At 68.0% G+C, this 113,979-nt stretch carries 100 protein-coding genes, 2 tRNA genes, 1 other RNA gene and 2 pseudogenes (1 of these 105 only partly in view); 57 read left to right on the forward strand and 48 right to left on the reverse strand.

The annotated features are described in order from the left end of the window. Window positions 1–28: 28 nt before the first annotated feature. Both NOCYR_RS01030 and NOCYR_RS01035 read left to right on the forward strand, forming a co-directional pair. Window positions 29–1,093 (forward strand): serine/threonine-protein kinase, encoded by a 1,065-nt coding sequence (locus tag NOCYR_RS01030; RefSeq protein ID WP_014348499.1) that lies wholly within the window; start codon window positions 29–31, stop codon window positions 1,091–1,093. A 743-nt stretch (window positions 1,094–1,836) separates the two neighbouring features. Beyond that, window positions 1,837–2,367: a DUF6879 family protein gene (locus NOCYR_RS01035; RefSeq protein WP_014348500.1), complete on the forward strand. Its 531-nt coding sequence runs from the start codon at window positions 1,837–1,839 to the stop codon at window positions 2,365–2,367. A gap of 22 nt (window positions 2,368–2,389) precedes the next feature. On the opposite strand, the pseudogene NOCYR_RS30870 reads toward NOCYR_RS01035, so the two are convergent. From NOCYR_RS30870 to hutU, 3 genes and pseudogenes are all read right to left on the reverse strand, one after another. Then, a pseudogene (locus NOCYR_RS30870) lies at window positions 2,390–2,729 on the reverse strand (YciI family protein). Then, window positions 2,726–2,899: a hypothetical protein gene (locus NOCYR_RS29565; protein WP_158430097.1), complete on the reverse strand. Its 174-nt coding sequence runs from the start codon at window positions 2,897–2,899 to the stop codon at window positions 2,726–2,728. Before NOCYR_RS29565 ends, NOCYR_RS30870 begins: the two are co-directional and overlap by 4 nt. A gap of 156 nt (window positions 2,900–3,055) precedes the next feature. Next, complete coding sequence (gene hutU / locus NOCYR_RS01045) at window positions 3,056–4,735, reverse strand: urocanate hydratase (RefSeq protein ID WP_014348501.1); 1,680 nt, start codon at window positions 4,733–4,735, stop codon at window positions 3,056–3,058. A gap of 107 nt (window positions 4,736–4,842) precedes the next feature. On the opposite strand from hutU, the gene NOCYR_RS01050 reads away from it, so the two are divergent. Both NOCYR_RS01050 and hutC read left to right on the forward strand, forming a co-directional pair. Further along, entirely contained in the window at window positions 4,843–8,277 is a 3,435-nt protein-coding gene (locus tag NOCYR_RS01050; RefSeq protein ID WP_370012866.1) for an NAD-glutamate dehydrogenase domain-containing protein, read from the forward strand. A 38-nt stretch (window positions 8,278–8,315) separates the two neighbouring features. Continuing rightward, window positions 8,316–9,086, forward strand: a complete 771-nt coding sequence (gene hutC, locus NOCYR_RS01055) for a histidine utilization repressor (RefSeq protein ID WP_014348503.1) — start codon at window positions 8,316–8,318, stop codon at window positions 9,084–9,086. 198 nt (window positions 9,087–9,284) lie between these two features. Here hutC and NOCYR_RS01060 read toward each other — a convergent pair whose 3' ends face one another. From NOCYR_RS01060 to NOCYR_RS01070, 3 genes are all read right to left on the reverse strand, one after another. Then, window positions 9,285–9,656, reverse strand: a complete 372-nt coding sequence (locus NOCYR_RS01060; protein WP_048832545.1) for a very short patch repair endonuclease — start codon at window positions 9,654–9,656, stop codon at window positions 9,285–9,287. 73 nt (window positions 9,657–9,729) lie between these two features. Continuing rightward, a complete protein-coding gene (locus NOCYR_RS01065; protein WP_175587223.1) occupies window positions 9,730–10,863 on the reverse strand; it encodes a DNA cytosine methyltransferase in 1,134 nt (377 codons plus the stop codon). Window positions 10,864–10,989: 126 nt separating this feature from the next. Beyond that, a complete protein-coding gene (locus NOCYR_RS01070) occupies window positions 10,990–11,268 on the reverse strand; it encodes a putative quinol monooxygenase (protein WP_014348506.1) in 279 nt (92 codons plus the stop codon). Between the two features lie 287 nt (window positions 11,269–11,555). Here NOCYR_RS01070 and NOCYR_RS01075 point away from each other — a divergent pair, with 287 nt between their 5' ends. The 3 genes from NOCYR_RS01075 to NOCYR_RS01085 are packed head-to-tail and all read left to right on the forward strand — an operon-like array spanning window position 11,556 to window position 15,850. Continuing rightward, on the forward strand, window positions 11,556–13,265 hold the full coding sequence (locus NOCYR_RS01075; protein WP_330981617.1) for an ABC transporter ATP-binding protein: 1,710 nt from the start codon (window positions 11,556–11,558) through the stop codon (window positions 13,263–13,265). Continuing rightward, window positions 13,262–15,202, forward strand: a complete 1,941-nt coding sequence (locus NOCYR_RS01080; protein ID WP_014348508.1) for an ABC transporter ATP-binding protein — start codon at window positions 13,262–13,264, stop codon at window positions 15,200–15,202. Before NOCYR_RS01075 ends, NOCYR_RS01080 begins: the two co-directional genes overlap by 4 nt. A 36-nt stretch (window positions 15,203–15,238) precedes the next feature. After that, window positions 15,239–15,850 carry a putative glycolipid-binding domain-containing protein gene (locus tag NOCYR_RS01085; RefSeq protein WP_081505264.1) on the forward strand — a complete coding sequence of 204 codons (612 nt, stop codon included), beginning with the start codon at window positions 15,239–15,241 and terminating at the stop codon, window positions 15,848–15,850. Between the two features lie 36 nt (window positions 15,851–15,886). Here NOCYR_RS01085 and NOCYR_RS01090 read toward each other — a convergent pair whose 3' ends face one another. Continuing rightward, window positions 15,887–16,837, reverse strand: coding sequence for a prephenate dehydrogenase (locus NOCYR_RS01090; RefSeq protein WP_048832549.1), 951 nt, complete (start codon window positions 16,835–16,837; stop codon window positions 15,887–15,889). A 58-nt stretch (window positions 16,838–16,895) separates the two neighbouring features. Here NOCYR_RS01090 and NOCYR_RS01095 point away from each other — a divergent pair, with 58 nt between their 5' ends. The 3 genes from NOCYR_RS01095 (at window position 16,896) to NOCYR_RS01105 (ending at window position 18,182) form a co-directional block, all read left to right on the forward strand. Further along, on the forward strand, window positions 16,896–17,435 hold the full coding sequence (locus NOCYR_RS01095) for a tRNA adenosine deaminase-associated protein (protein ID WP_014348511.1): 540 nt from the start codon (window positions 16,896–16,898) through the stop codon (window positions 17,433–17,435). A gap of 154 nt (window positions 17,436–17,589) precedes the next feature. Then, window positions 17,590–18,024: a nucleoside deaminase gene (locus NOCYR_RS01100; RefSeq protein WP_048833833.1), complete on the forward strand. Its 435-nt coding sequence runs from the start codon at window positions 17,590–17,592 to the stop codon at window positions 18,022–18,024. 67 nt (window positions 18,025–18,091) lie between these two features. Further along, window positions 18,092–18,182 (forward strand) — tRNA-Ser (locus NOCYR_RS01105). Between the two features lie 72 nt (window positions 18,183–18,254). On the opposite strand, the gene NOCYR_RS01110 is transcribed toward NOCYR_RS01105, so the two are convergent. The 5 genes from NOCYR_RS01110 to NOCYR_RS01130 all read right to left on the reverse strand — a co-directional run bounded on the left by NOCYR_RS01110 (window position 18,255) and on the right by NOCYR_RS01130 (window position 23,733). Then, on the reverse strand, window positions 18,255–19,196 hold the full coding sequence (locus NOCYR_RS01110) for an AraC family transcriptional regulator (RefSeq protein ID WP_014348513.1): 942 nt from the start codon (window positions 19,194–19,196) through the stop codon (window positions 18,255–18,257). Between the two features lie 90 nt (window positions 19,197–19,286). Then, window positions 19,287–20,492 carry a cytochrome P450 family protein gene (locus NOCYR_RS01115; protein ID WP_014348514.1) on the reverse strand — a complete coding sequence of 402 codons (1,206 nt, stop codon included), beginning with the start codon at window positions 20,490–20,492 and terminating at the stop codon, window positions 19,287–19,289. A 163-nt stretch (window positions 20,493–20,655) separates the two neighbouring features. Beyond that, window positions 20,656–21,597: a MerR family transcriptional regulator gene (locus NOCYR_RS01120; RefSeq protein ID WP_014348515.1), complete on the reverse strand. Its 942-nt coding sequence runs from the start codon at window positions 21,595–21,597 to the stop codon at window positions 20,656–20,658. Window positions 21,598–21,813: 216 nt separating this feature from the next. Beyond that, complete coding sequence (locus NOCYR_RS01125) at window positions 21,814–22,554, reverse strand: hypothetical protein (protein WP_014348516.1); 741 nt, start codon at window positions 22,552–22,554, stop codon at window positions 21,814–21,816. A gap of 33 nt (window positions 22,555–22,587) precedes the next feature. Then, complete coding sequence (locus NOCYR_RS01130) at window positions 22,588–23,733, reverse strand: FAD-dependent oxidoreductase (RefSeq protein ID WP_014348517.1); 1,146 nt, start codon at window positions 23,731–23,733, stop codon at window positions 22,588–22,590. A gap of 92 nt (window positions 23,734–23,825) precedes the next feature. On the opposite strand from NOCYR_RS01130, the gene NOCYR_RS01135 reads away from it, so the two are divergent. Next, the gene (locus NOCYR_RS01135; protein ID WP_014348518.1) at window positions 23,826–24,377 is read left to right on the forward strand and encodes a TetR family transcriptional regulator; all 552 of its coding nucleotides are present in this window, start codon (window positions 23,826–23,828) and stop codon (window positions 24,375–24,377) included. Here NOCYR_RS01135 and NOCYR_RS01140 read toward each other — a convergent pair. Both NOCYR_RS01140 and NOCYR_RS01145 read right to left on the reverse strand, forming a co-directional pair. After that, window positions 24,374–24,577: a hypothetical protein gene (locus NOCYR_RS01140; protein WP_014348519.1), complete on the reverse strand. Its 204-nt coding sequence runs from the start codon at window positions 24,575–24,577 to the stop codon at window positions 24,374–24,376. The genes NOCYR_RS01135 and NOCYR_RS01140 overlap by 4 nt on opposite strands. A gap of 89 nt (window positions 24,578–24,666) precedes the next feature. Continuing rightward, complete coding sequence (locus NOCYR_RS01145) at window positions 24,667–25,584, reverse strand: LysR family transcriptional regulator (RefSeq protein WP_014348520.1); 918 nt, start codon at window positions 25,582–25,584, stop codon at window positions 24,667–24,669. Between the two features lie 61 nt (window positions 25,585–25,645). On the opposite strand from NOCYR_RS01145, the gene NOCYR_RS01150 reads away from it, so the two are divergent. Both NOCYR_RS01150 and NOCYR_RS01155 read left to right on the forward strand, forming a co-directional pair. Next, on the forward strand, window positions 25,646–26,485 hold the full coding sequence (locus NOCYR_RS01150; RefSeq protein WP_014348521.1) for an oxidoreductase: 840 nt from the start codon (window positions 25,646–25,648) through the stop codon (window positions 26,483–26,485). Window positions 26,486–26,801: 316 nt separating this feature from the next. Beyond that, a complete protein-coding gene (locus NOCYR_RS01155; RefSeq protein WP_014348522.1) occupies window positions 26,802–27,047 on the forward strand; it encodes a hypothetical protein in 246 nt (81 codons plus the stop codon). A gap of 125 nt (window positions 27,048–27,172) precedes the next feature. Here NOCYR_RS01155 and NOCYR_RS01160 read toward each other — a convergent pair whose 3' ends face one another. Then, the gene (locus tag NOCYR_RS01160; RefSeq protein ID WP_048832552.1) at window positions 27,173–29,575 is read right to left on the reverse strand and encodes an MMPL family transporter; all 2,403 of its coding nucleotides are present in this window, start codon (window positions 29,573–29,575) and stop codon (window positions 27,173–27,175) included. A gap of 219 nt (window positions 29,576–29,794) precedes the next feature. Here NOCYR_RS01160 and NOCYR_RS01165 point away from each other — a divergent pair, with 219 nt between their 5' ends. The 5 genes from NOCYR_RS01165 (at window position 29,795) to tgt (ending at window position 35,976) form a co-directional block, all read left to right on the forward strand. After that, a complete protein-coding gene (locus NOCYR_RS01165; RefSeq protein ID WP_014348524.1) occupies window positions 29,795–30,388 on the forward strand; it encodes a TetR/AcrR family transcriptional regulator in 594 nt (197 codons plus the stop codon). Window positions 30,389–30,421: 33 nt separating this feature from the next. Beyond that, complete coding sequence (locus NOCYR_RS01170; RefSeq protein WP_014348525.1) at window positions 30,422–30,919, forward strand: RrF2 family transcriptional regulator; 498 nt, start codon at window positions 30,422–30,424, stop codon at window positions 30,917–30,919. Window positions 30,920–31,012: 93 nt separating this feature from the next. After that, a complete protein-coding gene (locus tag NOCYR_RS01175) occupies window positions 31,013–32,746 on the forward strand; it encodes an ABC transporter ATP-binding protein (RefSeq protein ID WP_014348526.1) in 1,734 nt (577 codons plus the stop codon). Further along, a complete protein-coding gene (locus NOCYR_RS01180; RefSeq protein WP_014348527.1) occupies window positions 32,743–34,653 on the forward strand; it encodes an ABC transporter ATP-binding protein in 1,911 nt (636 codons plus the stop codon). Before NOCYR_RS01175 ends, NOCYR_RS01180 begins: the two co-directional genes overlap by 4 nt. 69 nt (window positions 34,654–34,722) lie before the next feature. After that, a complete protein-coding gene (gene tgt / locus NOCYR_RS01185) occupies window positions 34,723–35,976 on the forward strand; it encodes a tRNA guanosine(34) transglycosylase Tgt (RefSeq protein ID WP_014348528.1) in 1,254 nt (417 codons plus the stop codon). A gap of 81 nt (window positions 35,977–36,057) precedes the next feature. On the opposite strand, the gene NOCYR_RS01190 is transcribed toward tgt, so the two are convergent. Beyond that, the gene (locus NOCYR_RS01190) at window positions 36,058–36,840 is read right to left on the reverse strand and encodes a queuosine precursor transporter (RefSeq protein WP_048832554.1); all 783 of its coding nucleotides are present in this window, start codon (window positions 36,838–36,840) and stop codon (window positions 36,058–36,060) included. A gap of 28 nt (window positions 36,841–36,868) precedes the next feature. Between NOCYR_RS01190 and NOCYR_RS01195 the strand changes: the two genes are divergently transcribed. Continuing rightward, window positions 36,869–37,462, forward strand: a complete 594-nt coding sequence (locus NOCYR_RS01195) for a DUF4190 domain-containing protein (RefSeq protein WP_014348530.1) — start codon at window positions 36,869–36,871, stop codon at window positions 37,460–37,462. Between the two features lie 155 nt (window positions 37,463–37,617). Here NOCYR_RS01195 and NOCYR_RS01200 read toward each other — a convergent pair whose 3' ends face one another. The 3 genes from NOCYR_RS01200 to NOCYR_RS01210 are packed head-to-tail and all read right to left on the reverse strand — an operon-like array spanning window position 37,618 to window position 39,892. Further along, the gene (locus NOCYR_RS01200; RefSeq protein WP_014348531.1) at window positions 37,618–38,361 is read right to left on the reverse strand and encodes an RDD family protein; all 744 of its coding nucleotides are present in this window, start codon (window positions 38,359–38,361) and stop codon (window positions 37,618–37,620) included. Between the two features lie 40 nt (window positions 38,362–38,401). Continuing rightward, on the reverse strand, window positions 38,402–39,325 hold the full coding sequence (gene gluQRS, locus NOCYR_RS01205) for a tRNA glutamyl-Q(34) synthetase GluQRS (protein WP_048832556.1): 924 nt from the start codon (window positions 39,323–39,325) through the stop codon (window positions 38,402–38,404). Window positions 39,326–39,349: 24 nt separating this feature from the next. Next, window positions 39,350–39,892, reverse strand: a complete 543-nt coding sequence (locus NOCYR_RS01210; protein WP_048833834.1) for a DUF309 domain-containing protein — start codon at window positions 39,890–39,892, stop codon at window positions 39,350–39,352. A gap of 439 nt (window positions 39,893–40,331) precedes the next feature. Between NOCYR_RS01210 and NOCYR_RS01215 the strand changes: the two genes are divergently transcribed. Next, the gene (locus NOCYR_RS01215; RefSeq protein WP_048832558.1) at window positions 40,332–40,544 is read left to right on the forward strand and encodes a DUF397 domain-containing protein; all 213 of its coding nucleotides are present in this window, start codon (window positions 40,332–40,334) and stop codon (window positions 40,542–40,544) included. A 67-nt stretch (window positions 40,545–40,611) separates the two neighbouring features. Here the strand turns inward: NOCYR_RS01215 and NOCYR_RS01220 are convergent, their stop codons facing one another. Then, window positions 40,612–42,231 (reverse strand): cytochrome b, encoded by a 1,620-nt coding sequence (locus tag NOCYR_RS01220; RefSeq protein WP_228781416.1) that lies wholly within the window; start codon window positions 42,229–42,231, stop codon window positions 40,612–40,614. 127 nt (window positions 42,232–42,358) lie between these two features. On the opposite strand from NOCYR_RS01220, the gene NOCYR_RS27835 reads away from it, so the two are divergent. Beyond that, complete coding sequence (locus tag NOCYR_RS27835; RefSeq protein WP_014348536.1) at window positions 42,359–43,999, forward strand: WS/DGAT domain-containing protein; 1,641 nt, start codon at window positions 42,359–42,361, stop codon at window positions 43,997–43,999. On the opposite strand, the gene NOCYR_RS01230 is transcribed toward NOCYR_RS27835, so the two are convergent. Further along, window positions 44,000–44,452 carry a hypothetical protein gene (locus NOCYR_RS01230; protein ID WP_014348537.1) on the reverse strand — a complete coding sequence of 151 codons (453 nt, stop codon included), beginning with the start codon at window positions 44,450–44,452 and terminating at the stop codon, window positions 44,000–44,002. Window positions 44,453–44,638: 186 nt separating this feature from the next. Here NOCYR_RS01230 and NOCYR_RS01235 point away from each other — a divergent pair, with 186 nt between their 5' ends. After that, window positions 44,639–45,415 (forward strand): SDR family oxidoreductase, encoded by a 777-nt coding sequence (locus NOCYR_RS01235; RefSeq protein ID WP_014348538.1) that lies wholly within the window; start codon window positions 44,639–44,641, stop codon window positions 45,413–45,415. Between the two features lie 10 nt (window positions 45,416–45,425). On the opposite strand, the gene NOCYR_RS01240 is transcribed toward NOCYR_RS01235, so the two are convergent. Beyond that, the gene (locus NOCYR_RS01240; RefSeq protein ID WP_228781417.1) at window positions 45,426–45,782 is read right to left on the reverse strand and encodes a hypothetical protein; all 357 of its coding nucleotides are present in this window, start codon (window positions 45,780–45,782) and stop codon (window positions 45,426–45,428) included. A gap of 178 nt (window positions 45,783–45,960) precedes the next feature. On the opposite strand from NOCYR_RS01240, the gene NOCYR_RS01245 reads away from it, so the two are divergent. Continuing rightward, window positions 45,961–46,950, forward strand: coding sequence for a phosphatase PAP2 family protein (locus tag NOCYR_RS01245; RefSeq protein WP_014348540.1), 990 nt, complete (start codon window positions 45,961–45,963; stop codon window positions 46,948–46,950). A 5-nt stretch (window positions 46,951–46,955) separates the two neighbouring features. Here the strand turns inward: NOCYR_RS01245 and NOCYR_RS01250 are convergent, their stop codons facing one another. Next, window positions 46,956–47,660 (reverse strand): hypothetical protein, encoded by a 705-nt coding sequence (locus NOCYR_RS01250; RefSeq protein ID WP_014348541.1) that lies wholly within the window; start codon window positions 47,658–47,660, stop codon window positions 46,956–46,958. 213 nt (window positions 47,661–47,873) lie between these two features. Here NOCYR_RS01250 and NOCYR_RS01255 point away from each other — a divergent pair, with 213 nt between their 5' ends. Beyond that, the gene (locus tag NOCYR_RS01255; protein WP_014348542.1) at window positions 47,874–48,590 is read left to right on the forward strand and encodes a hypothetical protein; all 717 of its coding nucleotides are present in this window, start codon (window positions 47,874–47,876) and stop codon (window positions 48,588–48,590) included. Window positions 48,591–48,600: 10 nt separating this feature from the next. After that, window positions 48,601–49,383 carry a Mut7-C RNAse domain-containing protein gene (locus NOCYR_RS01260; RefSeq protein WP_014348543.1) on the forward strand — a complete coding sequence of 261 codons (783 nt, stop codon included), beginning with the start codon at window positions 48,601–48,603 and terminating at the stop codon, window positions 49,381–49,383. On the opposite strand, the gene secD is transcribed toward NOCYR_RS01260, so the two are convergent. From secD to NOCYR_RS01275, 3 genes are all read right to left on the reverse strand, one after another. Beyond that, a complete protein-coding gene (secD, locus tag NOCYR_RS01265; protein WP_048832562.1) occupies window positions 49,380–50,270 on the reverse strand; it encodes a preprotein translocase subunit SecD in 891 nt (296 codons plus the stop codon). The two genes, NOCYR_RS01260 and secD, sit on opposite strands and share 4 nt — an antisense overlap. 116 nt (window positions 50,271–50,386) lie before the next feature. Then, a tRNA-Ser gene (locus NOCYR_RS01270) sits at window positions 50,387–50,471 on the reverse strand. A gap of 87 nt (window positions 50,472–50,558) precedes the next feature. Further along, complete coding sequence (locus NOCYR_RS01275) at window positions 50,559–51,521, reverse strand: hypothetical protein (protein ID WP_014348545.1); 963 nt, start codon at window positions 51,519–51,521, stop codon at window positions 50,559–50,561. Window positions 51,522–51,641: 120 nt separating this feature from the next. Here NOCYR_RS01275 and ffs point away from each other — a divergent pair. Further along, an RNA gene (gene ffs, locus NOCYR_RS28055) (signal recognition particle sRNA small type) lies at window positions 51,642–51,736 on the forward strand. Window positions 51,737–51,843: 107 nt separating this feature from the next. Next, a complete protein-coding gene (locus NOCYR_RS01280; RefSeq protein ID WP_014348546.1) occupies window positions 51,844–53,133 on the forward strand; it encodes an aminotransferase class I/II-fold pyridoxal phosphate-dependent enzyme in 1,290 nt (429 codons plus the stop codon). 263 nt (window positions 53,134–53,396) lie between these two features. Here NOCYR_RS01280 and NOCYR_RS01285 read toward each other — a convergent pair whose 3' ends face one another. Continuing rightward, the gene (locus NOCYR_RS01285; RefSeq protein WP_014348547.1) at window positions 53,397–54,203 is read right to left on the reverse strand and encodes a methyltransferase domain-containing protein; all 807 of its coding nucleotides are present in this window, start codon (window positions 54,201–54,203) and stop codon (window positions 53,397–53,399) included. A 197-nt stretch (window positions 54,204–54,400) separates the two neighbouring features. Between NOCYR_RS01285 and NOCYR_RS01290 the strand changes: the two genes are divergently transcribed. From NOCYR_RS01290 to NOCYR_RS01305, 4 genes are all read left to right on the forward strand, one after another. Then, window positions 54,401–54,973: an HhH-GPD-type base excision DNA repair protein gene (locus NOCYR_RS01290; protein WP_014348548.1), complete on the forward strand. Its 573-nt coding sequence runs from the start codon at window positions 54,401–54,403 to the stop codon at window positions 54,971–54,973. An 80-nt stretch (window positions 54,974–55,053) separates the two neighbouring features. After that, on the forward strand, window positions 55,054–55,614 hold the full coding sequence (locus tag NOCYR_RS01295; RefSeq protein WP_014348549.1) for a dihydrofolate reductase family protein: 561 nt from the start codon (window positions 55,054–55,056) through the stop codon (window positions 55,612–55,614). A 142-nt stretch (window positions 55,615–55,756) separates the two neighbouring features. Next, the gene (locus tag NOCYR_RS01300; RefSeq protein ID WP_014348550.1) at window positions 55,757–56,464 is read left to right on the forward strand and encodes a hypothetical protein; all 708 of its coding nucleotides are present in this window, start codon (window positions 55,757–55,759) and stop codon (window positions 56,462–56,464) included. A gap of 520 nt (window positions 56,465–56,984) precedes the next feature. Further along, window positions 56,985–58,253, forward strand: coding sequence for an ROK family transcriptional regulator (locus NOCYR_RS01305; RefSeq protein ID WP_081505266.1), 1,269 nt, complete (start codon window positions 56,985–56,987; stop codon window positions 58,251–58,253). A gap of 42 nt (window positions 58,254–58,295) precedes the next feature. On the opposite strand, the pseudogene NOCYR_RS01310 reads toward NOCYR_RS01305, so the two are convergent. Then, a pseudogene (locus tag NOCYR_RS01310) lies at window positions 58,296–58,787 on the reverse strand (transposase); the annotation flags it as partial. Window positions 58,788–58,828: 41 nt separating this feature from the next. Between NOCYR_RS01310 and NOCYR_RS01320 the strand changes: the two are divergent. Next, a protein-coding gene (locus NOCYR_RS01320; RefSeq protein WP_148280499.1) for an IS3 family transposase occupies window positions 58,829–60,099 on the forward strand; the annotation gives its coding sequence in 2 pieces (ribosomal slippage) (window positions 58,829–59,117 and window positions 59,117–60,099; 1,272 coding nt in all). Here the strand turns inward: NOCYR_RS01320 and NOCYR_RS30970 are convergent. After that, window positions 59,987–60,292: a helix-turn-helix domain-containing protein gene (locus tag NOCYR_RS30970; protein WP_081505267.1), complete on the reverse strand. Its 306-nt coding sequence runs from the start codon at window positions 60,290–60,292 to the stop codon at window positions 59,987–59,989. The genes NOCYR_RS01320 and NOCYR_RS30970 overlap by 113 nt on opposite strands. A gap of 342 nt (window positions 60,293–60,634) precedes the next feature. Then, complete coding sequence (locus tag NOCYR_RS01325) at window positions 60,635–62,263, reverse strand: DUF2207 family protein (protein ID WP_014348555.1); 1,629 nt, start codon at window positions 62,261–62,263, stop codon at window positions 60,635–60,637. 310 nt (window positions 62,264–62,573) lie between these two features. On the opposite strand from NOCYR_RS01325, the gene NOCYR_RS01330 reads away from it, so the two are divergent. The 3 genes from NOCYR_RS01330 (at window position 62,574) to NOCYR_RS01345 (ending at window position 66,415) form a co-directional block, all read left to right on the forward strand. Beyond that, a complete protein-coding gene (locus tag NOCYR_RS01330) occupies window positions 62,574–63,488 on the forward strand; it encodes a neutral zinc metallopeptidase (protein WP_014348556.1) in 915 nt (304 codons plus the stop codon). A 527-nt stretch (window positions 63,489–64,015) separates the two neighbouring features. Beyond that, window positions 64,016–64,963: a neutral zinc metallopeptidase gene (locus tag NOCYR_RS29570; RefSeq protein WP_158430101.1), complete on the forward strand. Its 948-nt coding sequence runs from the start codon at window positions 64,016–64,018 to the stop codon at window positions 64,961–64,963. 444 nt (window positions 64,964–65,407) lie between these two features. Next, the gene (locus NOCYR_RS01345) at window positions 65,408–66,415 is read left to right on the forward strand and encodes a neutral zinc metallopeptidase (RefSeq protein WP_158430103.1); all 1,008 of its coding nucleotides are present in this window, start codon (window positions 65,408–65,410) and stop codon (window positions 66,413–66,415) included. Window position 66,416: 1 nt separating this feature from the next. Here NOCYR_RS01345 and NOCYR_RS01350 read toward each other — a convergent pair whose 3' ends face one another. The 3 genes from NOCYR_RS01350 to NOCYR_RS01360 form a co-directional block, all read right to left on the reverse strand. After that, complete coding sequence (locus NOCYR_RS01350) at window positions 66,417–67,106, reverse strand: TetR/AcrR family transcriptional regulator (RefSeq protein WP_014348559.1); 690 nt, start codon at window positions 67,104–67,106, stop codon at window positions 66,417–66,419. After that, window positions 67,103–69,376 (reverse strand): MMPL family transporter, encoded by a 2,274-nt coding sequence (locus NOCYR_RS01355; RefSeq protein WP_014348560.1) that lies wholly within the window; start codon window positions 69,374–69,376, stop codon window positions 67,103–67,105. The genes NOCYR_RS01350 and NOCYR_RS01355 overlap by 4 nt, the downstream gene beginning before the upstream one ends. Window positions 69,377–69,445: 69 nt before the next feature. Next, window positions 69,446–70,252, reverse strand: a complete 807-nt coding sequence (locus NOCYR_RS01360; protein WP_014348561.1) for a hypothetical protein — start codon at window positions 70,250–70,252, stop codon at window positions 69,446–69,448. Between the two features lie 251 nt (window positions 70,253–70,503). Here NOCYR_RS01360 and NOCYR_RS01365 point away from each other — a divergent pair, with 251 nt between their 5' ends. The 5 genes from NOCYR_RS01365 (at window position 70,504) to NOCYR_RS01385 (ending at window position 81,960) form a co-directional block, all read left to right on the forward strand. Then, the gene (locus NOCYR_RS01365; protein WP_048832574.1) at window positions 70,504–73,305 is read left to right on the forward strand and encodes a DNA polymerase III subunit gamma and tau; all 2,802 of its coding nucleotides are present in this window, start codon (window positions 70,504–70,506) and stop codon (window positions 73,303–73,305) included. A gap of 415 nt (window positions 73,306–73,720) precedes the next feature. Next, window positions 73,721–74,932, forward strand: coding sequence for an acetyl-CoA C-acetyltransferase (locus tag NOCYR_RS01370; RefSeq protein ID WP_014348563.1), 1,212 nt, complete (start codon window positions 73,721–73,723; stop codon window positions 74,930–74,932). A 37-nt stretch (window positions 74,933–74,969) separates the two neighbouring features. Then, complete coding sequence (locus NOCYR_RS01375) at window positions 74,970–77,120, forward strand: 3-hydroxyacyl-CoA dehydrogenase NAD-binding domain-containing protein (RefSeq protein ID WP_014348564.1); 2,151 nt, start codon at window positions 74,970–74,972, stop codon at window positions 77,118–77,120. Window positions 77,121–77,285: 165 nt separating this feature from the next. Further along, window positions 77,286–78,038, forward strand: a complete 753-nt coding sequence (locus NOCYR_RS01380; protein WP_014348565.1) for a maleylpyruvate isomerase family mycothiol-dependent enzyme — start codon at window positions 77,286–77,288, stop codon at window positions 78,036–78,038. 205 nt (window positions 78,039–78,243) lie between these two features. Beyond that, window positions 78,244–81,960 (forward strand): serine/threonine-protein kinase, encoded by a 3,717-nt coding sequence (locus NOCYR_RS01385; RefSeq protein WP_014348566.1) that lies wholly within the window; start codon window positions 78,244–78,246, stop codon window positions 81,958–81,960. A gap of 12 nt (window positions 81,961–81,972) precedes the next feature. Here NOCYR_RS01385 and NOCYR_RS01390 read toward each other — a convergent pair whose 3' ends face one another. Further along, window positions 81,973–83,289, reverse strand: coding sequence for a class I SAM-dependent methyltransferase (locus NOCYR_RS01390; protein ID WP_014348567.1), 1,317 nt, complete (start codon window positions 83,287–83,289; stop codon window positions 81,973–81,975). After that, entirely contained in the window at window positions 83,286–84,725 is a 1,440-nt protein-coding gene (locus NOCYR_RS01395; protein ID WP_081505269.1) for an FAD-binding oxidoreductase, read from the reverse strand. The genes NOCYR_RS01390 and NOCYR_RS01395 overlap by 4 nt, the downstream gene beginning before the upstream one ends. A 207-nt stretch (window positions 84,726–84,932) precedes the next feature. Between NOCYR_RS01395 and NOCYR_RS01400 the strand changes: the two genes are divergently transcribed. Continuing rightward, entirely contained in the window at window positions 84,933–85,367 is a 435-nt protein-coding gene (locus NOCYR_RS01400) for an SRPBCC family protein (protein WP_014348569.1), read from the forward strand. Between the two features lie 41 nt (window positions 85,368–85,408). On the opposite strand, the gene NOCYR_RS01405 is transcribed toward NOCYR_RS01400, so the two are convergent. The 3 genes from NOCYR_RS01405 to NOCYR_RS01415 all read right to left on the reverse strand — a co-directional run bounded on the left by NOCYR_RS01405 (window position 85,409) and on the right by NOCYR_RS01415 (window position 87,287). Then, the gene (locus NOCYR_RS01405; protein WP_014348570.1) at window positions 85,409–85,762 is read right to left on the reverse strand and encodes a VOC family protein; all 354 of its coding nucleotides are present in this window, start codon (window positions 85,760–85,762) and stop codon (window positions 85,409–85,411) included. A gap of 85 nt (window positions 85,763–85,847) precedes the next feature. After that, complete coding sequence (locus NOCYR_RS01410) at window positions 85,848–86,660, reverse strand: MerR family transcriptional regulator (protein WP_014348571.1); 813 nt, start codon at window positions 86,658–86,660, stop codon at window positions 85,848–85,850. 33 nt (window positions 86,661–86,693) lie between these two features. Next, window positions 86,694–87,287, reverse strand: coding sequence for a hypothetical protein (locus tag NOCYR_RS01415; RefSeq protein ID WP_014348572.1), 594 nt, complete (start codon window positions 87,285–87,287; stop codon window positions 86,694–86,696). Window positions 87,288–87,623: 336 nt separating this feature from the next. On the opposite strand from NOCYR_RS01415, the gene NOCYR_RS01420 reads away from it, so the two are divergent. Beyond that, complete coding sequence (locus tag NOCYR_RS01420) at window positions 87,624–87,959, forward strand: YbaB/EbfC family nucleoid-associated protein (protein WP_014348573.1); 336 nt, start codon at window positions 87,624–87,626, stop codon at window positions 87,957–87,959. Window positions 87,960–87,978: 19 nt separating this feature from the next. Next, window positions 87,979–88,587, forward strand: coding sequence for a recombination mediator RecR (gene recR, locus NOCYR_RS01425; protein ID WP_014348574.1), 609 nt, complete (start codon window positions 87,979–87,981; stop codon window positions 88,585–88,587). Window positions 88,588–88,601: 14 nt separating this feature from the next. On the opposite strand, the gene NOCYR_RS01430 is transcribed toward recR, so the two are convergent. Then, window positions 88,602–89,243: a hypothetical protein gene (locus NOCYR_RS01430; protein WP_014348575.1), complete on the reverse strand. Its 642-nt coding sequence runs from the start codon at window positions 89,241–89,243 to the stop codon at window positions 88,602–88,604. A gap of 48 nt (window positions 89,244–89,291) precedes the next feature. Continuing rightward, entirely contained in the window at window positions 89,292–89,504 is a 213-nt protein-coding gene (locus NOCYR_RS01435) for a hypothetical protein (protein ID WP_014348576.1), read from the reverse strand. Between the two features lie 206 nt (window positions 89,505–89,710). On the opposite strand from NOCYR_RS01435, the gene NOCYR_RS01440 reads away from it, so the two are divergent. The 4 genes from NOCYR_RS01440 (at window position 89,711) to NOCYR_RS01455 (ending at window position 94,186) form a co-directional block, all read left to right on the forward strand. Next, on the forward strand, window positions 89,711–91,474 hold the full coding sequence (locus NOCYR_RS01440; protein ID WP_081505270.1) for a hydroxysqualene dehydroxylase: 1,764 nt from the start codon (window positions 89,711–89,713) through the stop codon (window positions 91,472–91,474). Window positions 91,475–91,549: 75 nt separating this feature from the next. Next, window positions 91,550–92,194: a pyridoxamine 5'-phosphate oxidase family protein gene (locus NOCYR_RS01445; RefSeq protein WP_014348578.1), complete on the forward strand. Its 645-nt coding sequence runs from the start codon at window positions 91,550–91,552 to the stop codon at window positions 92,192–92,194. A 37-nt stretch (window positions 92,195–92,231) separates the two neighbouring features. Then, on the forward strand, window positions 92,232–93,464 hold the full coding sequence (locus NOCYR_RS01450) for a MurT ligase domain-containing protein (RefSeq protein ID WP_048832578.1): 1,233 nt from the start codon (window positions 92,232–92,234) through the stop codon (window positions 93,462–93,464). An 11-nt stretch (window positions 93,465–93,475) separates the two neighbouring features. Next, window positions 93,476–94,186: a type 1 glutamine amidotransferase gene (locus NOCYR_RS01455; protein ID WP_014348580.1), complete on the forward strand. Its 711-nt coding sequence runs from the start codon at window positions 93,476–93,478 to the stop codon at window positions 94,184–94,186. Window positions 94,187–94,451: 265 nt separating this feature from the next. Here the strand turns inward: NOCYR_RS01455 and NOCYR_RS01460 are convergent, their stop codons facing one another. Then, window positions 94,452–95,399, reverse strand: coding sequence for an EamA family transporter (locus NOCYR_RS01460; protein WP_014348581.1), 948 nt, complete (start codon window positions 95,397–95,399; stop codon window positions 94,452–94,454). A gap of 93 nt (window positions 95,400–95,492) precedes the next feature. Here NOCYR_RS01460 and NOCYR_RS01465 point away from each other — a divergent pair, with 93 nt between their 5' ends. Next, a complete protein-coding gene (locus NOCYR_RS01465; protein WP_048833840.1) occupies window positions 95,493–96,386 on the forward strand; it encodes a LysR family transcriptional regulator in 894 nt (297 codons plus the stop codon). Window positions 96,387–96,618: 232 nt separating this feature from the next. Here the strand turns inward: NOCYR_RS01465 and NOCYR_RS01470 are convergent, their stop codons facing one another. Both NOCYR_RS01470 and leuA read right to left on the reverse strand, forming a co-directional pair. Next, window positions 96,619–98,754 carry an AAA family ATPase gene (locus tag NOCYR_RS01470; RefSeq protein WP_014348583.1) on the reverse strand — a complete coding sequence of 712 codons (2,136 nt, stop codon included), beginning with the start codon at window positions 98,752–98,754 and terminating at the stop codon, window positions 96,619–96,621. Window positions 98,755–98,921: 167 nt separating this feature from the next. After that, window positions 98,922–100,715 (reverse strand): 2-isopropylmalate synthase, encoded by a 1,794-nt coding sequence (leuA, locus tag NOCYR_RS01475; RefSeq protein ID WP_014348584.1) that lies wholly within the window; start codon window positions 100,713–100,715, stop codon window positions 98,922–98,924. A gap of 241 nt (window positions 100,716–100,956) precedes the next feature. On the opposite strand from leuA, the gene NOCYR_RS01480 reads away from it, so the two are divergent. The 3 genes from NOCYR_RS01480 (at window position 100,957) to NOCYR_RS01490 (ending at window position 104,413) form a co-directional block, all read left to right on the forward strand. Further along, a complete protein-coding gene (locus NOCYR_RS01480) occupies window positions 100,957–101,718 on the forward strand; it encodes a sulfite exporter TauE/SafE family protein (RefSeq protein WP_014348585.1) in 762 nt (253 codons plus the stop codon). A 150-nt stretch (window positions 101,719–101,868) separates the two neighbouring features. Next, window positions 101,869–103,488: a GMC oxidoreductase gene (locus NOCYR_RS01485; RefSeq protein ID WP_014348586.1), complete on the forward strand. Its 1,620-nt coding sequence runs from the start codon at window positions 101,869–101,871 to the stop codon at window positions 103,486–103,488. Window positions 103,489–103,576: 88 nt separating this feature from the next. Further along, window positions 103,577–104,413, forward strand: coding sequence for an ion transporter (locus NOCYR_RS01490; RefSeq protein ID WP_014348587.1), 837 nt, complete (start codon window positions 103,577–103,579; stop codon window positions 104,411–104,413). A 12-nt stretch (window positions 104,414–104,425) separates the two neighbouring features. Here the strand turns inward: NOCYR_RS01490 and NOCYR_RS01495 are convergent, their stop codons facing one another. The 4 genes from NOCYR_RS01495 to NOCYR_RS01510 all read right to left on the reverse strand — a co-directional run bounded on the left by NOCYR_RS01495 (window position 104,426) and on the right by NOCYR_RS01510 (window position 107,103). After that, window positions 104,426–105,637, reverse strand: coding sequence for a low temperature requirement protein A (locus tag NOCYR_RS01495; protein WP_014348588.1), 1,212 nt, complete (start codon window positions 105,635–105,637; stop codon window positions 104,426–104,428). 57 nt (window positions 105,638–105,694) lie between these two features. Continuing rightward, window positions 105,695–106,153 carry an SRPBCC family protein gene (locus NOCYR_RS01500; protein WP_014348589.1) on the reverse strand — a complete coding sequence of 153 codons (459 nt, stop codon included), beginning with the start codon at window positions 106,151–106,153 and terminating at the stop codon, window positions 105,695–105,697. 146 nt (window positions 106,154–106,299) lie between these two features. After that, window positions 106,300–106,491 carry a DUF1918 domain-containing protein gene (locus tag NOCYR_RS01505; RefSeq protein ID WP_048832581.1) on the reverse strand — a complete coding sequence of 64 codons (192 nt, stop codon included), beginning with the start codon at window positions 106,489–106,491 and terminating at the stop codon, window positions 106,300–106,302. Between the two features lie 30 nt (window positions 106,492–106,521). After that, complete coding sequence (locus NOCYR_RS01510) at window positions 106,522–107,103, reverse strand: TetR/AcrR family transcriptional regulator (protein WP_048832583.1); 582 nt, start codon at window positions 107,101–107,103, stop codon at window positions 106,522–106,524. Between the two features lie 72 nt (window positions 107,104–107,175). Here NOCYR_RS01510 and NOCYR_RS01515 point away from each other — a divergent pair, with 72 nt between their 5' ends. From NOCYR_RS01515 to NOCYR_RS01530, 4 genes are all read left to right on the forward strand, one after another. Further along, window positions 107,176–107,739, forward strand: a complete 564-nt coding sequence (locus tag NOCYR_RS01515; protein ID WP_014348592.1) for a dihydrofolate reductase family protein — start codon at window positions 107,176–107,178, stop codon at window positions 107,737–107,739. Window positions 107,740–107,770: 31 nt separating this feature from the next. Next, window positions 107,771–108,346 carry a dihydrofolate reductase family protein gene (locus NOCYR_RS01520; RefSeq protein WP_014348593.1) on the forward strand — a complete coding sequence of 192 codons (576 nt, stop codon included), beginning with the start codon at window positions 107,771–107,773 and terminating at the stop codon, window positions 108,344–108,346. 181 nt (window positions 108,347–108,527) lie between these two features. Continuing rightward, entirely contained in the window at window positions 108,528–109,793 is a 1,266-nt protein-coding gene (locus NOCYR_RS01525) for an aspartate kinase (protein WP_014348594.1), read from the forward strand. Window positions 109,794–109,795: 2 nt separating this feature from the next. Then, a complete protein-coding gene (locus tag NOCYR_RS01530; protein ID WP_048832585.1) occupies window positions 109,796–110,830 on the forward strand; it encodes an aspartate-semialdehyde dehydrogenase in 1,035 nt (344 codons plus the stop codon). Between the two features lie 72 nt (window positions 110,831–110,902). Here the strand turns inward: NOCYR_RS01530 and NOCYR_RS01535 are convergent, their stop codons facing one another. Further along, window positions 110,903–112,258 (reverse strand): serine hydrolase domain-containing protein, encoded by a 1,356-nt coding sequence (locus tag NOCYR_RS01535; protein ID WP_048832587.1) that lies wholly within the window; start codon window positions 112,256–112,258, stop codon window positions 110,903–110,905. Between the two features lie 342 nt (window positions 112,259–112,600). Between NOCYR_RS01535 and NOCYR_RS01540 the strand changes: the two genes are divergently transcribed. Both NOCYR_RS01540 and NOCYR_RS01545 read left to right on the forward strand, forming a co-directional pair. Further along, window positions 112,601–113,041 (forward strand): Fur family transcriptional regulator, encoded by a 441-nt coding sequence (locus NOCYR_RS01540; protein WP_014348597.1) that lies wholly within the window; start codon window positions 112,601–112,603, stop codon window positions 113,039–113,041. A 51-nt stretch (window positions 113,042–113,092) separates the two neighbouring features. Then, window positions 113,093–113,979, forward strand: partial view of a catalase gene (locus NOCYR_RS01545; protein WP_014348598.1) — the 5' portion only. Its footprint extends 583 nt past the window's final position; 887 of the gene's 1,470 nt are visible here — the first part of the coding sequence; it begins with the start codon at window positions 113,093–113,095; the stop codon falls past the right edge of the window.

The following is a 113,979-nucleotide window of genomic DNA, read 5'->3' on the forward strand; positions in this document are numbered from 1 at the left end:
GTGTCGCGATGATGAAGGAGACGGGCTAGTGAATCAGAGCGAAAGACAGCTCACGCTCAATTACGAGTGCCTTCACAGCATGCCCAGTGGATTGCGGGAGGTTCGCGTCTGGTGGGATCCCGTCTTGGAGAACTGGCTCGTCGGTAAACGTATCGACCTGTCGGAAGTGCATGACGGTGCAGATCTTGTCGAGCCACGCGTGATGGAGATGATCGATCACCCCAACGTGGTTAAGGTGCGATCTGTCGCGACGGTGGCAGGCTTTCCGGCGCCCATGCGGGTGGTCGAAGTGTTGATGCCCTACTATGAAAAGGGCAGCATTACAGATGCTCTCGATGCGGACGAACACTTCACCGTTGGACAGGCCATGCGCATCATTCGAGCGGCGCTACAGGGGCTCGCAGAAATGCATGAGCGCTATGGCATCCTGCACCGTGACGTGAAGAGTCCCAATCTTTTCCTCACCGGCGATGCGCAGACCGTAAAGATCGGAGACTTGGGCCTGGCCGGGGCGATGGACGAATCTGGCAGAGCGCCTTGTGTAAATGCTCCGCAGCTGTATGCTCCACCCGAACTGCTCACAGGTGGAGGCCTCACTCGGGCGGCCGACTTGTACTCATTGGGCGTTGTCCTGCTCGAACTGCTCCGCGGCAAGTTCGATTACGACTCCTACTCGAAGACGCACACTGTAGATTCTCTGCTCAAGGGGCAATCACCGCTGCGTGCCGAGGATTTGTCCTTGCCCGTTTGGGTGTGTCGGTCTCTACGCAAGATCGTTCAGAAAGCCATGGATCCGGAGCCGTCGCGCCGCTTTCAATCGGCCCGTGAGATGAGCGACCAGATCGCCCGTGTCAAGAGCGCTGACTGGCAGCAAACGGCGTCTGAAACCTGGGAAGCACCATTCCTCGGCAACGGCCGGGTACGCATCAGAATCACTGCGGAGAGCGCACGCGGCGGCGGCCTGACGCTCATCACGCAGAAACGTAAAACGACGTCATGGCGACGCGTCGGCGAGGATGTGCAAGTGACCGACTTGCACCACCATCAGGCGCGGGCGGTATTCGAAAGGGCGAATAGTCTGGCCGTCAGCTGACTTACAGCCAAATCTATGGCGCGATCTCGCTCAGCTGTGGCGAAGTTAAAGGTCGTATCGCTGCAGAATTCCTCCGACGCCTCGAACCGTGCCGAAGTACCCACTCCCGCAGGGATAAGTGCTCCCGCCTGCGCTAAACCCCACACCTCTGCGCGGATGCGGCGCGGATTAACCCCATACTCATTGACAAGCGGCAAAACGACGTTTCCCCAGGCGTCTCGCTGCGCTTGATCCATGCATTCCCATAGCAGTTCGACCAGTACTTCGGCAGCCCAGGATTGCCGAGGTATAGTCCGGTCGGGGAGCCGAGAGATGCACAGCATCAGCAGGGCACCCTGTGGTGAAAGCGTGTTCACAGTCAGCTCCTTGCCTTGTTTGAACCTGCTCGGGAGCCTCGTGCCTTAGCTTGCCTCACCTTGCAAGGCGCCGCAAGGCCAGAATGAGCGAGCTTCGAATATATGTTCGAATCGTTATGACGTGGTTGGCGAGGCGGCTGCTTACTTCGAAGGTGCCGACGTGCAGCTCCTGATCGGCGCGGTCTTCTGCTCGCAGCCTGGGGCCGGGAGGATCGGTGCGCGGCTCACACTTGACGCAGCGGGTGCGTAGGCGAGATTCTCCCGGCTCACGCACCGTCGTGTCCGAAGGGTCCGTAGGCCATCGAACAAATCGGCCTACCGACCTTCTCGCGCTAGTTACCGACGAGACCGTGCCATCGGGCCCGCGACTAGAGAGGACGTTCTACGGTGCAACTGCTGAACGGCAACCCATGGCCTGAGCTGTTCGGGCAATGTCGGCGTGACGCATTCCACCTGGAGGTGCGCGACTCGAATGCGGTTGCGAACGAGTCCGAACCATTCCGCCGGTTTCTCGACGGCGAACCCGACGATAGCGAGTGGTTCGAGCCGTGGGCACGCCTCGTGCGGGAGACGACGGGTCGCGGCGTGAAGATGACCCGCGTGCGAGTTGTCACTGTTCCGCATGCCGACTACCAGCGATGGTTGCTGGCCTTGTCCGAGCTGAACGTTGCAGCCGGCGAGGACATCCGTTACCTGCCTCGCCACTCAGGGGGCGCGAGTTCCATTCCACTAGATGATTTCTGGCTGCTGGATGATGTCCGGGCCGTCTTCAATCTTGTGAACGAGGAGGGCAGCGCGGCAGGCGCGGCCGCACTGACGGTTGACCCGGCAGTTGTCAGGCTCTGTCGGGGCGCAAAAGAGCGGCTCTGGCAGCTGGCCACGCCGTACGCCGAATATGTGTCCGGGATCGGTACTTGACGGTGATCGGCTCGATCCGCGTCTAACTGGCGGGGTCGTACGCGAACGCCCGCACCTCTTGCGCGCATCGGCAGGCAGTCGCGAGTTTCGCCGCCCATTCCAGCCGCCTCGGGGGAAGGTAGCTCGAAGACCGCGTAGCCGCCCTCGAGCTGCTTTGTCTGCGGGTAGGTGCCCTCGGTCACGATGCCGTCCTCGCCGACCAGCACGGGCGGAACGTTGTCGTCGATGCCACCGCCGAACACCCAGACGCCGGCGGCTTTCGCTTCCTCCACCACCGCGTGCGCCGCGTCCGACACTGCGGGTAGCTCCTCGTCGGGAACGATCATGGCGGCACTCGGGAACGAGATCAGATACTTCGTCATGTAGCGACTCCCTCCTGTTTCAGGATCGGACTCAGCCGCGTGCGCTGGCTCTGGCGCGGTGGGAACTTCTTGCCGAGGAGCTTCTCAGCCTGGCGTCGCCGCGCCTCAACCTGTTCCGGGGACAACGTCACCTCGACAGCGTGCAACGGTTGCTGTGTCAACGCGCTCATCGCTGTCCTCCACGACTATTGCCTGAGTACGCCACATGCTACGCGCATCGTCCTAAGCGTTGGCCTAGGCGATTGTGGTGTTGTGTTCAAACGCGCGATGACCTCGGAGCTGCCCCTCACGCAGCTCCGAGGTCGTCGAGCCCAAGGCGGGGGGAATCAGCTCTCCTGCATAGGAATCCGAACCCCACGCTCCCGCGCGACATCAGCCGCATGCTCATACCCGGCATCCACATGCCGGATCACACCCATGCCGGGATCATTGGTCAGCACCCGCTCCAGCTTCTGCGCCGCGAGTTCGGTGCCGTCGGCGATACACACTTGACCGGCGTGGATGGAACGTCCCATGCCGACGCCGCCGCCGTGGTGGATGGACACCCACGAAGCCCCGGAGGCGGTGTTGAGGAGCGCGTTGAGCAGCGGCCAGTCGGCGATGGCGTCGGAACCATCTGCCATGGCTTCGGTTTCGCGGTACGGCGAGGCGACCGAACCGGAGTCCAGATGGTCGCGGCCGATGGCGACGGGCGCGGAAAGCTCCCCGGACGCCACCATTTCGTTGAACTTCAGCCCCGCGCGATGACGTTCGCCGTAGCCGAGCCAGCAGATGCGCGCGGGCAGGCCCTCGAACTTCACCTTTTCGCCTGCCATGGTGATCCACCGCTTGAGGTGCTCGTTCTCCGGGAACAGCTCGAGAATCGCCTTATCGGTGGCGGCGATGTCCTTCGGATCACCCGACAGCGCAGCCCAGCGGAACGGGCCGAGGCCCTCCTCGAACAGCGGGCGGATGTAGGCGGGAACGAATCCGGGGAACTCGAAGGCGCGGGCGTAGCCACCCTTGCGGGCTTCGTCGCGGATGGAGTTGCCGTAGTCGAAGACCTCCGCGCCCTTGTCCATGAAGCCGACCATGGCTTCGACGTGCTTGGCCATCGAGGCCTGCGCCTCGGTGGTGAACCAGCCCGGATCCTTGTCGGCGAGCTTGTGCCAATCCTCGAGCGCGACGCCGATGGGCAGGTAGGACAGCGGGTCGTGGGCCGAGGTCTGGTCGGTGACGATGTCGATCGGCGCGTCCATTTCCAGCAGCTGCGGGAAGATCTCGGCGGCATTGCCGACCAGGCCGATGGACAGCGGCTTGCGCTCGTCGCGCATCTTGATGGCCAGGTCGAGCGCATCCTGCACGGTGTCGACCTTGGTGTCGAGGTAGCCGTGGTCGATGCGACGGTCGATGCGGGCCGGATCGCAGTCCACGCAGATCGCGACGCCGTCGTTCATGGTGACGGCCAGCGGCTGCGCGCCACCCATACCGCCCATGCCCGCGGTCAGGGTGATGGTGCCGGCCAGGGTGCCGCCGAAGCGCTTGCGGGCCACGGCGCCGAAGGTTTCGTAGGTGCCCTGGAGGATGCCCTGGCTGCCGATGTAGATCCAGGAACCCGCGGTCATCTGGCCGTACATGATCAGGCCGAGCTGCTCGAGCTTGCGGAACTCTTCCCAGTTGGCCCAGTCGCCGACCAGGTTCGAGTTCGCCAGCAGCACCCGCGGCGCCCACTCGTTGGTGCGGAACACGCCGACCGGCTTACCGGACTGGACGAGCAGGGTTTCGTCGGATTTCAGCGTCTTCAGGGTGCGCACGATGGCGTCGAACGCCTCCCAGCTGCGCACGGCCCGGCCGGTGCCGCCGTAGACGACGAGGTCGTCGGGGCGTTCGGCCACCTCGGGGTCGAGGTTGTTCATCAGCATCCGCAGCGCGCCCTCCTGCTGCCAGCCCAGCGCGCTCAGTTCGCTGCCGTGTGCGGCGGCGACGGGACGGGGGCCGGATCCTGGCGGGGTGGAAGCCTCGGTCATGGGTTTTCTCCTCGAAATGACGAATGTGTGCCGGGTCACTGAAAATCAGGATTTAGGTGTATAGTCCTGTATATACAACCACCTGTCAAGCGTCCTCAGCGGAAGCGATGACTTTCCGCTCGGAAGGTAGTGACATGAAGGCAACGTCGATGGCTCCGGTGCGAGATTCGAATGCGGGGGTGCGGCACGAACGATCCGGTAGCGATTGGGACGACCGCTTCCTGGCCCTCCCGATCACACGCGACCTGGCCCGCCACTACATATCGGCCATACCAGAAGGCTATAAGCAGGACGTCGATCCGGGTAGCGCCCCGGACGACATCGCCCGCCTGGAACGCCTCGGCCCCGACGTCATCGACCTGGCGCTCGAGCGGACCCCCGGATCGAGTGCCGAATGGCGGCTGACGCTCTACCTCGGCGGCCGCCCGGCCTCGCTGAGCGAGGTGCTGCCGATTCTGCAGAGCCTCGGCGTGGAGGTGCTCGACGAGCGGCCGTACGTCATCGCCAATACCGCCGCGATCGACTGCCGGATCTACCGGTTCTCCCTGCGCTACCCCGAGCGGATGCTGCCGCCGCAGCTCGACGAGGCCGGCTTCGCCCGCCGCTTCACCGCCACCTGCGCCGCCATCTGGCACGGGCGCGCGGAAGCGGACCGCTTCAACGAACTGGTGCCCCGCGCCGGGCTGGACCACCGACAGGTCACCGTGCTGCGCGCATACGCGAACTACCTGCGGCAGGGCGAATTCCCGTACAGCAGAGCCCATATCGCGAGCGTGCTCGGTGAACACCCGGGGCTCACCGCAGGCTTGATCACACTGTTCGAAGCCCGGTTCGATCCCGGAGCGCCGGCGAATGCGGCCGATCCGCTGCTCGAAGTGCTGGAGGAAGGCATTGCGGCGGTGCCCGGTCTGGACGCCGACCGCATTCTGCGCGGGTACCTCAGCGTCATCCTGGCGACCTTGCGCACCAACTACTACGTCCACGCCGAACCGGACGCCTGGACCTGCCTGTCCTTCAAGTTCGATCCCCAGCGAATCCCGGAACTGCCGTCGCCGCGGCCGCGCTTCGAGATCTACGCCTACTCACCGCGCGTCGAGGGCGTGCACATGCGGTTCGGGACCGTCGCCCGCGGCGGGCTGCGCTGGTCGGATCGCAAGGAGGACTTCCGCACCGAGGTGCTCGGCCTGGCGAAGGCGCAGGCGGTGAAGAACGCCGTCATCGTTCCCGCGGGCGCCAAGGGTGGTTTCGTGGTGAAACGTCCGCCCGCGCCCACCGGCGACCCGGCGGCCGCTCGGGAAGCGGTACGCGCCGAAGGGATTCGGTGCTACCGCTCGTTCATCGCCGGAATGCTCGACCTCACCGACAACCTGGACCTGAAATCCGGCGCGGTGATCGCGCCACCGCGCGTGCGCCGCCACGACGGCGACGACACCTACCTGGTGGTCGCCGCCGACAAGGGCACCGCGACCTTCTCCGACATCGCCAACGACGTCGCGGCGCGATACGGGTTCTGGCTCGGCGACGCCTTCGCCTCCGGCGGTTCGGTCGGCTACGACCACAAGGCGCTCGGCATCACCGCGCGCGGCGCGTGGGAGAGCGTGAAACGGCACTTCCGCGAACTCGGCGTCGACACCCGAGCCGAGGATTTCACCGTGGCCGGTATCGGCGATATGAGCGGTGACGTCTTCGGTAACGGGATGCTCGCGTCCCGGCATATCCGCCTGGTCGCGGCCTTCGACCACCGGCACATCTTCCTCGATCCGAACCCCGACGCCGCGCTCTCCTTCGCCGAACGGTCCCGGCTGTTCGCGAAGCCGCGATCGTCGTGGGCCGATTACGCGCCCGAGCTGATCAGCGCCGGTGGCGGCGTCTGGGAACGCACGAGCAAGGCCGTGCCGATCAGCGGCGAAGTGCGGGCAGCGCTCGGGCTTTCCCATGACGTCACCCGCATGACTCCGCCCGAGTTGGTGCGCGCGATCCTGCGGGCACCCGTGGACCTGCTCTGGAACGGCGGCATCGGCACCTACGTCAAGGCGAGCACTGAAACCCATCTGGATGTCGGCGACAAGAACAACGACGCCGTCCGGGTCGACGGCGCCGAAGTGCGCGCCAGGATCGTCGGTGAGGGCGGCAATCTCGGGTTCACCCAGCGTGGCCGGATCGAATACGCGCAGGCCGGCGGCCGGATCAACACCGATGCACTGGACAATTCGGCGGGCGTCGACTGCTCCGATCACGAGGTCAATATCAAGATCCTGCTCGACGCCCTGGTCGGCGCGGGCAGGCTCGACACCGCCGAACGCAATGAGCTGCTGGCCGCGATGGCTGCGGAGGTGTCCCGGCTCGTCCTGTCCGACAACACATCCCAGAACCAGCTCATGGGCACCAGCCGGGCCAGGGCGGCGGCCTCGATCGCGGTGCACGGCAGGCTCATCGAACACCTCGAGGCCACCATCGGTCTGGACCGCGAACTGGAAGTGCTGCCGAGCAAGAAGGAGATCACCGCCAGGCGACGCGACGGCCGAGCACTCACCTCACCCGAGCTCGCCACCCTGCTCGCGCACGTCAAACTGGGATTACAGGTCGATCTGCTCGCCGGCGACCTGCCCGACAGCCCGGCGTTCGCCGACGACCTCGCCGACTATTTCCCGCGACAACTGCGCGAGCAATACGGTGATGCCATCGCCGAGCATCCGCTACGCCGCGAAATCGTGGCAACAGTGTTGACCAACAATGTCGTCGACAACGGCGGCATCACCTACGCCTACCGGCTGTCCGAGGAATCCGGCGCCAGCAATGCCGACGCGGTGCGCGCCTTCGCGGTGGTCGCAGCGATATTCGACCTGCCGGCGTTGTGGCGCGATATCCGCGGCAGCGGGCTCAGCGCCGAACTCACCGACGAACTGATCGTGCTCAGCCGCCGACTGCTCGACCGGGCGTCGCGGTGGATGCTGACCCAGCGTCCGCAGCCGCTGGCGGTCGGCGCCGAGATCCGGCGCTTCCGCGACCAGATCGCCGAGCTGACGCCGCACGTCGCGGGCTGGTTGTCCGGCAGCGACGCAGCGAATCTGCGCGCCCGCACCACCGCATTGACCGACCGGGGTGTGCCCGAGGAACTCGCCGGCCGAGTGTCGTTGCTGCTGGACCGGTTCGCGCTGCTCGACATCATCGAGGTCGCCGAGATCTCCGGCCGCCCGCCCGCTGCGGTGGCCGAGGTCTATTACCTGCTCGGCGAGCGGCTGCACGTGGTGCCGCAACTGGTGGCGGTCTCGCAGCTCGAACGCGGCACCAAATGGAACGCCCTGGCCCGAGTCGCATTGCGCGACGAGCTGTACGCGACGATCCGGGCGCTGTGCCAGGACGTGCTGGTCGACGGCGAGCCCGGCGAGCCGGCGGAGGACGTCATCGGCGGTTGGGAGCACCGCAGCGCGGCCCGGCTCGACCGCACGCAACGTATCCTCGGGGCAATCTCGGAATCGGGCGACCGGGATCTGGCGGCCCTGTCGGTCGCGACCAGGCAGCTACGGGCGCTGGCGCGATGACGAGGGCCGGTGCGAAGCCCCAGGAAGCAAGGGAACGGATGTCGGTGGTGGCGATCGAAGTAGTCGACACGGAGCTGGCCGCGGTCTACAGCGGACTGGGGACCGAGTTCGCCGCATACGAGCGCGTCAAGCAGCTGATCGTGTCGCAGATCAAGGGCGGCCGGTGGCAGGAGGGCGATCAGATCCCCTCGGAGAACCAGCTCGTCAACGCGCTGGGCCTGTCCCGGATGACGATCAACCGCGCCCTGCGCGACCTCACCGCCGAGGGCGTGCTGAACCGGGTGATGGGTGTGGGCACCTTCGTCGCCCCGACCAAGGCGGCGTCACCGCTGTTCGAGGTCAAGAACATCGCCGACGAGATCTCCCAGCGCGGTCACCGCCACCGCACCGAGGTCGTCTTCGTCCGCGCCGAAGAAGCCGAGCCCGGGCATCCGGCGCTCGGTAACGACCTGGGCGGGAAGGTCTTTCATTCGCTGATCGTGCACTTCGAAGACGATGTGCCGATCCAGGTGGAAGACCGCTACGTCAACCCGGCCGAGGCGCCGCAATACCTCGAACAGGATTTCACCAAGCAAACCCCGAACACCTATCTCAGCGAGGTGGCGCCGCTCGAACGCGGCGAACACGTCGTCGAGGCGGTGCTGGCCAGCGCCGAGGAATGCCGGCTGCTGGGCGTCGCGCGGTCCGAGCCCTGCCTGCTGATCCGCCGCCGCACCTGGTCACACAGCGGGCTGGTGAGCTCGGCGCGGTTGATTCATCCGGGGTCGCGGAGCCGGTTGGAGGGGAGTTTCGGAAGCGGGCAGGGCTGAGCCTCGTACGGATTCACACCCGGCGAACCACGTAATGCGCGCGACCCAGGCCGGCCCGCGGACCTGCTCGGCATACGGCTTGCCGACGGGGCAACCCGGCCGGTGGCGTCGGGCTCGGCGCTGACACAGTCGCGCCCGTTCGAGGAGCAGGCCGGCCGACCGCGGACGCGGCCCTGTGGCTGCGCTTCGCCGCGCGTGTCAATCGCGACCGAGCGCGGCGGCTATCCGGCCGGCTGCGGCAACGGGATCCTCGTGTTCCCAGATCCGGATGACCCGCCAGCCTGCCGCGGCGAGCGCGTCGTCGGTGGCGCGATCGCGGGCGACATTGCCGGCCAGCTTCTCCGCCCACCATTCGGCATTGTTCTTCGGATAGGTGGCGTGCTGCGGGCAGCTGTGCCAGAAACACCCATCGACATAGACGGCGACGCGCAGACGGGGGAAAACCACATCGGCGCGGCGGCGTTGGCCGCGGATCGGCGCGCGGTCCACGAAATAGCGCAGCCCGCGGCGGTGCAGTTCCCGGCGTAGGGCGAGTTCGGGTGCGGTGCCCGCGCGGCGTTGCCGAGACATCCGGGCGCTGGTCGCGGGGTCGGTGGGCGGGCGCTGACTGGTCACGGTGTGTCCAGCGCGCGCGGCAGCGCATTCATGCCGCCCAGCCGCCCATGCGATCGAGGTGTGATTCCACATCGTCCAGAAAACCCGGCGGAAAGCGGAGACTGCCCATCGCGGTGCGGCGCAGGAAACCGGCGGTGGCGCGGGCCGAGAGCAGTCGGGAATCGGTGAGGAAGTTCTTCAGGTCCTCATACGGCTCGTGCACGGGCCAGGTGGAGACCGGGACCTCGAAGGCAGTGCCGTTGTGGCCCCACGCCGCGACCGGCCACGGCTTGCCGGGCGGCAGCGGACGATCACCGGGTAGTGGTTCCAGCGGTGCTGCGAGCCGGGCGCCCACCCACGACGCCATGCGGACACTCACCGCATTGCCGACCAGTTTCCAGCGGTGGCCCTGCCGGATACCGGGCACCTCCGTGGCGGGCGCGGTCCAATCAGGATCGAAACCCTGCAGCATCTCTCCGTCGACGATGCCCGGCGTGACGATCTCCCCAGACGGCAACCGCACTGCCGGCGGGCTGGCGATACCCAGCCCGGAACCGCCCTTGAGCGTCGGTACCGCGTTCACCGCCCAGCCCAGTCCACGCACGCCTTCGGTCCAGTAGAAGCCGCACGGATCGCTGCTCGCGTCGCCGACCGTGCGTGCGCCCGCGTCTTCACCGAACAGCACGCCGCGCGGGTCCTCGGTGCGGGAGGCGAGCATGAGCACACGGTTGCGCCGCTGCGGCAGCCCGAACGCGCGGGCGTCGACCACTCGATAGGCCCAGGTGTAGCCGAGTTCCTCCAGCGCCGCGGTGATATGCCGCATGGCGGCGCCGCGCCCGAGTTGCAGCATGAACGGAACATTCTCGATCAACAGCCAGCGCGGCCCGCGTTTGCGGCGCACCAGCCGGAAAACCTCGTCCACCAGGCCGGACCTGTCGCCGGTGATGCCTGCGGTGCGTCCGGCCTGCGAGAGGTCCTGGCAGGGAAATCCGGCGGCGACCAATTCTGTGCCGGCCGGAATCGAGCGCAAACGAGTGATGTCGGCCTGCAACGGGATCTCCGGGAACCGCGCCGACAGCACGCCCTGCGCGCCCGGATCGATCTCGCACAGCAGCTCGGTCTGCCAGCCGTGTTCGGCCAGCCCGAGCTCGAGCCCGCCGATCCCGGCGAACAGCCCGACCATCCGCGCGCCCGTCAACGAACGTCCTCTCCTCAGCGGAATCCTGCCCGCGCACCTTGCCCGATCCTTGACGGAACGTTACTCGAGTTTCCCGCGGGGCTGATCACCTGAGTGTCGTGCCGACGTGGTCTAGAGCCGCATTTCGTTCGTGCACTCGAACTCGCGCACGTCGGCCGCGGTGATCTGCACATCGAGTTCGCCGGAGGTGCCCTCGCCGCGGAACACCTCGACCGCGGCGCGGTTGGTCCAGCGCTCGTAGACATTGACCCGGTCCGGTTCCAGGAGGTCCGCGCCGAGCGTGAAGTCCAGGCAGCCGGGCGCCTCCCGCGCCTGTTCGACGACCTCGCGGCACGCCTCGAGATAGCGGTCGCGTTCGGTGACTCGAAGATATCCGGCGACGATCAGCACACTCGGAGTCTATGACCGGTCGCAGCCGTGCGGGCGGGAAGAAAATCGGTTGGCTGTTCGTTGTCGCGGTGCCAGTCTTGTTGGACCCAATTGTTGTCATACCCCGCTGCGATCATCGAAGGCGTCGCCGGTATCGGGGTGCGGATCACCGGAGACGTCGCTGAACAGAAGGGGGAGATTTGTCCGTCGCGTTGGACGTGCCTTCCGCTGAAGCGGAGGCCGACAGACCACAGCCGCCCGCGCCAAGGGGTGGGCGGCGCGCTTCGCTGCTCAGGTTCTGGCCGTACTTGCGGCCGTACCGAGTACAGCTGAGCGCCGCCACGGCGCTGTCGGTAGCCGCGATGCTGACCGCGGTGCTGACGCCGCTGGTGATCGCGCGGATCGTCGACGGCCCGATCGCGCGCGGCGATTTCGGGGGCATCGTCGGTCCGGTTCTACTGGTGCTGCTGCTCGGAGTGATCGAGGCGATCGGTGTGTGGGGCCGTCGATGGCTGCTGGCCAAGCCCGCCACGCAGTTCGAGATCACCATGCGGGCCAAGATCTTTCGGGAACTACAAACCCTGGCCATCGGGCGGCACGACTCGTGGGAGTCGGGGCAGCTGCTCTCACGAGCAGTCGACGATCTGGCCACCTTGCGCCGGTTCATCGGATTCGCCGGGCCGGTCCTGGTGATCCATGCCGTCGTGATCCCGGTCGGCCTGGCCGTGCTGGTGGCGATGAGCTGGCAGATCGGGGTGATCTTCGCTGTCGCCGCAGTGCCGATGACGATCATCTGCGTCCGGTTCGAACGCCGTTATGCCGTCGCCTCGCGGCGTTCACAGGACCAGTCGGGCGATCTGGCCACCACCGCCGAGGAATCCGCGCAAGGTATCCGAGTGCTCAAGGCCTTCGGCCGCGGCAGCTACTTCGGCAGCCATTTCACCGCGCAGGCCCGTGAACTCCAGCGCACCGAGATGTACAAGGTGCGCCTGGACGCCACGCTGTGGTCGGCGATGGTGGTGCTGTCGGAGTCGATCCTGGTGTTCGCGCTCGGATTCGGTGCGTACGCGGTGGTCAGCGGCACGATGACGCTCGGCGCCGTCGTCGGCGCGGTCACCCTCGCCACCTTCCTGCAATGGCCGATCATCTGGACCGGTTTCCTGCTCGCCGAGCTGAACGACGCGGGCACCGCCGCCGACCGGTACTGGGAGATCATCGACACCCCCATCGACATCATCGATCCGGCCGATCCGGTGCCGCTGCCGGAGCGGATCATCGGTGAACTACGCCTCGATGGTGTGCGTTTCGGCTTCCCCGAGGCCGAAGACGATGTGCTGCGCGATATTTCACTGACCGTCCGCCCCGGAGAGACCGTCGCGCTCGTCGGCGCAACGGGCAGCGGTAAAACCGCACTGCTCAACCTGATTCCCCGCCTCTACGACGTCACCGGCGGCGTCGTCACCATCGACGGTATCGATATCGCCGCCCTGCGGGTGCGGGATCTGCGGTCGCTGGTGGCGGTGGCGTTCGAGGATCCGGTGCTCTTCTCGGCGAGTGTGCGCGAGAACGTCGCGCTCGGCGATCCCGACGCCTCCGACGAGGACGTGCGCCGGGCATTGGAGATCGCCCAGGCCACGGAATTCGTGGCGAACCTGCCATGGGGACTGGATACCAGGATCGGTGAGCAGGGCCTGAGCCTGTCCGGTGGGCAAAGGCAGCGGCTGGCTCTCGCCCGCGCGGTGCTCACCCGGGCCGGGCAGGAAGGCCGTGCCCGCATCGTCGTCCTGGACGACCCACTGTCGGCGCTCGACGTGCAAACCGAGGAGAAGGTGCAGGAACGCTTGCGCACCGCCCTCGCAGGCGCCACCACGCTGCTGGTCGCGCACCGCCCCTCGACCGCCGCCCTCGCCGATCGCGTGGCCCTGCTGGCCGACGGCCGGATCGTCGCCGAGGGCACCCACGATCAACTGCTGCGTTCGAGCAGCCGCTACCGCGAACTGATGGGAGGTGAGTCATGAGCAGCGCCGAGGACGGCCAGGCAAGTGTCGCCGTCGCCGAGCGCACCGAGGAAGCCGCCGATTGGCGCGGAATCGCCAGTGAGGACAAGGAAGTCACCGAGACCGGCAACCTGGTGCTCGCGGCGCGGTCGCGGCGGCTACTGGCCGAATTGGTGCGTTCCTATCGCAAGCTGGCGGCGCTGGCTCTCGCCATCATCGTGGTCGACAACGCCGCGACCGTGGCGGGCCCGTTGTTCGTCGCCTACGGGCTGGACCGGGGCATTGCCGAAGGGCGCGTGGGCAACTGGGTTCCGCTGATGTGGGCGGTCGGCGGCTACTTCGGCGCCACGGTGCTCGGCGGGCTCACCACCTTCTGCTTCGTTCGCGTCGCGGGCAGGTTGAGCCAGAACGTGCTGTTCGATCTGCGGGTGCGGGCCTTCGCCCATGTGCAGAGCCTCGATGTCGGATTCCACGAGAAGTACACCTCCGGCAAGGTCGTCGCCCGGCTCACCGGCGATATCGAGACGCTGCAAGAGCTGCTGGAAGGCGCGCTCAACGAGGCATTGAGCGCGATCCTGTCGGTGCTCACCATCGCGGTGCTGCTGGTCTACCTGGATCTGACACTCGCCGCGGTCGTGTTCGCGGGCTTCGTGCCGCTGTTCCTGGTCACCCGCTGGGCGCAGCGCCGCCAGCGCGCCGGTTACCGCCGCACCCGCGGCGCCATCGCCAAAGTGGTGGTGCAGTTCGTGGAGTCGATGGGCGGCATGCGCGCGGTGCAGGCCTTCCGCCGCGAGGAACGCAACGAATCCGTGCTCGCCATGGAGGACGCGGCCTACCGCGAGGCCAACGTCACCGCGGTCCGCGGGATGGGCGAATACGCCGGCCTCACCCGCCTGCTCGGCAACCTCACCACCGTCGTGGTGATCATCGTCGGCGCCTGGCAGGTCATCGAGGGAAACCTCGCCGTCGGCGTACTGGCCGCCTACCTGCTGTACCTGAAGAACTTCTACGGGCCGCTCGATGAGCTGGCCCAGGTCTTCAACTCCTACCAGTCCGCTGCGGCCGCGCTGGAGAAGATCTCGGGCGTGCTGGAGGAGCAGCCTGCGGTCGCCGAACCGACGGAACCGGTCCCCCTCGGCACCATGGCCGGCGGGATGCGGCTGGAGCGGGTCTGGTTCGACTACGCGGCACCTCCCGGCGAATCGGACTCGGAGCCCGCTGAGCGGATGGCGGGCCATGTCGAGAACACGACCTGCGTAGGTGCGTCGCGCGGTCCGGTACTTCCCGAGATGACCCTCGATATCCCCGCAGGTCAGGTCGTCGCACTCGTCGGCCCTACCGGCGCGGGCAAGTCCACGCTGGCCAAGCTGCTGACGCGCTTCTACGACCCGTCCGGCGGCATCGTCACCCTCGACGGCATCGACCTGCGCCGGATCACCGACGCCGAGCTGCGCCGTCACGTCGTCATGGTCACCCAGGAGGCGTACCTGTTCTCCGGCTCGGTCGCCGACAACATCCGGCTGGGGAGGCCGGACGCCACCGACGCCGAGGTGCACGACGCGGCGCGCGCGGTCGGCCTGTACGAGTTCGTGATGGCGCTGCCGGAGGGATTCGACACCGACGTGCGCAGGCGCGGCGGCAGGCTCTCGGCCGGGCAGCGGCAGCTGGTGGCGTTCGCGCGGGTGTTTCTGGCCGATCCGGCGGTGATCGTGCTCGACGAGGCCACCTCGAGCCTGGACATCCCCAGCGAACGGCTGGTGCAGGACGCCCTGGAGACGGTGCTGCGCGACCGCACCGCGGTGATCATCGCGCACCGGCTGTCGACGGTGGCCATCGCGGACCGGGTGCTGGTGCTGGAGGCGGGCCGGGTCGTGGAGGACGGCGCGCCGCAGGAGCTGATCGCGGGTAATGGCCGCTTCGCCGGGTTGCACGCGGCGTGGCGCGAGTCGCTGGTGTGATGCGGTCATGACGGTGTTGTCGCTTACGGTAGATACGTGACGCACGCGACCGACGCAGCATCAGGCCAAGAGAGCCCGTCGCCCTCCCGGTGGCCCGCGGTCCTCACCTGGCGCGCGCATGACGCGACGCGGATGGAATCGGTCCGCGTGACGGTCAACGGCGACCGCATCCGTGCCACCGGCCGCATCATCGGCGGCGCGGGCGCCGAGCATCCGGCGTTCAGCGCCTCCTACGACCTGGTCACCGACGAGAACGGCGCGACACGACGTCTATCGCTGCGCAGCACCACCGCGGCGGGGGAGCGGCACGCCTCGATCTCCCGGGACGAGGAGAACTACTGGCTGATCGACGCCACCGGCACCCACATCCGCTCCACCTTCGGCGGCGCCCTCGACGTGGACGTGGTGCTCAGCCCGTTCTTCAACACCTTGCCCATCCGCCGCTTCGGCCTCCAGCACGCGGTGGAAGACGTGCAGGTCCCGGTCGTCTACGTCCGCCTCCCCGACCTGACCGTCCAGGAAGCCAGCCTCATCTACAGCAGCGCCAGCGACGGCATCAGCGTGCTGTCCCCGGTGTCGAGCGCGACCGTCACCGTCGACCCGGACGGTTTCCTGCTCGACTACCCAGGCCTGGCCGAACGCATCTGACACGTGGGGCGCCGGAGCGGAGCCGGCCGAGGCGAGTCAGTCCAGCCGCGTGATCACCCCACCGCGCTGCCCGGCCTCCCGCAACTGCTCCAACCAGTCCTGATCACCCGGCCGGATACCGCTGATCTCCCAGCGCTCGGCCGTGTAATACCGCTGACGCGCATCGTGCCCGGCCTCGGTGAGATCAGCCAGCGATCCGTCCTCGGCCAGCACCTCGCGAGCCGCGCTCAACACCGTCAGCGTTTCGTCGAGCACCTCCAGCAGCGCCGACGCGTTGGGTTCACAGATCGCACGCACCAGGTCGGGCGCTGTCCCCGCGACCCGGGTGCCGTCCCGGAACGAGCCCGCGGCCAGCCCGAGGGCCAGCTCACCACCGCCCGCGCCGGCCAGCGCCAACGCCTCGGCCAGCACATGCGGCAGGTGCGAGATGCGGGCTACCGCGCGGTCGTGCTCCTCGGAAACCACCGGAACGACCACCGAGCCGCAGGCCAGTGCCAGTCGGACCACCCGGGTCCACGGCTGCTGGTGCGTACCGGCGTCGACGCCGACGGCCCAGGCCGCGCCCTGGAACAGGGTGGGATCAGTTGCCGCCCAGCCGGACTGCGAGGTACCCGCCATCGGATGCCCGCCGACGAAGCGCGCTGCCAGCCCGTGCCGCTGGACCGCCGCCGCGACCGGCGCTTTCACGCTCACCACATCGGTCAACGCGCATTCCGGTGCGAATGTGGCGACCGCCGACAGCATCTGATCCACCGCGGGCATCGGCACCGCGACCACGATCAGCGCATCGGTCTGCGCGGCCCGGGTCAGCACCGCAGGCAGGTCGCCGGTGACGTCGAACCCGTCCGCGCGAGCGGCCTCGGCACCCGCTTCCGACCGGTTGTATCCCCAGGCTTCGAATCCGGCGCCGACCGCCGCGCGCAGCAGCGATCCGCCGATCAACCCGGTCCCGAGAACGCATACGGGTGCTTGCTGGTCACCAGTCACCGGAACAGATTCGCATACGACTTCAACATTTGACCTCGAGCCGACTACCGTTGCGGCCATGGCAGCACAGCGCTCGGGCGGGAACAGGGCGGCGTCGGACGATTTCGACGACGTGGAAGGTTTCGCGGTAGCCGTTGTCCGTGAAGACGGCACCTGGCGGTGTAGTCCGCTGAGTTCGGCCGCGCTCACCAGCCTGGCCGCGGCCGAGGACGAGCTCAAGGCCCTGCGCAGCTCGGGCGCGGTATTCGGCCTGCTCGACGTCGACGACGAGTTCTTCATCGTGGTGCGTCCGGCCCCCGCCGGCACCCGGCTGCTGGTGTCGGATGCGACCGCCGCGATCGATTACGACATCGCCGCCGACGTGCTCGAGGCGCTGAACGTGGAGATCCCCGATATCGATCCGGACGAATTGGACGAAGTGGATCCGTGGGAGGAAGGCGATCTCGGTGTGCTCGCCGACCTCGGCCTGCCCGAGCCGGTCTTCAGCGTCATCCTCGCCGAGACCGACCTGTACCCCGACGAGCAACTCGGCATGATCGCCCAGCGCCTCGGCTTCGCCAACGAGCTGTCGGCCGTGCTGGACAAACTGCCGCGCTGAGGTGAGGCGAGTGCCGTTCGGGGCGTCGGCGGGTCCCGCTGAAGGGCCGGACCGTGATTCCGGTAGCGGCCCGCTCGCCGATCCCGGTCGAGTGTCTGCCGGAGAAGGTCGGGTGCAAGCACGCCCGATCCAAGCGCGTCCGTCCGACGCCGACATGGTCCGTGCCGCGATCGAAGCCGCCCGCGGCGCCGATCCGCGCGACGTCCCTGTGGGCGCAGTCGTCTTCGACGCCGACGGCCGCGAACTGGCCCGCGCCGCCAATGCCAGAGAGGCGCTCGGCGACCCGACTGCACACGCCGAGGTCCTCGCCCTGCGTCAGGCCGCGCAGATCCACGGCGACGGCTGGCGGCTGGAAGGCGCCACCCTCGCCGTCACCCTCGAGCCCTGCACCATGTGCGCGGGCGCCCTGGTGCTGGCCCGCGTCGGCCGCCTGATCTTCGGCGCCTGGGAACCCAAAACCGGCGCCGTCGGCTCCCTCTGGGACGTGGTCCGCGACCGCCGCCTCAACCACCGCCCCGAAGTCCGCGGCGGCATCCTCGAACCCGAATGCGCCGCCCTCCTCGACGCCTTCTTCCACTCCCAACGTTGAACCCCACCCGACCCCACCCTGACCTGTCGATTTAGCGATCAGCGCCGATTCCGGTAGCCTAGTCGGCGGTGGCGTGTCCGAGCGGCCTAAGGAGCACGCCTCGAAAGCGTGTGAGGGGTAACCCCCCTCCGAGGGTTCAAATCCCTCCGCCACCGCCAAAAAGCCCCTCGCCTGTTCACTCAGGCGAGGGGCTTTTTTCTGCGCGGCTCGTCGTTGGCCGGGGTGCGGGCTCACACACCGGGCGGGCTCACAGCAAACTCCTCGGACAGTCGCCGCCGCCGGAAGTTCCGTGGCGTTTCGCCGTACTCGGATTTGAACGCCGTCGAGAACCCGGCGCTGGTGAACCCGCAGCGTGCCGCGACCTCGGCAATGGATAGCGGCCCCGGACGCGCAAGCAGCTCCCGGGCGGCGCGCAGAGCCTCGGTCCGCCGTAGATCTCGATAGGTGATCCCCGTCTGATGCAGCACCAGCCGAAGTTGCCTCGGCGACCAGCCGAGCGCGCGAGCGACCGCGGGCAGCCGGACATCACCGGAGCCGAGGTTCGCTCGCACGAATGCTCGGATGGCGTCGACGGTTTCGGCCACATGCGACGGCTGTGGGCCGACGTCGCCGATGAGCATCAAGCACAGCAGCTCGGTGACCCGGTCACAGATGGCGTCGAATTCCAGCGTCGTCAGGGTCGATTGCGCGGCGAGCGTGGTGGCGAGCATGTTCAACACCACCCGGCCCAGCCCCGATGACATGTCCAGCACCGCCTCTGAGCTGCTGCCGGCGGGCAGTCGCTGCTCGAGCTGTGCGCGGGGCAGCAGCAGCGCATGCGCCGTCGAGCCGGGCAGCAGCACCCGGCACGTCCGGTCCAGTTCGAGGACGAACCCGTGGTGCGGCGGTACCCGGGTGAGCCGATCGGGCTGCTGGATGACGTATTCGCCGTGCTCGGGGAACACGATCCAGCAGTGATCGGTCGGTCCGCGCTGGATATGGGAGCGGATGCGGTTCATCAGGTGATCGCCGCGCTGCTGTGCGCGCAGCAGGGTGTAGCCCGAGGATTCCTGCACCGTGATCCGCGACCACCAGTTGGCCGGATCACGGTACCGGTGCTCGGCGGTCAGGAAATGGTCGGTGACCTCGGTCCACACCGCTGTGCTCGCTACGGTCAGCTCGGAGTACCGCATGACTCGGTCGTTCTGATGTCGATCTCCACGTGTGCGATCAGCGGTGGTCGCACCGAATTCTTCCAGCTTCCCGCCGGTGGGCGTACCTGCTCAATCAGCGGGCTGAAGCTGGACCGGCACGCAGAGCGGCCCATTGGTCATGAACTGCGGCGCGTACGGGATCTCCGTCGGGTCGCAGGCCAGCCGCAGGTCCGGGAACCGGCCGAACAAGGTGGCCAGCGCGATGCGAGATTCCAGCCGGGCCAGGTGTGCGCCGAGGCAGAAGTGCGGGCCGCGCCCGAATCCGAGCTGATCCGAATGATCGCGATCGAGGTCGAAGACATCGGCGTCCGGGTACTTCTGCGGATCGCGACCGACGCCGGCGTACCAGCCGACGATCGCACCGGCGGGGATATCGACACCGGCGATCCGGACATCGCGCAGGGCGTAGCGGTTGAACATGGCGCAGGCTGCGTTCCGGTAGCGCAGTGTCTCCTCGACGACCTCGGCCCACCGGTCGCCGGCGCGGGCCGCCGCGAGCTGTTCGGGATAGGTGTAGAGCGCCACCACCGCATTGCCGAGCAGATGCATGGTGGTCTCGTGCCCGGCCACGATGATGATCCACAGCATTTCGACCAGCTCGGCGTCGGCGAGTCCGTGTTCGGGCTGGGCCCGCACCAGATCCGAGGTCAGGTCGTCACCGGGATCGCTGTGCTTGTCGGCGACCAAGCCGCTCAGATAGCCGACCATTTCCTGCATGGCGGCCTGGGTCTGCTCCCCGGTGCTGTTGTGCGAGATGAGCGCGGCCGTCCAGCCCCGGAACTTCGGCCGGTCGCTGGTGGGCACCCCGAAGAGTTCGCAGATGACCGCGACCGGCAGCGGCATGGTGAAGCTGTCGACGAGATCGACCTCCGGCTGGTCGGCGAACTTGTCGATCAGGTCGTTGGTGAGCTGCTGGATGCGCGGTTCGAGCTGGGCGACGCGTGCGGGGGTGAAGGCGCGGGCGATGGCCCGGCGCATCCGCATGTGGTCGTTGCCGTCCATGTTGAGCAGGTGGTCGGCGTCGGTCAGTACGCGCAGCGGCCAGTCGGCCGGGATGGTCCCGTCGTGCATCGCGGGACAGTTCCTGGTGTTCTTGCTGAACAGTGTTCCGTCACCGGCCAGGACCTCGCTCACCGCTTGATGGCTCACCGCCATCCAAGCCCGAACCCCGCCCGGCAGTTCGTAGGGGACGATGGGCCCGGTGCGGATCATCCGGTCGAAGGTGTCGATAACGGGTTCGCCAGCGGTGGGCAGCTGGATGAGGGACTCGGTCATGCGGTTCTCCGTGCTGTGATCGGCCTCTGACTGCGCGCGTCGATGAGCGCTTGACGAGTGTCGGCCGCAGCCGGGCACCGCATCGACTCGATCGGCAATTTCTGCCCCGCAGCGAAATCCGTCGGTGCGAAATCCAAAAATCAGGTGCGTGGGGGCCGGGCGTTCAGTGCCGGCCGAGCCGGGCTCGCAACGCGTCGCCGAACCACGTGAACACCGGCCCCAGATCGGGCATCGGCGGCCATTCGTTGATGGTCGCAACCAGCTGCCAGTAGCGCTCCACCCGGCGATCGTTGGCGATCTCCAGGCGCTCGAGAATCCATCGGCGTTGGTCGGCGTCATCGGCGCGGCCGAAGGTTTGCGCGTACCGAGCGGTGAGAGCGTCGACGATCTCGGCAGCCGTTGCGGAACCCGGCGCCACACCGTCCGCGACAGCCCGGCCGACCTCTTCTCGGACGGCTTCGGTCAGCTCATGGTGCAGGCCGGTCGTATCGCCGGCGGCGCGTTCGGCGGCCTGGTACTCGGCCATCCGCCGCACCGCATCTCGGAAATCGGGGTCCTGGACCAGTTCCACCAGCTCCATCCACGCCTCGACCTGCCGCGGCGTCGGATCCTCCGGCAGCTCAGGCATGCTGGAGCGCAGCAGCTCGACCACCTCCGGATTTCCATCGACACCGCCGAAGGTGTCGTCGATGAAATCGTGGATGAACCGCTGCCGCTCTGCCTCCGACAACCGGACCAACTTGTGCATGAAATCCATCTCCTGTGCATTCGATTCCCGTTCGGCCACCGCCCGCAACACCGCCCGCCGCAACCGCAACACCCGTATCTGAGCGTCGACAGCCGCCGCGTGCGCCGCCGCAACCTCGGCCACGGACGTCTCTTTGGCAAGCACCCGCCGCACCGTCGCGAGATCCACCTCGAGTTCCCGCAACGTGCGCACCAGCTCCAGCCGCGCCAACGCAGCCATGTCGTAAAGCCGGTACCCGCCCGGGCTGTGCGTGGTCGCCGGAACAATCCCCTGATCGGAATAGAACCGAATCGCCTTGACCGTCAGCCCGGTCCGCTCGGCCATTTCCCCGATCGTGAAAAGTGCTCCGTCGTCCATGCGTCCAGCTTGCTGTCTCCCCTCGGTGGAGACGCAAACCTGCCCGCACACTCCACAACGAAACCGAGTCGCCACGCCAACCGCTGTACCTGCGCAGCGTCCCAGTCGGGCGCGGCACGTCAGCCGAATCGAGCAGCATCTCGATCGCTCGGCGTGGTGCCAGTACTCAGCGGCGTTGCGGGCCCGGCGGGTGTGCACGCAGCGGGTCGAGGCCGTTCAGCGCACCCGGCGATACATGATCGGCTGGGCGGCAACCTCGTTGGCAGCGAAGTTGGCCAGGACGAATGAGCGGAAGTGGGGGTGGAACAGGAGAGCGGGCAGGAAAGTGCGCAGGCTGGGCCAGCTGGCATGGTTGATGATGCTGTAGTCGGCCGGCTCGCCGGGGAGCGGTTGCATCAGAGCGGAATCGGGCAGGTCGGTGTTGCGCTGGAACCAGCCTGCGGTGTACTCCCAGACGTCGTAGTTGACGTCCACATCGGCGCAGTGGAAGTAGTTGAACAGGAACCAGCTGTCGGCATGGTGGTCGACGTCGGCGATACGCGCCGGGTTGCTCGCCGCGAGCTGATGCAGGTGCTGAGCGCGGGCAGCCAGGATCTCGGTCAGTTCGCGCCAGACCGGGTCGGTGCGCACTGATTCGATCGCCGCCACGGTGGTGGTGCGAATCAACACCACGAGGTCATAACGCGCGGGCCGTACCCCGTTGCGCCGCAGCAGGTCGGCTCCTTCCCCCGGTGGGCGCAGGGCCGCGCGGAAGGCGGTGGCTTCGGCAACCTCGGGGTGATCGGCCAATCGTTCGACTACCGGAGCGATCCGGGAGAGCAGCCGCTTACGTGCGGGCGAGGGGAGAGCGATCGGGCCGGCCCAGCTGCCGATTTCGGCGGCGAGCAACAGGAAACCGTTATCCGTCGGCTCCATGAGGTCGGCCTTGATGGCGAGGTGTTCGTTGACGATCTGCATATCGAGTCCTCGGTTGGAAGATTAGGGCCGGAGTCAGCGACGGTCGAGCCCGGACAGCCGCCAGGCCAGTCGGCGCCGCACCGCAGGCACCTTGCCTGCGGCTCGCATGGCTGCGTTGCGGATCGGCCGCTTACGGGCCGATGCTGTCGCCATATCGGTCAACCGGCCCGCCATCGACACCACGTTCTGTGCGGTGCGGCGGCGCGCTGCGGCGAGGTCGTCGAGGAGGGCGTCCGGTTCGCCGCCGAGCACGCGCGACAGGGCCTCCGCGGAGGTGATCGCATCTTCGATGCCGAGGTTCATGCCCTGACCGCCGGCCGGTGAATGCACGTGGCCCGCGTCGCCTGCCAGCAGGATCCGGCCGAGGCGGAAGCTGTCGGCGATGCGGTGGTGCACGCGGAACCGTGAACCCCAGACCACTTCTTCGACCACTGCCGGGTGGGCAAGCGGGCCGCGTTCGTCCAGGAGCCGCTGCACGAAGGAGACATCGGGGTCGTGTGGTGCCTCGTCGACGGTGGCGACGATGCGGTACATGTCGTCCGGCAGCGGTGCGACTACAACCAGGCCTGCGGGGGAGAAGTACAGGATCACCTCGTTCTGCGGCACGCCGCCGGACAGCCGGACGTCGGCGAGGGTGAACGATTCGGCGTAGGTGCCGCCGGTGAATCCGATGCCTGCCTGATCGCGCACCAGGCTGTGCATGCCGTCGGCGCCGATGAGGTAGCGGGCGCGGATCTGCTTGCCGTCCTCGAAGGTCGCGGTGACGCCGTCGGCGTCCTGGACGACCTCGGTCACGGTGGCGGGTCGGACCACCTTTCCGCCGAGCTCGGAAAGCCTTGCCAGCAGAAACTTTTCGGTGTCGGCCTGGGAGATCATCAGGGTGTAGGGGAAGGCGGTGGGCAGGTCGCTGAACGGGACGCCGATCAGCAGCTCGTCGCGATCGCGGATGGTGAACGTGGGGGTGTGCAGGCCCCGGTCGACGAGCGCGGGTGTCACGCCGTAGGGCTCGAGCAGTTCGAGTGTGTGTGGATGCACGACGGCGGCCCGTGAGGTGTTCGCGCCTTCGCTCTGACTGTCGACGATGACGACATCGTGGCCGAGTTGTTCGAGCACGACCGCTGCGGTCAGGCCGACCGGCCCGGCTCCGACGATCAGGACGTCTGCGATGGAGTTGGTCATTTCGGTACCCCTCAGAAAGTCAACAACTGTTGGCATTCAAGGTAGGGGTGCGAATGAGCGTTGTCAACAGTTGTTGGCCTACACTTGTTGACATGAGAAGGTCCTCGGAAGAAACGAAGGCGGTCATCCTGGCCGCCGCCCGCGAGCGCTTCGCCGCCGACGGATACGACCGGGCCACCATCCGGGCCATCGCGGGAGACGCCGGGATCGACCCCGCAATGGTGATGCGCTACTTCGGCAACAAGGAGCGGCTGTTCGCCGCGGCCGCCGAGTTCGATCTGGAACTACCCGATCTGACCGCAGTGCCACGGGAGCAGATCGGTGAAACACTGGTCGCGCATTTCCTCGAGCGCTGGGAGCGTGATGAAGGGTTGCTGATCCTGCTGCGCGCCGGGGTCACGAATGAGGCCGTGGCCGAGCGGATGCGCTCGATCTTCGCGGCCCAGTTGGGTCCGGTGGTAGCGCTGACGGCCGACGATATCCAGCAGGCGCCGATGCGGGCAGGCCTGGCTGCCTCGCAAATCCTGGGGATGGCGCTGTGCCGGTTCGTGCTGGCCTTTCCGCCGCTGGCGGGTATGACTCGGCAGGAAGTCGTCGCGTGGATCGGCCCGACGATCCAGCGCTACCTGACCGGACCGTCCTAGTTGCTGGAACCGCCCGCCGACAGCGACAGCAGAAGGCAGTCGATATGCGGTCCGCCGGGGTGGCAGCCCGGGTTGTAGATCGGCGCGGTCTGCTCGGCGGGCGCGGGCTCGAGCGGAATGGCCGAAGCCGGCACCGCAGCAGCCAGTGGTGCCAGCAGGAGTGCGCCTGCGACAGTCGCGATACGAAGATGGTTGCGCATGGTTGTCCTTGTCGGGTGGGGATTGCGTACCGAAAAGGTATTGGCGCGAACGGTATTGGTGACAGACCGTAGAACGGGTGGCACCAGGCTCAGGGTTCGGTTCGATGCGGCCCGGAGCGCTCGGCGGTGGCTCGCCGGGTGGCCTCGAGGTAGCCGAGCACCAGCGGGCGAATATCGTCACGGCGGCGCGCTACCGCCAGTTCGGCCGGGGCCACACCGTGGATCGGCCGCACCACCACCTCGTCGCGGGCGATCAGCGGCGCATTGCCCGCCGCGAGCAACACTAGGCCCAACCCGGCGGCGACGGCTTCGTGGGTCTCTTCCGCACTGGTGATCTCCGCGCCGATCAGCGGCGGCCGCCCACTCCGAGCGTCCAGGGCCAGCCAGTAGTCGCGGAGCGCACCCGCTTCCGCGGGCAAGGCGAGGAACGGCTCGTCGATGACGTCGGCGAAGTCGATGACCTCCCGCTCGGCCAGCCGATGTGAGGCGGGCAGCGCGATATTGCGCGGTTCGTGCGCCACGACCACGGTCTCGAACCGCTCCTGCTCGGGCAGCGGCAACCAGACGAAGGCCACATCGGTGCTGCCGTCGGCCAGCCCGGCCGTGGGATCGCTCCATCCGATCTGCCGCAACGTAATGCTGACCTGCGGGAATTGCTCGGTCATCCGGGAGCGGATGGCCGGGAGCAGGCCGCGGCTCGGGCTGGTGCTCATACCGATGACGAGGGTCGCCGCCTGGGCGATCTTCGCGGCGTCGACGGCTGCGCGGGCGCTCGTCCATTCGGCCAGAATGGTGCGGGCGTGCGGGAGCAGAGCGGCGCCGACCGGGGGCAACGCGACGCTGCGCCGGTCACGTTCGAACAGCGGGGCGCCGAGCTGACGTTCCAGCGCGCGGATCTGCTTGCTCAAGGCGGGCTGGGAGATGAACAGCCGTTCCGCCGCCCGGCCGAAGTGCAGTTCCTCGGCGACCGCGACGAAATAGCCGAGATCCCGGCCGTGCACATCCATAACCAATGGTTATCACAAAGGGTCTTGGACGGGCGACCCCACGCCGGGCCAGGATAGAACCATGAACGAACCCAAGGTATGGCTGATCACCGGCGCGACAAGCGGTTTCGGTCGCGCACTCACCGAAGCCGCCATCGCGGCAGGCGATACGGTCGTCGCGGCCGTGCGCCGTCCGGAAGCACTCGACGCCCTTGTCGCCGCCCATCCGGACCAGGTCGATCCGGTGCAGCTCGACGTCACCGATGTCGCTCGCGCCGAGGCGGTGGTGGCCGACGTCCTCGCTCGCCACGGCCGCATCGACGTGCTGGTCAACAATGCGGGCCGCACCCAGGTCGGCGCCGTGGAAGCCACCACCGACACCGAACTGCGCGACCTGTTCGACGTGCACTTCTTCGGCCCCTCGGCCCTGATCCGCGCCGCGCTCCCGTCGATGCGCGAACGTCGCAGCGGTGCCATCGTCAACCTGAGCAGCATGGGCGGCCAACTGTCGTTCGCCGGCTTCGGCGCCTACAGCGCAACGAAATTCGCGCTCGAAGGGCTGTCGGAAGCCCTCGCCGACGAGGTCAAGGATTTCGGCATCAAGGTGCTCGTCGTGGAGCCGGGCTCGTTCCGCACCAACCTGTTCGGCAAGAACGCCGCCTACTTCAGCGCCGACCACCCCGCCTACGCCGAGACCGTCGGCGCCACCAAGCAATTCGTACAGAGCGGCGACGGCGGCCAGGCCGGTGATCCGGCCAAGGCAGCCGCGGCCATCATCACCGCACTGAACGCCGACCAGACCCCGCTGCGCCTGCCGCTCGGCAGCGACGCCGTCGACGCCATCGTCGGCCACCTCGACGGAGTCCGCGCAGAACTGGACGAGTGGGAGAAGACCGCCCGAGACACCGCCTTCGACGAGTAGCGGCCAAACAGCGATGCTGGGCCTCGACCGTCGATACGCAGGTCCGATCGCTTTCCGATGCGAGAATCCTTACCCGAGTGGTCACAGAGGGCTTGGTCCTCACGGCCCCGGGCTGAATACTGGTTCATAGCGCCCGACACAGCTCGAGGGGCGCGGGCACACAGCCGAACTTCGCTCGGTCGGGCCGATACCCACCGACCGGGCATCAGCGGTCGGTTCGGCCGTGATGGTGACAACCCACCAGCCCGGCTGGGTGATAGCCGGACGCCGGGCCGGGTACCCCATCGGTACTCGGAGACGGAAGGAAGCGATTGCCATGCGCGAGCCTTCGATTCGCGCCAGATCGTCGCGCGGCTTCGGCGCGAGCCTGTTGAGTTTGTTGGTGATGGTGTGGTTGGTGATCGGTTTCGTCGCCGCCTTCCAGCGCGACTATTTCACCGCAGCCCCGGCCGAATGCCGCGATTTCGCCACCATCGCATTGACCGTGGTCGCGGGCCCGCTCAACTACGCGGGCCTCAATCCGAAGGTCGAGCACTGCACACTGCCGGAACCGAGCCAGTAGCTCGGTGACCGGGTCCCACCCGTCGGTGAACGGCCGGCGAGGGGGCACCTGTGCGGCGGGGGAGAAACGAGCGAACCCCGCCCGGAGCACCGGACGGGGTTCGCGTGGTATTCGAGGCGGGTCGATCAGACCCCGGCTTCCACCGGCTTCTTCGCCGCTTCGGCATCACGCTGCTGCAGTTCGCGCAGCTTGGTGCCTTCCACGTCGATGTCCGGCAGGATCTTGTCCAGCCAGGCCGGCAGCCACCAGGCCCACTTGCCCATCAGCACCAGCAGCGACGGGATCAGCACCATCCGGACCAGGAAGGCGTCGAAGAACACGCCCGCCGCCATCGCGAAGCCCATGGACTTCGAGGTGATGTCCGGCGAGAGCATGAACCCGGCGAACACCGAGATCATGATGACCGCGGCCGAGGTGACCACGCGCGCACCGTGGTGGTAGCCGTCGATCATCGCGTCCTTCGGCGACTTGCCGTGCACGAATTCCTCGCGCATGCGGGTCACCAGGAACACCTGGTAGTCCATCGCGAGACCGAACACGATGCCGATCAACATGATGGGCAGGAAGCTGATGATCGGGTGGGTGTCCTCGATCAGGCCGAGCGCGCCCTCCTGGAAGAACAGCACCGTCACACCGAAGGTGGCCGCCATCGACAACAGGAAGCCGAGTGCGGCGGTCAGCGGCACCAGGATCGACCGGAACACCAGCACCAGCAGCAGGAACGCCGCGCCGGCCACGATCGCCAGATAGGGCACGATGCTGGCGAGCAGCACGTGGTTGACGTCGGCGTAGATCGCGGTCTCACCGGTGATGCCGTATTCCATGCCGTACTTCGCGGTGAACTCACCCTCGGCATCGCGGACGTCGGCGACCAGATCCTGGGTGGCCTCACTGTTCGGGCCGGACTTCGGCACCGCCATGAACAGCGCCGCCTGCCCGTCCTCGCTCGGCTGCGCGGTGGTCAGGTAGTCCATGTCCTCGTAACCGGAGAGCCGGTCACGCAGTTCGGACAGCGCGGGCTCGCGCTGGTCCTGCGGCACTTCGGACAGGTCGACGGCCACCACGAGCATGCCGTTCTTGCCTTCGCCGAAGCCCTCGGTCTGCAACTCGTAGGCCTTGCGCATCGACGAGTCCTTGGGCGCGCTGTCGCCGCCGGGCAGACCCAGGTTCAGGTTCACCGCCGGTGCGGCGAGCGCACCGAGCACCACAACGCACAGCGCCAGGGTGATGGCCGGAGCCTTGGCGATGAGCTTGGCGAAGCGCATGCCGTTGGTGACCGAGCTGTCGTCCTCGGGGTCGTGCTTGGCGACGAACGGAACCTTCGGCTTGAACAGGAACCGGCCGAACGCACCCATCAGTGCGGGCAGCAGGGTGATCGCGGTGACGACGGCGAACGCCGCGGCGATCGCACCACCGATACCCATGGCGGTCAGGAAGCTGACGCCGACGATGCTCAGGCCCAGCAGCGCGATGAGCACGGTCAGGCCGGCGAACACCACCGCCGAACCCGCGGTGCCGACCGCGACACCGGCGGCCTCTTCCGGCGAGTCCTGCACGACGAGCTCGTGCTTGTACCGGGAGACGATGAACAGCGCGTAGTCGATCGACAACGCCAGACCGATCATCGACGCCAGGATCGGGGTGAAGGTCGGGACCGCGGTGAGCGAGGTGCCCATCACGATCACCAGGCCGGCCGCGCCGACACCGACGATGCCGGTGATGATCGGCACGAAGGCCGCGATCAGCGCACCGAAGGCGATGATCATGACGATCAGCGCGACGCCGATGCCGATCATCTCGGCGGTGCCCTGCTCGGGCTGTTCCTGGGCCAGCACGCCGGTCATCGCGACGGTCAGGCCGGCCTTTTCGGCCTGCTCGGCCACGGCCTCGGCGGCCTCGCGGTGCTCGGGCTTGACGTCGGAGAATTCCGCCATCGTGAACGGCACGGTGATCACCGCGACGGTGCCCGGCTTCTGCTCGTTCAGCACGTTCAGCGGTGCACCCGAGCACATGCCCTGGAAATCGGGAGCCTCGGGGTTGTCGAGGCAGTTGGGGGACGGGATCGGCGGGGTCTGGCCGGGTTCCAGGGCGGCCATGGCCTCGGCCTGTGCCTTGGCGGCCTCCGGGCTGGCGGGCATCATCTGCGTCGCCGTGACCGGGTTCACGATCGGCTGGCTGTGATCGACGATCTCCTGGTCACCCAGCTTCGGCGCGTTCAGCGTCTGCACCATCGCGTCGAGAGCGGCCATGTTGTTCGGATCGGAGAGCTTGCCGTCCTTGGCGGCGATCACGTAGGTCGCGGTGATCGCGTCGATGCTGAAGCCCTCCGCGTACTGCGGCATGTGCTCTTCGAGGATTTCGGTGGCGCGCTCGGACGGCAGGCCGGGCATGTCGAATTTGTCCTGGAACGGCTTGGCCAGGGTTGCCGCGGCCCCGCCGAGCAGCACCAAAAGGAGCAGCCAGACGGGCAGCACTATCCATTTCCGGCGGAAAGCGAACTTTCCCCATCGGTATAGATAAACGGACACGGGGGTCTCTCCTAGCTATCGCTGGGCTTGCTTGGGGTCGATTCAATTGCTGGAGCGTGTAGACAGCACCTCTGCCGCGGGTGCTTGCCGTCCCCGCCTCCAATTGACGCGCTCTGCCTACCGTGCGGTAGGTAGACTACCGGAGGAACTAACCGGAGGCACAACCTCAATATCTCGGGCACCCGGAGCCGGGCAGAACAGTGATGAGAGGATCATCCCATGACCATCCGTGAGTCGACGGACGCCGTTGTCGCAGGTGGAGGCACTAAACAGGCCATCCGAGACGCCGCCGTCGAACTGTTCACCAACAAGGGCTTCGAACAGACGAGCCTGCGCGAAGTGGCAGATGCGGTGGGAATCACAAAGGCGTCGCTCTACTATCACTACGCTTCCAAGCTCGATCTGCTGCTGGCGATCATCGATCCGGTGATCGACCACATGCGTTCGGTGGTCGAGGACATCGACGCCGTGCCGTACAACCCCGAGGGCATCCGCGCGGTGCTGCGCGCCTATGTGCGCGGCATGGTCCGCCACCGCGACGCCGGCGCCATGTGCATGCGCGACACCGTCGCGATCGTCAACGCCATGGCCGACCGCTACCCCGATGTCGCCGAGAGCACCAGGCAGTTGCGGCGCTGGCTGGCCGGCCCCGACCCCACCGACGAGGCCCTGCTGCGGGCCAGTGCCGCGCTGGAAATCCTCGGCGTGGCGCTGCTGTCCACCGAGGTGGTGCCGGACGCGCCGGACGAGCTGGTGGAAAAGACCCTCCTCGATGCCGCCACCTGCGTCCTGACCGCGCACCGGGCCGCGTAGATTCGACGCGTCAGTCGATACGTCAGGAGCAGGATGCACATCACCGCGAAGGTCGACCACGCGGTGCGAACGTTGCTCGAGATCGCCGAGGCGGCGGGCACCGGCGCGGCGGTGAAGGCCGAGACCATCGCCTCGGCGCAGCGGATCGCCCCGAAGGTGCTCGAAGGGGTGCTGGCCGAGCTGCGCCGCGCCGGGCTGGTGACCAGCAGGCGCGGCCCCGACGGCGGCTATCGGCTGGCGCGCCCGGCCGCCGCCATCTCCATCGCCGACGTCATCCGCGGCATCGAAGGCCCGCTGGCCTCGGTGCGCGGTGAGCGCCCCGAGGACGTGCGCTATCCCGGTGCCGCCGAACCCTTGCAGAAGGTATGGATCGCGCTGCGGGTCAATATCCGGGCCGTCCTCGAGGACGTCTCGATCGCCGATATCGCCGAGAACCGGCTGCCGGGATTCATCGACACGCTGACCGCCGACCCCGGCGCGTGGGTGCGCCGCGAGCCCCGCGACGATCAGGAATTGCTCGGCCGCGCCTGACACGGCGCCGTTTCCGGACAGTTCGGACACGCGACCAGTCCGGCCGAAATGTGCTCGTCACGGCCGCGAAAATCCCGGTAGCCTCCATTCATCATGTTGATCTCACTGCTTCGCACCTATCTGGCGCCGTATCGAGCGCAGCTCGCGGGAGTGGTCGCGTTGCAGCTGATCTCGGTCATCGCGATGCTCTACCTGCCCAGCTTGAACGCCGACATCATCGATGAGGGCGTCACCAAGGGCGATATCGGCTTCATCTGGCGCACCGGCCTGTGGATGCTGGTGGTCACCGGTGTGCAGATCGTGGCCTCGGCCGCCTCGGTCTACCTGGCCGCACAGGCCGCGATGGGCGGCGGACGCGATCTGCGTGGCGCGCTGCTGCACCGGGTCGGCACGTTCTCCGCACGTGAGGTGGGCAGCTTCGGCGCACCGTCGCTGATCACCCGCAATACCAACGATGTCCAGCAGGTGCAGCTGCTGATCGTGATGGCCGCGACCATCCTGGTCATGGCCCCGATCATGTGCATCGGCGGCATCATCATGGCGCTGCGCGAGGACCTGAAGCTGTCCTGGGTACTGCTGATCGCGGTGCCCGCGCTCGGGCTGAGCATGGCGCTGATCATCGCCAGGATGGTGCCCGGCTTCCGGGAGATGCAGGCCAGGATCGACGGGGTGAACCGGGTGCTGCGCGAGCAGATCACCGGCATCCGGGTGGTCCGGGCCTTCGTCCGGGAACGGCAGGAGACCTGGCGTTTCGGGGTGGCCAACACCGAACTCACCGACACCTCGCTGCGGGTCGGCCGGTTGATGGCGCTGATGTTCCCGACGGTCATGCTGATCAGCAACGTCACCGCCGTCGCGGTGATCTGGTTCGGCGGGCACCTGGTGGATTCGGGCGAAATGCAGATCGGCTCGCTCACCGCGCTGCTCGCCTACATCATGCAGATCCTGATGGCGGTCATGATGGCCTCGTTCCTCGCCATGATGGCTCCGCGCGCCGCGGTCTCCGCCGACCGCATCGGCGAGGTCCTGCAGACCCGCTCCTCGGTGCACCCGCCGGCGAATCCGCAGCCGTTCCGCGAGGATCCGGCCGAAGTCGACGTGCAGTTCGCCGAATTCAGCTATCCGGGCGCCGAGAAGCCGGTCTTGCACGCGATCCGGTTCCGGGTCGGCCCCGGCCAGACCACCGCCATCGTCGGCTCCACCGGATCGGGCAAGACCACCCTGATCAACCTGATTCCGCGCCTGATCGACGTCACCGACGGCGCGGTCTACGTCGGCGGCACCGATGTGCGCCACCTCGACCTGGAACAACTGCGCGGCCAGATCGGGCTGGTGCCGCAGAAGGCGTACCTGTTCTCGGGCACCATCGCGAGCAATCTCCGCTACGGCAACCCCGATGCCTCCGATGACGAACTGTGGCGCTGCCTGGAAATCGCGCAGGCCGCCGACTTCGTCCGGGAGATGCCCGAGGGCCTGGAAACGCCGGTCGCCCAGGGCGGCACGACGGTCTCCGGCGGGCAGCGTCAGCGGCTGGCCATTGCCCGCGCCCTGGTCCGCAAGCCGCGCATCTACCTGTTCGACGATTCGTTCTCCGCGCTCGACGTCGCCACCGACGCCCGGCTGCGCGAGGCGCTACGCCCGGAAACCCGCGACGCCGCGGTCATCATCGTGGCCCAGCGCATCGCCACCATCCGCGACGCCGACCAGATCGTCGTCCTCGAAGACGGCGCCATGGCCGGCATCGGCACCCATGAGCAACTGCTGCGGGACTGCCCGGAGTACCAGGAAATCGTCGAATCGCAGCTGAGCGTGGAGGAGGCCCGATGAGGCCGGGGGCGGTTCCGGGCGCACCGGACAGCAAGCCGAAATCCTTCGGCCCGTCACTGAAGCGACTGCTGCGCAGGCTCGCTCCGGAGCGGATCAACGTCATCGCGATCGTGACGCTGGTGATCGTGTCGGTGGTGCTCAACACCCTCGGCCCGTACATCCTCGGCCAGGCCACCAACCTGGTGTTCGACGGCGTCGTCGGCAAGCAGCTGCCCGCCGGCCTCAGCAAGGAACAGGCGATCGAGGGCCTGCGCGCCCAGGGCGACGACACGCTGGCCGACATGCTCGCGGGTATGGATGTGGTGCCGGGCGTCGGCGTCGATTTCGACGCGGTGGGCCGGGTGCTGCTGCTGGTGCTGGTGCTCTACCTCGGCGCGGCGCTGTTCAGCTGGTTGCAGGGTTTCCTGCTCAACAATGTCATCAACCGCACCGTGAAGCGGCTGCGCAGCGATGTCGAAGACAAGATCCACCGGCTGCCGCTGCGCTATTTCGACTCCGCGCCGCGCGGCGATGTGCTCAGCCGCGTCACCAACGACGTCGACAATGTCTCGCAGAGCTTGCAGCAGACCATGAGCCAGCTGCTGAACTCGGTGTTCTCGGTGCTCGGCATCCTGGTGATGATGTTCTGGATCTCGCCGCTACTGGCGCTGATCGCCCTGCTGACGGTGCCCGCTGCCATCGTGGTGACCACCCAGATCGCCAAGCGCTCCAAGCCGCACTTCGTCGACCAGTGGAAGTACACCGGTCTGGTGAACGCCCAGGTCGAGGAGGCCTACACCGGCCACGAGATCGTCACCGCGTTCGGCCGCAGCCGCGAGGTCGGCGAGGAGTTCGACAAGCGCAACGACCAGCTCTACCAGTCCAGCTTCAAGGCGCAGTTCATTTCCGGCCTGATCATGCCGGCGATCATGTTCCTCGGGAACGTCAACTATGTGCTGGTCGCGCTGGTCGGCGGGTTGCGGGTGGCCACCGGTCAGCTCTCCCTCGGTGAGGTGCAGGCGTTCATCCAGTACTCCCGGCAGTTCAGCCAGCCGCTGACCCAGATCGGCGCGATGGCGAACCTGCTGCAATCCGGCGTCGCCTCGGCCGAGCGGATCTTCGAGATCCTCGACGCCGAGGAGCAGAGCCCGGATCCGGTGATGGAGGACGTGCGCCCGGTCGACCGCGGGCGCGTGGAATTCGAGGCGGTGTCGTTCGGGTACGAGCCGGGCAAGCCGGTGATCGAACGGCTGTCGCTGGTCGCCGAGCCCGGCCATGTGGTCGCCATCGTCGGCCCGACCGGGGCGGGCAAGACCACGCTGGTGAATCTGCTCATGCGGTTCTACGAACTCGACGCGGGCACCATCACCATCGACGGCGTCGACATCACCGACATCACCCGCGACCATCTGCGTTCCCGCATCGGCATGGTGTTGCAGGACACCTGGCTGTTCAAGGGCACCATCCGGGAGAACATCGCCTACGGCAACCCGAATGCCAGCGAATACGACATCCTCGCCGCGGCCCGCGCCGCCTACGTGGACCGGTTCGTGCACGCCCTGCCCGACGGCTACGACACCGTCATCGACGAGGAGGGCACCGGGGTCAGCGCCGGTGAGAAGCAGCTCATCACCATCGCGCGGGCGTTCCTGGCCAAGCCGTCGATCCTGATCCTGGACGAGGCCACCAGCTCCGTCGACACCCGCACCGAGCTGCTGGTGCAGCATGCCACGGCCGCGCTGCGCCGCGACCGCACCAGCTTCGTCATCGCGCACCGGCTCTCCACCATCCGCGACGCCGACGTCATCGTGGTGATGGAGAAGGGCCAGATCGTCGAGCTCGGCAGTCATGAGCGGCTGCTGGAGAACCGCGGCGCCTACTACCGGCTCTACAGCGCCCAGTTCGCCGCCGCGGCCGCCGACGCGTGACCCGGCGGTTGTCCGGATCGCACGCTCCCACGGTCCCGCCTGTGAGGACGCGCCGCCCCTGCTGCGAAGATGGGCGACGTGTCCGACCGCGATAAATTCTCCTTCACCGTGGGTACCCGCCTCGACGGGCAGTACGGGCGCACCGGGGTGATCAGCACCCCGCACGGCGATATCGCCACCCCCGCGTTCATCCCGGTAGGCACCAAGGCCACGGTCAAGGCCGTGCTGCCGGAGACCATGCGCGAGATCGGCGCGCAGGCCCTGCTCGCCAACGCCTACCACCTCTACCTGCAGCCCGGCGCCGACATCGTCGACGAGGCCGGCGGGCTGGGCCGGTTCATGAACTGGCCGGGCCCCACTTTCACCGACAGCGGCGGGTTCCAGGTGATGTCGCTGGGTGTCGGGTTCAAGAAGGTGCTGGCCATGGAGGCGGTCGACGTGCGCAGCGACGACGTCATAGCCAAGGGCAAGGAACGCCTGGCCACCGTCGACGACGACGGCGTCACCTTCCGCTCCCACCTCGACGGCTCCAAGCACCGCTTCACCCCCGAGGTGTCGATGGGCATCCAGCATCAGCTCGGCGCCGATATCATGTTCGCCTTCGATGAGCTGACCACCCTGCTCAATACCCGTGCCTACCAGGAGAAATCCCTGCAACGCACGCACGAGTGGGCGCAGCGCTGCATCGACGAACACGAACGGCTCACCCACGCCCGCAGCCATCGCCCGTATCAGGCGCTGTTCGCGGTGATCCAGGGCGCGCAGTACGAGGACCTGCGCCGCAAGGCCTGCCGCGAGCTGGAAGCCATTCGCGGCCAGGACGGCACCGAATTCGACGGCTACGGCATCGGCGGCGCGCTGGAGAAGCACAATCTCGGCACCATCGTCGGCTGGTGCAGCGCCGAACTGCCCGAACACAAACCGCGCCACATGCTCGGCATCAGCGAACCGGAGGACATGTTCACCGCGGTCGCCAACGGCGCCGACACCTTCGACTGCGTCAATCCCTCACGGGTGGCCCGCAATGCGGCGATCTACGTCGACGGCGGCCGGTTCAACATCAACACCAGCCGTTTCCGTCGCGATTTCACCCCGATCGACGACAACTGCGACTGCTACACCTGCGCCAACTACACCCGCGCCTACCTGCATCACCTGTTCAAGGCCAAGGAGATGCTGGCCGCCACGCTGTGCACGATCCACAACGAGCGCTTCACCATCCGGCTGGTCGACCGGATCCGCGAGAGCATCGACGGCGGGTACTTCGAGGAATTCCAGGCCGAGACGCTGGGCCGTTGGAAGGGGCGGATCACCGCGCCTTAGACCGCAGCCTTTCGCCGGGCGGACGGCGGGCGCGGCGGCATCCGGCCGTGGCCACCCCGCCGGTGACCACAGCCGCGACGCCTAGGAATGCAGCGGATCGAGTTCCTTTGGCGCGTAACTCGGTTCGTGCTTCTTCAGCAGCGCGATCACCTGATAGGTGACGGGCATGACGACGATCTCGACCAGCGTCTTCCACAGGAAGCCGACGATCACGTAGTTGATGAACTGCTCCCAGCTGTCGATGCCGATGGCGGTGGCGGCGATCGAGCAGAAGATCAGGGTGTCGGCGAGCTCGCCGACCACGGTGGAGCCGATCAGCCGGGCCCACAGATGCTTTTCCCTGGTCCGCTCCTTGATCAGCACCAGCGTCGCGGAGTTCAGCAACTGGCCGACGAAGTACCCGGCCAGTCCGGCGGCCACCAGCTGCGGCGTGGTGCCGAGGACGGTGCGGAAGGCCTCTTGATTTTCGTAGAACCCGGCGGGCGGCAGCTGGATCGCGAGGGCGAAGCAGGCCACCATCAGCAGCAGGGCGCCGAAGCCGTAGTAGATGGCGCGGCGGGTGGCGCGGAAGCCGTAGACCTCGCTGAGCACGTCGCCGAGGATGTAGGCCAGCGGGAACAGGAAGAACGCGCCGTCGGTGGTGATGGGCAGTACCTCGATCGGGCCGAGGCTCACCGATTGGTCGGTGAAGAATTGCACGCCCTTGGTCGCGCAGACATTGGAGATGATCAGCGTGGCCGTGAACAGGGCCACGATGAGGGTGTAGTAGCCCCGCGCGACCTGGGCGAATGCCGCATGGTCCGGCGCGGGGCGTCCAGACCCCTCGTGATCGGCGGGTTTGTTCGAATCACTCACCCGACTCATCCAACCAGGTTTGCCATATGGTGTAGCCATGACCAATCCCGGCGATTCCGACGAGTGGTGGAAGCAGTACGGCGGCCAAGGCGTGTCGTCGGAGTCAGGTGGTGCCGGTTCGGTCCCGCAGTACCCCGCAGCCGAGCAGCCCGGCTACCCGTCCGGGCAGCAGTATCCCGCTGCGCCGCAATATCCCTCGCAGCCGGGCGCGGGTGCGCCGCCGCAGTATCCGTCCGGTTCGCAGCCCCAGTATCCGGCTGCTCCGCCGCCGGCCTACCCGGCGTATCAGCAGCCCGCACCGGATCCGTACGCGCAGCAGCCGTACCCGCAGCAGGGGTACGGCTATCCGTATCAGGCCGGATACCCGGGCTACGGGATGCCGCCGCAGGGCACCAACGGGATGGCCATCGGCGCGCTGATCACCTCGTGCATCGGTGTGCTGTGCTGTGGATTGTTCGTGGTGTCGGCGGTCGGGTTGATTCTCGGGGTCGTCGCGCAGAAACAGATCGATCAGACCGGCCAGGAAGGTCGCGGGTTCGCGCAGGCGGCGATCTGGGTCGGCGCGGTCAGCATCGGGCTCGGTGTGATCATGTGGATCCTCAACATCATCGGCATCGTCGCGGGGCCGTAATAGCTGGAGTCCGGTCGACGGCCGGGTAGGTCGAAGGGGCCGAACGGTCGAGTCGGCCGCCTCGCGCCGCGTTGAACCGATGTGCGGCTGACCGCGGAAACAACGAAGGGGCGCACCGGTTTCGGCGCGCCCCTTGTTGTCGAGTTTCAGCGCGGTCAGCCCTTGACGACCTGCGTTCCGCCGGCGAACTTGTCGTGCCAACCCTGCTTGTTCGGGTCCTGCTCGATGGTGATGGCCATGTAGATGGCGAGGCCGAGGCTGGCCAGCTGGCCCAGGCACGGGATGATGTTGACGATCAGGTAGATGTTGCGCTTGATCGAGACCTCGGGGCTGATCTTGGGCGCCCCACCCGGCGCGATGACGCGCAGGCCGAGGATCTTCTTGCCCAGGGTTGTGCCCATGTTGGTCTCGCACAGCACGAAGTACGCGCTGACGATCGCGAAGTACAGGATCCACGCGAGGATCGAGCCGAACAGGCTGTTGATCGCGAACACGATGACGAAGTAGACGATGCTGGCCGGGATACCGGCGATGATCCCGTCGATGAACCGCGCACCGAAGCGAGTCAGCAGATCACCCGGCTGCCCACCGAATCCCGGCTGCTGGCCGTACTGCCCGTAGCCCTGCTGGCCGTACTGCTGCTGCGCGTACGGATCCTGCTGACCGTACTGCGCCTGCTGCCCGTACTGACCCTGCTGGGCGTAGGGATCCTGCGGCTGCCCATACGGCTGCTGCTGACCGAACTGCGGCTGGCCGTAGGGCTGCTGCGGCTGCTGACCGTACGGCTGCTGCGGCGGCTGCTGGTCGTACTTCGGCTGCTCGCCGTACTGGGGCTGCTGGCCGAATTGCGGCTGCCCGCCCTGCGGATACTGGTTGGGGTCGTACCCACCGCTTGTCATAAGTAATCCTCGTCCGTCGACAGATCGGTCGCTGGGTACGTTACGGACATCGATCGTGTTGCAACAACCCGTCCGGGTCGAGCGTCCAGGGCTGTGACGGCAGCTCGAGCGGGTCGAATCCGGCCAGCATGTCCGCCGCCGTGCTCGCGGTGTAGCCGAGTGAGCGGGCCAGCGCGGCGACCACCTGTTCGGTGCTCTCGCCGAGAGCGTGCCGGTCGGCCAGCGTCACCGCGCCGTCGCGTTTGGCCAGTCGCTGCCCGGATTCGTTGAGCACCAACGGAACATGCGCGTAGTGCGGTACCGGCAGTTCGAGCAGGGTGGCCAGATAGGCCTGGCGCGGGGTGGACGGCAGCAGGTCGTCGCCGCGCACCACCTGGTCGACGCCCTGTTCGGCATCGTCGACGACCACCGCGAGGTTGTAGGCGGGAATGCCGTCGCCGCGGCGCAGCACCACATCGTCGACCGGGCCCCGGTAGCGGCCGTGCAGTTGATCGATCACCTCGAATTCGGTCACCGAGGCCCGCAGGCGCAGCGCGGCGGGCCTGCCCTCGGCACGTTTGGCCGCGCGTTCGGCCTCGGTCAGGTCGCGGCAGGTACCCGGGTAGGCGCCCATCGGGCCGTGTGGTGCGGTCGCGGCCTGCTGGATTTCCCTTCTGGTGCAGAAGCATTCATAGGTCAGGCCGGCGGCGGTGAGCCGATCGATGGCCGCGGTGTAGTGCGCGAGCCGGTCGGATTGCCGGACCACCGGCGGGTCCCAGTCCAGGCCGATCGCGGCCAGGTCGGCCAGCTGGCGGGGTTCGGCGCCCGGACGCACCCGGTCCAGATCGTCGATGCGCAGCACGAACCGGCGCCCGGTGCTGCGGGCGAAGAGCCAGGCCAGCAGGGCCGTACGCAAGTTGCCCAGGTGCAGGTCACCGGACGGGCTGGGTGCGTAGCGGCCCGCGGGAGCGAGGTCGGTCGGCATTCCGGTCATGGTAGGGCGCGGGCGTCAGCCGGGCCGGGAGGTGGTGGCGCACAGCCGGGGCATCAGCCGGTCCTCGGGGATCGGCAGGCCGGCCTCCAGATCGGCGAGCAGGCCGCGCGCGTGCGCGATCAAACCGGCCGCGTCGACGTCGTAGGGAAAGGGTCGCGTGGTTTCGCCGGCGGTTTCGGTGTAATCAGGATCACTCTCGAAATCGGCCTCGAACGTCGTCAGCCGGTTTATCGCTCGGTCCAACAGGGTATACGCGCCCTTCGTGTTCCCGCGCTGAATGTGGGTGAGCCCCACCGCATACTGCGCCAGGCCCTGCCACAGCATCCGTTCGGCGAACGGGCCGTTCTTCCAGGCCGCCTCCAAAACCTCGTGCGCGTTGAATGCGAGGCCGTCGTCGAGCAGTTGCTGAGCGAAGGCGAGAGTTTGCTGGGGTGGCAGATTCAAGTCATCCGGAATTCGGGGCACCCCCTGGCTACCCGGCGGCAGCGGCCGCCCGAAGCGGTCCCGAGGGCGGGCATTGAGGGCGCGACCTGTGGCGTCGCGATCGCGTTCGACCATGTCCTCCATGATCCACGCGGATCCGGCGTTGTGCTCACGCGGTGTATCCCGGCGCGCATTTATGACCGATCACAGTCCAATCACATCCGATGAATACTTCAACCACCGAAACCGTCTCAGAAAGAAAGCCACGCGCTGGCAATGTTTCCGCAACGACAAAACTTCGCAAGCTTGGCAAAAGTGTTGTGGTAGTGGGCAAGAGACCGGCAAACTATGGAAGAACCTGCTAGGGTTCACTGCGCGAGGCCCGCCCACGTGGGTGTTTTCGCCTCGCCGCCCGTGCGTTCTCGGAAATGCGAGTGCAGACAGGCGTACAGGGGAAGTTGCGCGCTATCACCAGGCGCACCACGGCGTTCGTCGTTCGGTGTCGGATGCCGGTTGATCGGAGCAAGTCAGAAGTCAGAACAAAATATCGTGACGCAGCAAAGGAGTCGGTGCCGTGGAGGTTGATTTGACGGGCGCTGTGTGGCGTAAGAGCCGGCACAGTGGCCCGGACGGGAACTGCGTGGAAGTCGCGCATCTCGTCGACGGCAACGTGGCGGTCCGGGACACCAAGGACAGCGGGAACGGACCGGTGCTGGCCTTCGCCCCCGGCGAGTGGGACGCATTCCTAACCGGCCTGGCCGGTGGCCGGTTCGAGCGCAGGCAGTAACGCCGGGCAGCAGCCGCACACAGCATCACGGGCCCCGGGTCGATTCGGACTCGGGGCCTTCGCAGTGTCAGTGCCCGGACTCGAGGTCTTGCTGCTTGCGCAGCACCGCGAGCTGCCGGTGCTCCTCTTCCTCTTCGATCGCCAGATTGCGCTCGGATTCCTCGCGCGGATCGGCGCGCAGCAAACTGCCGGTGCCGGGTTTGCCGGCCAGGCCAAGCTTGTTCATCTTCTTGGGCACCGGGGCGCCCTGGTACTCCAGCGGCACCGGATGCCCGTGCGGATCCACCGGGCCGAGCGGTTGGTGCACCTCGATGTACTCACCGTGCGGCAGCCGCTTGATCACGCCGGTCTCGATGCCGTGCTCGAGCACCGCGCGGTCGCTGCGTTGCAGGCCCAGGCAGAACCGGTAGGCCAGGAAGTAGGCGATCGGCGGGCCGAGCAGCAATCCGATGCGGCCGGCCCAGGTGGTCGCGTTGAGCGAGATGTTGAACTTGTAGGCGATGATGTCGTTGACGCAGGCCAGCGTCAGGATCACGTAGAACGTGATGGCCATGGCGCCGATGGCGGTGCGCACCGGGACGTCGCGCGGGCGTTGCAGCAGGTTGTGGTGTGCGGCCCGGTCGCCGGTGAGTCGTTTCTCGATCCACGGATAGGCGATCAGCAGCACGAACACCAGGCCCATGGTCAGCGCCACCCAGGTCACCGCGGGCACGGTGTAGCGGCCCAGATACAGCTCCCATGGCGGCATGAGCCGGGCCAGGCCGTCGGTCCACATCATGTAGAAGTCCGGCTGCGAACCGGCCGACACCTGCGAGGGGTTGTAGGGGCCGATATTCCAGATCGGGTTGATCTGGAGCAGCCCGCCCATCAGGCCGACGACGCCGAGGGTGAAGGCGAAGAACGCGCCCTGGTCGGCGGCGAACACCGGCACGATGCGGGCGCCCACCACGTTGTTCTCGGTGCGGCCCGGGCCGGGGAACTGGGTGTGCTTCTGGTACCAGACGATCGCGATATGGGCGGCGATCAAGGCCAGCATGATGCCGGGGAACAGCAGCACATGGGCGATGTAGAGGCGCGGGATGATGATGTCGCCGGGGAAGTCGCCGCCGAACATCAGCCAGTGCAGCCAGGTGCCGATGACCGGCAACCCGATGGTGATGCCGGAGAACGCGGCCCGCAGGCCGGTGCCGGAGAGCAGGTCGTCGGGCAGCGAGTAGCCGAAGAAGCCCTCGAACATGGCCATGATCAGCAGCAGTGAGCCGATCACCCAGTTCGCTTCACGCGGTTTGCGGAATGCGCCGGTGAAGAAGATGCGCAGAAGATGCACGATGATCGAGGCCGCGAACAGCAGCGCCGCCCAGTGATGCACCTGCCGGACGAACAGGCCGCCGCGCACCTCGAAGGAGATGTTCAGCGCCGTCTCGTAGGCCCGCGACATGCCCACACCGCGCAGCGGTTGATAGGCGCCGTCGTAGATCACGTGGCTCATCGAGGGATCGAAATACAAGGTCAGGTACACACCCGACAGCAGCAGGATGATGAACGAGTAGAGCGCGATCTCACCCAGCAGGAACGACCAGTGGGTGGGGAAGACCTTGTTGATCGAGCGCTTCACGAATGCCGCGGCGCGATATCGATCGTCGACCGCGTTGGCCTGCGAACTCAATGTGCGTTCTAGTGCAGCCATCATCGACACCCGACCCTGAGGAGAGTGGAATGGGTTCTACTACAGACGGTAGCACCGCTTCCGGTGCCGAGTCGATGGTTTTCCGCCCAGCTCCGCCGTCTCGCCGCCAGGTCGTTATCGTCGCCGCATGAGCAAGGTCGAGCCGCAGGACGCGACGATGTACTGGCTGTCCCGCCGCACCCGCAACGACCTGTTCCTGCTGTACTGCTTCGCCGAAACCGAGCTGAGCACCGATCAGCTACGCGCGACCATCGCCCACCGCAGCGCCACCATCCCCGACCTCTGCCTGCGCCTGCGCCCGGCCCCGCGCGACCTGAGTTATCCGACCTGGGTGCCATGCGCCTTCGACCCGAGCCAGTTCGTCGAACATCGCCTCCCGCAAGCCGATTGGACGCATCTGGAGCACGCGCTGGGCGAAGTGCTCGCGACGGGCGTCGACGCCGCCGAGCGGCCGTGGCGGCTGCATGTGTTTCGTGGCATCGCCGGTGCGCCGCTGTCGTCGGCGGGGGAGGGCGCTCTATCCGCGGCGCCGGACCGTGTCACCGTCGCCGTGTTGCAGATGTCGCACGCGCTGGCCGACGGGAAGCGCGCGGCCGACCTGGCGCGCGCTCTGTTCAGCCCGTGGCCGGCCGTACCGGACACAACGGTCGCCGCCGGACCGGATGAACTCGCGGGTGCGAGTCGGACGGCTGGTGATTCCCCTGAAACGGCCCGAACACGGCCGTCTGTGGGTGTCGCGAAGTCCGTGGCCGGAGCATGCGGCAACAGCAGTGGCGCCCCAGTAGGCGCTGCGGGCTCGGCGCGGAGACCGCGGGCCGTATCGACCGCGACCGAACTGTTCCGCACCGCCGCCGAGGCAGTCCGTCTCGGTTCTGCGGTCGCCGCTATCCCGGTCCGCATGGCGCGCACCGTGGCCGGCGGTATCAGCGCGTTTCGCGCCCAACGTGAGCTGGCGAAGTTGACCGAAGCCGGTGAGCTGCCCGAGGCAGGCGGTGGTTTCGCACCGAGCCTGCTGAACGGTCCGGGCGAGGTCGGCGGTCATCGCCTGCGGATGATCGTGTGCCAGGCGGAACAGTTGCGCGCGCCGGGTTTCAGTGTGACCGTGCTGGCGCTGACCGCCGTGTCGATCGCGCTGGAGCGGTATCTGGAACGCCACGCAGCGCTGCTGGACCGGCTGGGTGCGCAAGTGCCGATGGCGCTGCCGCACCCCGCCCTTCTGCGCGATGTGGGCCTCGTGCGCCGGGCGGTCACCGCAGTAGGCGCGCTGGCGCAGCCGCGCAACAACTACCGCAGCCTCGGCGTCGACTTGTTCGCGGACGAGCCGGATCCGCGCCGCCGGGCCGAGCGGATCGCCGCCGAGCTGGCCGCGCGCCGCACCCGTGCGGTTCATCCGTTGCTGTCGGTGCAGGATCGCGTCACCGCCTCGCTGCCGGCGCCGATCCTGCGTCGTGACGTCGACCGCTATCCGATCGATACGATCCCGGACGCACTCGCCGGCCACACCGTCGTCTCCAGCGTCTACCGCGGCCCGGCCGACCTGACCTTCGGCGACGCTCCCGTCCTGTTCACCGCGGGATTCCCCGCGCTCGGCGCCGTCATGCACCTCACCCACGGCGTGCACGGACTCGGCGACACCGTCACCATCTCGGTACACGCCGACCCCGCGACGATCCCCGACCTGGACTGCTATGCCGATCTGCTCCGCGCGGCCTTGGACGAGGTGAGTACGCGCGTCCGCGAACCGGATTCCGGCCCGGCCGCCGGGTGATCAGATCTTGCCCGCCGCCAGCTGATCGAAGACCCGCCGGTAGTAGGTGGTGAAGAACCGGCGGCCCATCGCCCGCATGACCAGCACGCCGAACCACGCCGAAGCGCTGATCGAGGTGTTGTCCCAGATGCCGTGCACGGTGCTACCGCCGTCGGCGCCCGGCCGGACGATCACCGTGTGATAGCTGCCGACGGCGAGGTCGTCGCTGCGGACCACCGTCATCGTCACCGTGCCGGGCTCGGACCAGTCGTAGTGCCAGGTGGCGTCGATCGGCGGGAAGTCCTGACCCTCGCGGACCTCGGCACTGGTCTCGCCGACGCTGTAGACCGCATAGGTCTTGGCCGACAACGCGGGCCAGCGGTCCGGCCGCCGCGGCGAGAAATCGGTCAGTAGCTCGACCACCTGGTCGGGAGTCGCCGCGGTCGGTAGATCGAACTCGAATGTGGTGCGCATGGCCGCCACTTCCCTCGCGATGGGTGCGAACTTCCTAGGGAGATCTTCGCACCTGGGGTGTGACGATGGTCACTATTCGTCCAGGCCGTCACATTCCACGGTCCGCGCTCGTCTCCAGGGTGAGAGCGAAAAACTGCTGATCACCGGGGATGTCCGCTCGGTGACGGGACGGGAACGGAGACGGCGATGCCCTCGAATATCTTGCTCACCGGTGGTACCGGCACCCTTGGACGTCAGGTGACGCCGCTGCTGCGCCAGGCGAATGTGCCGTTCCGGATTCTGAGCCGCCGCGAACCCGGCACCCGCGACGGCATCGACTACGTCAGCGGCGACCTGCTGAAGAACCGGGGCATCGACGCCGCGGTCGACGGCGTCGACACCATCCTGCACCTGGCCGGCGACGCCAAGACCGACGCCGAAACCACCCGCACCCTGATGGCTGCCGCCGCCCGCGCCGGTGTACGGCACGTCGTCTACATCTCGGTCACCGCACCGGAATCGCTGCCGGTCCGCTATTACCGGCAGAAAGCGGCCGCCGAGCAGTTCGTGACCGGGTCCGGCGTCCCGTGGACGACGTTGCGGGCGGCCCAATTCCACGATCTGCTGTTCGGCGTCGTGCGCGCGCTGGCGAAATCGCCGGTGATTCCCGCGCCCGGCGGTCTGCGGGCCCAGCCGGTGGAGACCGCCGAGGTCGCGCGACGCTTGGTCGAGCTCACCCTTGCCGAACCCGCCGGGCTGGTGCGCGATCTGGTCGGGCCCGAGGTGCTCGAGCTCTCCGATCTCACCCGCCAATACCTGCGTGCCACCGGTAAACGACGTCTGCTGGTGCCGATTCGGGTGCCCGGGGCGATGGGCCGCGCCTACCGGGCCGGCGACAACCTCGTCTCCGGCTGCGATGTCGGCACCCGCACCTGGGCCGAATTCCTCGCCGCGCGCACCGGCCTCGCCGAGCGCGCCAGGTGAGCCGGCTCGCTCAGCGGGCGGTGGCCTCGGCGGCGCCCGGGCCGACGGTGGCCCCTTCGAAGAACTGGGTTTCGCTCACCCCGAGCCGGGAGGTGACCAGTTCCAGCGCCAGCCGCACCACCGACGTCTCATCGGGCGCCACCACCTGCGACTGTTCCAGTCGGGAGGTGCCGCGCTCGACGCGGATCCGGCAGCGCCAGCCGTGGCCGGTGGCGTACGGCTCCGGTCGCCCGATCATCACGCGGACCGCGGCGCCGTCGACGGTGAACTGTTTGGTGGCCAGCAAATCGCCGGCGGCGGTGTCGGGCGCGATCATGCGACCGCGTCCGGCGGGGGTGAGGTGGCAGCTACTGGTCGTGTTCCCCATCGAAATCTCCCGGTCCCATGCGAACGGCCTGGGAGTCGTGCTGCTCCCGTCGGGCACGACCGTAATCGCTAATGCCGAAATCAGCAACACATCAGCAAACGAGTTTACTCGCGTGTCACGAAACAGACTTCTGCCGGATGTGGACCGAGTAACCGCGTCGTGCATGGAAACTGGGTAGATGGGCGTGCCAACGGCGGACGCTCCGGTCACGCAGCAGCAGCGACCGGCGCGGCGACTGTTTCGTAGCGGGGTCTGGGCGGGGTACCTGGCGGCCCTGGCCGTCGTCAGTGTCGTGTTCGGCATACCCACCGATCGCATCTATCAGGCCGCCTGGATCATGGTCGGCATCGCGGCCTTCAACCCCTATCGGCCGTGGCGTGAGCACCTGCGAATCCTGATCGACTGGGTGCCGTTGATCGCGGCACTGGTGGTCTACGACCACACCCGCGGCATCGCCGACAAACTCGGGATGCCGGTGCGCGTGGAGGAGCTCGTCTCGGCGGAGAGCTGGCTGTTCGGCGGCACCATCCCCACGGTGTGGCTGCAGCAGCACCTGATGACCGGCGATGAACGGCCGTGGTGGTCGATCCTCACCGGCATCGTCTACACCAGCCATTTCATCGTCCCGTGGCTGGTGGCCGCCATCTTCTATGTGCAGTCGCGCGGCCGCTGGTCGAAATACATGCGCCGCATCGTGCTGCTGTCGTATCTGGGCCTGCTCACCTACATCCTGGTGCCCGCGGCGCCGCCCTGGTACGCCTCGCGGGAGGGGGTGATTCCCGAGGATGTCGGCCGGGTCAGCGGTTTCGGCTTCGGCATGGTCTCCTTCGACACCAGTGCCGATTGGCTGGAAGCACAAGGCAATCTGGTCGCCGCGCTGCCCTCGCTGCATGCCGCGTTCTCGCTGATGGTGACGGTGGCGCTGTGGCCGTTCGCGCCCAAGTGGTTCCGGGTGATCCTGGCGTTGTATCCGCCGGCGATGGCATTCACGCTGATCTACGGCGGTGAGCACTACACCATCGATGTGCTGCTCGGCTGGGCCTACGTCGGGGTGACGATCCTGCTCGCGCGGGCCTGGGAGCGGCGCAGGCCGCCACCTCCGGATGAACCACGCACGCCGCCGGCGGTCGAACCGGAATCGACCACCGACGGCGTGCGCGAGGGCTGAACCGTCTACTTCGTGCGCGGGGTGAACGGCTGATTGATCGTGGTGAAGTACTGGACCAGCGCTGCGATGGCCACCGGCGCGGTCACCAGGATCTGACCGGCGAGAGTGCCCAGTGCGCCGATGGCGAGGATGCCGCCGAGGCAGCCGACGGCCGCGGCCGGGATGAACGGCCCGAACATGCCGACGATCGACGCCGCCGCCACCGTGGCTCCCGCGATACCGCCGAGCACACAGCCGACGATGCCGCCGCCGATCCCGCCTACCATGGTGCCGATCGAGGCGCCCGTGGCGATGGTGTCCTTCAACCGGGTGAACGCCGCCACCTCGCGGTCATACGGTGTCGCCCACCGCGCCTGGTCCTCGAACGGCAGCGCCACCGGCTGGTAGACGGCGTGCTCGAGATCGAAGCGGGGCGTCAGGGTGGCGGTGCGGCCGTTGATCTCGGCGGCGATCGGGAAGAGGAAATCGTCGACCCGGAACTCGAGCGGCGTGCCGGCGAGCACGGTGCCGTCGGGCGCCTTGATCGCGAAGAGCCCGCCGTCGGCGCTCAGCGAACCCGAATCGATGCTGATGACGGTGTTGGACGGCGTGGTGGTGGCGGTGTAGTTCACCGCTGCCGGGGTGTGCGGGTCCGCACCGGCCGGTCCGACCGTGAGAACGGTGGCTGCGACGGCCAGGGTGGACACGGCAGCGATCTTGCGCAAGAACATCGGGCGAAACCTCCAGTGCGGCTGCTGATTCGAAGCTGGCGGTAACCCTCGCAGCCGCGGCTGAAGCCAGCCTGAAGCAAGCTGAACGCGTCTTCAGGAAGGGGGCCGCCGCGCGCGGCCATTCCGGTGCCGGATGTTCGCGAGTAGACTCCGGAACCGGTGTTCGACGCGCGCGTTTTGTAGTGGGGGACCGGTACTACCAGGGGATTCGACATGGATACCCACACCGACGAGATCGCTGACGGCATCTACCGCATCTCGACATTCATTCCCGAGGTCGGACCCGCCGGGTTCACCTTCAATCAGTTCTTCGTCGACGCCGAGGAACCATTGCTGTTCCACTGCGGCATGCGGGCGCTGTTCCCGCTGGTCTCCGCGCAGATCGAGCGGATCAGGCCGGTCGAGCAGCTGCGCTGGATCACCTTCGGTCACGTCGAGGCCGACGAGTGCGGCGCGATGAATCTGTTCCTCGCGGCCGCACCGCACGCCCAGGTCGCGCACGGTGAGCTGGGCTGCCTGGTCTCCCTCGACGATCTGGCCGACCGGCCGCCGCGCCGGATGGCCGACGGCGAGGTGCTCGATATCGGCGGCCGCCGCATTCAGCATTTCGACACCCCGCACGCCCCGCACAACTGGGAGGCGCGGGTGCTCTACGAGCAGACCACCGGGGTGCTGTTCTGCGGTGATCTGATGAGTCAGCTCGGCAAGGGTCCGGCCGTGACGGCCGCCGATCTGGTCGAACCCGCCGCAGTCGCTGAGGACGTCTTCCACGCGACCTCGCTCGGACCAGCCGTCCCCGCCGCGCTGTACCGGCTCGCCGAACTCCAGCCGACCACGTTGGCGATCATGCACGGTTCGAGCTTCGTCGGCGACGGCGCGACGGCGCTGCGTGCCCTGGCCGAGGACTACGAGCAGCGGCTGGCCGCCTGACAGTGCGGCCATGACCGGCGGTGTCGAACTGCGCGTCTACGCCGAGCTGAACGATTTCCTGCCGCCGCAGTCGCGGTATCGGATGCTGTGGCGGCCGGTGCGCCCGCATCAGACGGTCAAGGACGTGGTGGAGGCGGCGGGGGTACCGCATACCGAGATCGACCTGCTGCTGGTCAACGGCGAATCGGTGGATTTCGGGCATCGTCCGCGTCCGGGTGACCGGCTCGCGGTGTATCCGGTGTTCGAGACCCTCGATATCGGCGCGCTCACCCGGGTGCGACCGCGGCCGTTGCGTGACCCGCGTTTCCTGGTCGACGTCAACCTCGGCGGCCTGGCCCGGCTGATGCGGTTGATGGGCCTGGACATCCGCTGCGAGTTCGCCGCCGACGACGCCGAGCTGGCGCGCATCTCGGCTGCCGAACACCGCATCCTGCTCACCCGCGACCGCGGCCTGCTTGCGCGCCGCATCGTCACCCACGGGGTTTTCGTGCGCGCGGATCGCCCGGAGGACCAGATCGTCGAGGTCATCACCCGGCTCGACCTCGCCGACCGGCTGGCCCCGCTCACCCGCTGCGTGCGTTGCGGCGGCCTGCTGGCCGAGGTCGACAAGAGCGAAGTGGCTGATCGGCTGCAACCGCTGACCCTGCGCTATTACGACACCTTCCGGCAGTGTCGCGGCTGTGGGCGCGTCTACTGGGCGGGCGCTCATCAGCGTCGGCTCGATGACCTGATCGCCCGCATCCGCGCCGGTGTGCAGGCACGCACGCGGGCCGCGTCCCGCGACGTCACCTAGCGTTCGGCGAACGGCACCGGAAGCTTGCCGAAGCGCAGCGAGTTGGCCAGCTCCCCGGCCGATTCGGCGGTGAAGTTCCCGGCGATCTGGGTCTGTCCGGCCGACGTCGGTGAGACGACCATCGGCGCGCTGACCACCACGGTGTCGACCACGAAAGCGATGCGTCGGTTCACGTTCTCGGTGGTGAGGGCCTCGAACCGGTCGGCGGCTTCGGCGGTGAACGTCACGTCGACCACATGGCGGGTCGACTGGGGATCGAGATGGGCGCGCGCATCGGAGATCGCGCGATTGTCGAGCACCGAGGGGCCGAGCAGCAGCACTTCGGAGCCGTCGGCGGCGCAGGTGACCAGCGGTAGCGCCGGATCGTCGGCGCCGCGCAGCGGATCGGTTGCGGCGCAGTCGAGTTCGGCGATGGCCTGTTGCTGTACCGCGGGATCGCTGCTCTGCCTGGAGATTCTGGCCGCGGTCGCGTCGGGGGCGGCCGGACCCTTGCCGGTCGGGGGTGCCGCGGTGAGCACCGGGCGGACGGTGAGCTCGCCGGTCTGCGCGAGTCTGCGAGCGGCCGCGCCGTCGTCGTCGGGGACGGTGATCACCAGCGTGTCGTCCTTGATCGTGACCGTCGTGCCGCTCAACCCCATACCGTCGGCACGCCATTGAATGATCTGCTTGGCCGCGCTCATGGTTTCCGGTGTGGGCGGTGTGCCGTCTGCGGTACGTGCGGTGAGGACCACGGGGATGCCCGGCGGCGCTTGGGTCGTCGAGGCGGGCGTCGTGGTCGGCTCGGGTATGGCCTGACCGGCGGTATCGCATCCGGTGATCAGGGCCACGCCGCAGATCAGCGTTACCGCGGCCCGAATCCGTCCGGACCGCACCCACGTGTTGCTCATCGGAACCCCCCGATCTCGGCTGTGTCCGTCCGAGGGTAATCGACGGAGCCCGGCCGGGCCCACCGCAAACGAAAACCGGCCCGGTTGCTGATCGCATCCGGGCCGGTTATCTGCGGCGGAGGATAGGGGATTTGAACCCCTGAGGGCGTTAACCCAACCCGCGTTCCAGGCGAGCGCCATAGGCCACTAGGCGAATCCTCCGTGGTGCAGCATACCGGCTGGACCCCGGCCGATGCCAAACGGGCCGGTCGCGGCGCTCATCCGCGCTGGTGCGCGGCGTGGCGGCGGCTATTTACGCAGGGCGTCGAGCACCTTCTTGACCTGTGCGCGGGCAGCGGCGTCGATGCCGTCGCGGTCGAAACTGCCCATCGACGAGACGCTGATCTCGACCTTGACCGAGATATTGCTGTCGTTGACGGCGACGATGTGATCGAGGGTGCTGGGAATGTAGTTGTAGGTGTGCTCCTGGGTGGCGTAGTAGCCGCGCTCGCCGATCCCGCTCACCGTGCCGTGGTCGTAGCCGGTGCCGGTGGTTCCGGTGTCGAACTGCTTCCACATGTCGAAGCGGGGTTCGTCCTGGTACTTGGTGTCGAAGGCGACCTCGAGCGACAGCGACGCGTCGCCGCCGTCCTCGCCGGGGTTGGTGTTCTTGGCCCGGCAGCTGAGGTCGCCGCCGCCGATGCTGTCCATCGGGCCGTCCTCTTTGTGCGTGGTCTCCTCGCGGTTGACCGCCCACTGCTCGAGCACGCTCAGGTCGACCAGTTCGCAGGCGTTGCCCTCCTTGAAGGCGTAGGCGCCTTCCCAGGGCTTGTCGCCGGAGTCGGACACGCTCGAGGCGATGGCGATCACACCGCCGATGACCACCAGCAGCACCACCGCGGCGATCGATCCGCCGATGATCCACGGAGTCTTGTTGCTCGACCGCGGCGGCGGTGGCATGAAGCCGGCCGGCGGCACCGGCTGGCCGGGCGCCCACTGCTGCTGGCCGGACGGATAGGGGTTGGCGGCGCTCGGATACGGATTCGCGCCGGGGTAGGGGGTGCCTGCGTAAGGGTTGGCGCCGCTGCCGTACGGATCACCGGGCGGGTTCAGATCCGAACGCAGGATGGTCGGATCGGCCACCGGCTGATTCAGGTCCGAGCGCAGGATCGTCGGATCCGACCTGGACGGATCGGCCGCCGGACCGGTGTTCGGGGTCTCCCACCACTGCGGTTCCGGGCCGCCGCCGTCGGGCGGATTCTGGTTGGTCATCTGTCGATCCCCTCGTGCGTGAGGGCAAAGCCCCTCCGGTATTCCCAAGGATCGTAGCCAGCGATCTTGTCGCGCGCCGCCCCCTGTCTGCACGGCCCGCCCGGGACCGCTACACTGGCCGACGGATCCCGCGCGGCGCGCATCCTGTGAACTCCCCCAGGGCCGGAAGGCAGCAAGGGTCAACGGGCTCTGCCGGGTGCGCGGGGTCCCCTTTTTTATTGCCCCCAATTCGCAGCAATCGCCGGGTAACGTTGACCGGGGTGTGCCGAGTGATCGGCCCCCGTTCCCACTACCCCCACGCTGCTTGGAAAGGCTGCCCAGGATGCCCCGGCAAACGCAGATCGGTTTGATGAGCCACGAGGAGCTCGTGTCCGAACACGAGACCCAGACCGCGAATTACGCGACGCTCAAGACCGAGAAGCTCACGCTGGACCTGACCAGGGGTAAACCCTCGCCGGAACAACTCGATCTGTCCGCCGCGCTGCTCGCGCTGCCCGGCGATGGCGATTTCCGCGACGGCACCGGCACCGACTGCCGCAACTACGGCGGCCTGCACGGCCTGCCCGAGCTGCGCGCCATCTTCGGTGAGCTGCTCGGCATCCCGGTCTCGAATCTGCTCGCGGGCAACAACGCCAGCCTCGAGCTGATGCACGACGTCATCACCTTCGCCACCCTGTACGGCACCCCGGATTCGCCGCGCCGCTGGGCCGACGAGCCGACGGTGAAGTTCCTGTGCCCCAGCCCCGGCTACGACCGGCATTTCGCGATCACCGAGGGTCTCGGTTTCGAGATGATCCCGATCCCGATGCGCCACAACGGCCCCGACACCCAGGCCATCGCCGCGCTGCTGGCCGAGGACCCGCAGATCAAGGGCCTGTGGGCGGTGCCGAACTACTCCAACCCCACCGGCGTGGTCTTCTCCGAAGACGTGGTGCGCGAACTGGTTTCGATGCCCGCCGCCGCCCCCGACTACCGCCTGTTCTGGGACAACGCCTACGCGGTGCACCCGCTCACCGACACCGCCGCGCCGGTGCTCGATGTGCTGGGCATGGCGGCCGAGGCCGGAAACCCGAACCGCCCCTTGGTGTTCGCCTCCACCTCCAAGATCACCTTCGCCGGCGCGGGCGTGAGCTTCATCGGCGCCTCCACCGCCAACCTGGACTGGTACCTCAGCCACGCGGGCAAGAAGAGCATCGGCCCGGACAAGATCAACCAGCTGCGTCACCTGCGTTTCTTCACCGACGCCGCCGGCGTGCGCGCACACATGCAGAAGCATCGGGCGCTGCTCGAACCGAAGTTCGCGCTGGTGCTGAAGATCCTCGAAGACCGGCTGGGCCCGTCGAAGGTGGCGTCCTGGACCGAGCCCAAGGGCGGGTACTTCATCAGCCTCGATGTCATGGAGGGCACCGCGGCCCGGGTGATCAGCCTGGCCAAGGACGCCGGCATCGCGCTGACCGCCGCCGGTTCGGCCTTCCCGTACCGGAAAGACCCGGAGGACAAGAACATTCGGATCGCGCCCAGCTTCCCGTCGCTGGACGAGCTGGGCAAGGCGATGGACGGGCTGGCCACCTGCGTGCTGCTGGCGGCCACCGAGAAGCTGCTGGGTAAGTAGGCCGGATCGTCGGCCGGTCCCGGTTCGGCGACGGGACGGGCTGCCCGATCTCGGCCGGCCGCAAACGGCCACTGCCGCATCGCCGTCCGCAGCTCGGGGCCGGGCCCGGCGATCTTGGCTCGGCCGCACGGCGTGGGCGACTCGGCAACCGATCAAGCCTGGAAACCAGGCTGGGCCGCGCGAGAGCGATACCGGTTGGGGTGTCTTCGACGTAATGAACCCGCGGCGCAATTTCGCGCCGCGGGTTCGTCGTCTCGATCGGATCAGGCGGGCTTGTGGGCGAGCACCGCGAACATCGTCACCGACAGGTGGATATCGCCACTGGCCGCACCCGCGGCGAGGTCGGCCAGCAGCTGCTCGCGCTCGGCCTCGGTGATCGAACCGCGCGCCACCGCCATCGCCGAGATCCGCGAGACCAGCGCGCCCGCGCCGGCCGAACGTTCCTGAACCAGGGCGTGCGAGCCGATATCGTCGACCAGCAGCCCGGCCTTGGTCAGCTGGCCGGGTAGGCGGCGGCCGGAGAACGGGTTGGTGGTCGCGGAGATGAGGGTGTCGATGACGCCGCGCACCACCCGGTGATCGCCCGGATGCACGAGGGCGGTGCCCCAATCGGCGTCCACGACCACGACCCGGCCACCAGGTTTGACCACCCGCGCGATCTCGCGAGCGGCGCGGTCGGGGGCGGTGAGGTGCTGGAAGACGCGTTCGCACAGCACCGCGTCGAAGGTGTCGGCGCCGAAGGGAATGCCGTAGGCGTCGCCAGAGTGGAATTTCGCCCGCGAGCCGAGCTGGGCGGCATTGCGTTCGGCCGCGGCCAGCAGGTGCGGGTCGGGCTCGACGCCGAGCGCGGTGCCGGTGGGTCCGACGGCCTCGGCGAAGGTGATGACCTCCGAACCGGTGCCGGAGCCGATGTCGACGGCGGTCTCCCCGGGACGCAGTGCGAGCGCCTGATGCGCCCAGTCGCGCAATCTCGACAATCCGGGCAGCGCGGCCTGCAGGTCGCGCACGTCGATCAATTGTTCCTGGCCCGCCGAGTCGAAGCGGTCGGGACGTAACCCGAAGCTGTTCATTGGTGCATCCATCGTGGGTGTTGCGGATGTGGGTATCGCCGTTTGTGGCATGCGCCGAGCCTACGTGGGAAGATACGACCCCGTGTGATCGGAGTCACTACCGGCGAGTAGCATGCGCGGCTTCGTCCCGCCGGTGCGGACGACGTCGCCGAAGTGGGATGATCGGGGAACGTCCGGACCGCTAGGAGGAGCGCAGCATGGCCAAGTTGACTCTCGCGCAGGAACCGGAGGCGGACGAGCTGCTGTCGGAGAGCTCGCTGGCCCTGGTGATCGGCATGTTGCTGGACCAGCAGTACCCGCTCGAACACGCCTTCCGCGGCCCGAAGAAGATCGCCGACCGGATGGGCGGGCTCGATATCCACCGCATCGCCGAGGCCGACACCGCCGAGTTCGAGGAACTGTGCGCGACCCCGCCCGCCATCCACCGCTACGGCCGCTCGATGGCCCGCCGCACCCAGGACCTCGCGCGCTACATCATCGAGCACTACAACGGCGACGTCGAGGCCATCTGGACCCAGGGCGATCCGGACGGCAAGGAAGTACTGCGCCGCCTCAAGGACCTGCCCGGTTACGGCGACCAGAAGGCCCGCATCTTCCTCGCCCTGCTCGGCAAGCAGCTCGGCGTCCGCCCGAAGGGCTGGGAGGACGCCGCAGGCGCCTACGCGGAGCCGGGCTCGCGCCGGTCGGCCGCCGACATCGTCGACGCGGAGTCGTTGCTGGAGGTCCGCGCCTTCAAAAAGCAGATGAAGGCCGCCGCCAAGAAGAGCTGAACCGCCGGAACCGTCAGCGATGAATCGGCGGGCGTGGGTTCGTCTGCACAAGAAGAGGACGAACCCGAGGAGGTTGTGCCGTGCGGTCGCTGGTGATCACGCAGAACATCACGGTGGACGGTTCCATCGAAATGCTGGGGGATTGGTTCGATGCGCAGGGGGCGGGGGAGGCCGACAGCGCCGACCTGCTGGACGAGATGCACCGACAGAACAGTCGGTCGGGGGCACTGCTGCTCGGCAGGCGGACGTTCGAGGATTTCCGTGGCTACTGGCCGGAGCAGACCGACGACACCACCGGCATCACGGACTCGCTGAACGCGATCCAGAAGTACGTGGTGTCGTCCACGATGACCGATCCGCAGTGGCAGAACTCCACGATCCTGTCCGGCGATGCGGCGACGGAGGCGCGGGCGCTCAAGGAGCAGCCGGGAGACGAGATCGTCGTGACCGGCAGCATCACCCTCTGCCATACCTTGATCGGCGCCGGTCTGGTGGATGAGTACCGGTTGTTCTGCTACCCGAGCGTGCAGGGCGGCGGCCGCAGGCTCTTTCCCGATGGATATCAGATTCCGAAACTGAAATTGCTGGAGTCCAAGAGTTTTCGTAACGGCGTGGCCTTGTCGACGTACGCGCCGGCCTGACCGCGCGAGCAATCCATCGAGCCACCCAGGCGTGGGCGGCTCGCGGCTTTGAAATCTCGCCGGATTTTAACCTCGGCGATGCACTCATTTGCGCCGATGCTGTTCCTCGGAAGTTGTCGGTGAGATGAGGGATTGCGTTTTCATGAGGATCAGGAAGCTGGCCGTTATCGCGGCATTGGTGACCGTCGCGACCGGCGTGGCTGCCGGAACATCGGGTGCGGCGCCGGAAAAGAGAACCGACGCCGTTGGTTTCGTCGCGCAGGCCAGGGATGCGCAGTCGATCATCACCACCGATGCCGGATCGCTGGTGGTCGAGGACGATACCTTCAAGGTGAAGGCGCCGGATGGCACGGTGCTCGCCGGAACACCGCTGCGTTTCCGGGTCGACGAGTTCGAATTCCCGATCGCCGCAGAGATATCCGGTCGCACCGCAAGGTTGACACCGCAATTCGATCTCGCGCACGCGGTGTACAAACCCGTCGCGCTGCCGTTCGAAGACAAGGCGCCGTTCAAATCCGAATACGACCGGGAAAAGGACGCCTGGACTCGCCTGACGAGCACCATCGCGATGGGCGCCACGATCGGCACCCTGATCGGCGGTCTCGGTGGCGCGGCCGCGGGCTGCGTGCTCGGCGGAATCGCCGGTGCCACGGTCGCCTCGGCCACCATCATCGGCCTGTTCGGGCCGTTCATCCCCGCGGCCGCGGTGGGCTGCATCGGCGGAGTGCTGGCCGTCGGCGCCCTGGGCACGGTGGCGGGCCAATTGCTGGTGACGGCGCCGGTGGCGATCGGTGCGGCAATTCAGTATTTCGCCACGATCAATTCGCCGTTCCCGGGGCCCGCGAAGTAGGGCCGGGCGAACCATTCACCGTGCCCGTCCGATCCACAGTGACCGGCCGGGCGGTCCGGTCGGTGATCGAATGGGCCGTGTGTTCGGGCGATCGGGCGGCCTGTCCGGCCGCGTGATCGGGCAGGCAGTGTTGCGTGGCCGACCCCGTCGAGCAGTGCTCGGCGGGGTTTTCGGCGGCGCGGCCCAGTGCTCGGCCGGACCGGGCGGCTGGCCCCCGAGCTTCATGAGATGTCAGGCAACGCGTTTACCTGCGGAAACGCTTGTGTCCGGGCGCACATCGGCGTGCCGGGGCTTGGTGCGTCGCCTGAATCGGTGTTACCTTCGATCGCATGTTCTCCGGCCGCATCACCGCTCAGCGCGTCACCTATGTGACCGCTGGTCTCGGTCTGCGGCTCCCGCTCACGCGGGAACTGTGTTGTCCCTGCTGCCGCGGCTGAGCGAGTTCTCCCGCTCGCGCGTCGCCGCCACGCCACACGTGTAGGCACGTCCCGTCGTCGGGACTTCAGCAAGGAATCCACAGATGTCCCTTCCTACCCTGGAACGTACTGTTTCTCGGTCCACTGCCCGTGCTCGTAGCACCCGCGCGGTCGTCGTCGCGCCGGAGTTGCGGATCTCGGACAACCCCGCGGCCGCCGTTCTGCGTGCCGCCACCGGCGGTCCCGTCTCCCGTGACAAGGCCGCGCGCGCAACCGGTTTGAGCATCGCGACGGTCAACCGCCAGGTCTCGGCGCTGTTGAACGCCGGGCTGTTGCGCGAACGCCCCGACCTCACCGCTTCCGGAGCCGTCGGCAGGCCGCGCGTCCCGTTCGAGATCGACCACGACTCGTACCTGACGATCAGTGTGCACATCGGCGCCGCCGCCACCAAGATCGTCGCCGCCGACCTGCGTGGGCGCATCCTCGGCGGTCTCGCCATCGCCACCCCACAGACGGGTCAGGAATTCGCCGTCACCACCGTCGCCCGCAGCGCCCGCGCGTTCTTGCAGCGCTGGCATCGGCGTAAAGCGTTGTGGGCCGGGGTCGCCATCGGCGGCCGGGTCGACTCGCAGACCGGTGTGGTCGACCACCCCAAGCTCGGCTGGCGCGGCGCTCCTTTGGGCGCGGTCCTCGCCGAGGTGCTCGAGCTTCCGGTTTCGGTAGCGCCGCACGTGGAGGCGATGGCCGCCTCGGAATTGTTGCTGCCCACCGGCGAACGCGACGTCGCCGGCCTCGCCAAGGGCAGCAGCCTCTACTTTTATGTCCGCGAAACCGCCGGTGTCGCCGTCACTTTGGATGGTCGCGTTCATACACCCAGCAGCGGCCCAGGATCCATCGCCCACCTGCCCACCGGTTCGGATGTCGATTGCACCTGCGGCCGCAAGGGCTGCTTCGAGGTGACCGTCGGCGATCGTGCACTGCACGCCCGCGCCGTCGGCCGCGGAATCATCCCCGCACACAACGGCACCGGTGGCACCACCATCGCCGACCTCTACCGCGCCGCCGCAGACGGTTCCCAACCCGCGCGCGATCTCCTGGCCGAACGCGCCACCATGCTGGGCCAGACCGTCGCCCTCATCCGCGACCTCCTCAACCCCGACCGCGTAGTCCTAGGCGGCCAAGCCTTCACCGCCTACCGCCCCGCCCTAGCCCACGTCTCGAGAGCCTTCACCCAAGCCTCGGTCCTCCCTCCCACCGACATCCGCATCACCGGCTTCGCCCCCAAAGTCCAAGAACACGCCGCCGTAGTAACCTCCCTAACCCCCCTCTACACCGACCCCCTCTCCGCCCTCCGCCGCGCAACCCTCACCTAGCGGGTGTGTCCAGTTAACGGCTGATCTTGGTTGTCGATGACTTCAGCTGGTGGGGGTCATGCGGCCTTCGAAGGCGATCTGGAAGGCGTTCAGCGGGGCCTTCCAGCGCATGGTCCATCGTTTTCGGCCCTTGCCGGTCGGATCGAGACTCATCAATGCCATGTAGACGCACTTCAGCGCGGCGGTCTCGTTCGGGAAATGTCCTCGGGCGCGGACGGCTTTGCGGATGCGGGCGTTGACCGACTCGATCGCGTTCGTCGAGCAGATGACCTTGCGGATCTCGACGTCGAAGGCCAGGAACGGCACGAATTCGGCCCACGCATCGGACCAGAGCTTCACGATCGCGGGATACTTGCCGCCCCAAGCCTCGGAGAACTCGAGGAACCGCTCGCTGGCCGCGTCCTCGGTCGCTGCGGTGTAGACCGGTTTCAACGCTTTGGCGATCTTGTCCCAGTCCTGACGGCTGGCGTAGCGGAAACTATTGCGCAGCAGGTGAATGATGCAGGTTTGCACGACGGTCTTCGGCCAGACTGAATCCCCCCGGCGATTCCGGAGGCTTCATCTCTTGAGGAAGGATGAAGTCTGTGAGTTCGAAGAAGTACCCGCAGGAGTTGCGTGAGCGGGCGGTGCGGATGGTCGCGGAGGTCCGCGACCAGCACGAGTCGGAGTGGGTGGCGATCGGGGCGGTCGCCGAGTTGCTGGGAGTCGGGACCGCGGAGACGGTCCGCAAATGGGTGCGCCAAGGTCAGGTCGATGCCGGCGCGCGGGCCGGGGTCACCACTGAGGAGTCCGCGGAGCTGAAACGGTTGCGCCGGGAGAACGCGGAACTCAAGCGCGCCAACGCAATTCTGAAATCGGCGTCGGTTTTCTTCGCGGCCGAACTGGACCGGCCCCAGCGCTGATCGTCGAATACATCAGCGACCACCAGGGTCACCGCGTCGACGGTGGCCTGCGATGGGGTGTCGAGTCGATCTGCGCCGCGCTCACCGAGCTCGGCGTCAAGATCGCCCCATCAACCTACTACGAACACCGCCGGGGACTTCCGAGCAAACTCCGACAGCGCGACGAGGAGCTGACGGTGGAGATCACGCGGGTGCACCGCGAGAACTACGGCGTCTACGGCGCCCGGAAAGTATGGCTGCAACTCAACCGTGAGGGCATCGAGGTGGCTCGATGCACCGTCGAGCGGCTGATGCGCCGGCACGGGCTACGAGGCGCGGTCCGCGGCCGGGTCAAACGCACCACGATCGCCGATCCGGCCGCGGAGCGGCCGCAGGATCTGGTGCGACGCAAGTTCGCGCCGGCAGCACCGAACCGGCTGTGGGTAGCCGACATGACCTATGTGTCGACCTGGTCGGGCTGGGTCTACGTGGCGTTCGTGATCGACGCCTACGCGCGCAGGATCATCGGCTGGCGCACCGGCACCACGATGACGACAGAGCTGGTGCTCGACGCGATCGAGCACGCGATATGGACCCGGGAACGAGCGGGCTGGGACGTGAAAGATGTTGTCCACCACACAGATAGGGGCGCTCAATACACCTCGATCGCCTTCTCTGAGCGGCTCGCAGAGGCCGGGATCCAGCCCAGCGTCGGTGCGGTGGGATCGAGCTACGACAACGCCCTCGCCGAGACGATCAACGGCCTCTACAAGACCGAGGTGATCAAACCCCGCGGCCCGTGGCGCAACGCAGATCAGGTCGAGTTCGCCACCGCCGAATGGGTCGATTGGTTCAACCACCGGCGCCTCTACCAGTACTGCGGCGACGTGCCACCGGCAGAGATGGAGGCCGCCTACTACGCTCAACACCCAGCCCAGCACCTGGCCGGGCTGTCACATCAGTAAGTCTCCGGACATGCCGGGGGGATTCACCCGTCTCCAGTCGCTGCAACGCACTCGCACTCATCTCCATCAACCCTGCCGCGCGCTCGATACTCATTCCCAGCCCTTCCCTTGCGTCCCTCAGCTGACGCCCGAGTTCACGGAGGGGCAGGGTGCTGTTGCTCTCCTTCATGCGTTGAATCCCCTGAGCTCTCATGTCCCGTTCGCGGGACTTTTCGGAACCAGAAACGGGTCAGGTGCTGGGCTTTTGCCTGGAATCGAGCGAATTCCGGCGGCTCATGCACTCGACCCGGCCGGTGCTGTTGGCTGTTCGCGCCCTGGGCGGTGTGTGGTCCCCGAGAACCCCGAAATACTGTGAAACCCCTTGGGCACCATAGCTAGTCGGAATGATGCAGGTCAAGCGGGTGAGGCAAGGTGGTGGTGCTGGGATTGCGTTGTGTGCGTGGTGGTTTCGTTTCGGCCGTCTACCGGTGTTCCGGGCTCGAAACGCGCCGAAGCCCGGCAGCTCACTCGCTGCCGGGCTTCGGTCGAGGGATCCTCAGTTGCCCGCGGGGAACAACCCTTCCACTGCCGTGATGAAGTACGGGAAGTGGCCGGCGAAGCGGTGGAGGTTGCGGTCGCGTTCGAAGCCGCCGAACCAGTAGAGGCCGGGTTGGCGGTCGGCGCTGGGGTTGAGGTCGCGGAAGGTGCGGATCCAGTTGTCGGCGCGGCCGGTGATGACGGTGAACGGGAGCGCGCGGGAAAACACCAGCTCCTGGTCGGCGGGCGGGATCGAATCGCGGCGCAGCGCGTCGAGACCGCGTTGCAGGGCGCGGACCTGGCCGGTGAGGGTGCGGCCGTGGGCGGTGCGGGTGGGCAGGAAACGCGGCAGCAGCAGTGCGGCCACACCGGCCAGTGCGATGGCGACGCCGACGAGCGCGTGCCCGGAGGTGACGGCGAGTCCGATGGTCGCGCCGACGCCGACGACGAGCAGGCCGATGCCCAGCCAGATCGGCAGGCGGCGCCGGGTCTGGTCGATCAACGCGCCGCGCTCGACCGCGTCGGCCAGCATGGCCTCGCGCACCGGCCCGGCCTGCACCCGGCCCGGGGCCCGCAATTCGCCGACGGTGACGGCCTCGGCGCCGCCGGGCAGCAGCGCCTCGTAGACCGCCCGCTCGTACGGCCGCAGCTGGTCGTCGGCCGGATTCACCCGGGTGATGCGCCAATCCGAATCGCTGATCGGCGCGATCCACAGGTACCGGCGCACCGCGAGATCGATGACGGTGGCGGCGATATCGGTGGGGTCGGCGCTCTCGTCGAGCAGCACGCCGGCCTCACCGGGCAGGATGCCATCAGGGGAGGTGAACTGCGCCTTGCCGTCCTCACGCAGCACCGGGTCGATGGTGCCGGTGCCGGCATCGGCCTGCTGACGTCGCGCGCGCCACACATACGCCGCCAGCGCCGCGAGGGCCAGCAGCAGCACACCGAAAGCGGCCAGCACCGGGGCGGTGATATCGAAGGCGGTCGAACCGGTTTCGCGGATCTCGGCGTTGGCGGGCACCGTGCCCGGCGGGATCTGCAACGTCAGGTCGATGGCGTCGCCCTTGTTGAGGTCGGTCTGCTCCAGGTAGAGCACGCCGTCGGCCTCGATGTGCACGTTCGCGCACGGCTTGGTCGCATTGGGCGGGCCGAGTTTGCAGTCCACGATGCCCATTTCGAAGCTCGGGCTGATCAGCGACGCCGTGATGGAGGCGATATCGGCGTTCATCACCCCCACCCAGTGGAACAGCTGGGTGCCCTCCTGCTCGCTGACGGTGTTGTTCACCGAGTAGCTGAAGCTGGACTGGCCGGGATCGGCGCGCACGGTGAACAGGTCGCCCTCGACCTTCGCCGTGCCCGCGCCCTCGGCGGTGATGTCGGTGACCTCGAAGACGCGTTCGGCGCCCTCGCCCGCGGGCACCCGCAGCGGCACCGTCATGGTGAACTTGTCGCCCTCGGGCACGGTGATCTGCTCTTTGACCTCCAGCACGCCTTCGCGACTGAGTTTGAGGTCGGCGACGATGGTGATGCCGTCGGCGACAGCTTCCTGCGCATGGGCTACCGGTGCGGTCGCAGGCGTTCCCATCGTGAGCAATCCGACGATGGTGATAAGCAGCGCGCCGACGGCGCCCCCCCGAAGAGTCAGCATGAGTGCCTACTCTAAACAGCTTGCTATTCTGCGTCAGCGGCTGTCGGAGAACATGAAGACGAGGGGGTACGGGGGAGTGACTCAACCACCGTACGGCTATGGGCCCGTCCCGCCCGGTGGGCATCCGATTCCGCCTGGACATCGCCCGCCCCCTTACGGCCCGCCACCCGGTTACCGGCCGCCGCCGGGTCCGCCGCCCGGCTACGGTCCACCCGGGTACGGCCCGCCCCCTGGTTACGGGCCGCCGCCGGGATACGGTCAGCGTCCGCCGTTTCCGCCGCCTCCGCCCGGCCCCGGTTACCGTCCGCCGATGCCGCCGCCGGTTCCCTACGGCCGCCCGCCGGGTCCGCCGCCGCGCCGCTCCGGTGGTGGCGGCAAAGTGGTGGCGGTGCTGGTCGTGCTGGTGCTGGTCGTCGTCGGCGGCCTGGTGCGCGCCGGGGTCAAGACCGGTATCCGCGACGATGCCTCCGGCCCGCGCCCCGGAATGACCTACGACAACGGCGAAACCGGTCCCGCGAAGACCGCCGACAACCCGCTGGTTATCGACACCAGCGCCACCCTGATCCCCGCGAGCTGCGATTACGCGCCCTGGGGCACCGGTGTGGAGACCGCGCGCGCGTTCTTCGACAGCGCCGAGAACTGCCTCGAGGCCGCGTGGAAGCCGGTGCTGGAGAAGGCCGGACTGCCGTTCCAGGCGCCGACGGTGAACGTCTCCGCGACCACCGACGGCATCACCACCCCGTGCACCGGCACCACCAGCAACTTCGCCGCCTTCTACTGCCCGGCCAACAAATCCATCTACATGCCGATCAGCCAGTTGCAGACCGACCTGTTCGGCGACAACTGGGTGGTGTACCTGTCGGTGTTCGCGCACGAATACGGCCACCACATCCAGAACATGTCCGGCATCCTGAAGGCCGCCAACAGCGAACGCGTCGACTCCGGTGTGCGCAGCACCCGCGGCCTGGAACTGTCCCGGCGAGTCGAATTGCAGGCCAACTGCTTCGACGGGATGTACCTGTCGTCGTCTTCGCAGGGCGGCTCCCTCACCGCCTCGCAGATGAGCATGGCCCGCGAAGACGCCGAACACCGCGGCGACCAGCCCGGCGACATGCGCGACCACGGCAGCACCGCCAACGGCAGCCGCTGGTTCAACACCGGCGTCGACGAAAACCGCACGTCACAATGCAATACCTTCGCCGCCCCGGCGTCCGCGGTGAGTTGATGACGGTTTCGGTGATCGCCCGGCTCGCTCGGCCGGGTACGGGGAGGACGCGGCGAGGTGTACCAGTCGCATAGCCGCACAGCCGCTTCGGCTCGCCGTGCACCTGCGGCCGACGTACCGTTTGTCCGGGTCTGTACGGTCGAAGTGATCGGGGAGGGAAGAACATGACGCAACCGCCGTACGGCCCGCCGCCCGGCTACGGCCCGCCACCGCACGGCCGGCCACCGGGCAGCGTGCCGCCGCCCCATGCACCTCGCCAGCCGCACGGCGCCCCGCCCCCGTACGGGGCACCGCCTCCGTACGGGGCACCGCCTCCGTACGGAGCGCCTCCTGCTTACGGCGCCCCGCTCCCACCGCCCCCGCCCTACGGTGGACCACCGCCCTACGGCGCCCCGCTACCACCCCCGCTGCCCTACGGCCCGCCACCCGGCATGCGCCCGTACGGCCCGCCCATGCCGTACGGCCGCCCGATGCCACCCCCGCGTTCCGGAGGGGGTGGGCTGGCCGCGGCATTCACGATCGTCGGTGTGTTCATCGTCGTCGGGTTACTGGTCGCGACGGGGTTCGCGGCGAGTTCGTCGGACAGTTCGACCACGGCGTACACGCCGACATACACACCCAGCTACACCTACAGTTCGTCGAGCTCGTCGGCGTCACCGACGACGACGTATTCCGCCAGCCCCACGACCACGCGGTCCAGTTACACCACGACACGGCGCACCACCACGAGCACCAGCACCACGCCGGCCGGCCCGAAACCTGTTGCGGCGCTGGCTACGAACCCGCTTTTTGCGCATTCGGACACCGGGCTGAACAACATCAACTGCGCGTATCCGGCATGGGCGCCAACGGTTTCTGCTGCACGCGCGTTCTTCGAGGCGCAGTCGGCTTGCCTCGGTCAGATGTGGAGCGCCATGCTCGGATACGAGAACCTGCCGTTCTCGCCACCGGGGTTGAGTGTGACCGCCACTGCGGCGGAAGCAACCTCGCCATGCACCGGCGGCAGCAGCAACTTCGCGGCGTTCTACTGCTCGATGAACAAGACCATCTACATGCCTCTGGACAGTTTCATGCGCAACGAAGACCCTTACGACACGGTGATCTTCATGGCGGTCTTCGCGCACGAATACGGCCACCACGTCGAAAACCTGAGCGGGATCATGAAGCAATCGCATCAGGAGGAATACGATGCGGGCCCGACCTCACCGCTCGGCCTCGAGCATTCGCGGCGACTGGAGTTGGCTGCGCAATGCTTCGGCGGCATGTTCATCGGTTCGTCCACCTTTGTCGGCACAATCACCGCCGACGATGCCTTGGAGACGGTGCGCGACAACTATCGGCGCGGTGACCACCCCGGTGATATGCGCGACCACGGTTCGCCGCAGCACTACGGCGGATGGTACGAAACCGGCTACCGCAATAATCGCACCCAGAAATGCAACACCTGGGCCGCCTCCTCGGCCGACGTTTCCTGAGTCCTACCGGAGTGCCATGCCCCTATCGCCCTCGAGCGCTGGCGCAGTCGTGAACAAGGTGGTCGCGGTATGACCCGGCCGCCCTACGGTCCGCCTCCCGGTTACGGCCAACCGGGACAGAACCCACAGCCGCCGCACGGCGCTCCACCGCCGCACGGCGCCCCGGCGCCCCACGGCGCGCCACCCTCGCACGGCGCGCCGCCGCCGTATGGGGCGCCGCCGCCACATGGCGCTCCGCCCCAGCATGGCGCCCCACCCACGTACGGCGCCCCACCCACGTACGGCGCCCCACCCACGTACGGCGCCCCACCACACGCCCCCACCCCGTACGGCGCTCCGCCGCCGCACGGCGCGCCGATCCCACCGCCTGCCCCATACGGGGCGCCACTGCCGCCGCCGATGCCCTACGGTCCGCCCCCGATCATGCGCCCGTACGGTCCGCCGATGCCCTACGGCCGACCGATGCCTCCGCCGCGGTCCGGTGGTGGGGGTATCGCGGCCCTGTTCACGGTCCTCGGTGTGTTCCTCGTCGTCGGCTTGCTCGTGGCGGCCGGGTTCGCTGCGAGCTCGTCGGAGCGCTCGACCACTGCCTATACCCCGACGTATACGCCGAGCTTCACCTATAGCCCGTCGACGACACCGTCGACCTACTCGTCCAGTCCGACCACTTCGCGCTCGGCCTCGACCAGCCGCACCACCGGCTACCGGACGACGACGTCGACGAAACCCGCTGGCCCGCAACCGGTGATCGCGCTGGGCAACCATCCGATGTTCAGCGATACCTCGATCGGGCTGAACAACGTTCGATGCAATCTGCCCGCGTTCGCGCTGGATCCGGCAGTCGCCCGGGCGTTCTTCGAGAGCGCGTCCACTTGCCTGGATCAGATGTGGCAGCGCGACCTCGGTGTGACGAACTTGCCGTTCAGCAGCCCGGGCCTGCAGGTCGCCTACTCGCCTGAGCAGCTGAGTTCCCCGTGCGGCTCCTCCGGGAGTGCGGCGTTCTATTGCTCGAGTTCCAAGACCATCTACATGTCGACCTCGGAGTACGGCAAAGGCCGCACCAACTTCCCTGCCATGGAAGCGTTGGCCATCTTCGCCCACGAGTACGGCCATCATGTGCAGGCGCTGACCGGATTGCTGCGCGCGTCACATGATCAGCGGTACGACCACGGCGCGTCGACGCCGTTGGGGTTGGAGACCTCCCGGCGAATGGAGTTGCAGGCCAGCTGTTTCGGTGGGATGTACCTGGGTTCGGCGCAGGCTGCCGGATCGTATTCGACCGACGAAGCGTGGACGGCTATCCGCGATCACTACAACCGTGGCGATTACCCCGGTCGGCCTCGAGATCACGGTTCGCCCGACAACAACGGCTGGTGGTACGAGCACGGCTACACCACCAACCGCAACTTCGAATGCAACACCTGGCTGGCACCCTCGGATTCGGTGTCCTGACTCACGCGCTGCGCTGCGCGTCCCGCAACCGCGCGAACCAGTCCGCCGCCTCCTCCGGCGTCGCCTGCTCGCCGATGAGGTTCATGACGACATGCCCCGCGCAGGCCGCGGCGAGGACGCGTTCGGCGACGACCATCGGATCGCCCCAGGGCAGATAGGGTTTCGCCAGCAGCAGGGAGGCGATGCCGTGGGCGGCCGACCAGAGTTCGAGCACGATGGGGGTGGGGTCGTCGGCGTCGATCAGGCCCTCGGTCATCGCGTCCTGCACGGCGTCGGCCATGTATTGGAAGGCGCTGCTGGTCAGGACCTGGTCGACGGCGCCGCGGGTTTCGGCGGGGGCGGTGGCCAGCCGGTACTGCTCGGGATGGTCGAGCGCGAAGCGGACGTAGGCCATGCCGAGGTGGTGCAGCCGGACGATGGGGTGCGCGTCCGGATCGTCGATGGCAGCCCGCATGGCCTCGTCCAGATCCTCGAAGACCTGCGCCACCACCGCGTCGATCAGCTCGTCCTTATCGGCGAAGTGCCGGTAGATCGACGGCGCGCTGACCCCGACCAGCTTGCCGACCGCGCGGATGGAGACGGCGTCGGCATTGCCGGTGCGCTCGAGCAGATCGGCGGTGGCGGCGAGGATTTCGCTGCGCAGCTGGGAGCCGGTGCCGCGCGGCGAACGGGGTCTGCGGGCAGCGATCATCGATGTCCTGCCGGTTCGGGGACGCGGGCGACGGGTTCGGGTTCCTCGCTGAGCCCGATCTTGGCGTGCAGCCGGGCCAGCGGTTTCGGCGCCCACCAGTTGGCCGGGCCGAGCAGTCGCATCAGCGCGGGGGCGAGCAGCGCGCGGATGATGGTGGCGTCGGCGAGCACGGTCAGCGTCAGGCCAAGGCCCATCAGCTGGATGAACGACACCTTCGAGGTGACCATCGCGCCGATCACGATGGCCATCAAGACCGCGGCGGCGGTGAAGATCCGGCCGGTGCGGGCGACGCCGATGGCGACGGCCTCGGTGTTGTCCTCGACGGCGAGTTCGCCGCCGCTGCGCCGGGCCCGGCGGGCCAGCCATTCCTCACGGATCCGCGAGAGCAGGAACACCTCGTAGTCCATCGACAGCCCGAAGGCCACGCAGAACATCAGGATCGGCATGGTCGGCACCAGATAGCCGACGGGTGTGAAGCCGATCAGGTCGGAGAAGTGTCCTTCCTGGAAGATCCACACCATCGCGCCGAACGCCGCCGTCAGCGACAGTGTGTTCAGCACGATCGCCTTCAACGGCAGCACCACACTGCCGGTGAACAGGAACAGCACCACGAAGGTCGCCAGCGCGATGAGCAGTCCGGCCAGCAGCAGTTTGGAGCCGAGCGCGTCGAGCGAATCGGCGTTGACCGCGGCCGCGCCGGTGAACAGTGCAGGCGCCGGTGCGGGCACCGCGCGCAGCTGTTCGAGCTGTTCGGAGCCCTCGGGGGAGAACGGGTCCAGGTCGGTCGCGACGGTCAGGTACGTGCCGGTTTCATTGGCCATCTCCGGTTGGCCGGGCGCCATCCGCCGGCCCGAGACGTAGACGCCGGCACTGGACAGCACCGCGGGCACGTCGTCGACCTCGGACAGCCGGGCCGCGTAGTCGGCGACGGCATTCTGGTCGTGGAAGCCGTCGAGCACGATGGTGCCGCTGGCCCCGGAATCGGCGCGCGGGAACTCCTCGCGCAGGGCGTCGCCCACCTGACGGCTGTTGGCACTGGCCGGCATCACCCGATCGTCCGGATAGCCGAATTTCACGCCGAGGAACGGCGAGCCGAGCGCCAGCAGCAGCGCGATGATCACCACCGCGACCGGCACCGCGAACCGCATGACCTGCTTGGTCGAGCGGTACCAGAGGGTGTGCTCGGGGATCATCGGGCCGCTCGGATGCGGGTCGCGGCCGACCATGCGCCGCAGCGGAGCCCGCAGGTCCCAGGCGTTGACCCGATGCCCGATCAGCACCAGCGCGGCGGGCAGCACGAACAGCGCGGCCGCCGCGGCGGCGATCACCACCGCCACACCGGCGTAGGCGAACGATTTCAGGAAGTACAGGTCGAACACGCTCAGCACCGCCAGCGACAACGCCACCGTCAGCGCGGAATACAACACGGTGCGCCCGGCCGTCTGCACGGCGCGAGTCGTGGCCGCGACCGGCTCCAGCCCGGCCGCCAGCTCCTCGCGATACCGGCTGACGATAAACAGGCTGTAGTCGATGGCCAGCGCCAGACCCATGGCCGTGGTCATGTTCAGCGCGTAGATCGACACATCGGTGAACATGGTGACCATCCGCAGGATGGCCAGCGTCGCGGCGATCGCGAACAGCCCGACCATCACCGGCAGTGACGCGGCGATCACGCTGCCGAACACCAGGATCAGCACGATCAGCGACAACGGCACCGCCACCGCCTCGGCCACCGCCAGATCGTGGGTGATCTGCTCGGTGACGTCGTGATACACCGCCGCGATACCGCCCTGGCGGACGGTGACGCCGTCGCTGGTGCCGGTGAGTTGCTCGGTGAGCTCGCCGGCGACCTGCTGGATCTGGGTTTCGTCGCCCTCGATCTCGGCGATGATCAGCCCGCTCTTGCCGTCGGTGCTGCCCAGCGCGGCCGCCATGGCGGGCGGGCTGGTCCAAAACGATTGGATGCCGCTGACGTCGCCGCGCGCGTGCAGGGCGTCGACCAGTTCGGTCGCGCGGGCCTGGGTGGCCGGATCGCGCAGCCCGGCCTCGGAGCTGACCAGCAGCACGAAGTTCGGCGAGGCGCCCGGGAAGTTCTCCGCGAGCAGTTCGGCCGCGCGGGTGGATTCGGCGTCGTCGGTGGTGAAGCCGCCGGATTTCATATGCGCCGACGCGGTGGCCCCGACGATGCCGAAGAGCACGGCGAGTGCGAACGCCACCGCGAGCACGATGCGCGGGAAGCGTGTGGTCAGGCGCGCTATTCGGATCAGCACAGGAGCCCCCTCCAATAAGTTAGTGGCGTTAGCGTAACGCGGTTAACCTTGCAGGGGAAGGGCGGATTCTCAGCGCGGCCTGCGGGCCAGGGCGCGGCGGCCGCGTGGTCCGAGCGTGGGCCGATCCTCTTCGACGATGATCCAGCCCGCGATCGTCAGCCAGCGCTGCTGCGCGAGCGCGTCGGCACCGTCGTGGAAAATTGGCACTCCCGCGCGGTCGCGGATGTGGGTCGCGAGCTCGCGCCAGGTCTGCCCGTTCGCCCGGTCGACGTGCCGGGCCACCGTCGCACCGATCACCTGGACCGGCTGCCCCGAGACCCGGTCGCCGTACTGCTCGGAGTGGTAACGGCGGGCCGCGCACAGCGAACCGGGCTCGTCGTCATAGGCGATCCAGCCCGCCCGCTGCGCGCGCTCGATCAACCACAGATGCTTGACGGCGCTCGGCGCGATCTCGCCGACCCGGCTCTGGATCAGCAGCGCGACCGGCTCGGAAGCCAGCGCGTCACGGCGGGTCGGGCCGACGTCGTTGGCCAGCCAATGCGCCTCGGCGACGGTGGCGAGCAACCGCCCGAAATCATCGATCCAGCGTTGCGCCCGTTTGCCCAGCCGGGTCACCCGTTCGGCTTCGCGGCGCATCTCGTTCTGCGCGGTCAGGGTGCGGATGGCGGCCATGGTCGGCACCTGGCCGCGTTCGAGCAGTTCCAGGATGGTGGCCGAGGTGACGGGATCGGCAGCGGCGCTGACCGGCAGCGATTCGCGTTCGACCGCGAAATCGCCCGGACTGATCGCGCGGCTGAGCAGCTGCACGGCGGTGCGGTTACCGGCGAATTCGGTGCCGGACAGCCAGGCGGCGGCGATGTCTTCACACGACGACACGGCGGGTTCCTCCGGGTGCGGGGGCGTGGATTCGTCGAGCTCGGTTGTGCCCCGGCCGGGATCGATCCGACCGGGGTCACCAACCTGATGAAGATTGGCTACCGAAGTTGCCGAAGACAGGTTAGCCAGAAGGTTGCGATCGCATGCGCGCGGTGACGGATTCGTTACTCGTGGTGTCGCTGCCGGCCGCCCGGTGGCGGGCCCACCAGCGCGGGTGTTCACCTGTCGGTGCTCGCCGGTAACCTCTGGCCGTGGCTCTGTACCGGAAGTACCGACCGGCGTCGTTGGCTGAGGTAGTGGGTCAGGAGCACGTCACCGACCCGCTGGGCACCGCGCTCGACACCGGGCGGATCAGTCATGCCTACCTGTTCTCCGGGCCACGCGGGTGCGGTAAGACCTCCTCGGCGCGGATCCTGGCGCGTTCGCTGAACTGCGCGGAAGGCCCCACCTCGCGGCCGTGCGGGGTGTGCCCGTCGTGTGTGGCGCTGGCGCCCGGCGGTCCCGGCAACCTCGACGTCATCGAGCTCGACGCCGCCAGCCACGGCGGTGTCGACGACACCCGTGAGCTGCGCGACCGCGCCTTCTACGCGCCCGCCGAATCGCGCTACCGGGTGTTCATCGTCGACGAGGCGCATATGGTCACCACGGCCGGATTCAACGCGCTGCTCAAGATCGTCGAGGAGCCGCCGGCCCATCTGATCTTCATCTTCGCCACCACCGAACCGGACAAGGTGCTGCCGACCATCCGCTCGCGCACCCACCACTACCCGTTCCGGCTGCTGCCGCCCGCCACCATGCGCGGATTGCTCGGCCGCATCTGCGAACAGGAGAACGTGCCGGTCGAGGAGGCGGTGTACCCGCTGGTGATCCGGGCCGGCGGTGGTTCCCCGCGCGACAGCCTCAGCGTGCTCGACCAGTTGCTGGCCGGTGCCGGGCCCGAGGGCGTCACCTATGCCCGCGCGGTATCGCTGCTCGGCGTCACCGATGTGGCCTTGATCGACGACGCCGTCGAGGCGCTGGCCGCCTCCGACGGTGCCGCGCTGTTCGGCACCATCGACCGGGTGATGGAGGCCGGGCACGATCCGCGCCGCTTCTCCGTCGACCTGCTCGAGCGCCTGCGCGATCTGATCCTGTTGCGCGCGGTCCCCGACGCCGCCGACCGCGGCCTGGTCGCCGCCCCGGGCGATCAGCTCGAACGCATGCAGGCCCAAGCCGACAGCCTCGGCCCTGCCGCCCTCACCCGCTACGCCGAACTCCTGCACGCCGGCCTCGGCGAAATGCGCGGCGCCACCGCCCCCCGCCTGCTGCTCGAAGTCATCTGCGCCCGCATGCTGCTGCCCGCCGCCACCGACTCCGACGCGGCCGCCCTGCAACGCCTGGAACACCTCGAACGCCAATTCGCCTCCGGCGCGGTCCCTTCCGCCCCGGCCGGCGCTCCCGCCGCCGGCCCCGCGGCAGCTCCGCCCGCCCCGGCCCCCGCCGACCCCAACCGCCGCCGCGGCGCCGAAGCCCTTGCCGCCCTGCGCGAATCGCGCGCGCCGAAGCGTGAGTCCGACGAGTCGCAGGCGGCCGCAACGAGCACCGCTCCCGGGCGCCCAGCCCGCGAGTCCTCGGCCGGGCCGAGCGCACCGGCGGCGGACCGGCCGGATGTCCAGCAGGTACAGCCTGCGGCCGCGCACGGAGAGCCTGCTGGCGAGCCGGTGGAGCCCACCGCAGGCCAGGTGCAGCACGCCGCGCCGGTTGCCGCGCAGCCGAGCGCTGAACAGCCCCAGCCGATGGCCGGTTCGCCGACCGTTAGGCACGAATCCGCACCCGGCGGGCGGCCAGAAGCAGGTCACCAGGCTGATTCGCGTGATAGGGCCTCGGGCGATGAGCAGGTGGCCGCGTCGAGCGCAGGGCAGCCGAGCGTCGGCGCATCTGTGCCGGACGCAGGACCGCGTGACGAGCAAGCACCGGTACCGGACCGGGACGCGGGGATCGGAGCCGGGGGTGTATCGCCTGAGTCGGCGGCGACGAGCGGAACCGGCGGCGAGGGCGACCATGCGGCTCGAGCCGACGATGCGGGCGGCGAGTCCAGCGCTGTCGGCGCCCGCCCGGAGCCGGCGGCGAGTCCGCGCTCGGAGGCACCCCATGCGGGCGGCCCGGCCGGTGCGGATGCCGAACGGAATCAGGCGGCCGCACCCGCTCACGCGGCCACCACCGCCGAACCCGGCCCGACGGTCCACCCCGACGACCACGCCCAGCAGGCAGCGCCGCCGGCCGATTCGCCGGAACCCCAGGCGCCCCCGACCGGCGACCCCTTGGCCGAACTCGAAGCCGCATGGACCGATATCAAGGCCGAGGTCCGCAAGATCGCCATCGCGGTGCACGCCATGCTCACCGCTGCCGCGCCGGCGCGCGTCGACGGGAACACCGCGGTGTTCGTCCATCCGCACGACGCGCTGGTCAAGCGGCTGTCGGAGCAGCGCAGTGTGGACGCGCTGCGGTCGGCGTTGCAGACGGTGCTCGGTCGTGAGTTCGAGGTGCGGTTCGAAGCGGGAGCCGGGCAGACCGCCCCGCGCGGTGGCGCCGGGACGCGCGGCCGGGGTGGCCGGGAATCGGGCGGGTCGCGCCGGGGAACGGACGCCGACGACCCCGCACCGGCGCCCGGAGCAGCCGAACCGTCCGCCCCGCGCAGCTTCTCCCGGCCGAGCGCGGCCGCGTCCACCGCGGCCGGTGAGGCGCCGTCCGCTCCTGAGCCCGCCGGAGGCGAGGCCGCATCCAGGCCGAACGCCCGCCCGGCGAGCGCTCCACCCCGCTTCTCCCGCCCCAGCCAGGCCAAGGCCGCCCCGGTAGCCGACGACGACATTCCGCCGCCGGATTACCCCGATCTACCCGACGATCCGGGCCCGGACGACTACAGCAGTGCCCCGATCCCGCCGCCCACACCGGAGGAAGAGCAGGAGATGCTGGCCGAATCCGCGCGTCCGGTGGCGCCGGGTGACCGGCAGGACCCGGACGAGGTCGCCCTGCAATTGCTCGCCTCTGAGCTGGGCGCCGTGCGTTTGGAGTGAGGCGCATCGCACCCGGCCAGAGGGTTGACAACCAGTGCCCACCCAACGTTAAGTTAACCGGAGTTCGCATCCGGCGGTAGTATGTGCGGGTGGCCGCGAGCTCACGGAAGCCGAGGTTCTATCGTATGCCCAGGCGTACGGGCGACCTCGTCTTGCGTCGGCAGGCCCATGCCATCGTTTGTACAGCGTTAGGCGGTAGCGACGAGGACTGGGCAGGCGGCAGCTCGAGTAACCACCGCGGTTGCGTGAGCAGCGCGAATTGAACATGGGCGGTGTGAGCGTGGTGGCACGACTGACACCGGGAGTACCGCGAATTGAATACACACGGTCGGTCTCATGGCCGGTCGGCGAGGTTACCCGCGCCGGTGCCGCCTAGCGCGGTCCGGGCGCAACCCTAGGAAGGAAACACTCCGATATGACCACAGAGGCCTACATTTTCGAGGCCATCCGCACCCCGCGCGGCCGCAACAAGAAGGGGTCGCTGCACTCGGTCAAGCCGATCGACCTCACCACGGGTCTGGTTCAGGAGCTGCGCAATCGCTTCCCGAACCTCGACGAAGACCGGATCTCGGATCTGATCCTCGGTGTCGTTTCCCCGGTCGGTGACCAGGGTGCCGATATCGCCCGCACCACCGTGCTCACCGCGGGCCTGCCCGACACCGTCGGCGGCTTCCAGCTCAACCGCTTCTGCGCCTCCGGCCTCGAGGCCGTGAACCTGGCCGCGCAGAAGGTCCGCTCCGGCTTCGACGACCTGGTCATCGCCGGTGGCGTCGAGTCCATGTCGCGTGTGCCGATGGGCTCCGACGGTGGCGCCTGGGCCATGGACCCGGCCACCGCCTACGACACCTACTTCGTCCCGCAGGGTGTGTCCGCCGACCTGATCGCCACCATCGAGGGCTTCTCCCGCGATGACGTCGACGCCTACGCGGTGCGCTCGCAGGAACTGGCCGCCAAGGCCACCTCCGGCGGCTACTTCGCCAAGTCGATCGTTCCGGTCAAGGATCAGAACGGCCTGGTCGTGCTCGACAACGACGAGCACATGCGTCCCGGCACCACCGCCGAGGACCTCGCCAAGCTCAACCCCTCCTTCGCCGGTCTGGGCGAGATGGGCGGCTTCGACGCGGTGGCGCTGCAGAAGTTCCACTTCGTCGAGAAGATCAACCACGTCCACCACGGTGGTAACAGCTCCGGCATCGTCGACGGCGCCGCGCTGCTGCTGATCGGTACCGAAGAGGCGGGCAAGGCCTCCGGCCTGACCCCGCGCGCCCGCGTCGTGGCCACCGCCACCAGCGGTGCCGACGCCACCATCATGCTGACCGGCCCGACCCCGGCCGCGAAGAAGGCCCTGGCCAAGGCCGGCCTGACCATCGACGACATGGACCTGGTCGAGATCAACGAGGCCTTCGCCTCGGTGGTGCTGAAGTTCCAGAAGGACCTGAAGGTTCCGGACGAGAAGCTGAACGTCAACGGTGGCGCGATCGCCATGGGTCACCCGCTGGGTGCCACCGGCGCGATGATCACCGGCACCATGGTCGACGAGCTGGAGCGCCGCAACGGCCGCTACGCGCTGATCACCCTGTGCATCGGCGGCGGCATGGGCGTGGCCACCATCATCGAGCGCGTCTGATCCCCCCGACCGACATTTCACAAGGAGAACGAACACTGTGAGCGAGACCAACATGATCGGTTGGGAGCAGGATTCGGACGGCATCGTCGTTTTGACGATGGACGACCCGAACCAGGGCGCCAACACGATGAACGACCTGTACAAGAAGTCGATGACCGCGACGGTCGAGCGGCTCGAGGCCGAAAAGGACAACATCACCGGTGTGGTGCTGACCTCGGCCAAGAAGACCTTCTTCGCCGGTGGCGACCTGAAGAACATGATGAAGGTCACCAAGGACGACGCCCAGCAGCTGATGGACGAGCTGGGCGAGATCAAGGGTGCGCTGCGTCGCCTCGAGCTGCTGGGCAAGCCGGTCGTGGCCGCCATCAACGGCGCCGCCCTCGGCGGTGGCCTGGAGATCGCGCTGGCCTGTCACTACCGCATCGCGGCCGACGTCAAGGGTTCGCAGATCGGTCTGCCCGAGGCCACCCTCGGCCTGCTGCCCGCCGGTGGCGGCATCATCCGCACCGTGCGCATGCTCGGCCTGCAGGGCGCCCTGATGGGTGTGCTGCTGCAGGGCCAGCGCAACAAGCCGGCCAAGGCCAAGGAGATCGGCCTGGTCAACGAGCTGGTCGGCACCGTCGAGGAGCTGATCCCGGCCGCCAAGGCGTGGATCAAGGCCAACCCCGAGGGTGGCGTGCAGCCGTGGGACAAGAAGGGCTTCAAGATCCCCGGCGGCACCCCGTCCTCGCCGGCCTTCGCCGCGAACCTGCCTGCCTTCCCGGCCAACCTGCGCAAGCAGATCAAGGGCGCGAACATGCCTGCCCCGCGGGCGATCATGGCCGCCGCGGTCGAGGGTTCGCAGGTCGACTTCGACAACGCCTCGCTGATCGAGTCGCGTTACTTCGTGAACCTGCTGACCGGCCCGGTCGCCAAGAACATGATCCAGGCGTTCTTCTTCGACCTGCAGTCGATCAACAACGGTGGTTCGCGTCCGGCCGACGTGCCCAAGCGTGAGATCAAGAAGGTCGGCGTGCTGGGCGCGGGCATGATGGGCGCCGGTATCGCCTACGTCTCCGCCAAGGCCGGCTACGAGGTCGTGCTCAAGGACGTCACCCTCGAGGCCGCCGAGCGTGGCAAGGGCTACTCGGAGAAGATCGAGGCCAAGGCCCTCTCCCGTGGCAAGACCACCGAGGAGAAGTCCAAGGCGCTGCTGGACCGGATCAAGCCGACCGCGGACGCGGCCGACTTCGCCGGTGTCGACTTCGTCATCGAGGCCGTCTTCGAGAACACCGAGCTCAAGCACAAGGTGTTCCAGGAGATCGAGGACATCGTCGACGCGGACGCCCTGCTGGGCTCCAACACCTCCACCCTGCCGATCACCGGTCTGGCGACCGGCGTGAAGCGCCAGGAGGACTTCATCGGCATCCACTTCTTCTCGCCGGTCGACAAGATGCCGCTGGTGGAGATCATCAAGGGTGAGAAGACCTCGCCCGAGGCGCTGGCGCGGGTGTTCGACTACACCCTCGCGATCAAGAAGACCCCGATTGTCGTCAACGACAGCCGCGGCTTCTTCACCTCGCGCGTGATCGGCACCTTCGTCAACGAGGCGATCGCCATGCTGGGCGAGGGCATCGCGCCCGCGACCATCGAGCAGGCGGGCCTGCAGGCCGGCTACCCGGCCGCGCCGCTGCAGCTGTCGGATGAGCTGAACATGAAGCTCATGCTGAAGATCGCCAAGGAGACCGAAGAGGCCATCGCGCGTGGTGAGGTCACCATGGGCAAGGAGCGTCACCCGGCCATCGACGTCATCGAGTTCATGGTGAACTCGGGTCGCCCGGGCCGCCTGGAGAAGGCCGGCTTCTACGACTACGACGAGAACGGCAAGCGCATCGGTCTGTGGTCCGGCCTGGCCGAGCACTACAAGTCGAACATCGGCTTCGGCGTGCCGATCCAGGATCTGATCGACCGCATGCTGTTCATCGAGGCCATCGAGACCCAGAAGTGCTTCGACGAGGGTGTGCTGGAGACCACCGCCGACGCCAACATCGGCTCGATCTTCGGTATCGGTTACCCGGCCTGGACCGGTGGTGTGCACCAGTTCATCGTCGGTTACCCGGGTGGCCAGGAGGCCTTCGTGGCTCGCGCCGACGAGCTGGCCAAGACCTACGGCGCGCGTTTCGAGGTTCCGGCTTCGCTGCGCAAGTAGTCCCTGGGCGCGGTCACTGAATCGCGAAAGGCAAGGCCCGTCACCGTGTTTCGCGGTGGCGGGCCTTCGCCGTTTCCAGTGCGGTCGCCGCCGGTCCGAGCGCGTGCGGAGCCGGGCTCACCCGTGCCGCAGGGGAGCGGTGAGGTCCCGGCTAACGTCGGAGGCGTGGAATTCGGCGAGCATCTCGAGCAGCTCACGGCGCATGCGGCGGCCTTGCGGGCCGACGCGCTGGCCTGCGGACCGGGCGCGGCGGTGCCGACCTGTCCGGAATGGACTGTGCGGCAACTGATTCGGCACCTCGCCCGGGTGTACCAGTGGGTGGAGAGGGCCATGCGGGGTGCACCGGGCGGACTCGACCCGATCCAGGCCGACGAGCCACCGGCCGAGTGGCCGGAGTTGATCGCCTACTGGGATGCCCGGCTGAAGGACTTGCTCAGCGCTCTGACAGAACTCGGCCCCGATGCACCCACCTGGGTGTTACCCGGCGGCGCGACCGCGACGGCGAGCTTCTGGGCCCGCAGACAGGCCCACGAGACCGCCATCCACCGGCTCGACGCCGCACATGCCCGGATCGGCTCGGTGGATCCCGGCGCGGTCGCCGAACTCTTCGACACCCGATTCGCCGCCGACGGCATCGATGAGGCGCTGCGCGTGACCATCCCGCGTCAACTGCGCCGCAACCCACCGCATCGCACGGGCAGCATTCTCGTGCACGCCGTGGACACCGATCTCGCCTGGACCGTGCGACTCTCGACCGACGGCGAACCGGTGCGCGTGCAGGCAGGCGGCCCGCCGACACCCGCCGACGCCTCCATCAGCGGCTCCGCCGACCAGGTGTACCGGGCGATCTGGCAGCGCCCCAGCCGCGCCGTCCGCCGTGGCGATCTGGGCCTGACCGCCGCCCTCACCCCACCCTGATCCGATCGCCCGCCACGCGGGCCGGGAAACCCACCCACGCCGCGGCGCACCGAGCTACGTTGGAGTATGCGCAGAGGATTCGGATACCGGGGCTACACCGGGTCCGGAGGCCGAGCGCACGACGGCCGTCGGGCGATCCGCTCGACCGCCCGAGAACAGGATGTGCTCGTCGGCCGCCGATTCGTCGGGAGTGCGAGGTGGTGAGATGGATCCACGGGCGCGTTCGGACCGCGCGGGCCGTGAGCCGGGCAGCGTCGTCTCCGACACGGCACGCTGGCAGCCCGACCTCGGCACGCGGACCCCGGGCCGCGAGCCGGACGCCGACGCCGAACCGGCCGAGCCCGACGCCGCCGACTCGGTAGCCGACGCCGCCGCAGGTCCCGGCGCCGCCGCACGACCCGCCGTCTCCGGTAACGGCGACACGGGCACCCGGCCCGAGGACCGCGACACCCAGGAAAACAACCCCATCGCCATCGAGGACGAACTCGAGGCCATGGGCCTGTCGGGAGCGCGCGAGATCGGGCACGGCGGCTTCGGCGTCGTCTACCGGTGTGTACAGCGCGCACTCGACCGGGTCGTCGCGGTGAAGGTGCTCTCCTCCGATATCGACGACGAGAGCCGCGAGCGGTTCCTGCGCGAGGAACACGCGATGGGCCGGCTGTCCGGGCACCCCAATATCGTCGACATCCTCCAGGTCGATGTCACCGCCACCGGCAGGCCGTTCATTGTCATGCCGTACGCCACCCGCGGTTCGCTCGAGGTGGTCGTGCGCGACAACGGCCCGCTCACCTGGTCGGACACCTTGCGCGCCGGGGTGAAGCTGGCCGGTGCGATCGAGAGCGCGCACCGGGCGGGCATCCTGCACCGCGACGTCAAACCGGCCAATGTGCTGCTCAGTTCCTATGGCGAGCCGCAGCTCACCGATTTCGGTATAGCCCGGGTGCCCGGCGGGTTCCGCACCTCGAGCAGCATGATCACCGGCTCACCGGCGTTCACCGCGCCAGAGGTGCTCAAGGGTGACGAGCCGACGGTCCGCTCGGATGTCTACGGGCTCGGCGCGACCTTGTTCGCGCTGCTCACCGGCCATGCCGCCTTCGAACGTCAGGCGGGGGAGAAGGTGGTGGCCCAGTTTCTGCGGATCACCACCCAGCCGGTACCGGACCTGCGCGAGCAGGACATCCCCGCCGACGTCGCCGCCGCCATCGAGCACGCCATGGCGCAGCATCCGGACGACCGGCCCGCCTCGGCCTACGAGTTCGGCGAGATGCTGCGCGCCATCCAGCGCGCGCACGGGCAGATGGCCGACGAGATGGCCTTGCTCGACACCACCGACGAAGCCGATGCGGTGCCCTCGCAGGCCGGCCGGACCGCCGTCACCGCCCGCCGCAGCTGGCCGCTGAACCTGAGCCCGCCCACCCCGCGCCCCGGCTACGACCCGTCACCGACCGCCACGCTGCCACCGACCGCGGCCACCAAGTTCCGCCCGCCCACCCCGGCCCGGGAACCGATTCCACGCACCCGGCTGCTCGACATCCTGCGCACGGGCGGTCGCCGCAGGCTCGCGGTGATCCACGCGCCCGCCGGTTTCGGCAAGAGCACCCTGGCCGCGCAGTGGCGCGCCGAGCTCACCGCCGACGGTGTCGCGGTCGCCTGGATCGGTATCGACAGCGACGACGACAACGAGATCTGGTTCCTGGCCCACCTGATCGAAGCGATCCGCCGGGTCCGCCCCGATATTGGCACCGGCCTGGATCAGGTGCTCGAAGAACAGCCCGCCGACGCCGTCGCCTACGCCATCACCACCCTCATCGACGACGTGCACGCCGGCGGCGCCACGGTCGTGGTCGTGGTCGACGACTGGCATCGCATCACCGATCCGGGTACCCGCCGGGTGATGGATTCGCTGCTGGACAACGGCTGCCATCACCTGCGTTTCGTGGTGACCAGCCGCGACCAGTCCGGGCTGCCGATCAGCCGGATGCGGGTGCGCGACGAGCTGGTCGAGATCGGTTCGGCGCAACTGCGGCTGACCCGTGAGGAAACCCGGCAGATCCTGGTGGAGCGCAACCGATTCAGCCTCACCGACGACCAGATCGACGATCTGTACCGCGCCACCGACGGCTGGCCCGCCGCCGTGCAGCTGATCAGCCTGGCACTGCGCGGCAACCCGGATCCGGCGCCGTTGATCGAGCATCTGGCCGAGGGCGGGCACGGCATTCGCGAATACCTGGCCGAGAACGTCATCGACGGGCTCGAACCGCGCATGGTGGATTTCCTCACCGCCATCTCGATCGCGGAGAAGGTATCCGGTTCGCTGGCCGCGGCGCTCTCGGACGATCCGGGCGCCGAGCACCTGCTCGAACAGGCCGAACAGCGCGAATTGTTCGTGCGGCGAGTCGAATACGATCCGGAGTGGTTCCGGGTGCAGCCGCTGTTCGCCGAACATCTGCGCGCCCGGCTCGAACGCAGCGATCCGGCGCAGGTCAAGGCGCTGCACCGCAAGGCAGCCCGCTGGTACGCCGAACATCAGCTGCTGCGCAAGTCTGTCGATCACGCGGTGGCGGCGACCGATCTGAAGATGGCGCTGGATCTGCTGGAGAGCGGCGGCATGGATCTGATCGACGGATCGCGGCTGGCCACGCTGCTCGGCACGGTCTCGAAGCTGCCGGTGCAGCAGGTGGCTTCGCGGTCGAAGCTGTTGATGGCGGTGGCGCGGGCCAATGTGAACCTGCAACAGTCCGGTGCGGCGCGCAGTGCGCTGGGCCGGTTGTCGAATGTGTTGTCGCGAGGGCCGTCCGGTGACGCCGACGTCATCCGGCAGCGGTGCCAGGCCGCGGTGCTCGCCGCCGCCGACCAGGTCGCCCGTGACCACACCGAGGGCGTGGCCGAGCAGATCGCCGACTGCCTGGAACACCCCGACGAACTTCCGGCCTGGACGGTCTCGACCGCGGCCAACCTGATCTCGTTCGTGCGGTTGTGCGAGTTCGACTTCGACGGCGCCCGCGCGATCCAGGACTGGGCCGCCGACTATCACGAACGGTCCAAGGACCCGCTGGGCAGCGTGTTCGGGTTGTGCAGCCGTGGCGCGGTCGCCTACGAACAGCTCGACATCGCCACCGCCGCACAATGTTTCCAGCAGGCCTTCGATATCGCGCGGGCGCGCTCGGGTCCGCGCTCGCACGCGGTGCGGGTGGCGGCGGCGCTGCTCGGCGAGTTGCACTATCGTCGCGGCGAACTCGATGCCGCCGACCGGCTGCTGGACGAAAGCCATCAACTGGTGGCCCGGGTCGGCCCGATCGATTTCCTGATCTCCACCTTCGTCATCGGGGCGCGGGTGAAGGCGGTGCGCGGCGATATGGGCACCGCCGCCAACCGGCTCGCCGAAGGCGAACGCATCGCCGTCGACCAGAATCTGCCGCGACTGGCCGCGCAGGTGCGCGCCGAACGGGTGCGGCTGGGCCCGGCCGCGGAGCCGTCGGGCCCGCAGGCGGCGACCGCCCGCCGGCACGGCGACGTCATCGACGACACTGCCCGCGCCGGGCACCGCTTCACCGGCACCGCGGCACTGACGCTCGAGGCGCAGGAGATCGCCGCCATCCGCGAGCTGCTGGCCGGTGGCGGAATCGAGGATCAGGACCGTGCGGTGCGCCGGGCCAGGGCACTGTACGGGCGCACCCATGAACAGCACCGCCCGCGCGCCCAGCTCGACACCTCACTGCTGCTGGCCGAATGCCTGGCCGCGGCCGGCTGGGTGGGCGAGGCCGCGGCGCAGCTGGTGCCCGCGGTGAACACCTGTGCCGACCTCGACTGGTCCCGGCCCCTGCTGGACGCGGGGCCGGGCGTGGTGGCGATCCTGCGGGTGCTGCGCAACGACCTGCCCGACGAGCTGCCCGTGCGGTTCGTCGACGAGCTGCTCACCTGATCGGTCAGGGCTTCAGGGCTGCCACCACGGACGCAGCGGCAGCGTATTGCGGCCGTCCGGGCCGAGCTTCACCCCGAGCACCTGATGCAGCTGCACCACATTGCGCTGGAAACCCAACCGGCTGCCCGCCATGTACAGGCCCCACACCTTCGCGGTGCCCTCACCGGCCTCGGCCACGCAGGCGTCCCAGTTCTGCACCAGGTTCTTGCACCATTCGGCCAGCGTGAGCGCGTAATGCTCACGCAGGTTCTCCTCGTGCATGACCTCGAGCCCGATGTTCTGGATCTCGGATATGATCCGGCCGGAACCGATCAGCTCACCGTCCGGAAAGACGTAGCGGTCGATGAAATCGCCGGCCTTGGTGGTGCGGGTGTTGTCGGGGCGGGTGATGCAGTGGTTGAGGAACAGCCCGCCGTCGCGCAGCTTGCTCTTGATGAAACCGAAGTAGTACGGGTAGTTGTGCACGCCGATGTGCTCGGTCAGCCCGATCGAGGACAGCGCGTCGAACCCGGTTTCCGGGATATCGCGGTAATCGGAATGGCGCACCTCGGCCAGCTCGGACAGGCCCTCTTCGGCGATCTTCTTCTGCGCCCATTCGGCCTGCTCACCCGACAACGTCGCGCCGATCACCTTGACCCCGCGCTTGGCGGCATAGCGCACCATTCCGCCCCAGCCGCAGCCGATATCGAGCAGCCGATCGCCCTCTTTCAGCCGCAGCTTCTCGAAGACCAGCCGGTACTTGTTCTCCTGCGCCTGCTCCAGCGTCCAGTCCTCCTCGCCGTAACAGGCGCAGGTGTAGGTCATGGACGGGCCGAGCACATGCTCGTAGAAGGCATTGGAGACGTCGTAGTGGTGGTGGATGGCCTCGGCATCGCGGGTCTTGGAGTGGCGCAGGCCCTCCATCGCGATTCGGCGCCAGCGCGGCACCGTCTCCTGCGGGGGCGGCGGCACCGGCCGCAGCCGCTCCCAGCCCAGCGACCGCGCGATGGTCAGCAGCGCCAGCGCCGACGGACGGCGGAACTTCAGGCTGTCCATCGCCCGCAGGATCTCGTATGGATCGCCCGGATGCACCCCGGTGACGGTCATATCGCCGGAGATGTAGGCGCGGGCCATCCCGAGATCGCCGGGCGCGGTGGCCAGATAGTTGATGCCGCGCGGGGTCTCGATATTGAGCGCGTACGGCGAATCCTGCGGTCCGGTGGCGCTGCCGTCGTAGGCGGTGAACCGGATGGGGACCTCGCCCTCGACCAGCGTCTCGAAGATTTCCGCGATCGTGAGTTTGGTGCCGAGATCGGCGAAAACGTCGGATCGATCCTTGAACGTCGTCATTTACGTTGCACCGCCTTCGAATACAAATCCAGCAGGCGCTGGTCCGGGTCGTAGCGTTTCTTCAGTTCGGTGTAGCCGTCGCCGCCGTAGAGTGCCGCGAACTCATCCTTGTCGTAGAAAGAATCCGAGTACAGCGATTTGTGCCCGTCGAACTCGGTGACGGTGCGCTCGATCGCGCGGTTGGCCGCCCCTTCGATCTGGCCGGGCACGGTCGGCACCGCCGACCAGAACCCGACATTGACGTAGGTGCGGTCCGGCTCCAGCGGATACAGCGGCCAGGGGCGCTCGGTTGTTCCCGGCACCCTCGGCTCGCGCAATCGCAGCGGGCACAGCCAGATCGGTTCGATCGGGATCTCGCGCAGGAACCAGTCGACGAAGTCGGCGGTGCGCTCCACCGGCACCTCGATGTCCTGCACCACCCGCTCCTGCGGCGGGTTGCCTTTACGGGCCTCGAGCTTGTCGCCGATGTGATAGCGGCGGTCGAGCGCGACCAGCTTCCAGTAGAAGCTGCTGCGCCGGTACTTCTTCGGCCAGAACCGGCGGATCTTCGGGTTCTGGGTGCCGAAGGCGCGCGAGCACCAGAACCAGTCGGTGTCCCAGCGCCACAGGTAGTCGTGGATGGTGAGCCGGTCCCGTTTCGGTGCGCCGGAATCGTGCTGGATGGACCGGTAGTAGATGTCCATCCCGGTGTAATCGCTGACCGGGCCGGGCTCGTCGGTCTGCCGGCCAAGGGTCAGGTAGCTCTCCTCGGCGGTGAACACCACGCCGTCGAGGTAGTCGACCCGCTCGCCGTCGTAGGCGCGTTCCTCGACGATGCGGGTCAGCGTCGCCTCGAGTTCGCGCACATCGTGGAAGCGCAGGTGCCGCAGCGCCACATACGGCTGCACGGTTTCCAATTCGATCTTCAGGCGAGTGCAGTAGCCGAGCGTGCCGTAGGAGTTGGGGAAGCCGCGGAACAGGTCGGCGTTCGGGCCGTCGGGGGTGGCGGTGACGATCTCGCCCGCCCCGGTCAGCACGTCCATCTCCAGCACCGATTCGTGCGGCAGGCCGTTGCGGAACGAGGTCGACTCGATGCCTAGACCGGTGACGGCGCCACCGAGGGTGATGGTCTTCAGCTGCGGCACCACCAGCGGCGCCAGCCCGTACGGCAGCGTCGCCGCGACCAGGTCCTCATAGGTGGTCATGCCCGCGACGTCGGCGGTTTTGGCATCCGGATCGACCGCGATGACCTTGGTCAACCCGGAGACGTCCAGGCCGGGAGCGGTGTTCTTCGCTCTGGCCCGGAACAGGTTGGAGGTCTTCTTGGCCAGGCGCACGTCGGCGTCGCGGGGGATGGCGCGATAGCTCGCGAGGAGGCGTTGCACGCCTTCTCGATGCGCTGCGAACCCGGATTCAAATGCGGCCGGAGCGTGGCCGGCCTTCCCCAACAGACTCACTGCCACTCCTCGACGCTAATACTCGCGATCATGGTCGGCCACTGTGAGGTCCCCGACTCCGATGAAATGTCACGCATATGTTGCACCGTGTTCGAACCGGCGGCGAGCGGAATTCGGTAAAGCCGGCGCCGGCCGGGCGCCGGGCGAGCCGGGAACGCGGCAGGGCAGGATGGGGTCGAGATACCGCATCCGGACAAGGAGTTCATCGTGGGACAGGTCAGTGCCAGCAGTTCGATCGTGGTGGGAGCGGATCCGCAGCGCACACTGACGGCGATCGCGGACTACGCCGAGGTGCGCCCGCGCATCCTCACCTCGCACTACCGCGATTACCAGGTGATCGAGGGCGGCCAGGGCGCCGGGACGGTGGCGCAGTGGACCTTGCAGGCGACCGAGAGCCGCCAGCGCAATGTGCGTGCCACGGTGTCGGTCTCGGAATCCGAGGTCGTCGAGCGCGACGCCAATTCGTCGATGGTCAACACCTGGACGGTGACCCCCGACGCCGCCGGTTCCCAGGTCACCCTGTCGACCACCTGGCAGGGCGCGGGCGGCATCAAGGGGATCTTCGAGGGCATCTTCGCGCCGTTGGGGCTGAAGAAGATCCAGGCCGAGGTGCTGGCCAACCTGAAGAACGAACTGGGCTGAGCCGGGCCACCGGCCGGGTGCCCGCCCGGCCGGTGCGCCGCTCAGTCGTGATCGCCGATATCGAACAGGTTGCCCTCCGGATCGGCGAGGGTGGCCCATTTGATCCCGTACTCGTCGTAATCGGCGATGTGCCGGGCGCCGAGCGAGACGGCGCGTTCGATCTCCTCGCGCCACTGCCTGGTGGCCAGATCCAGGTGCACCACATTCTTTCCGGGCGTTTTGTCCGGAACCCGGATGAACATCAACGGCGTCGTCATCCCGGAGCTGCGCCCCACCGTGGCGTAGAAGTCGCTCGCGTCCGGATCCACGGGATGGCCGAGCAGCTGCGAATAGAAGCCGGCCAGCTCGCCCGGATCGCGGCAGTCGATGGTCACGTTGGCGATGGACAGGGTCATCGGTGATCTCCTTTTGAGGTGCGGGGTCTCGAATGCCGAGTAACCGGCTCGCTGCGGCTCACTCGGCGGATGCGGCTCGTTCGGTTCATCCGGCGATCGGCCAGCACAATTCGGTGCGGTAGCCGGCCGGATCGGGGGTGCGGTCCGGTCCGATCAGGTAGAGCTCGCGGATCGGCTCGGCGAGGGCGCGGTCGTGTTCGGCGACGTGGGTGCCCAGCGCGCCGTAGACGCGGTCGATCTCGCTGTAGGGGCCCTCGTGCAGGGCGACGGCATAGTCGCAGGCCGGCAGCGTTGTCACGGTGAGCCCGTCCGGGAAGTCGCCGGTGGTCCCCGCGACGACCGGGACGAACGCGACCACCTCGCCTTCCTCGGCGGTGAAGAATTCCGGCGCGTACCCGGCCCCGGCGACACCCGCCGGCGTCAGCTCCGCCGCCGCGAGCGCCTGATCCAGCAGCGGGAACGTCTCCGCACACCACTGATCGATCTGCTCCCGCGCGACGACCGCCGTGCGGGTGAGCGCGGTGAACGCCGGAATCCGTCGATAGGCCACCGTCAGCGGAAGTGCGGCGGTCAGCAACCCGCGCAGCGAGGCGACCACCTCCTGGGTGCGCTGCAGCTGTCGCTCCATTCGCAGCAGATGCGCGCGCAGCGCCGCGTCGCGTTCGGCCACCTCCTCGGCGGCGAGCACCTCGCGGATCTGCGGCAGCGGCATATCCAGCTCGCGTAGCCGCCGGATCAGCTGCGCGTCGGCCACCTGCTCGGTCGAATACCGCCGATACCCGGTGCCCGCGTCGACCTGCGCGGGCACCAGCAGCTCGATGTCGTGATAGTGGTGCAGAGCCTTCACGCTCAGATGGCTGAGTCGGGCGAACTCGCCGATCGGGACGATCGCTGTCATGACCCGAGCAAACACCCTCCGGCTACCGGAGGGTCAAGCCAGCACGAATGCGAGCAGCAACGTGGTCTGCAAGCCGCCGCGCCACCAGGAGTAGCCGAACCACACGCCGGGGCTGACCTCGCGGATCTCGTCGTAGACCTGCGGGGTGGGCGAGGGTGCGTAGTTCAGCGCCCAGGTGGGCGCACCGTCGATCAGAGCCGGCGCGGTGTAGACATCGGCGCGCCAGGCTTCGATACCTGCCGCGGTGACCCGGTTCATCAGCCAGCCGCCGTCCGGGCCGGTGTAGAAGGTCTTGCCGATCCACAGGGCCGGTGCCAGCGCCTGCATCACCGGCGGCCGCGTCACCCAGCCGTTCTTGACGCCGCTGGGTACCGCACCGCGCGGCGAGGCCTTGAAGACGGCGTCCTGCTGTTCGGGGCTGCAGCGGAACCGCAGGGCGTCGACGGTGGCCGCGCGGTTGGCCGGGTCGATCACGCAACCGCCGCCGTAGTCGGTGGCAACCGGCGCCGGATCAGCGCTTGCCGGCGCCGAAACCATCAGCAGGGCCGCCGCTGCCACCGACAGCACTGTCGCGAGCCTGCGCGTGCTGATCCGGCGGACCGGGTTCATCGGGGTCTCGCGTGCCATCCGAGCCTCCTCGGTGTGGGTTGTCCCCCCGGGTCGGCGTCGATGATCGCTGCGTGATTGCGTGACCACGCGGTGTCTCGGCGAGGCCCGCCGGGTGGCGGCGGGCCTGTCGCCGATCCTATGCCCGCACGTGGGTGTCTGGTGAGGGAATCGATGGAGGTCAGCACGATGATTTCCGTGGAATCCAGCTCAGCTGATATCTCGGCGCGACGATGGCTTATCGCCTGCCCGTGCGTTCGCTGCGGTGATGCCGGGCGTGCGGCCGCCGCCCGCCGCCGAGTCCACTAGGCTGGCCATGACACTTTCCGCAGATCGGCTGGAGAAGAGGTAACAGGCGTGCAGCCCGGTGGTCAGTTCGATATGCAGCAGATACTCGCCCAGGCCCAGCAGATGCAGGAGATGATGGTCGCGGCGCAGGCCGAGATCGCCGCCGCCGAGGTCGAGGGCCAGGCGGGCAACGGCCTGGTCAAGGTCACGATCAAAGCCACCGGTGAGGTGCAGTCGCTGACCATCGACCCCAGGGCCGTCGACCCCGAGGACGTCGAAACCCTGCAGGACCTCGTCATCGGCGCGATCAACGACGCCATGGCCAACGCCCAGGAGCTGGCCTCGGAGAAGCTCGGCCCGCTGGCCGGCGGCGCGGGCGGGCTGCCCGGCCTGCCCGGCATGTGACCGACCGGAGTCAGCGCAGGTGTACGAGGGCCCGGTCCAGGATCTGATCGACGAGCTGGGCAAGCTGCCAGGCGTCGGTCCCAAGAGCGCGCAACGCATCGCCTTCCACCTGTTGCAGGTGGAGCCGCCGGAAATCGACCGGCTGCAAGCCGTGCTGCAGAAGGTACGTGACGGCGTGCGTTTCTGCGCCATGTGCGGCACCGTCGCCGACGGCGAACTGTGCCGGATCTGCGCCGACCCGCGCCGCGACCGCACCATGATCTGCGTGGTCGAAGAGCCCAAAGACGTCCAGGCCATCGAGCGCACCCGCGAATTCCGCGGCCGCTACCACGTACTCGGCGGCGCGCTCGACCCGCTCAGCGGCGTCGGCCCGGACCAGCTGCGGATTCGGGAACTGCTGGCCCGCATCGGCAATCAGGAAGACGGCGTCGACGTCACCGAGGTGATCATCGCGACCGACCCCAACACCGAAGGCGAAGCCACCGCCACCTACCTGGTGCGGATGCTGCGCGATTTCCCCGGGCTCAGCGTCACCCGGCTGGCCTCCGGCCTGCCGATGGGCGGCGACCTGGAGTTCGCCGACGAGCTGACGCTGGGCCGGGCGTTGTCGGGGCGGCGCGCGCTGTAAGCGGCCGGGGTGCCTCAGAGCTTCAGCTTGGTCCAGGCAACGTCATCGAGCGCGGAACGGTCGCCCGTGGCCCAGGCCCAGATCAGCGCCGACACCCGCGACGCGTCATCCAGCGTGGCGGCGAAATGCTTCTTCGGCGACCCGTCGCGGAATTCCAGAATGTATTCCGGCTCCTGGTGATAGGTCTGGATGTAGTCCTGCTCGCCCCGCGACACCACCAGATACGGATTCGGCGCCGCCAGCTCGGCCACCCAGCGCTCGGCCAGCGCCTTGGTCAGATACGGGAATTCGCCCGCCCCGCCGTGCGACACCTCCACCGGCACATGCCCCGACGGATCGATCAGCCAGGTGAGCTGCGGATCGTAGACGGCGTAATTCTGCGGCGTCGCGAGCTGGAACAGCAGCTCACGCACGAACCCGATCGCGTCGTACGGGCTGGAGATCTGCAGCACCGTCCCGGTGGCCGCCCCACCGACCGGCGCCGAACTGAGAAACGTGTCCTCGTCCGGCAACTCGTCATTGCGCCGGTTCACCTCGGCCGCGATGGCCGCGACGATGGCACTTTCCGGTTGCCCCTGCTGGGCGGTCAGATAGGCGTCGACCTCAGCCGGTGTCGTGGCCGCGCCGGAGGGCAGCAGAATGTGGTCGTAGCTCACCTAAGCCAGCGTACGGGTGCTCGTCCGCGTCAGCCCGTGCCCGGTGAGTTACCCGGCCCGCACGAAAGCAGGCAGTGCGGGCGCAGCACAGCGGCACCCGCCCGCCAGATCGGTGCATTCGACGATGAACGTGTGCCGGGCATGGTCGAAATCGAAGCAGTCGGCGTCGGTGCATTCCGCAATACGGCCCGCATGCAGCACCAACGTGCCATGGCAGTGATCCAGCGCCGCCACACAGGACGGACAGTTCGTCGCGCGCATATCGCCTCCAACCGTCTGAGTCCGTACCTCGTGCATAGCACCGGGCTGCACCGGGCAGTGGGACGTTACCCCGGCGCGTGTCGTGAGCCGACACCCGCCTGGCGGCACACCGCGACTTTGGGCAACCCGGACATCCGCCCCATCGACGTGCGCTTAAAGTGGTCGGCAATCAGTGAGGTCCCTAAGGCTAGGCAGCAGAGCGGCGCATGGCGAAACAACAGTGGACCGTATCGCGGAGGGCGGTGCTTCGCGGGGCGGTCGCGGCGGGGGTCGGTGTGGCATCGGCGGGGGCGCTCGGGGCGGGGTCGGCGGCCGCTCGGCCGGGGGCCCGGGTCGCGGTGTTCGGCGGTGGGGTCGCGGGGCTGACGGCGGCGCACGAGCTGGCCGAACGCGGCTTCCAGGTCACCGTCTACGAACGCAGGGCACTGGGCGGTAAGGCTCGCAGCATGGGGGTTCCGGGCTCGGGGACCGGTGGCCGCCCGGATCTGCCCGGCGAGCACGGCTTCCGCTTCTTCCCCGGCTTCTACCACCATGTTCCCGACACCATGCGGCGAATCCCGTTCGGCGCCAATCCGAATGGCGTGTGGAACAACCTGGTCACCGCGTCCGAAGCGCGGTTCGCGCGCCGCGACGGTGACGACTTCCGGCTCCCGCTCGGCGCCGCGCATCTGACGACGGCGACCCCGCAGGGTTTCCGGGAAACGATGGGCGCCGCTATCGCGACCGCCCTGAAGATGCCGCCGGCCGAGGGCGCGTTCTTCGCCAACCGGCTGCTGGTCTTCTTCAGCAGTTGCGACGCCCGTCGCTTCGGCCAATGGGAGCACATGTCGTGGCACGATTTCGTGCACGGGCACAAGCGATCCCACGAATTCCGCGCCCTGCTCTCGCGCACGCTCACCAGCCTGCTGGTGGCGGCCAAGGAGGACAAGGCCAGTGCGCGCACCATCGGCAACATGGGCGAGCAGTTCCTCGGCAATCCGCTGAAGATCGGTAACGACGGCGATCTGGACCGGGTGCTGAACGGGCCGACCAACGACGCGTGGATCGATCCGTGGGTGGCGTTGTTGCGCGGCCTCGGCGTGCGTTTCGAACTGGGCGCGGAGGTGCGCGGGCTCGACGTGCGCGACCGGCGGATCAGCGGGGCCCGCATCGTCGACGGCACCGGATCCGCGCGCACCGTCGAGGCCGACCACTACGTGGTGGCGCTGCCCGCCGAACGCGCCCGCACGCTCTGGTCGCCGGATATCCGTGCGATCCGCCCCGAGCTGGCCGCCATGGACAGCCTCTACACCGACTGGATGAACGGCATCCAGTTCTATCTGCGCACCTCGCCCGACATCGTCTCCGGGCACGCGGCCTTCATCGATTCGCCGTGGGCGCTCACCTCGATCAGCCAGAACGAACTCTGGACCCGCAAGCTCCCCGAATTCGGTGACGGCACCGTGGCCGACTGCCTGTCGGTGGACATCTCCAACTGGAACACCCCCGGCATCCTGTACGGCAAACCGGCCAAGGACTGCACCCACGAGGAGATCGCCCGCGAGACGTGGGCGCAGATCACCGCTCATCTCAACGACCGGGGTCCGGTACTGCGTGAAGCCGATCTGCACTCCTGGTTCCTCGATCCCGGCATCACCTGGCAGCCCGAGCAGCGCCGCAACGTCAATGCCGACCCGCTGCTCATCAATACCGCGGGCTCCTGGGATGCGCGCCCGAATTCCCATGGCGCGCTGGAAAACCTGTTCCTCGCCGGTGATTACGTGCGCACCAATATCGACTTGGCCACGATGGAGGGCGCCAGCGAGTCGGCTCGCGGGGCCGTCAATGCCCTCCTCGACGTGACCGAATCGAATGCCCCGCGCTGCCGCACCTTCACGCTGTACCGTTCGCCGGAACTGGAGCCGCTGCGCCAGGTCGACGCCGACCGTTACGCCAGGGGCGAGCCGAACCTGTTCGATCTCGATATCTGACGGTGAGATATCCGACTCCGTAACCCGGACAAAATGGGTTCGTCGCGCACCACCGCGAATGTTTGAATCGTTGCCATGAGCGACAACGCCCCTGAGATCACCGATCCCGCCGAACTCAGGGAGCTGCTCGGCGCGGTCATGCCCCGCGCGGTCAGCAAGGAGCGCGTCGCCCTGCATCCGCGCGACCGGGAGTGGATCGCGCTCACCCCGTTCCTGGTGATGTGCACCAGCGACGCCGACGGCAACTGCGACGCCTCACCCAAGGGCGATCCGGCCGGCTTCGTCAAGGTGCTCGACGACACCACCATCGCCATCCCGGAACGCCCGGGCAACCGGCGCGCCGACGGCTACCTCAACATCCTGAGCAACCCGCACGTCGGGCTGATCTTCCTGATCCCGGGCCGGCGCGAGACGCTGCGCATCAACGGCCGGGCCCGGCTCGTGCGCGACGCGCCGTACTTCGAGGACATGGTGGTGCGCGGGCACCGGCCGATCCTGGCGGTCGAGGTCGACATCGAGCAGATCTTCTTCCACTGCGCCAAGGCGTTCATGCGCAGCCATCTCTGGGAGCCGGAGAACTGGCCGGTCGACACCCTGCCGAGCCCGGCGCGGCTGGTCAAAGAGGTGCAGACCAACGTCACCGAAAGCGTCGACGACCTGGAGGCCTACTACTCGGCCGCCAACTACGAGCGCAAGCTCTACAACGACTCCCCGACCTGATCCGGCCCACCGGGCGCGGCGAACATAGACTCGCGGCGTGGCAGACATATCGGTGCGCGGGCGGATCGCGCTGCGAGCGGCGGCTGCGGCGTCGTGGGCCTCGCAGAAGGCCGGTCGCGGCAAAGGGTCGATGATCGGCGGACTGATCGCCCTGAAAATCGATCCGACGATCATGGATCAACTGGGTCGCGGACGGCGAACGGTGCTGGTCACCGGCACGAACGGCAAATCGACCACCACCCGGATGACGACGGCGGCGCTGAGCACCCTCGGTGACGTCGCCACCCAGGCCGACGGCGCCAATATGGACGCGGGCATCGTCGCGGCGCTCAGCGTCAACCGGACCGCCGGGCTGGCCGCGATCGAGGTCGACGAGCTGCACCTGCCGCACGTCACCGATTCGCTGAACCCGGCCGCCGTGGTGCTGCTCAACCTCAGCCGCGACCAGCTCGACCGGGTCGGCGAGATCAATATGATCGAGCGCAAGCTGCGCGCGGGCCTGGCCCGCTACCCCGGCGCAGTGGTGATCGCCAACTGCGACGACGTGCTGATCACCTCCATCGCCTACGACCACCCGAACGTGGTGTGGGTGGCCGCGGGCAGCGGCTGGGCGATGGATGCCACCAGTTGCCCGCGCAGCGGCGAGCCGATCGTCTGGGAGGGCGAGCACTGGCGCAGCACCGGCGCCGATTTCCAGCGCCCGCAACCGGATTGGTGGCTGGACGGGGAAAAGCTGCGCGGCCCGGACGAATTCACCGCCGAGCTGCGGCTGGCGCTGCCCGGCCGGGCCAATCGCGGCAATGCCGCGCAGGCGGTGGCCGCCGCCGTCGCGCTCGGCGCGGATCCGGCGCAGGCGACCGCGGCGGCCGGTACGGTGCGCGAGATCGCAGGCCGCTACCGGACCGTGCAGGTCGGTGAGCATTCGGCGCGACTGCTGCTGGCCAAGAATCCGGCCGGTTGGCAGGAAGCGCTGTCGATGATCGATCACGACGCCGCCGGGCTGGTGATCGCCGTCAACGGGCAGGTGCCCGACGGTGAGGATCTGTCCTGGCTGTGGGATGTGCGGTTCGAGCATTTCGAAGGCGTGCAGGTGGTGGCCGCCGGCGAGCGCGCCACCGACTTGGCGGTCCGGCTCACCTACGCCGGTGTCGAGCACACCACGATCGCGGACCCGTTGCGCGCCATCGCCTCCTGCCCCGCGGGCCGGGTCGAAGTGCTGGCCAACTACACCGCGTTCCGCGACCTGAACCGCGATCTCGACGCCCGCTGAAAGGCAACCCGATGAGTGAATCGACCGTGCGGATCGGGCTGGTCCTGCCCGATGTGATGGGCACCTACGGCGACGGCGGCAACGCGCTGGTGCTGCGCCAGCGGCTGCGGATGCGCGGCCACGACGCCGAGATCGTGGAGATCACCCTGTCCGACCCGGTGCCCGACTCCCTGGACATCTACACCCTCGGCGGTGCGGAGGATTCGGCCCAGCGGCTGGCCACCCGCCACCTCCAGCGCTACCCCGGCTTGCAGCAGGCCGCCGCGAAAGGCGCACCGGTGCTGGCGATCTGCGCGGCGATCCAAGTGCTCGGCCAGTGGTACGAGACGTCATCCGGTGAGCGGGTCGAGGGCGTCGCCCTACTCGACGCCACCACCTCCCCACAGGACACCCGCGCCATCGGCGAAGTGACCACCACCCCGCTCATCCCGGGCCTGTCCGCACCGCTCACCGGCTTCGAAAACCACCGCGGCGGAACCTCCCTCGGCCCCGGCGCCACCGGCCTCGCCCGGGTGACCCGCGGCGTCGGTAACGGTGTCGGCGACGGCCTCGAGGGCGTCGTCCAGGGCTCGGTCATCGGCACCTACATGCACGGCCCCGCCCTCGCCCGCAACCCCGAACTCGCCGACCTCATCCTCGCCCGCGCACTGGGCGTCGATTCGCTGGAACCGCTGGACCTGCCCGAGGTCGAGCAGCTGCGGCGCGAACGCCTGCGCGCCTGACGACGGTCGGCAGCGCTGCGACCGGTGCCTATGCGCTCACGTGGTTCGACCATCGCCATAGCCCGGTCGGATGGAACGCCTATGTCCCCATGCCGAACTCACGAGCGATCTCGGCATTCGTTTCCTCGGAGTCCCAGTTCGAGATGAGGCGAAGGCGGCCGTGTAGTGAACCGCGGCCACGACGGTCCACGCGTCGCTCCTGTGGGGCGGGCTCCTCGTCGGGATGGTCGAACACATCTCCTGATGACCTTGGGGCTGTAGCCGATCAGGCCCGGGAAGGCGCGGGTTCAGGTCTTTCGAGATCGAGCGAGGCGGCCGTAGCCTCGGGCTCGCGCCGCGTCCGCGCCGACGTGGCGGCGAACGCCCCCGCGATGACGACCACACCACCGATGAGGCTTGCGGCTGTGGGGGTTTCGTCGAGGAAGGCCCAGCTGGCGGCGATGCCGACCACCGGAACCAGCAGCGAGAACGGGGCGACGGCGCCGGCGGGGTGGCGGCTCATCAGGTAGGTCCACAGGCCGGAGCCGACGACGGTGGCGAGCAGGGCGATGTAGGCGAGGGCGGCCAGGGCGGGCCAGCCGGTGGGGGAGAAGGTGGCGGCCAGGTCGTGGAAACCGGTGGTGGGGCCTTCGAAAGCAGCGGAGAGGGCGTAGAGGGGGAGGACGGGGACGACCGCGATCCACAGGGTGAGGTGCAGCGGGTTGACGCCGGGCGATTCCTGTCCGGCGCGGCGGGCGCCGATATTGCCCAGCGCCCAGCCGAAGCCGCCGGCCAGCGTCAGCAGCACGGGGATCAGGCTGGCGTGGGCGAAGCGGTCCCAGCCGATGATCGCCATGCCGGCGACCGCCGTCATCAGCCCGGCCACCTGGATCGGGCGGATGCGTTCGGACAGTAGGAGCGCACCGAGGGCAACGGTGAACGGCGCCGAGGATTGCAGCACCAGCGAGGCCAATCCCGTCGGCATGCCCACGCGCATGGCGGTGAACAGGAAGGCGAACTGCAACATGCCGAAACCGAGGCCGTACAACAGGATCCACCGCCAGCGCACATCCGGGCGCGGGATGAACAGCAGGACCGGGACCGCGATGACGGCGAAGCGCAGCGAGGCGAAGAAGAACGGCGGCAGATGGTCGAGCCCGATGCGGATGGCAAGGAAGTTCAGGCCCCAGAGCAGGACGACGGTCAGTCCGAGTAGGCGGTCGCGGGTGGTCACGCACTCCAGGATGGCGGCGGTGAATGCTCAGAACAATCGAATTGATCTGCACTATCTGTGTAGCATTGCTTAATGGATTCCGTGGGTTCGCCGATGTCGCTGGAGCGGCTGCGGGTGTTGCGGGAGTTCGCCGACCGGGGCACCGTCGCGGCGACGGCGACGGCACTGTCGATGACGCCGTCGGCGGTATCGCAGCAATTGAAGGTGCTCGCCCGCGAGGCCGGCGTCGCGCTGCTCGAGCCGGACGGGCGCCGGGTGCGGCTCACCGATGCCGGGCACGCGCTGGTGGTGCGCGCCGACGAAGTGCTCGCCGCCATGGATCGCGCGGTGGCCGAGATGGCGCACTACCGCGGTTCGCCGCGCGGGCGAGTGCGGGTCGCGGTGTTCCCGTCCGGCGGGGCGCTGCTGCTGCCTCGGGTGCTGCCCGCGCTCGCCGACAGCGGGGTCGAGGTCGTCGCGCGTGACGAAGACGTGCCGCCGTCGGAAACCCATCGTCTGCTGGCCGACTACGACATCGTCCTCACCCATCGCGACGAACGCGCCGCGCCGCTGGCCGGCCCGCGCATCGCCTCGCGAGTGCTGATGCGCGAACCCATCGACGTGGTCGTCGCGCCGACGCATCGGCTGGCCGGCCGCGAGTCGGTCACCCCGGCCGAGCTGGCGGATGAGAGCTGGCTGAGCGTGCGCGGCGGCTTCCCGGTCGACGATGTGCTGCGCTCGATCGCCACCGTCACCGGTGTCGAACCGCGAATAACGCAGCGCCTCAACGAGTTCCGCATGATCGAAGTACTGGTGGCAACCGGCTACGGCGTCGCGCTGATGCCGCGCCACGCCGTCACGCACCCGGAGTTGTCGGTCCTGCGACTGTCCGGCGTTCGCGCCGCGCGCCTGTACGAGCTCGCCACCCGCCCCCGCGTCGACGCCCGCCCGGCGATCGCCACCGTGCTGGACGCCTTCATCGCGGCCGCCGCCGCCATACCGGACTGAGCCGTGTGGCATCCCGCACCGTGGCGGGTGCAATCGGTGCCCAGCCGTGGGCATCTGGCACTGTGGCGGGGTGCAACGGCACCCGGCCGTCGGCATCTGGCGACGAGCCGTGGGGCACCTCGAGTCGGGGTGCTTTGTGACTGAGCCGTGGGCACGACCGAGACCATGGGCCGCGTCGGAGGCAGGTGTCGGGCCGCTCGCGCGAGCTCTTTGCGACCCTGACGCCCGACTTTTACCGTCCGTACGGCTGCTGCTGACTCGCCGCGTACCCGAAGTCGTCGGCCACCATCGCCGCCAACTCCAGCAGCGCGCGACGGGTCGGCTTGCTCACCAGCTCCAGATCGATTTCCGCGCCTTCGGCGAGGTGGTCGTCGAACGGCACCACCTGTACCGCGCGGGTGCGGTCCAGGAACAGCTTGCGCAGCTGGTCGATATCGACCGAGGAGGCGCCGCGGCGCGAGGCGTTGACCACCACGACCGTGCGCTCCACCAGCTTGCTGTAACCGTGGTGGTCGAGCCAGTCGAGGGTGGCCGAGGCGCTGCGGGCGCCGTCGATGGCCGGGGAGGTGACCAGGACCAGCGAGCTGGCCATATCGAGTACACCGGACATGGCCGAGTGCATCAGGCCGGTACCGCAGTCGGTCAGGATGATGTTGTAGAACGACTGCAGGATGCCGATGGCCTTGCGGTAGTCGGCCTCGCTGAACGCCTCCGAGACGGCCGGATCCTGTTCACTGGCCAGCACTTCCAGCCGGCTCGGCGCCTGCGAGGTGTGCGCGCGCACGTCCGAGTACCGGGTGATGTGCTGGTCTTCGAGCAGGTTGCGGACCGTCGAGCGGGTCTGCCGCGGCACCCGATGCGCGAGGGTGCCGAGGTCGGGGTTGGCGTCGATGGCGATGACGCGGTCACCGCGCAGCGAGGCGAAGGTCGAACCGATACCGACGGTGGTGGTGGTCTTACCGACACCGCCCTTCAGCGACAGGATCGCGATCCGGTAGTCGCCGCGCACCGGCTGATTCACCCGCTCGACCAGATCGGCGTGCACCACATCCGCGGCGGATTCACCGGGGTTGATGAGACCGCGCGAGGCCTTGTGGACGGCGCGCCGCCACCCGCTGCGCGGCGCCTTGCGGGCCCGTTTCAGCAGGTTCAGGTCGTTGACCGAATGGCCGGGCTGCCCGGGCTGTGGCATGTGCTGCGGCACGAACGGCTGCTGGTTCGGCTGCCCCGGCTGCTGGGCCTGCTGCGGCGGCCCGCCCTGCCAGTCCGGTGTCTGGTACTGGCCGGTCGCGGGCCCGCTCATGCCGGTGGGCGCGGACTGCTGCATCGGCGGCTGGTAGGTCTGCTGCGGCGGTGCCGGCGGCGGGGCCCAGCTGTTGATCGCGTTCGGATCGCCGGCGCCCTCGGACATCGGCGGATGGTGGTTGCCCTGCTCGGGTCCGGGCGGCGGAGCCTGGAACTGCTCGCCCTGCGGCGCGAAACCGCCCTGCGCGAACTGCCCCTGATCGGGGAACTGCTGGCCCGGCGGCTGCGAGAACTGATTCGGCGGCTGCTGCTCGAATTGCCCAGGGGCGGGCTGCTGCTCGAACTGACCGCTGCTGTGCGGCGCGAACTGGCCCGGCTGTTCGAACTGTCCCTGGTTCGGCTGCTCTGGGAACTGCCCCGGCCCGCCCTGCGCGAACTGGCCCGGCCCCGAAGGATCGAAAGAACCGGAGGGCGCGAACTGTCCCGGAGGCGCGAACGAACCCTGTTCCGGGAACTGGCCCGGGGGAGCGAAGGAATTCTGCTCGGGGAACTGGCCCGGAGGGGCAAAGGAGCCCTGCTCAGGGAATTGACCGGGAGGCGCGAACGAGCCCTGTTCGGGGAATTGCCCCGGAGGCGCGAAAGAGCCCTGTTCCGGGAATTGACCAGGGGGAGCGAACGATCCCTGCTCCTGGAACTGCCCGGCGCCCGGCTCGGGGAACTGCCCCGGTTGGGCGAACTGCCCGCTGGTGTGCGGCGCGGACTGTCCCGGGCCCGACTCGGGGAACTCCCCCGGCTGGGCGAATTGACCGCTGGTATGCGAAGAGAACTGTCCGGGCTGCGCGAACTCGCCACTGGTGTGCGGTGCGGAGCCGGCGAACTGATCGGCGCCGAAGGAGGATTCGTTCACCGAATACACCGACGTCGCGTCGGCGGGACCGGCACCGTTGCCCGAGTCGGACTCCGGTGCCTCGCCCGCGGGGCTCGATTCGGCAGCCGCCGACGGCTCGGCTTCACCGGCATCGGGCTGCGGCTGCTGCGTTGCGTCGGAGTCGGTGGCGATTCCGGCGTCCGCCGGATGACTCTGCAACCAGGGCGGAGAAGTCGGGTTGTCGTTGTCTGTCACAGTTCCCCCATCTGCTCGGGAAGTCGAGCAGAGAGCTCGGTGGCGCAGTTGCGGGTCAACGCTAGCAGGTGAGTTCGGGCCCGTGCATGCCGTGGCTTACCGGGCCGGGAGGGGCAGCGGCGCGGTCCGGACCGGCACCCGGCCGTCCGGACCGCGCCGGTGAATGCTCAGCTCGCCCGGTTGACCGCGGAAACCACGGCGCGCAGCGAGGCGGTGGTGATCGAGGTCGCGATGCCGACGCCCCACACCACCTTGTCGCCGATCGCACATTCGACGTAGGCCGCGGCCTGGGCGTCGTCACCGGCCGACATGGCGTGTTCGGAGTAGTCGAGGACCCGCACGTCGTACCCGACGGTCGCGATCGCGTCGACGAACGCCGCCAGCGGGCCGTTGCCTGTACCGGTGACCTCCTGCTCGACGCCGTCGACCTTCACCGTCGCGGTGATGGTGTCGGTGCCGCCGTCGGTCTCCGACGCGGTGACCTTCTGCTTGATCCGCTCCAGCGGCCGCACCGGGTTCAGGTATTCGGTGGCGAAGACGTCCCACATCTCCTTGGGCGTCACCTCCCCGCCCTCACCGTCGGTGATCTTCTGGATCGCCTGCGAGAACTCGATCTGCAGCCGACGCGGCAGCGCCAGCCCGTGATCGGTCTTCATGATGTAGGCGACGCCGCCCTTGCCGGACTGCGAGTTGACCCGGATGACGGCCTCGTAGGTGCGGCCGACGTCCTTGGGGTCGATCGGCAGGTACGGCACCTCCCAGGTGATGTCGTCGACGTCGGCGCCGGCCGAGTCCGCGGTCACCTTCATCGCGTCCAGGCCCTTGTTGATGGCGTCCTGATGCGAGCCGGAGAACGCGGTGTAGACCAGATCGCCGCCGTAGGGGTGGCGCTCGTGCACGGGCAGCTGGTTGCAGTACTCGACGGTGCGGCGGATCTCGTCGATATCGGAGAAGTTGATCTGCGGGTCGATGCCGCGGGAGAACATATTCATCCCCAGCGTCACCAGGCAGACGTTGCCGGTGCGCTCACCGTTGCCGAACAGGCAGCCTTCGATGCGGTCGGCGCCGGCCTGGTAGCCCAGCTCGGCGGCCGCCACGGCGGTGCCGCGGTCGTTGTGCGGGTGCAGCGACAGCACGATCGCCTCGCGGCGGGCCAGGTTGCGGTGCATCCACTCGATGGAATCGGCGTAGACGTTCGGCGTGGCCATCTCGACGGTCGCGGGCAGGTTGATGATCAGCGGCTTGTCGGGGGTGGGCGCGATGATCTCCGAGACCGCGTCGCACACCTCCTTGGCGTATTCCAGCTCGGTGCCGGTGTAGGACTCCGGGCTGTACTCGTAGCGCCAGTTGGTGTCGGAGTGCTTGCGCTCGGTCTCCAGGCACAGCCGCGCAGCATCGGTGGCGATCTTCTTCACGGCCTCGCGGTCGGCGCGGAACACCACTCGGCGCTGCAGGATGGAGGTGGAGTTGTAGAAGTGCACGATCACGTTCGGCGCGCCCGAGCAGGCCTCGAAGGTGCGCTCGATCAGTTCCGGACGGCACTGGGTGAGCACCTGGATGGTGACGTCGTCGGGGATGGCGCCGTCGGTGATGATCTCGCGGACGAAATCGAAGTCGGTCTGGCTGGCCGACGGGAAGCCGACCTCGATCTCCTTGTAACCCATCCGCACCAGCAGGTCGAACATGCGGCGCTTGCGGGCCGGGCTCATCGGGTCGATCAGCGCCTGGTTGCCGTCGCGCAGGTCCACTGCGCACCAGGCCGGGGCGCGATCGATGACCTTGTCGGGCCAGGTGCGGTCGGGCAGCGTGATCGGCTCGACCTCCTCGGCGAAGGGCCGGTACCGGAAGGTCGGCATCGAGGAGTTCTTCTGCTTGTTCCAGGCCGGCTGATCGGCGGGCGCGGGCTTGGTGGGCGCGGTGATGGTGCGCGTGCCGGATACGAAGGCGTCAGCGGGTGACATGCGATTCTCCGTGGGTGTGGGTGGTGTCCCGAAAAGGCGGGTCGACCGGCGCGGCAGAACCCCGCGACGGGAGGCCGGTCCGATCAGACCCCGTCGCGGCGGCCGAGAAGAAGTGCCCGCTGCATGATGCGGGCCAGTTTACCGTGCCCGGATTCGGTGTCGATAGGGCGGTACCGATAGCGTCGGCGACCGAATGCGCTTGTACGGGCCACCGCGGTCCGACGGGACGTGAGGATCATCGATGACTTGGCTCGAAATGCTGGCCGTCTTCGCCGCCGGTGTGGCCGCGGGCGGAATCAACACGATTGTCGGCTCCGGCACCCTCATCACCTTTCCGGTGCTGCTGGCGATCGGCTATCCGCCGGTGACGGCGAACGTATCGAATACCGTCGGGCTGGTGCCCGGCTCGGTGAGCGGGGTGATCGGGTACCGGCGTGAGCTGTCCGGTCAGCGGGCCCGGCTGCTGCGGCTGGGCGTGGCGTCGCTGCTCGGCGCGATCACCGGCGCGGTGGCCCTGCTGACGATGCCGGAGCAGGCGTTCAAGGCCATCGTTCCGGTGCTGATCATCGCCGCGCTGGTGCTGGTGATCGTGCAGCCGCGGCTGGCGGCGTGGGTGAAGAGCCGCCGCGATGCCGACAACACCCCCGAGCACGGCGGCCCGGTGCTGTTCGGCTCGATCTATGCCACCGGGATCTACGGTGGCTATTTCGGCGCGGCCCAGGGTGTGCTGCTGATCGGGCTGCTCGGTGTGTTCGTGCACGACGACCTGCAACGGCTGAACGCGGTGAAGAACACCCTCGCGCTGCTGGTGAACGCGGTGTCGGCGGCCATCTTCATCGTCGTCGCCGATATCGCCTGGGAGGCGGTCGCGCTGATCGCGGCCGGATCCATCATCGGCGGGCAGCTCGGCGCCCGCGTCGGGCGCAAGCTGTCGCCGACGGTTCTGCGCGCGGTGATCGTCGTCGTCGGCACGATCGCGGTGGTCCGATTGCTCACGTCGTGAACGATCGGTAATGGCAGAGCCACTTCTGCGGATCTATTGATAAGGAAGATCGTTCCGTCACCGCGTGGCCGGGTGAACAGCGGCTGTTCAACATTGCCGATTGCCGGTAATCTTCCCCGGGCCGCGCGCGTGAATTTGGAGGTGGCAGAAGTGGATAGGCGTGCCTTCCTCGAGGCGGTGGGTGCGGCGACATTGCTGGGGGTCCTCGGATCGACGGCCGGTGCGGTCACGGCGAATGCCGATCCGATCTGGGATGCACTGTTCCGTGAATGGGTACCGGAGATCTTCGCGCCGCTACCCGATCCGGCCGATCATTCGCCCGCGATCGTTGTCGGCTCCGGCTTCGGGGCCTCGGCCACCGCATTGCGATTGGCGCAGGCCGGGATCTCCACCACCGTCCTGGAACGCGGTTCGCGCTGGCCCAACGATCCGTGGCGGGAGATCTTCACCGGCGACGATCTGCCCGACGGCCGCGGTTTCTGGCACCGCACCTCCTTCACCGGGGTGACCAAGGTGCCGATGCAGTTCGCCAGTTTCGGCGGGGTACTCGATGTCACCGAATATCCGGGGATCGACGTGTGGCGGGCGGCCGCGGTGGGCGGCGGCTCGATCGTGTTCAGCGGTGTGATGATCGCGCCCGAGCGCAGCCTGTTCGACCACGTCTTCGGCGGGGTGGTGGATTACGGCGAGCTCGAGAGCGTCTACTACCCGCGGGTGCGGCAGATGCTGCGGCTGGACGCCATGCCGGCCGACATCTACCAGTCGGCGCCGTTCACCCATTCGCGCGCCTGGGACGATCAGGTCCGCAAGGCCGGATATCAGCCCGTGCCCAATGATTCGATCTTCAGCTGGAACATCCTGCGCGATGAGCTGGCCGGGCGCAGCAGGCCGTCGGCGACGGTCGCGCGCAGCAATCTCGGCAACTCCAACGGCGCCAAGTTCGATCTCAATCAGAACTATCTGCGCTACGCCGAGCAGACCGGCCGCTGCGGGATCTTCCCAGGCCACCGGGTCGACGCCATCGGCCAGGAGAGCGGCGGACGGTATTCGGTCACCGTGACGAAACTGGCCCCGACCGGCGATGTGCTGCGCACCCGCACCCTGACCTGCGATCAGCTGTTCCTCGGCGCCGGCTCCATCGGCAGCACCGAACTGCTGGTCCGCGCCCAGGCCACCGGCGCGCTGCCCAACCTCAACGAACACATCGGCGACGGCTGGGGCACCAACGGCGATGTGGTGCTGGCCCGCGGCGCCAGCTCGGTGGCCGGCTTCGGTCAGGGTGTGCCCAGTGCCAGCCGGATCTTCGACAATTCCGCGGTCCCGGTGACCCTGGAGAACTGGTACATCCCGGGCATTCCGTTCGAAACCGGCGCGCTGGCCTCGCTCGGCATGGTGCTCGATCCGACCCGCACCCGGATGGGCTACGACCGCGGCACGGATTCGGTGGGGCTGAGCTGGTCGACCCGCAATCGCGACGAGACGGTGGCCGCCGCGCGCGCCGTCGACCGGCGGATCGCCGAACGGGCGGGCGCGCTGGTCGAATACAGCGCACTCGGCTACGACGCGAACGCCCTGTTCACCGCGCATCCGCTCGGTGGTGCGGTACTGGGCCGAGCCACCGATGGACACGGCCGCGTGCACGGTCATCCCGGGCTCTACGTCATGGACGGCGCGGCGATCCCCGGCAGCACCGCGACGGTGAATCCCTCGCTCACGATTACCGCCCTGGCCGAACGCAATATCGAGGCGATCATCCGCGCCGGACGGTGACGCGCCGCCACGAACCGCGAAATCAGCATGGGCGGCCCCGCGCGGTATTACCGTCGGCTGGGTTGTTCGGCATCGAAGGGATCCACACGTGGCAGTAGCGCCGCCCACCGGCTATGAACTGGACGAGGTGCCCGAACCCGGCGAGTACCCGCGCAAACCGCCCACGCTGTGGACCGATTTCCTGATGCTCGGGCTGGCCATCGCGTCGGTGGTGCTGATCGGCTGGATCACCTTCTTCGAGGTCTCCGATCAGACCTACCGCACCATCGTCATCGCCGACTACACCATCTGCGCGATCTTCGCCGTCGAGTTCCTCTGGCGCTGGCGTCGCGCGGGCTGGCCGTGGACGTTCCCGTTCGTCTACTGGTACGAAGTGCTCGGCATGATCCCGGTGACCAGCCCGTGGCTGCGCGGGTTCCGGCTGCTGCGGATCGTGGTCATCCTGGTGCGGCTGGCGCGGGTGGCCGACCGGGTGTACGGCGACCGGGTCACCGCCGCGGTGATCAACCGGTCGGTCGGCACCATCGTCGAGACCATCAAGAAGCCGGTGACCATGGCCGTGCTCGACGAGGTCGCGCACGCGCTACGGGCCGGCCACTACACCCAGAACATCGCCGCGGCGCTGGAGGAGAACCGCAAGGAACTCGACGAGATGATCGTGGAGTTGATCAAGAACGACCCGCAGGCCGGCCGGGTGCGTTATCTGCCGTTCCACGACGACATCATCCGGCTGGTCGCCGATACCGTCTTCCGGATCCTGTTCCAGTTCCTCGACGATCCGCGCACCGACGAACTCGTCTCGGATCTGTTGCGGGAGAACATCGACCAGATCCGCGACGCGTTGAGCAACGGGGTGAAGGTGCCGCCCTCGGCGTACGGCCCGACGCCGTTGGAACGCACTGTGCGCCATCACTTTCCGCCCTGACCAGCGGTCGGATCATTCGGGCACGGCGTGCCGGATCTGATCGCGGGCGTCGGCGTGGCGGATGGTCTCCCAGCCGATCAGCGCGGCGAGCACGACGAACAGCATGGTCAGCGAGGCCAGGGCGGGCAGCGCGGCGGCCAGCGGCGTCAGCGCGATCAGGATTGCCACCGTGACGATTCGAGCGGCCGACAGATTGCCGGTCGCGTAGTGCTTGAAGCCGACCAGGCCGGCCAGGAACAGCGCCACACCGCCGTACAGCGCGCCCAGCGGGATGCCGTAGAGGGCGTCGCTGAGGGTGTGGGTGGATTCGTCGCCCACGTAGTACAGCACCTTCTTCAGGCCCAGCGACAGGCCTATAACCCCGGCGATCATCGGGAAATGCCAGTACATGTAGCACATTTGGGCGATCTTGATCCGCCGGGCGCCCCTGGCATGCGCCAACGCGTGCTCGACCGACAGCGCGGCGACGTCGAAGTAGGCCCACCACAGCAAGCCGGAAATGGCCAGGCCGAGCATCGAGGCGAGGGTGATCGGCCAGGAGATCGGCAGTCCGGCGACGCCGATGCCGATCGAGACGATCGATTCGCCCAGCGCCACGATGATGATCAGCCCGTATCGCTCGGAGTAGTGACTGGCCGAGGCGAGCCGCCATTCGGTGCCGGCGAACCGGGTCCATACCCAGTCCCCGGCGATCGCCGCGAGCCACAGCGCGAGCTGCACCCGGCCGTCGGTGAGTGCCGCGACCACCAGCAGCGTGGTGCCGAGGGTGATGGAACCCAGCGCCCAGCGCACGATCTGGGCGCGCAACTTCGTATCGCCCTCGGCGGCCAGCCACATCATCACCAGATGCACCAGCCGCACGACCAGATAGGCGATGGCGAATACCAGCGGCCCGAACCAGCCGCCTTCCAGATCGTCGAAGGCCTCGGGAATCGTGAGCGCGGCGATGAACGCACCGCCCATCGCCACGAAGATCGCGATCCGGGCGATGCCCTCGTCAGCGCGGACGATATTGCCCAGCCAGGAATACGCGATCCACAGCCACCACATCAGGGCCAGGCACAGCAGCGCGCGCAGCAGATTCTGCGCCGTGGTCTCGTCCGCGGCGAGGTCGGTGACCATCGTGAACGCGAAGACCAGGACCAGGTCGAAGAACAGTTCGAGCTGGGTCACCGAGGAGCCCTCGGCCATCGGCTGCAGCCGGGCTCGTTTGGATCCGATCATGGATGACATCGTGGCAGGCCGGGGCCCGCTGTGCCCGCCGACGAGCGGGCTCAGTCATCAAGCGGTTTGAAACGTTTCCGTTTCGGGAAATCGTTCGGCGAATTCGATGAACGTCTCCACCATCGCCTCGTTCGCGCGGCGCACGGAGCGCTTGAGCAGGAAGCCGGGAACGGGAATGGGCAGGTACAGCTCGTTGTGGTACCAGACGTGGGTGCCCTCGTCGGTCTCGGTCACTTCGAAGAAGCCGCCGCCCTTCACCCCGCGGGTGCTGTCGACGACCTCCCAGGCCGAACGGTTGGCGTCCCAGTCGTATTCGAGGACCTGCAGATCGGAGCTGCCGAGCATTTCCGCCTTGACGAAGACCCGGCGCGGCCTGCCTTCCTCGTCGCGGGTGGCGACACGGGCATCGGTGTAGGCCGACGACCAATCCGGGAGCATTTCCACCGCTGCCAATGCGTCCATGACCTGGGCGGGGTCGGTGTCGACGACGAATCGGATATCGGTCTTCGTACGCATGTCTTACCTCCGCACCCCCGCATTACCAACGCGCCGATTGTGCCCAGCGGCACAGTGATCGTCAACACTGCTCCTACGGTGGCGTAGGTAGCTACATGGTTGGCCGGCGGCCGATCAGCGGGCGTGCGGTGACCGAATTGTGACGTTCAGTTCGAGCCCGGAGGCTCTACTGTCGCATCGGGTCCCGGGTACACCAGCGACTCGTGTCCGTCCTCGAAACGCACGATATACGGGGGCGACCCGTTGGGTCCGCGCACCTCGACGATCTCGCCGAGATGATCATGGTCGCCCACGATGTGACCGTGCACATGGAGCCGATCTCCGACGTTCGCCATCATGGCTCCCATTATCGGGGACCGTGGTGCACATCACAACCCGTCGCGCTCGGCTATGGCCCGGGCGACAGCGGTTTCGATCAGCTGCCTGCTCCGCTCCTCGGTGAAGATGCCCGGCAGCGTGAGCCGGTCCACGATCAGCCAGTTCAGCGCCAGATACAGCAGCAATACGGTGTCCTCGTCGCCCGGCATGCCGGAGTCGATGTGGTTGCGGACGTTGAATTCGATATCGGCGCGGACCCGTTCGGTGAGCACTTCGCGTAGTTCCGGCCTGCGGGTCGCCTCCAGGCGTAGTTCCAGTAGTGCGAGGTAGCCGGTGCGGAAGGTTTCCAGCCGGTCGACCACGTCGGTCATCAGTTCGGTGATCGTTTCCCTGGTCTTCGGCCCGCCGAGCTTGGCCATCATGGCCGCGCTGGGTTCGAGGCGCTCGTAGAAGCGGCTACCGGTCTGGGTCATCAGATCGTCGCGGTTGGCGAAGTAGTTCGAGGCCGTACCGGCGGGGACCCCGGCCTCCTTGTCGACCGCGCGGAAGGTCAGCCCCCGCGCGCCCTCGCGGGCCAGTACTTCGATGGCTGCGTCGAGCAAAGCCTGCCTGCGCTCTGGATTCGTCCTCACCTTGACACCACTCCGTTTGTAGTACTACGTTGAAACCACTACAGACAGAGTACAACATCTCAGGTGGTTCATATGCGAAAGCTCGTCTACTACGTCGCCGTCTCGCTGGACGGGTACATCGCGGGCCCCGACGACCAGTTCGACTTCTATCCGGGCTCCGACGCCTACACCGCATGGATGTGCGCGCAGTTCCCCGATTCGATTCCGACCGCGGCCCGCCCGCACATCGGGATGGCGGTGGACGCACCGAACCAGGAGTGGGACACCGTGCTGATGGGTCGCGGAACCTACGCCGTCGGCGAGGCCAGCCCGTTCGCGCACTTGAAGCAATACGTCTTCTCGTCGACGCTCGGTCCGCAGGTCGACCCGGCCATCGAGGTGGTGCCCGGCGATCCGGTCGAGTTCGTGCGGCAGTTGAAGCGGGCCGAGGGCCTCGATATCTGGCTCTGCGGTGGCGGCAAGCTCGCGGCCACGCTGGCCGGCGAGATCGACGAGCTGATCATCAAGAGCTATCCGGTCGTCGCCGGCGCGGGCATCCCCGCTTTCACCGGCGCCTTCGGCCCCACGCAGTTCACCCCGATCCGGCGCAAGGAATTCGACAGCGGAAACCAGGTCACCTGGTACGCGCGCGCCTGACCGGTCTCAATCCACAGAAAGCAGGATCCCCATGCGAAAGCTCGTCTACTACGTCGGCATGACCCTCGACGGCTACATCGCCGGCCCCGACGGCAGCATCGACTTCTTCCCGCTCCCGCCGGAGTTCACCGAATGGATCGCCACCGACTACCCCGAAACCCTCCCGGCCCACGCCTGGCCGCATTTCGGAGTCGCCGAGGGCACCACCGGCAAGAACTTCGACACCGTCGTGATGGGGCGCGGCACCTATGAGCCCGGCCTGGCCGTCGGCATCGCCAGCCCGTACCCGCACCTGCGTCAGTACGTCGTGTCCAGCACGCTCGGCACCATCGACGACCCGGGCGTCGAACTGGTGGCATCGGACCCGGTGGGCCTGGTGCGCCGGTTGAAGCAGGAGGACGGTCTCGACATCTGGCTGGCCGGCGGCGGCAAGCTCGCCGGGGAGCTCATCGACGAGATCGACGAGCTCGTCATCAAGAGCTATCCGGTATCGGCCGGCGCGGGCGTGCGCGCCTTCGACGGGCCGTTCCGGCCCACCCGGTTCACCCCGGCGCGGCGGCGCGCGTTCGGCAACGGCACCCAGGTCACCTGGCTCACCCGGGCCTGACATCCGGCCCCGACCAGGCCGATCACCGGCGGCAATAGCCCGTCGGCATCGATATCAAACGGGATCCGGCGCGGTTGTGTCCTTTTCCACAGGCTCGGAGGGAGGGCCTAAATGCCTGGATCCGGGCCGGTACGCTGAAGCACTGAAATCAGCTTGTTTGTCGATCTGGGAGGAGCCTGCCGTGGCTCTTGTTGTTCAGAAGTACGGAGGATCGTCGGTCGCCTCGGCCGAACGGATCCGGCGCGTCGCTGAACGGATCGTCGAAACGAAGAAGCAGGGCCACGAGGTGGTCGTGGTCTGCTCGGCTATGGGCGATACCACCGACGAGCTGCTCGATCTCGCCCAGCAGGTCTCCCCGGAACCCCCGGCGCGTGAGATGGACATGCTGCTCACCTCGGGTGAGCGCATCTCCAACGCGCTGGTCGCGATGGCCATCCACGCCTTGGGCGAGGAGGCGCGCTCGTTCACCGGCTCGCAGGCCGGCGTGATCACCACCGGCGCGCACGGCAAGGCCAAGATCATCGACGTCACCCCGAGCCGGCTCCGGGAGGCGCTCGACGACGGCCTGATCGTGCTGGTCGCGGGCTTCCAGGGCGTCAGCCAGGACAGCAAGGACGTCACCACCCTCGGTCGCGGCGGCTCCGACACCACCGCCGTCGCCCTCGCCGCGGCGCTGAAGGCCGATGTCTGCGAGATCTACACCGACGTCGACGGCATCTTCACCGCCGACCCGCGCATCGTGTCCGACGCGCAGAAGCTCGAGCAGGTCTCCTATGAGGAAATGCTCGAAATGGCCGCGTGCGGCTCGAAAGTCTTGATGCTGCGTTGTGTGGAGTACGCGCGGCGCTACAACGTGCCCGTGCATGTGCGCTCGTCGTACACCGACAAGGTGGGCACCACCGTTTACGGATCGATGGAGGACATCCCGATGGAGCAGGCAATCCTGACCGGCGTTGCGCACGATCGCAGCGAGGCCAAGGTGACTGTCGTCGGCCTGCCGGACGAACCGGGCTACGCCGCCAAGGTGTTCCGGGCGGTCGCCGACGCGGAAATCAACATCGACATGGTGTTGCAGAACGTCTCCGAGGTGGAGACCGGCAAGACCGACATCACCTTCACCCTGCCCAAGACCGAACTGGTCCGCGCGGTGCAGATCCTCACCGAGCGCAAGGCCGAGATCGGCTTCTCCGAGGTCCGCTCCGATGAGAACATCGGCAAGGTCTCGCTGGTCGGCGCGGGTATGAAGTCGCATCCGGGCGTCACCGCGACGTTCTGCGAGTCGCTGGCCGAGGCGGGCGTCAACATCGACCTGATCTCGACCTCGGAGATCCGCATCTCGGTGCTGGTCGCCGAATCCCAGCTCGACGAGGCGGTCAAGGTGCTGCACCGGGCTTTCGATCTCGGCGGTGACGAGGTCGCCGTCGTCCACGCCGGAACGGGGCGATGAACATGGGTGTACGGGTAGGAGTGGTCGGCGCGACCGGTCAGGTCGGCGCCGTCATGCGCAAGCTGCTCGAAGAGCGCGACTTCCCGGCCGATGAGGTGCGGTTCTTCGCCTCGGCCCGGTCGGCCGGTAAGAAGCTGCCGTGGCGCGGCGGCGAGATCGTGGTGGAAGACACCGAGACCGCCGATCCGTCCGGGCTCGATATCGCGCTGTTCTCCGCCGGCGCCACCATGTCGCGGGTGCAGGCGCCGCGCTTCGCCGCCGCCGGGGTCACCGTCATCGACAATTCCTCGGCCTGGCGCAAGGACCCCGACGTGCCGCTGGTGGTCAGCGAGGTGAACCCGGAGCAGACCCGCAATCTGGTCAAGGGCATCATCGCCAACCCCAACTGCACCACCATGGCCGCGATGCCGGTGCTCAAGCCGCTGCACGATATCGCCGGGCTGCGCCGGCTCATCGTCTCCAGCTACCAGGCAGTGTCCGGTAGCGGCCTGGCCGGTGTGGAAGAGCTGGTCTCGCAGGCCCGCGCGGTGATCGGCGACGCCGAAAAGCTCACCCACGACGGCGGCGCGGTCGATTTCCCGGCGCCGAACAAGTACGTCGCGCCGATCGCGTTCAATGTGCTGCCGCTGGCCGGTTCGCTGGTCGACGACGGCTCCGGCGAGACCGACGAAGATCAGAAGCTGCGCAACGAGAGCCGCAAGATCCTCGGCCTGCCCGAGCTGCTGGTGAGCGGCACCTGCGTGCGCGTGCCGGTGTTCACCGGGCACTCGCTGTCGGTGAACGCGGAGTTCGATCAGCCGCTGTCGGTGGCGCAGGCCACCGAGATCCTGGCCAAGGCGCCCGGCGTCAAGCTGGTCGATGTGCCGACGCCGTTGCAGGCGGCCGGGCACGACGAGTCGCTGGTCGGCCGGATCCGCCAGGATCCCGGTGTGCCCGACGGCCGTGGCCTCGCGCTGTTCATCTCCGGTGACAATCTGCGTAAGGGCGCCGCGCTCAACACCATTCAGATCGCCGAGGTCCTGCTCGCCGACCGCTGAGCGGTTCGGAGCGGACAACCGAGCCCGGCCGACGCTGCTGACCGAAGCAGCGACGGCCGGGCTCGTCTCGTCTCAGTGGATGCCGGGCGTGCGCGGGTCGGGTCCGAGACAGGCCAGGATGGCGCAGCCCGGCGGCGCGTCGCTGAACAGCGGGCGCAGCGGCTGGTTCAAGCAGGCGAAGACATTGCAGCCCGGGTAGGCCGACGTGCCGATGCCGACGATGGCGAGCAGGATGTCGGTGTCGATGAAGGCGTTCGGGTCCAGCGTCAACGGCGGTTCGATGTACGGTCCGGGATCGGGCACCGGCGGTTCGTGGAACGCGGCGAACAACCGGCGGAAGAACTCGTGCGGCAGTTCGGCCTGATTCTGGATGACGCCCGACGGCCCGTGCGTACTCACATTGCCGAACATCCCGGTCCACACCACCATCAGGTCCAGGCTGGGGAAGACGAAGACGTTCTGCATGCCCATCCCCGCCATCGAGTACATGTCCGGCGGTAGGAAGCTCGCGTTCTCCGCGCAGGAGGGGCCGAGCCAGAACAGGTAGCCGTAGCAGTGGTTTGCCGGTGACGGTGACCGCGCGGCGTCGAGGTAGCCGCGCGAGACGAGTTGTGTTGCGCCCCAGCGTCCGTCGTTGGCGACCAGCAGTCCGAGCTTGGCCAGGTCGTTGGGCGGGATCATCAGGTGCGCGTACCCGTAGGTGTGCCCGGCGCGGTCGCGGGCCCAGTAGTAGTCGCTGCGCGCGATCCCGAGCGGGTCGAACAGTTCCCGCTGGGCGAACTGCTGGAGTGGTTCGCCGACGGCCAGTTCGAGCACGTACGCCAGCAGGTCCACATTGCGCTGGCTGTAGGTGAATACGGTGCCCGGTTCATGGTCGAGTGGCACGCCGAGTGCCTGCACCGCACTGTTCGGGTCCAGCGGGATCACCCCGGTGATGCCCTCGGTCACCACGCCGACCCGCATGCCCGAGGTCTCGGTGAGCAGATTCTCCACCGTGATCGCCCGGCGGGACTCGTCGCCCAGGCCGGCGGGCAGATAGCGGCCGATCGGCGCGGAGATGTCGAGTTTGCCTTGGTCCGAGGCGATCCCGGCAAGCAATGAGACAACGCTCTTGGTGACGCTCCAGACGTTCCAGGCCACGTTGCCGGTCTGGTCGTTGGTGGGGCCTTCGCCGATGAGGCAGTTGTGCCGGAACACCTGCACATTCAACCGATTCCGGCCGGCGGCGAAATTCAACGCTTCGGCCAGGCGCTGCGAATCAAGCCCCGCCGCTTCGGGTTCGGCTCGTTCGAGTTGCCGTCCGGAAGTTACCGAACACTGCGCTTCGGTGGTGTCGGGCGGTGCCGCGGCCGCGGACGCGGCGAAGACGTGCCCCGCTACCAGTGCAACCGCTGTGACCCCTACGAGGAGTCCACCCAAACGCCTCATGCGGATCAGGTTAGCGCCCGGCGCCGGTCCCGGCCGGTATATGCGAAACGCCGCCAGGTCGGGGGGAACCTGGCGGCGCCGAGTCGGCCGACGCCACGCCCGACGTCACGACTCTCGCGTCGACACCCGGCAAGCGCCTCTCGGCGAGTGGTCGCTCGTAGCGACAGATGGGGTGAGGCCCGGGGCTGCTCGGATGCCGACAGCGGGGTTCAACCCGTCGCGCGGGCGGACTATTCCGGGCCGAAGTTGTGACCTGCGGCACTACACTTGGCCGCACACCGCAGTTCGGCAACCCGCCAGTTATTTTCTTGACTAATTCCAGAAAAGGTGGAGACTCGAAGTATGCACACCGACAGCACCGATCCCCGCGAGCAGTTGCGCGCGGCCGGTCTGCGGGTCACCGCCCCGCGGGTAGCGGTGCTCGACGCGGTCGCGGCTCGCCCGCATTCCGACGCCGACACCGTCGCTGTCACCGTCCGGCAACAGCTGGGCTCGGTCTCCACCCAGGCCGTCTACGACGTGCTGCACGCCTGCGTCCGCGCGGGCATCCTGCGGCGCATCGAGCCGGCCGGGTCGGCGGCGCTCTACGAGGCCAGAACCGGCGACAACCATCACCACCTGGTGTGCAGGAACTGCGGCACGGTCGTGGACGTGGACTGTGTCGTGGGCAGCGCCCCCTGCCTGCAACCCGATGACGAGCACGGTTTCGCCATCGATGAGGCGGAGGTCGTGTTCTGGGGCCTGTGCCCGAACTGCCGTCCGGATCGACGGCCGACACCCTGACAGTCCCGGGTCAGCCCACCCCGGGTCCGTTGACCAGCCGAGGAGGCTTCTATGACCAAGCCGACAACCACCAACACCGGCATTCCCGTCGAAAGCGACAACGAATCGCTGACCGCGGGAACCCAAGGCCCCGTCCTGCTGCACGACCACTACCTGATCGAGAAGCTCGCGCAGTTCAATCGGGAGCGGGTGCCGGAGCGCATCGTGCACGCCAAGGGCTCGGGCGCGTACGGCGAACTGGTGGTGACCAACCCGGAGATCGCGAAGTACACCAAGGCCAAGCTGTTCCAGCCCGGCGCGCGCACCGAATCGCTGGTGCGCTTCTCCACCGTCGCTGGTGAGCAGGGCAGCCCGGATACCTGGCGTGATCCGCGCGGTTTCGCGATCAAGTTCTACACCGAGGACGGCAATTACGACCTGGTCGGCAACAACACCCCGGTCTTCTTCATCAAGGACTCGATCAAGTTCCCCGACTTCATCCGCTCGCAGAAGCGGCTGCCGGGCTCGGGCCTGCGCGACCACAACATGCAGTGGGACTTCTGGACCCTGCGCCCGGAGTCGGCGCACCAGGTCACCTGGCTGATGGGCGATCGCGGCATCCCGAAGAGCTACCGCCACATGAACGGCTACGGCTCGCACACCTATCAGTGGATCAACGCCGAGGGCGAGCGGGTGTGGGTGAAGTACCACTTCCGCACCGACCAGGGCCAGGACTTCCTGACCCAGGCCGAGGCCGATCGCCTCGCCGGCACCGATCCCGATCTGCATCGCAAGGATCTGTGGGACGCCATCGAGCGCGGGGATTTCCCCAGCTGGACGGTTTACGTGCAGATCATGCCGGTTGCCGAGGCCGAGAGCTACCGGTTCAACCCGTTCGACCTCACCAAGGTCTGGTCCAAGAAGGACTACCCGCTGATCGAGGTCGGCAAGTGGACGCT

This window comes from Nocardia cyriacigeorgica GUH-2, assembly GCF_000284035.1.
Classification (GTDB): Bacteria; Actinomycetota; Actinomycetes; order Mycobacteriales; family Mycobacteriaceae; genus Nocardia; species Nocardia cyriacigeorgica_B.

Excerpts from the sequence above, each read along its gene's own strand:
- NOCYR_RS29565 (WP_158430097.1), bottom strand. The coding sequence starts at position 2,899 with ATGAGCGCGTTGACACAGCAACCGTTGCACGCTGTCGAGGTGACGTTG.
- hutU (WP_014348501.1), bottom strand. The coding sequence starts at position 4,735 with ATGACCGAGGCTTCCACCCCGCCAGGATCCGGCCCCCGTCCCGTCGCC.
- NOCYR_RS01050 (WP_370012866.1), top strand. The coding sequence starts at position 4,843 with ATGACTTTCCGCTCGGAAGGTAGTGACATGAAGGCAACGTCGATGGCT.
- hutC (WP_014348503.1), top strand. The coding sequence starts at position 8,316 with ATGTCGGTGGTGGCGATCGAAGTAGTCGACACGGAGCTGGCCGCGGTC.
- NOCYR_RS01060 (WP_048832545.1), bottom strand. The coding sequence starts at position 9,656 with ATGTCTCGGCAACGCCGCGCGGGCACCGCACCCGAACTCGCCCTACGC.
- NOCYR_RS01065 (WP_175587223.1), bottom strand. The coding sequence starts at position 10,863 with ATGGTCGGGCTGTTCGCCGGGATCGGCGGGCTCGAGCTCGGGCTGGCC.
- NOCYR_RS01080 (WP_014348508.1), top strand. The coding sequence starts at position 13,262 with ATGAGCAGCGCCGAGGACGGCCAGGCAAGTGTCGCCGTCGCCGAGCGC.
- NOCYR_RS01095 (WP_014348511.1), top strand. The coding sequence starts at position 16,896 with ATGGCAGCACAGCGCTCGGGCGGGAACAGGGCGGCGTCGGACGATTTC.
- NOCYR_RS01100 (WP_048833833.1), top strand. The coding sequence starts at position 17,590 with ATGGTCCGTGCCGCGATCGAAGCCGCCCGCGGCGCCGATCCGCGCGAC.
- NOCYR_RS01110 (WP_014348513.1), bottom strand. The coding sequence starts at position 19,196 with ATGCGGTACTCCGAGCTGACCGTAGCGAGCACAGCGGTGTGGACCGAG.
- NOCYR_RS01115 (WP_014348514.1), bottom strand. The coding sequence starts at position 20,492 with ATGACCGAGTCCCTCATCCAGCTGCCCACCGCTGGCGAACCCGTTATC.
- NOCYR_RS01120 (WP_014348515.1), bottom strand. The coding sequence starts at position 21,597 with ATGGACGACGGAGCACTTTTCACGATCGGGGAAATGGCCGAGCGGACC.
- NOCYR_RS01125 (WP_014348516.1), bottom strand. The coding sequence starts at position 22,554 with ATGCAGATCGTCAACGAACACCTCGCCATCAAGGCCGACCTCATGGAG.
- NOCYR_RS01130 (WP_014348517.1), bottom strand. The coding sequence starts at position 23,733 with ATGACCAACTCCATCGCAGACGTCCTGATCGTCGGAGCCGGGCCGGTC.
- NOCYR_RS01135 (WP_014348518.1), top strand. The coding sequence starts at position 23,826 with ATGAGAAGGTCCTCGGAAGAAACGAAGGCGGTCATCCTGGCCGCCGCC.
- NOCYR_RS01140 (WP_014348519.1), bottom strand. The coding sequence starts at position 24,577 with ATGCGCAACCATCTTCGTATCGCGACTGTCGCAGGCGCACTCCTGCTG.
- NOCYR_RS01145 (WP_014348520.1), bottom strand. The coding sequence starts at position 25,584 with ATGGATGTGCACGGCCGGGATCTCGGCTATTTCGTCGCGGTCGCCGAG.
- NOCYR_RS01150 (WP_014348521.1), top strand. The coding sequence starts at position 25,646 with ATGAACGAACCCAAGGTATGGCTGATCACCGGCGCGACAAGCGGTTTC.
- NOCYR_RS01155 (WP_014348522.1), top strand. The coding sequence starts at position 26,802 with ATGCGCGAGCCTTCGATTCGCGCCAGATCGTCGCGCGGCTTCGGCGCG.
- NOCYR_RS01165 (WP_014348524.1), top strand. The coding sequence starts at position 29,795 with ATGACCATCCGTGAGTCGACGGACGCCGTTGTCGCAGGTGGAGGCACT.
- NOCYR_RS01170 (WP_014348525.1), top strand. The coding sequence starts at position 30,422 with ATGCACATCACCGCGAAGGTCGACCACGCGGTGCGAACGTTGCTCGAG.
- NOCYR_RS01175 (WP_014348526.1), top strand. The coding sequence starts at position 31,013 with ATGTTGATCTCACTGCTTCGCACCTATCTGGCGCCGTATCGAGCGCAG.
- NOCYR_RS01180 (WP_014348527.1), top strand. The coding sequence starts at position 32,743 with ATGAGGCCGGGGGCGGTTCCGGGCGCACCGGACAGCAAGCCGAAATCC.
- tgt (WP_014348528.1), top strand. The coding sequence starts at position 34,723 with ATGGGCGACGTGTCCGACCGCGATAAATTCTCCTTCACCGTGGGTACC.
- NOCYR_RS01190 (WP_048832554.1), bottom strand. The coding sequence starts at position 36,840 with ATGAGTCGGGTGAGTGATTCGAACAAACCCGCCGATCACGAGGGGTCT.
- NOCYR_RS01195 (WP_014348530.1), top strand. The coding sequence starts at position 36,869 with ATGACCAATCCCGGCGATTCCGACGAGTGGTGGAAGCAGTACGGCGGC.
- NOCYR_RS01200 (WP_014348531.1), bottom strand. The coding sequence starts at position 38,361 with ATGACAAGCGGTGGGTACGACCCCAACCAGTATCCGCAGGGCGGGCAG.
- gluQRS (WP_048832556.1), bottom strand. The coding sequence starts at position 39,325 with ATGCCGACCGACCTCGCTCCCGCGGGCCGCTACGCACCCAGCCCGTCC.
- NOCYR_RS01210 (WP_048833834.1), bottom strand. The coding sequence starts at position 39,892 with ATGGTCGAACGCGATCGCGACGCCACAGGTCGCGCCCTCAATGCCCGC.
- NOCYR_RS01220 (WP_228781416.1), bottom strand. The coding sequence starts at position 42,231 with ATGGCTGCACTAGAACGCACATTGAGTTCGCAGGCCAACGCGGTCGAC.
- NOCYR_RS27835 (WP_014348536.1), top strand. The coding sequence starts at position 42,359 with ATGAGCAAGGTCGAGCCGCAGGACGCGACGATGTACTGGCTGTCCCGC.
- NOCYR_RS01230 (WP_014348537.1), bottom strand. The coding sequence starts at position 44,452 with ATGCGCACCACATTCGAGTTCGATCTACCGACCGCGGCGACTCCCGAC.
- NOCYR_RS01235 (WP_014348538.1), top strand. The coding sequence starts at position 44,639 with ATGCCCTCGAATATCTTGCTCACCGGTGGTACCGGCACCCTTGGACGT.
- NOCYR_RS01240 (WP_228781417.1), bottom strand. The coding sequence starts at position 45,782 with ATGGGGAACACGACCAGTAGCTGCCACCTCACCCCCGCCGGACGCGGT.
- NOCYR_RS01245 (WP_014348540.1), top strand. The coding sequence starts at position 45,961 with ATGGGCGTGCCAACGGCGGACGCTCCGGTCACGCAGCAGCAGCGACCG.
- NOCYR_RS01250 (WP_014348541.1), bottom strand. The coding sequence starts at position 47,660 with ATGTTCTTGCGCAAGATCGCTGCCGTGTCCACCCTGGCCGTCGCAGCC.
- NOCYR_RS01255 (WP_014348542.1), top strand. The coding sequence starts at position 47,874 with ATGGATACCCACACCGACGAGATCGCTGACGGCATCTACCGCATCTCG.
- NOCYR_RS01260 (WP_014348543.1), top strand. The coding sequence starts at position 48,601 with ATGACCGGCGGTGTCGAACTGCGCGTCTACGCCGAGCTGAACGATTTC.
- secD (WP_048832562.1), bottom strand. The coding sequence starts at position 50,270 with ATGAGCAACACGTGGGTGCGGTCCGGACGGATTCGGGCCGCGGTAACG.
- NOCYR_RS01275 (WP_014348545.1), bottom strand. The coding sequence starts at position 51,521 with ATGACCAACCAGAATCCGCCCGACGGCGGCGGCCCGGAACCGCAGTGG.
- NOCYR_RS01280 (WP_014348546.1), top strand. The coding sequence starts at position 51,844 with ATGCCCCGGCAAACGCAGATCGGTTTGATGAGCCACGAGGAGCTCGTG.
- NOCYR_RS01285 (WP_014348547.1), bottom strand. The coding sequence starts at position 54,203 with ATGAACAGCTTCGGGTTACGTCCCGACCGCTTCGACTCGGCGGGCCAG.
- NOCYR_RS01290 (WP_014348548.1), top strand. The coding sequence starts at position 54,401 with ATGGCCAAGTTGACTCTCGCGCAGGAACCGGAGGCGGACGAGCTGCTG.
- NOCYR_RS01300 (WP_014348550.1), top strand. The coding sequence starts at position 55,757 with ATGAGGATCAGGAAGCTGGCCGTTATCGCGGCATTGGTGACCGTCGCG.
- NOCYR_RS01305 (WP_081505266.1), top strand. The coding sequence starts at position 56,985 with ATGTCCCTTCCTACCCTGGAACGTACTGTTTCTCGGTCCACTGCCCGT.
- NOCYR_RS30970 (WP_081505267.1), bottom strand. The coding sequence starts at position 60,292 with ATGAGAGCTCAGGGGATTCAACGCATGAAGGAGAGCAACAGCACCCTG.
- NOCYR_RS01325 (WP_014348555.1), bottom strand. The coding sequence starts at position 62,263 with ATGCTGACTCTTCGGGGGGGCGCCGTCGGCGCGCTGCTTATCACCATC.
- NOCYR_RS01330 (WP_014348556.1), top strand. The coding sequence starts at position 62,574 with ATGCCGCCGCCGGTTCCCTACGGCCGCCCGCCGGGTCCGCCGCCGCGC.
- NOCYR_RS01345 (WP_158430103.1), top strand. The coding sequence starts at position 65,408 with ATGCCCTACGGCCGACCGATGCCTCCGCCGCGGTCCGGTGGTGGGGGT.
- NOCYR_RS01350 (WP_014348559.1), bottom strand. The coding sequence starts at position 67,106 with ATGATCGCTGCCCGCAGACCCCGTTCGCCGCGCGGCACCGGCTCCCAG.
- NOCYR_RS01370 (WP_014348563.1), top strand. The coding sequence starts at position 73,721 with ATGACCACAGAGGCCTACATTTTCGAGGCCATCCGCACCCCGCGCGGC.
- NOCYR_RS01385 (WP_014348566.1), top strand. The coding sequence starts at position 78,244 with ATGGATCCACGGGCGCGTTCGGACCGCGCGGGCCGTGAGCCGGGCAGC.
- NOCYR_RS01390 (WP_014348567.1), bottom strand. The coding sequence starts at position 83,289 with ATGACGACGTTCAAGGATCGATCCGACGTTTTCGCCGATCTCGGCACC.
- NOCYR_RS01405 (WP_014348570.1), bottom strand. The coding sequence starts at position 85,762 with ATGACCCTGTCCATCGCCAACGTGACCATCGACTGCCGCGATCCGGGC.
- NOCYR_RS01410 (WP_014348571.1), bottom strand. The coding sequence starts at position 86,660 with ATGACAGCGATCGTCCCGATCGGCGAGTTCGCCCGACTCAGCCATCTG.
- NOCYR_RS01415 (WP_014348572.1), bottom strand. The coding sequence starts at position 87,287 with ATGGCACGCGAGACCCCGATGAACCCGGTCCGCCGGATCAGCACGCGC.
- NOCYR_RS01435 (WP_014348576.1), bottom strand. The coding sequence starts at position 89,504 with ATGCGCGCGACGAACTGTCCGTCCTGTGTGGCGGCGCTGGATCACTGC.
- NOCYR_RS01440 (WP_081505270.1), top strand. The coding sequence starts at position 89,711 with ATGGCGAAACAACAGTGGACCGTATCGCGGAGGGCGGTGCTTCGCGGG.
- NOCYR_RS01445 (WP_014348578.1), top strand. The coding sequence starts at position 91,550 with ATGAGCGACAACGCCCCTGAGATCACCGATCCCGCCGAACTCAGGGAG.
- NOCYR_RS01455 (WP_014348580.1), top strand. The coding sequence starts at position 93,476 with ATGAGTGAATCGACCGTGCGGATCGGGCTGGTCCTGCCCGATGTGATG.
- NOCYR_RS01465 (WP_048833840.1), top strand. The coding sequence starts at position 95,493 with ATGTCGCTGGAGCGGCTGCGGGTGTTGCGGGAGTTCGCCGACCGGGGC.
- leuA (WP_014348584.1), bottom strand. The coding sequence starts at position 100,715 with ATGTCACCCGCTGACGCCTTCGTATCCGGCACGCGCACCATCACCGCG.
- NOCYR_RS01480 (WP_014348585.1), top strand. The coding sequence starts at position 100,957 with ATGACTTGGCTCGAAATGCTGGCCGTCTTCGCCGCCGGTGTGGCCGCG.
- NOCYR_RS01495 (WP_014348588.1), bottom strand. The coding sequence starts at position 105,637 with ATGATCGGATCCAAACGAGCCCGGCTGCAGCCGATGGCCGAGGGCTCC.
- NOCYR_RS01500 (WP_014348589.1), bottom strand. The coding sequence starts at position 106,153 with ATGCGTACGAAGACCGATATCCGATTCGTCGTCGACACCGACCCCGCC.
- NOCYR_RS01505 (WP_048832581.1), bottom strand. The coding sequence starts at position 106,491 with ATGATGGCGAACGTCGGAGATCGGCTCCATGTGCACGGTCACATCGTG.
- NOCYR_RS01515 (WP_014348592.1), top strand. The coding sequence starts at position 107,176 with ATGCGAAAGCTCGTCTACTACGTCGCCGTCTCGCTGGACGGGTACATC.
- NOCYR_RS01520 (WP_014348593.1), top strand. The coding sequence starts at position 107,771 with ATGCGAAAGCTCGTCTACTACGTCGGCATGACCCTCGACGGCTACATC.
- NOCYR_RS01530 (WP_048832585.1), top strand. The coding sequence starts at position 109,796 with ATGGGTGTACGGGTAGGAGTGGTCGGCGCGACCGGTCAGGTCGGCGCC.
- NOCYR_RS01535 (WP_048832587.1), bottom strand. The coding sequence starts at position 112,258 with ATGAGGCGTTTGGGTGGACTCCTCGTAGGGGTCACAGCGGTTGCACTG.
- NOCYR_RS01540 (WP_014348597.1), top strand. The coding sequence starts at position 112,601 with ATGCACACCGACAGCACCGATCCCCGCGAGCAGTTGCGCGCGGCCGGT.